An 84,457-nucleotide genomic window follows, 5' to 3' on the forward strand; every position below is an offset into this window, starting at 1 on the left:
GGCCTTCGGGCGCTATGACCACGAGGCCGTGGTCATCGACCCGCGCCAGGGCCACGCCTATCTGACCGAGGACGCCTCCGGCCCCAACGGGCTGCTCTACCGCTGGACCCCGCCCCGCGGCTTCCGTCACGGCCGCGGCAGGCTCCATACGCTCGCGGCCGACGCCGGTGTGCTCCAGGCGGCCAAGTGCATCGACAGCTCCGGCCGGTTCGTCGACGATTTCTCGCGCGCCACGAAGATCGGCACCGTCTACGGGGTCGACTGGGTGGATGTGAGCGACCGCGACGCCCGGACGGTGCCGGTGCGCAAGCAGTTCGCGGACGGTGTGGTGACGCGCGGACGCAAGCTGGAAGGCATGTGGTGGGCCGACGGCGGCGCGTACTTCGTCTGCTCCTACGCCCGTGAGGAGAGCCCGGGCGCGGCCCACGACGGTCAGGTCTGGTTCTACGACCCCAAGCGGCGCACGGTCCGGCTCACCGTCCTCATCGGGGTCAACGCGGACCCGTCGGTGGACGGGGGCTACGACGGCCCCGACAACATCACCGTGTCCCCGTACGGCGGCCTGATCATCGCGGAGGACGGGTCGGGACTGCAGCACCTGTTCGGTGCGACGGATTCGGGCCGCACCTACCCGCTGGCGCGCAACGAGCTGAACAACGGGTCCGAGGAGGAACCGGAGTACTCCGAATTCACCGGTGTCTGCTTCTCGCCGGACGGGCGCACGCTGTACGCCAACATCCAGGACCCGGGCATCATGCTGGCCATCACCGGGCCGTGGCGGCGCGGGCACTGACCCCGCGGTCACTGACGGCGCGGGCAGGGAGGGCTGCGCCCGAGTCCGCGCCGGGGCGGGCGCGGGTGTGCGGGCGCGGGCTCGGCGCCCGCGCCTCACTGGGCCGGGGAAACCTCCGAGCGGGAGGCCTCGGCCCACTCCGCGAGCAGGAACTCATACGCCTCGGAGGGCCACTCGCCGTCCACTCGGGTGTCCACAAGGTGCCGTATCGCCTCGTTCGCCTCTGCGGCGGACGGCCGGGCAGGCCCCGCAGGTGTGAAGGTCTTGTGCATGCCTCCAGGCTACGGGCGGGCACTGACAGCCACTCACGGATTACGCGTGGCATCCATCACCCGCAATCCGTGGCGGCAGTCGTATGTGCCCGCCCACCTGCTCAGAGTGCCTGCGAGGCGGGCTTGACCATGCCGCGCACTGTGCGCGACTTCACAAAGTCGCCCATGGCAGTCATCTCCCACTCGCCGGAGAACTGCTTGATGAGCTTGGCCATCATCACGCCGGTCTGGGGCTCGGCGCCCGTGAGGTCGAAGCGCACCAGCTCCTCGCCGCTCGCCGCGTCGATCAGCCGGCAGTAGGCCTTTGCGACCTCGGTGAACTTCTGGCCGGAGAAGGAATTGACCGTGAAGACCAGGCCGGTGGCGTCGGCGGGGATCCGGCCGAGGTCCACGACGATCACCTCGTCGTCGCCCGCGCCCTCACCGGTGAGGTTGTCACCGGAGTGCTTGACGGCGCCGCCGAGGATGGACAGCTTGCCGAAGTAGCAGCTGTCGATGTGATTGCGCTGGGGGCCGTACGCGATGACGGAGGCGTCGAGGTCGATGTCCTTGCCGCGGAACGCGGGTTCCCAGCCGAGGCCCATCTTGACCTGGGAGAGCAGCGGGCGGCCGCCCTTGACCAGGGAGACGGTCTGGTTCTTCTGGAGGTTGACCCGGCCCTTGTCGAGGTTGATCTTCCCGGCGCCGGGCGCGGCGGCCGGAGGCGCGACGGGCGCGGCCGGGGCGGGGGCGGGAGCCGCGGGGGTGGTGGCGCCGCCGAGCCAGGGGGAGGGCGGGTACGAGACCGGCGCGGCCGGGGGGGGGGGGGGCGCCGGGGCCACCGGGGCCGGCGGCGGGGTCACGGCCTGCGGGGCCGCGGGTTCTTCGTCCACGGAGACCCCGAAGTCGGTGGCGATGCCCGCGAGGCCGTTCGCGTACCCCTGGCCGACCGCGCGCACCTTCCACACGCCGCCGCGCACATAGATCTCGACGACGACGAGCGCGGTCTCGGCGCCCAGCTGCGGCGGGGTGAAGGCGGCGATCACCGCCCCGCCGTCGGCGTTGCGCACGGTGGCGGTGGGCTCGATGCCCTGGAACGTCTGCCCGGCGGCGTCGGGGCTGGCCGTGACCACGATCCGCTCGATGCCCGGGGGCACCGCGCCGGTGTCCACGGTGATCGAGTCCGGCGTCGAACCGCCGCCGGACCGGTAGCCGACACCGGGCCCGGTGGGCTGGTTGAAGAAGATGAAGTCGGCGTCGGAGCGCACCTTGCCGTCCGCCGTGAGGAGCAGGGCCGACACGTCGAGCCGTACCGGCGCAGCCACGTCGACCGTCACGCGGACGGCATTGAGCGGCAGGTTGGATCCAGGGGTCATAGCGGTCATGCCCGGAGAACGACCGGAGGGGCTTTGCCGTTCCCTTACCCTCGCGGGATATTTCGGGATGTTTCAGCGTCGATCGCCTGGATGGCCGCGGGGCTGATTGCGCGGGTGGCTGCGCGCGAGGCGCTCGTTGCCGAATTTGTACGCGCCCGTCCAGCGGGCCATCACGAGCTGCGCGTCGCCGGACTCCACCTCGGCCAGGAACTTCTCGGCCCGGTCCCCGCGCAGGGTGGCCGCGGTGCGGCCCCGGTGGGTGATGACGACGCAGTCGTCCCGGTGACGTTCGTAGGTGAACCCGTGCGGTTTCGGCATGCGGCGCAGCCTGCCGCGCCGGGGCGGGCCGGGCAACGTGATTTCCGGGGCTCCGGGGCCCTGGGTGCCCCGGTGCCCCGGTGTCGGAGCCCTGCGCCCCGGTGTCCGACGCCCGTGCCCCGGCCGGCGGGCGGCCCGCCGGGGCTCCGAGACGGGCTAGCCTCCGGTGACCTGGCGCGGCAGACCCATCGGGTTGGCCTCGCGCAGCTCGGCCGGCAGGAGCGCGTCCGGTACGGACTGGTAGGCGACCGGCCGCAGCCAGCGCTCGATCGCGGTGCCGCCCACCGAGGTGGAGTGCGAGGTGGCCGCCGGGTAGGGACCGCCGTGGTGCTGGGCCGGCGCCACCGCGACTCCGGTCGGCCAGCCGTTGACCACGATCCGGCCCGCCAGCCCCGTGACCTGCCCGATCAGCTCGGCGGCCGGGCCCGGCGCACCCTCGGTCTCGGCGGCCGACAACTGGAGGGTGGCACTCAGGTTCCCGCCGAGGCGCCCGAGGACCGCGCCCGCCTCGCCCTGGTCGGCGTAGCGCACGACGACGGTCACCGGACCGAAGCACTCCTCCAGGAGGAGATCGTGAGCGCCGCCCTGGAGGAGGTGCTCGGCGCCTACGGTCAGGTAACCCGCCCCGACCGTGTGCTCCCCGCCGGATCCGGGGGTGACGGGGGCGTCGACGCCGGGCAGCGCGGCCCGCTCGCGCACCCCGGAGACGAAATTCTCCCGCATCCGGTGGTCGAGCAGCACGCCCGGCTCGGTCTCCCCGAGCGCCTTGGTGAGCTCACCGGTGACCCGGTCGCCGTCCGGGCCCTCGGGGACCAGTACCAGGCCGGGCTTCACGCAGAACTGGCCGACGCCGAGGGTGACCGAGCCGGCGAGGCCGGACCCGATCTCCTCGGCGCGCTCGGCGGCGGCGGCCGGGGTGACCACGACGGGGTTGAGGGAGCCCAGTTCGCCGTGGAAGGGAATGGGCACGGGCCGGGCGGCGGCCGCGTCGAACAGGGCACGTCCGCCCCGGATGGAACCGGTGAACCCGGCCGCCGCCACCAGCGGGTGGCGGATCAGCTCCAGCCCGGCGTCGAACCCGTGGACCACGCTGACCACTTCGGCCGGGAGCCCGGTGGCGATCGCGGCCCGGCGGAGCAGTGAGGCGCACAGCTCGGAGGTGGCGGGGTGGTCGGGGTGCGCCTTGACGACGACCGGGCAGCCGGCGGCCAGCGCGCTCGCGGTGTCGCCGCCGGGGACGGAGAAGGCGAGCGGGAAGTTGGAGGCGGCGTAGACCGCGACCACGCCGAGCGGCACCTTGTAGCGGCGCAGTTCGGGGCGCGGCGGGCTCAGGGCCGGGTCGGCTCTGTCGATCCGGATGTCGAGGTAGGTCCCGGCGTCCACAGCGTCGGCGAAGGCGCGCAGCTGGCCGGTGGTGCGGGCCAGTTCGCCGGTGAGCCGGCCCGGGCCGAGCGCGGTCTCGGCGTCGGCGGCCTCGATGACGTGGGCCGCGGACTCGTCGAGCAGTGCGGCGGCGGCGCGCAGGAAGGCGGCGCGGACGGTGGCGTCGGCGAGCGCGCCGCGGGCGGTGTGGGCGGCCCGTACGGCTTCGTCCACCTCCCCGGGTGTGGCTTCCACCGCAACCTGTTCGCGCTGCTTCCCGGTGCGGGGGTCCACACTCCAGACTGGTGTCGTTGTCATGGCCCACTGCCTCCTGGATCGTTCAGTATTCTGAACGCCGTTCCGGTGGATGAATGATCACATCTGCTGTGGACTCTATTTCCGCGTCCTCGGTGTGACAAGAGGCGATCAGAGGGGGAGCAGGCGTATGACGACGGCCGAGTCGGGGATTCCGGCCCAGGCGGCGCCGGTCAAGTCGGCGGTGCGGACCGTCCTCCTGCTGGAGCACTTCGCGGCGCGCCCGGGGCTGCACAGCCTGGCCGACATCCAGAACGACCTCTCGCTGCCCAAGTCCAGCCTCTACATGCTGCTGCGCACGCTGGTGAATCTGGGGTGGGTGGAGACGGACGCGACGGGCACGCGGTACGGCATCGGCGTACGGGCCCTGCTGGTCGGCAGCTCGTACATCGACGGCGACGAGGTCGTCGCGGCCGCGCGGCCCACCCTGGACCGGCTCTCCGACGACACGACGGAGACCATCCACCTGGCCCGGCTGGACGGGACGAGCGTGGTCTACCTCGCGACCCGGCAGTCCCAGCACTACCTGCGGCCCTTCACCCGGGTCGGGCGACGGCTGCCCGTGCACTCGACGGCGCTGGGCAAGGCGCTGCTGGCGACGCACACGGACCAAGAGGTACGGGGGCTGCTGCCGCGGCGGCTGGAGGCCGTCACCGAACACTCGATCACCGACCGGGAGCAGCTCATCGAGGAGCTGGCGCTGGTACGGGAGCAGGGGTACGCGGTGGACCGGGAGGAGAACACGCTCGGGTTGCGCTGCTTCGGGGTGGCGGTGCCGTACCGGACGCCGGCGCGGGACGCGGTGAGCTGTTCGGTGCCGGTGGCCCGGCTGACGGGGGAGCACGAACAGGTCATCAAGGCGGCGCTGTTCGAGGCGCGGGACCGGCTGTCGGTCGTGACGCGCCGTATGTGAGGGCCTGCAGGTGAGGGCCTGCACGTGATGCTCCGCGGGCGGCGCATCGCGGGCGTCGCTCCGTGGGTGCGGGTGCGGGTGCGGCGCTCCACGGGTGCGGTGCGGTGCGGTGGGTGAGCGTGTGCAGCGGGTCCTCCCCCGCGTGGGGGAGGCGGTTCCCCTTCAAGGGGGAGGCGGCGGGGCCGCGCAGCCGCGACCGTTGAGTCATGAACACGCGAGAGATGCAGCGCAGTGCGGTGACGGACGCGAATCGGCCGTCACCTCCCTCCCGCCCGGGGACCGGGCGGCGGATCCTGCGGGCGTTGGCCCTGGCCGCCACCGTGCCGTATCTGGGACTCAAGACGGCCTGGCTGTGCGGGAGTCACCTCGGGATACCCGAGGGCAGCGTGCTGAGGGAGCCGGGCTCGTACTTCACGGCGGCCAACGCCGTGACCCTGGCGATGGACGCCTGTGTGATCCTGCTCGTGATGGTGCTCACCAGGCCCTGGGGCATACGGGTGCCGGCCTGGGTGCTGACCGTTCCGGTGTTCGTGGCCACGGGACTGCTCGCCCCGATCTTCTTCGCTTTCCCCGGCCAACTGCTCGTGCGGGCGCTCGGTTTCGGGGCGGACCCCGGGGTGGAGGCGGTGCGCGAGCCCTTCCTTGACTCCTGGGTGTTCATGGTCGTCTACACCGGATTCATGCTCCAAGGACTCGCCCTCGCCGCTTTGTTCGTGCCCTATGCGCGAGAGCGCTGGGGTTCGCGGTGGCAGGGCGTGACGGGGAAGCGGCTGCCGCCGTCCACGGGGGTGGTGGCGGCAGCCGCGGCGGCCGTCGGGCTGGCGGTCGCCGCGGTGTACGGGTACTGGACCTTCGGCGGTACCGCCGGGCTGGGCGCCGAGAGGGCGGCCGCTCACTCCGCGGAGACGGCCGTGGTGACCGCGGTCGACGCGATATGCGTGCTGGCCGCCGGAGCGGGGGCCCTGCTCCTGGCCCGGGGCGGGACGCTCCCGGCGCGGTGGCCGCTCGGTCTCGCCTGGATCGGCGGGGCGGCCGCGCTGAGCTGGGGAGCCTGGGTGATGATCGCCGCGCTGGGACCGCAGCTGGACGGAGGCGAAGGGCCTCCCGCCGCAACGCTGTTGATCTACGCTGGTCAGATGATCACGGGATTGCTTACCGGCGCCGTCCTCATACGGTTTCTCACCGTCCGCCGCCCGGCGTGAACCGGCTGCTGGGGGCGCGGGCCAGGTGGCGCTGGGTGCACCTGATCCTCGGCGGGGCCCTGCTGATGCCGTACTTCCTGCTCGCGCAGGTGGTGGTCGGCGTTGCCGCCGGCGGGGTCAACGCACTCGACTCCGCCCCGCTCAGCCTCCTCGCCTACGCCGCCTCCCTGCCCCTCGTCGCCGCCACCGCGCTGGTCGGGCCGGTCCGGCCGATGTCGGTGGTCGCCGTCCGGGCCATGTGCGGGGTGCCGGGGGAACGGTTGGCCGACGGGCCGGCGAGGTCCTGGGCCGCGCGGGGGCGGGCCTCGGCCTGGTGGACCCTGCACCTGGGGACCGGCGCCCTGATCAGCGGGATGACCCTCGCGGTGCCGCCCATGGCGGTCGTGCTGATCTCGCTGCCGGTCGTGGGACGGCTGCGGGACGTCCGGTTGGGGTACGGCTGGTTCGCCACGGACACCGACCCGTACGTCGCACCCCTGCTCGGGATCGGGCTGCTCGCCGGGGTCGTCCTGTGCGCCGCCGGGGCCGGGCGGCTGCTGGCCCGGATGGCGCCCGTACTGCTCGGGCCGACGGCGGCGGACCGGCTGGCCGCCGCCGAGGAGCGGGCCGCCGACCTGGCCGTGCGCAACCGGCTGGCCCGGGAACTGCACGACGCGGTCGGGCACGCGCTGAGCGCCGTCATGCTCCAGGCGGCCGCCGCCCGGCGGATGCTGGAGCGCGATCCCGAGTTCGTGCGGGAGGCGCTCGCCGCGATCGAGGACACCACCCGGCGGACGGTGGGCGAGCTCGATGCCGTACTGGGCCTGCTGCGGGACGGGGACCCGGCCCGGCCGGACGCCGCACCCGCACCCACCCTCGCCACCGACCTGGACGGACTGCTGGCCCGCACCCGGGCCGGCGGCACCACCGTCACCGCGCACCAGGACCCCGGGCCCGTCGGGGAGTGGGCCGCGCTCCCGGCGATCGCCTCCCGCGAGGCGTACCGGATCGTCCAGGAGGGCCTGAGCAACGCCCTGCGCCATGGCGCGGGCCCGGTGGATCTACGGATCCGGGTACGGGCCGGCCCCGCCGCCGGACCAGGCACCGGACCCCGCCCCGCTCCCGGACCCCGCCCCGCATCCGGCACACGCCCCGACGCCGCCGCACCTCGTGAACTGGAGATCACCGTGACCAATCCGCCCGCCGCACCCGATGGCGACCGGGAGCCCCGTACCGGCGGGGGCCGCGGACTGCGCGGCTCCGCGGAACGGGCCGCCCTGCTCGGCGGCAGCGTCGAGGCGGGCCCGCACGGGGACCTGTGGCGGCTGCGGGCCGTGCTCCCGCTCGCCGGGGCCGGGGTGGGGGGCGACCGGTGACCGGGACCGCTCCGGCGGGCCGGCCGCCGCTGCGGATCGTGCTCTGCGACGACGAGCGGATGGTCCGCACCGCCTTGCGGGTCATCCTGGAGGCCGAAGCCGATCTGGAGGTCGTCGGCGAGGCGGCCACCGGGGCCGAGGCGGTATCGCTGGTCCGTTCGCTGGCCCCCGACGTCGTCCTCATGGACGTCCGGATGCCCGAGATCGACGGCATCCGGGCCACGGAGCAGATCCTCGCCACCATGGCCGACCCGCCCCGCATCGTGGTCGTCACCACTTTCGAGAACGACGCCTACGTCTATGACGCGCTCCGCGTCGGAGCCGTGGGCTTCCTGCTCAAGCGGGCCGACCCCGACGAGCTGATCGGCGCGGTCCGGCTCGTCGCCCGCGGCGACTGCCTGCTCTTCCCGGCCGCCGTCCGCGCCCTGGCCGCCGCCCACACGGCGGGCGCTGCGGCTGCGGGAGCGCCCTGGGTGGCCCGGCTCACCGACCGCGAGGCCGACTTCCTGCGCCTGATGGCCACCGGGCTGTCCAACCACGAGATGAGCGAGCGCCTCGGCGTCGGGCCGCAGACCGTCAAGACGCACGTCGCGTCGGTCCTCAGCAAGACCGGATCCCGCGACCGCACCCAGGCGGTCATCGCGGCCTACGAGGGAGGCTTCATCATGAAGAAAACCTGAGAACCCCGCCACAATCGGGGCAGAGCGGAACGGCTGGGGCGGCCGGGACGTCCTTCTGGGGGATGAACAAGACGATCAGGCGTGCGTCGGTCTTCTGTCTGCTTCTGGTGCTGGCCCTGCTGGTCCGCGTCACCTGGGTGCAGGCATACCAAGGCCAGGCCCTCGCAGACGACAAGCACAACCGCCGCAATCTCATCGGGCAGTACGAGAACCCGCTGGGCAACATCATCGTGGGCGGGGAGGCGATCACCGGCTCGGTGAAGACGGGCGGAAAGGACTTCGCGTACAAGCGGACATATGTCGACGGTCCCCTCTACGCCCCGATCACGGGCTACAGCTCCCAGGCCTACGGCACCTCCATGCTGGAGGGCATCTACAAGAACGTCCTCAATGGTTCCGACAGCCGGCTGAAGACCGTGATGGACATGCTCACCAACAAGCGCGCCGCCCCGGGCAACGTCCTGACCACCATCGACAAGGACGTCCAGAAGGCCGCCTACGACGCGCTCCAGGGCAAGCAGGGCTCGGCCGTCGCCATGGACCCGAAGAGCGGCGAGATCCTCGCCGTCGTGAACAACCCCTCCTTCGACCCGGGCAGCATCGCGGGCGCCAACGACCAGAAGGCCTGGGGCGAGCTCTCCGCCGACAAGGGCAAGGCCATGGAGAACGTGGCGCTGCGCAAGCCGCAGGCCCCCGGCTCCACCTTCAAGCTCGTCACCCTCGCGGCGGCGATCGAGAACGGCCTCGTCACCAACCTCGACCAGCAGACCGGCATCGCGGACCCGTACACGATCCCCGGCACCCGCACCCCGCTGCCCAGCGAGGCGGGCTCTGCGGCCTGCAACAACGTGTCGGTGCGCACCGCCCTGCGGCTGTCCTGCAACAACGTGTTCGCCGAGCTCGCCTCCAAGCTGGGCCAGGACAAGATGCGGGCGACGGCCGAGAAGCTCGGTTTCAACGTGCAGATCGACACCCCGGTCCGCACCAACCCGTCGAGCAAGTACCCGTCGAAGAAGATGTCGATCGACCAGGTCGCGCAGACCGGCATCGGCCAGTTCGACGTGCAGGCCACCCCGCTCCAGATGGCGATGGTGACGGCCGCGATCGAGAACGGCGGCAAGCTCGTCGCCCCGCACATGGTCTCCGAGGTCACCGACGCGGGCGGCAACGTGCTGGAGAGCTTCAAGGACCCGAAGTCCCAGCAGGTCATGAACGAGAAGACCGCCTCGATGATCCGCGACGCCATGCGTACGGTCGCCACCGAGGGTGGTGGCAAGCCGGCCCAGGTCTCGGGCGCCGAGGTGGGCGGCAAGACGGGCACCGCCCAGCGCGGTGTCAACAACAGCCTCGCGCCGCTGGCCTGGTTCACCTCGTACGGCAAGCTGAACGGCAAGCGGATCGCGGTCGCCGTGGTGATCGAGAACTCCGACACCGACCGGTCCGAGATCGGCGGCGGCAAGCTGGCCGCCCCCATCGCCCAGCAGATGATGGAGGCGTGGCTGAAGAAGTAGCCACGCGGGCCGCAGGGCCGACGCGCCGGGAACCGCCGAGGCTCCCGGCGCGTTTTCCATCCCATGATCAGAACCGCGAGAACCGCCGACCTCGCCGCGATCGCCGCCCTGCACACCAGGGCCCGGGCCACCTACTACGAGGGCCATATCCCCGAGGAGGCCTACCAGGGCGACGCCGAGATCCGGCGGACCCGCGAGGGCTGGTCCCGGGCCATGGACCGGGACGCCGCCGAGGGCGGAGTGCTCTGCGCCGAGCAGGACGGCGAGCTGACCGGGGTCGCCGCGTACCGCACCCTGGACGGCGAGGCCACCTTGACCCAGCTCCACGTCGATCCCCTGCACTGGCGCCGCGGCACCGGTGCCGCGCTGCACGCCGCCTGCCTGGAGGCCTGGCGCCGGGCCGGAATCAGCCGGGTCCGCCTGGAGGTCTACGAGCACAACCTGCGCGCCCAGGCCTTCTACGCCACCCAGGGCTGGCTGGCGGACCCCTCGGCGCCCCGGTCGGGCAGCCACCGCACCCTCTGGCTCCAGGTGAGCGGGGTGACCGACACGTCCGGGGAATGAGACGGGCGGGTGGATGGTTGAAGCGGTAACCGTTTCATCCCCATCCGAACCCTGGAGAGTAGAAGGATCATGCGCGTCGAGATCTGGAGCGACATCGCCTGCCCCTGGTGCTACATCGGCAAGGCCCGTTTCACCAAGGGGCTGGCCGAGTTCGCGCACCACGACGAGGTGGAGGTCGTCTTCCGGTCCTTCGAGCTCGACCCCGGCGGTGCGAAGGGGGTCACCGCTCCCGTCGTGGAGATGCTCGCGAAGAAGTACGGCCGCACCCTCGACGAGGCGCGCGGCATGGAGGAGCACGTCGCCGCCGGCGCCCGCGCCGAGGGGCTCACGTACCGCACCGAGGGCCGTGACCACGGCAACACCTTCGACATCCACCGCCTGCTGCACCTGGCCGCCGCCCGCGGCCGCCAGGAGGAGCTGCTCGACCTCGCCTACCGGGCCAACTTCGGCGAGGAGCGCTCCGTCTTCGACCCGGAGGTGCTGGTCGCCCTCGCCGTCGAGGCCGGGCTGGAGGAGGCCGAGGCCCGTACCGTCCTCGCCGACGACTCCGCCTACGCCGCCGAGGTCCGCGCCGATGAGCGCGAGGCCGCCGAGCTGGGTGCGAACGCCGTGCCGTTCTTCGTCCTCGACCGCCGCTACGGCATCTCGGGCGGTCAGCCGGCCGAGGTGTTCACCCGGGCCCTCGAGCAGGCGTGGGCCGGGCGCGAGGTCGAGGAACCGGCCGCCGGCGCCGAGGCGTGCGAGCCCGACGGGGCGTGCGCGGTCCCTCAGACATAAGGACTACTTGGGGTGAACTCAGTGAACTCGGCAATGGACTTTGGGTCTTTCCTGGCGCAGGGTTGAAGGTATGGATCTTCAGCTCGCCGAGGCGACCCGTGCCGAGTTCGCCCACACCACCACGTACCTGAACACCGCCAAGTGCGGGGTCGTCCCGCGTTCCGCCGTCGCGGCCGTACGGGAGCTGGCCGAGGCGGCGGGGGCCGGTCTCCCCACCGGCTTCGGCGACTTCGACCGGGTGAACGGAGCCCGGGCGGCCTTCGCCCGCCTGGTCGGGGTGGACGCCGACCGGGTGTCCGTCGGCTCGGCCGTCTCCACCCATGTCGGCCTCGTCGCCGCCTCGCTCCCGCCCGGCGCCGAAGTACTGTGCCCCGAGGGCGATTTCTCCTCCGTGATCAACCCCTTCGTGGCGCGCGGCGACCTCAAGCTGCGCTTCGCCCCGTTGGAGTCCGTCGCCGAGGCCGTCGGCCCCGACACCGCCCTGGTCTCGCTCAGCGTCGTGCAGTCCGCGGACGGCCGCACGGCCGACCTGGCCGCGGTGCGCGCGGCGGCGACCGCCCACGGGGCCCGGATGCTCGTGGACGCCTCCCAGGCGGCCGGCTGGCTCCCCTTTGACGCCTCGCCGTACGAGTACACGGTCGCCGTGGGCTTCAAGTGGCTGCTCGGTGTCCGCGGGGCCTCGTACCTGACCGTGTCGCCGCAGGCCCAGCACACGCTGACCCCACTGCATGCCGGCTGGGTACCGGCGGTGGCCGACGGCGACGCCACCTACGGGCCGATGTCCTCCCTCGCCCCCGGGGCGCGGCGGTTCGACGAGTCCCCGGCCTTCCTGGCCTACCACGCGTCCGAACTCTCCCTCGCCCTGCTGGAGCGCATCGGCATCGAGGCCGTCCACGCCCACAACACCGCCCTGGCCGCCCGCTACCGGGCCGGACTCGCGCGCCTCGGCCACGAGCCCGTCCCCGGCGATGCCGCCATCGTCTCCGTACCGGGCCTGGACGACCGGCAGCCCGCCCTGGAGGCGGTCGGCATCGCCACGTCCGCCCGCGCGGGCCTCCTGCGGGCCTCGTTCCACCTGTACAACACCGAGGCGGACGTGGACCGGCTGCTGGACGCCCTCTCCGCCCCCTGACCTCCGCCCCCTGACCTCCGCCCCCTGACCTCCGCCCCCTGACCTCCGCCCCCTGACCTCCGCCCCCTGACCTCCGCTTCCTGCCGCTCCGCCTCCTGACGCCGCGGGCCCCGCGCGTACAGTGCCGCCATGAGCGATGTGAGCGCCGCGCGCGACGTGCTGCACGTGAAGGGGCGGGTGCTGGTCGGGCCCGACGAGGTACGCGACGAGCTCTGGGTGATCGGTGGCCGGATCTCCTACGAGCGCCCGCGCGGCGCCCGCGAGATCACCACGGTCAGCGGCTGGGCCCTGCCCGGGCTGGTCGACGCGCACTGCCACGTCGGGCTGGACTCCCACGGCCCGGTCGACGCCGAGACCGCCGAGCGGCAGGCGCTCACCGACCGCGACGCCGGAACCCTGCTCATCCGGGACGCCGGATCGCCCTCGGACACCCGCTGGATCGACGACCGCGAGGACCTGCCGAAGATCATCCGGGCCGGTCGGCACATCGCCCGCACCCGCCGCTACATCCGCAACTACGCCCACGAGATCGAGCCCGCCGACCTCGTCGAGTACGTCGGCCGCGAGGCGCTGCGCGGCGACGGCTGGGTCAAGCTCGTCGGCGACTGGATCGACCGCGACGCCGGGGACCTCACGGCCTGCTGGCCGCGCGCCGAGGTGGAGGCGGCCATCGCCGAGGCCCACCGGCTGGGCGCCCGGGTGACGGCGCACTGCTTCGCCGAGGACTCGCTGCGCGACCTGGTCGAGGCGGGCATCGACTGCGTCGAACACGCCACCGGCCTGACCGAGGACACCATCCCGCTGTTCGCGCAGCGCGGGGTGGCGATCGTCCCCACGCTCGTGAACATCGCGACGTTCCCGAAGATGGCGGCGGGCGGCGAGGCGAAGTTCCCGCGCTGGTCGGCGCACATGCGACGGCTCCACGAGCGGCGGTACGACACCGTCCGCGCCGCCTACGACGCGGGCATCCAGGTCTACGTCGGCACCGACGCGGGAGGCTCCCTCCCGCACGGCCTGGTCGCGGCCGAGGTCGCCGAGCTCGTCAAGGCCGGTATCCCGGCGATCGACGCCCTCTCCGCGACCGCCTGGGCGGCCCGCGAGTGGCTCGGCAGGCCCGGGCTGACCGAGGGGGCGCCCGCCGACCTCGTGGTCTACGCCGCCGACCCACGGGCCGACGTACGCGCGCTCGCGCAGCCGCTGCGGGTGGTCGTGAACGGCGGGATCCGGGCCTGAGCCGGGCCTGAGCCAGGCCTGAGCCAGGCCTGAGCCGGGCGTGGGCGCCCTGTTGACGCCGCGTGACATCGGGGCCCGCCGGTCGTTGAAGACGGCCGCGCGGGCCGGATGCCGGTGGCAGGGGAGAACTCGAGTTCTTCATGGGGCGTAATGATTCGAATATGCGCCCGGAAACCACCCTTTGGGGTGAACTCGCCTCAGGTTGACCCTCGTTCACCCGCAGTGCGTAAAGATTCCGGGGTCGAGACCGTCGGCGCGCGATGTCCCCCATTGGCGACGCGACGGTACCCAACTCCCCGGGGGTTCCACCACCTTGAACAGCCATACCTTCCGCATGCCCGCGGCCGTCCTGCTCGCCACGGGAGCGGTCGCCCTGCTCACCGCGCCGCCCGCCTTCGCCACGGGAGGAGGCGGAGCCGGGGGCGAGGGCAAGGCCGGAGCCGTCGTCCTGCGCGCCGGACTGGACGTGGGCCTGCTCAACAAGACCGTGCACGTCCCGCTGAAGACGACCCTCAACGAGGTCAGTGCCCCGGCGACGGCCGAGAAGACGGCGCTGACGGTCACCCTGGACGGGGTCGAGGGGAACAACCCGGTCAGCGTTTTGCGCGCCGACGTGGCCACCTCCAAGGCCACCGCCGACAAGACCCGGGCCGAGGCCGAGGCGAACCTGGCCAAGGCCTCCGTCCATGTGCCGGGCATGCCGCTGCTCTCCCTCATCGAGGTGGAGAAGGTCACCTCCAAGGCCGTCTGCGAGGCGGGCAAGAAGCCGGTGGCCAGCGCGAACGTCCTCGGGAAGGTGACGGCGCTCGGCAAGAAGGTCACCCTGACGGCGGGCGGCCCCACCAAGGTCGACGTCCCCGGGGTGGGCCAGGTCGTGCTCGAGCTGTCCGGTACCGAGACCACCTCCACCACGGCCGCCGCGGCCGCGCTCCGCCTGAAGGTGGCGGTGAACCCGCTGAAGCTGAACGTGGCGCAGGTCGACGGCGAGATCGTGCTCGCCGAGGCGCACTGCGAGTCCCCGAAGGGAACCGAGCCGGCGGCGCCGCCGCCCGCGAACCCGGACATCAAGCCCCAGACCGCGACGGGGACCGGCGGCGCCGCGGCGTCCGGTACCACCGCGAACGCCAACCTCGCCGAGACCGGCGGCGGTTCGCTCACTCCCTACGTCGCGGGCGGGGCGCTGACCCTGCTCGCCATCGGCGGGGGCGCGCTCCTGCTCACCCGCCGGGGCAGGGCCTCGTAGGGCTCGCGGGGCGGGCGTGGGCGGGCGCGGGCGGGCGGCGCGCGGTTCCCGCAGAGCACTCGGAGGGGGGTGCTCAGCGGGTGGCGTGCGCCAGTCCCTGCTCGCCCGCGCCACGTGACATGACGGCCTCGGTGACCTGCTGGTCGATCCGCGCGAACTCGCTTCGCTCGGCGGCCGGGAGCGAGGGGTCCGAGGCCGCGCAGGAGGCGCAGACGACGCGGAACGGCGGTCCCATGTCCGAGTACTGCGTGAGGCATTCGGCCTTCACCACCTCCCACCGGCCCGGATGCCCCGCCGCGGGGGAGAAGGTGAACCGGGGGACCGAGGACTGGTTGCCGCGCAGTTTGTCGGCCGGTACGAAGCTGGCGACCTGGTCACCCATGCCGAAGACCACCCAGATGCCGTTGATCTTCTCGTAGGGCTGCGGCACGTGGTTGTGCGTGCCGATGATCAGATCGATGTCGGGGTGGCCGTCGGCCGAGCGGGAGGCGGTCAGCCGCTGCTCCGCGGCGGGCGCCGCGGAGCGCTCGAGCAGCCGCGGCACGGCATAGGTCCCGCCGCCCACGACCGCCAGCGCGGCCAGCGCCGCGCCCCACCTGGCGGATGCCTTCATTGCCGACCCCCGATGTCGTTCCCGATGCGGGGATCCTCACCCGGCCCCGCCCCCGAAGCCATCGTAGGGGGGCCGTTCAGGTCAGGAGGGGCCCGGCGGCCGGCGGTCACCGCCCCGCCAGCGCCAGGGCGTGGTCCAGGGCCTGGAGCAGCCGGCCCGTCGTCGCCCGGTCGCGCACCGCCAGCCGCAGCCAGGAATGGTCCAGCCCCGGGAAGGTGTCCCCGCGGCGCACCGCGAAGCCGAGGGCGCGCAGCCGGGTGCGGACCTCGGCCCCGCCCGCCACCCGGATCAGAACGAACGGCCCCTGCGCCACCCCGACGGACGTCACCTCATCGAACTCCGCGAGCCCGGCCAGCAGATGCGCCCGGTCCACCGCGATCCGCCGGGCCGCCTCCTGCGCCTCGGCCAGCGCGGCCGGAGCCATACAGGCCTCGGCCGCCACCAGCGCCGGCGTCGACACCGGCCACAGCGGCTGCGCGGCCGCCAGTTTCGCGATCACCTCGGGCTCGGCCAGCACGTAGCCGATCCGCAGCCCGGCCAGCCCCCAGGTCTTGGTCAGGCTCCGCAGCACCACCAACCCCGGCAGGTCCATCCGTCCCGCCAGGGCCCCCCGCTCGCCCGGGACGGCGTCCATGAACGCCTCGTCCACCACCAGGATCCGGCCCGGCCGGGCCAGCGCCGCCAGGGTCTGCGCCGGGTGCAGTACGGACGTCGGGTTGGTCGGGTTGCCGATCACCACCAGGTCCGCGTCCTCGGGCACGGCCGCCGGGTCCAGCCGGAAGCCGTCCGCCGCCCGCAGGATCACCCGCTCCACCCGGTGTCCCGCGTCGCGCAGGGCCGCTTCCGGCTCGGTGAACTGCGGATGCACCACGACCGGCCGTACGGTTCCCAGGGCGCGCGCGATCAGTACGAAGGCCTCCGCGGCCCCGGCCGTCAACAGCACCCGCTCGACCGGCAGCCCGTGCCGAGCGGCCACCGCCGCGCGGGCGGGCCGCCCGTCGGGGTATGCGGCGAGATCCCCGAGGGAGGCGGCGATCCGCTGCTTGAGCCACTCCGGCGGCGTCTGCGCACGTACGTTGACCGCCAGGTCCACCAGCGCGGAGCCCGCGTCGACGACCTCGGCGTCCCCGTGGTGGCGCAGGTCGTGCGCGTGCGCCGTGGCCACCGCGCAGGTCGCCGCCATCGACCGCCGCTTGGGCACGAGCAGTTCCCCGCCGGCCGCGAGCGCCGCGGCCTCGGCCACCGAGGGGGTTCCGGCGGCGGTGCGCACGGCCTCCGAGGGGTGCGGCACGGCGACGGCGGCGAGCCGTTCGGCCGGGTAGCTCACCAGAGGGACGCCGAAACGTTTCGCCGCGCCCCTTATCCCGTCCTCGTCCGCCTTCGACTCCACCGTGGCCAGCGCCTTCACCGCCTCCACGGCCAGCCCGGCCCCCCGCAGCGTCTCCTCGACCAGGGCGCAGACCTCCGCGACGGAAACCCCCGCGCGTCCGCCGACCCCGACCACCACCTGCGTCGTGTACTCGCCCACCGGGGGTCCTCCCTTCGTTGTCATCGTGACCGTCACCGCCACCCGCACATCACCTGCCCCGGTCGGACCGGCGTCAACAGTCCGCCGCCCGCCACCCGCGCGCGGACGTGCACGCGGGCCGAGGAATCTGTATTCAGGGGCACATGGCCGTGATCGTGGCGCTGGGCGCGTTCCTGATGACCCTGGCGGGCGGATGGGCGGCGCAGCGCGTCACCGACCGCCGCCACCTCGTGCTGGGCCTGGCCGGCGGGCTGATGCTCGGCGTCGTGGGCCTCGACCTGCTCCCGGAGGCCCTCCACGCCGCGGGCGACGAGGTGTTCGGCGTACCGCTCGCCCTGCTGCTCTTCGTCGGCGGCTTCCTCGTCGGGCACGTCGTGGAACGGCTGCTCGCCGTCCGCCAGGCCGCACACGGAGCCGAGGACGGCGCCCGCGTCCCCCAGGTCGGACTGACCGCGGCCGCGGCCATGGTCGGCCACAGCCTCGCCGACGGCGTGGCCCTGGGCGCGGCCTTCCAGGTCGGCGGCGGGATGGGCGTGGCCGTGGCGCTGGCCGTCATCACCCACGACTTCGCCGACGGGTTCAACACGTACACGCTCACGAGCCTCTACGGCAACGACCGCCGCAAGGCCCTGCTGATGCTCTACGCGGACGCCGTCGCGCCGGTCGTGGGCGCGGCGTCCACTTTGCTGTTCACCCTTCCGGAGGAACCGCTCGGCGCGTACCTCGGGTTCTTCGCAGGCGTGCTGCTCTACCTCGCGGCCGCCGAAATCCTGCCCGAGGCCCACCACAAGCACCCCGCCCTGTCCACGCTGATGTGCACGGTGGGCGGGGTGGCCGGGATCTGGCTGGTGGTGGGCCTCGCGGACTGAGCGCCGACGGGGGACCGAGGCGACGGAGGTCACCGCCGTGCTGCCGCGGCTTCCGCGAAGCGGCGCGCGACGGACGGCTCCGCCGCCCAGTGCGTGTGCAGGTAGCTGGCGTGCACACCCTGCTGCACGAAGCCCTCGACCCTGCGCTCCGGGTGCGTGAACCCCCAGGCCGGGGACGTTCCGGCGCCCGGCTCGATCACCGTCCGGTGGAACTCGTGCCCGCGCAGCCGGGTGCCGGCCCGCGCGAGCGCGCTGTCGGTCACCGCCACCGCCTCGCGGTAGCCCAGGGTCAGACGGTCCGACATCCGCGCGTCGGCGTCGAGCACCCCGCACATGGGCTTCCCGTCGAGCGAGCGCCCGAGGTACAACAGCCCGGCGCACTCGGCGGCGACCGGGCCGCCGGCCGCGGCGAAGGCGGCGACGGCCGCCCGCAGCGGCTCGTTCGCGGACAGTTCGGGGGCGTACATCTCCGGGAAGCCGCCGCCGATCACCAGGCCGGTGGTGCCGTCGGGGAGCGCCTCGTCCCGCAGCGGGTCGAAGGTGACGACCTCCGCCCCGGCGGCGGTGAGCAGCTCCGTGTGCTCGGCGTAGGAGAAGGTGAACGCCGGCCCGCCCGCGACCGCGATCACCGGTGCGGCGCCGCTGCCGGGGCTCTGCCCCGGATCCCGCTCCTCAAGCACCGGCGACGCGGGATCCGGTGTGGCCCGATGGGGCGACCACGCCTCGCAGTCCAGCGGCGGGGCCGTGCGGGCGAGCGCCATCAGGGCGTCCAGGTCGCAGCCCGCCCGGACCTGCGCGGCCAGCGCCGACACCGAGGCCAGGGCGTCGGTGTGCCGCTCCGCCACCGGGACCAGGCCCAGGTGCCGTGAGGGCGTGGCGACCTGCGGAGCCCGGCGCAGGACGCCGAGGACCGGCATCCCGGCCTCCTCCAGGGCCTCCCGCAGCATCGTCTCGTGCCGGTCGGAGCCGACCTTGTTCAGGATCACGCCCCCCAGCCGCACCTGCGGGTCGAAGGACGCGAAGCCGTGCACGAGCGCCGCCACGGACCTCGACTGCGAGGAGGCGTCGACCACCAGCACCACCGGCGCCCGCAGCAACTTCGCCACCTGCGCCGTCGACGCCAGTTCGCCCCGGCCGGCGGCGCCGTCGTAGAGGCCCATCACCCCTTCGACCACGGCGAGATCGCAGCCGGCCGCCCCGTGCGCGAACAGCGGAGCGATCAGCTCCGGCCCGCACATGAAGGCGTCGAGGTTGCGGCCCGGCCGGCCGGTGGCCAGCGCGTGGTAGCCGGGGTCGATGTAGTCGGGCCCGGCCTTGTGCGGGGACACGGCGAGGCCGCGCTCCGAGAAGGCCGCCATCAGGCCCGTTGCGACGGTGGTCTTGCCGCTGCCCGACGAGGGAGCGGCGATGACCAGACGCGGCACGTCGAACCGGTACGAAGTCACCACTCGATGCCCTTCTGGCCCTTCTGCCCCGTGTCCATCGGGTGCTTGACCTTGGTCATCTCGGTGACGAGGTCCGCGAACTCCACCAGCTTCTCCGGCGCGTTGCGGCCCGTGATCACCACGTGCTGCGTGCCCGGGCGGCTCCGCAGCACCTCGATGACCTCGTCGACGTCGATCCAGCCCCAGTGCATCGGGTAGGCGAACTCGTCGAGCACGTACAGCTTGTGCGTCTCGGCGGCCAGGTCGCGCTTGACCTGCTCCCAGCCCTCCTTGGCCGCCTGCTCGTTGTCGAGCTGCGCGTCGCGCTGGACCCAGGACCAGCCCTCGCCCATCTTGTGCCAGACGACGGAGCCGCCCTCGCCGGAGGCGCCGAGGACCTTGAGCGCGTTCTCCTCGCCGACCTTCCACTTCGCCGACTTGACGAACTGGAACACCCCGATCGGCCAGCCCTGATTCCAGGCGCGCAGCGCCAGCCCGAAGGCCGCCGTGGACTTGCCCTTGCCGGGGCCGGTGTGGACGAACACCAGCGGGCGGTTGCGGCGCTGGCGCGTCGTGAGCCCGTCGTCCGGAACGACGGACGGCTGTCCCTGAGGCATTACGCGGCCCTCCTGTTGCTGTGGGGTGATGCAGTGGATGTCACTGCCGTACGTACGTTCTTCACGAGCCCGGCCAGCGAGTCGGCCCGCAGCCCGTCGAGCGTGACGGCGGGACCGCCGAGGTCCCGGGCCAGTACGCCGGCCAGCCCCAGCCGGACCGGCCCGGACTCGCAGTCCACGACCACGGAGGCGACGCCCCCGGCCTGCAGCAGGCGCGCGCTGTGCCCGGCGAGCTCCCGCGGACTGCTGTCCGTACGACCGCCGGCGTTCCCCGCCGACGTGGCGCGTCCGTCGGTGACGACCACGAGCAGCGGCCGGCGCGAGGGATCCCGCAGCCGCTCGATCCGCAGCACCTCGTGGGCCTTCAGCAGCCCGGCGGCCAGCGGGGTGCGGCCGCCCGTCGGCAGCTGCTCCAGCCGGGCCGCCGCCGCGTCCACCGAGGAGGTCGGGGGCAGGGCCAGCTCGGCCGTGGCCCCGCGGAAGGTGATCAGACCGACCTTGTCCCGGCGCTGGTAGGCGTCCAGGAGCAGCGAGAGCACGGCGCCCTTGACCGCGCCCATCCGCTGCCGGGCCGCCATGGAGCCGGAGGCGTCGACGACGAAGAGGACGAGGTTGCCCTCGCGGCCCTCCCGCGTGGCCTGGCGCAGATCGTCCTTGCGGATCACCAGACCGCGCCCGTCGCGGCCGCGCGCCTTCTGGTGCGGGGCGGCGGCCTGGATGGTGGCGGTCAGGTGCAGCTTCGTCAGGTGCCCGCGCGGGCGCTGGGCACCGGTGGTGCGGCCGTGGGCGGTGCGGGCGCGCGAGCGCCGTCCGGAGGCGCCCTCGCCGAGGCCGGGCACGCTGAGCATCTTGGTCCGGAACGGCTCGGCGGCGCGTACGGCGGCCTGCTCGGGCCCGGCGTTCTCCTGGGCGGAGGGCTGCTGCTCGGGGGACTGCGGCGCCTCGGGTGCCTCCGGCGCGTCCGGTCCGTCCGCGGACTCGGTCTCGGGGAGGTCGGGGCCGCCGCCCTGCGGGGGCGTGCCGCCGGGGCCTCCGTCGGGACCGCCGTCCTCGGGGCCGTTGTCGCCGGGGCCGTTGTCGTCGGGACCCTCCGGCTCCGGCTCGGGGTCGGGCTCCGGCTCCTCGTCGGGGAACCCGTCCAGGATCCGGTCGAGCATGTCCTCGTCGAGCCCGGGCGCGTCGAAGGGGTTGCGCCGCCGCCGGTGGGGGAGCGCCAGCAGGGCGGCCTGCCGGACGTCCTCCTTGCGCACCTCGGTCCGTCCCGCCCAGGCGGCCAGCGCGGTCGCCGTCCGCGCCATCACGATGTCGGCGCGCATCCCGTCGACCTCGAACCCGGCGCAGGTCGCCGCGATCTGCAGGAGCGCGGTGTCGCCGAGCGAGACCTTCGGGAGCAGCGCCCGCGCGGCCACCACGCGGGCACGGACCTCGTGCTCGTCACCGGCCCAGCGGGTCGCGAAGCCCGCGGGGTCGTCCTCGTAGGCCAGCCGTCGGCGGACGACCTCGACGCGCTGGGCGGGCTCGCGGGAGGCGGCCACCTCCACGGTCAGCCCGAACCGGTCGAGGAGCTGCGGGCGCAGCTCGCCCTCCTCCGGGTTCATCGTGCCGACCAGCAGGAAGCGGGCGGCGTGCCGGACGGAGACGCCCTCGCGCTCCACGTACGAGGCCCCCATCGCGGCGGCGTCCAGCAGCAGGTCGATCAGGTGGTCGTGGAGGAGGTTGACCTCGTCGACGTAGAGGATCCCGCGGTGGGCGTCGGCGAGCAGCCCGGGCTCGAAGGCCTTCACGCCCTCGGCGAGGGCCCGTTCGATGTCGAGGGCGCCGACGAGGCGGTCCTCGGAGGCGCCGACGGGCAGCTCCACCATGCGGGCGGGCCGCAGGGCTCCGGGGGCGGGCTCGTGCGGGCCGTCCGGGCAGGCCGGGTCGGGAGCGGCGGGCGCGCAGCTGAACCGGCAGCCCGAAACGATGTCCACCTGCGGCAGCAGCGCGGACAGGGCGCGGACGGCGGTGGATTTGGCGGTCCCCTTCTCGCCGCGCACGAGCACCCCGCCGACTGCTGGGCTCACGGCGTTGAGCAGGAGCGCCAGCCGCAGGTCGGTCTGGCCGACCACCGCGGTGAACGGGTAGGGCGTGCTCATGTGTTGCTCACTCCTTCTGTGGCTACGAATGCGGTCGGCGTACGGGTCGCCGCTGCGCGGAGCTCTCCCCGCCCCGCCCTGTCTCCGTCTCCCGGGGCTCCGCCCCGGATCCCGCGCCTCACCGGCCGGCGGGGCTGGATCTGTCAGCCCGTCCGGCGCCTCCGGTCCGGGTCCGGGCGGAGCCCGGTTCCGGGAAGGGGCGGGGCGGGGGAGAGCCCCGAAGGGCCACCGCCGTCATGGTGCGCCCGGGGGGATGAACGGCAGGTCCGACGGGGCGCCCCCCTCGATCAGCCTCAGCAGCGCATGCGTATCGGCGTGTTCCTCGATCAAGTCGCCCAGCAGGTCCAGCTGTTCCTCCCGCAGGGTGGCGAAGGACGTGTCCGGCGCCGGGACGAAGGCGCGCCCCGCGGCGGCCGCCACCTCCCGCAGGAACGCCCGGCGGAAGCCGTCCGACTCCAGCGAACCGTGCCAGTGGGTGCCCCACACCGAGCCGACCCGGCAGCCGTCCAGGAAGGCCTCGCCGCCCAGCACTTCGGCCACCCCGTGGTGGATCTCGTAGCCGGCGACCTCCTCGCCGAGCGCCGTCCCCGACGGCCGCGCCAGGGTCTTCTCCCGCTCGAAGCGCACCCGTACGGGCAGCAGTCCGAGGCCGTCGACCTCGCCCGCCCGCGATTCGACCTCGTCCGAGATCCGCTCGCCCAGCAGCTGGAAGCCGCCGCAGATGCCCAGCACCGGCCGGCCCTCGGCGGCCCTGCGCAGCAGCGCGTCCGCGAGCCCGCGTTCGCGCAGCCACTGCAGGGCCTTCACCGTGCCCCGGGTGCCGGGTACGACGACCAGGTCCGCGTCGGCCAGTTCCTCGGCCCGGTCCACGAACCGCACCACGACTCCCGGCTCCGCCGCGAGCGCGTCGACGTCCGTGAAGTTCGACATCAGCGGCACCGCGCACACGGCGATCCGCAGCACGTCCGCGCCCACCGGAGGGGCCACCACGGACTCCCGTACCGCACCGCGCAGGGAGACCCGCAGGCCGTCCTCCTCGTCGATGCCCAGCCCGTGCTGGAACGGCAGCACCCCGTACGTGGCCCGGCCGGTCAGGCCGCGCAGCATCTCCATGCCCGGCTCCAGCAGCGAGACGTCGCCGCGGAACTTGTTGACCATGTACCCGGCGATCAGGGCCTGGTCCTCGGGGGAGAGCAGCGCCGTCGTCCCGAAGAAGGACGCGAAGACCCCTCCGCGGTCGATGTCCCCGACCACGACCACCGGGAACCGCGCGGCCCGCGCGATCCCCATGTTCACGATGTCGGTCCGGCGCAGGTTGATCTCGGCCGGACTCCCCGCCCCCTCGCAGATCACGGCGTCATACGTGCCCCGCAGCTGCTCCAGGCAGTCCGTCACGACGCCGAGCAACTGCTCCTGGCGCCCCCCGTGCAGTGCCTTTCCGGGGGACGACCCCTCGGACCCGCCGAAGAACCCACGGGCGCTCATCTCGCCCACCGGCTTGCCCAGGAGCACCACCTGGCTGCTGCGGTCGCTGCCCGGCTTGAGCAGCACCGGGTTCATCAGCGCGGTCGGCTCCACGCGGGCCGCCTGGGCCTGCATCGCCTGGGCGCGCCCGATCTCGGCGCCCTCCAGGGTCACGAAGGAGTTCAGCGACATGTTCTGCGCCTTGAACGGGGCCACCTTCACGCCCTGGCGGGCCAGCCAGCGGCAGATGCCCGCCGTGACCACGCTCTTGCCCGCGTCCGACGTGGTGCCCGCGACCAGCAGACCCCCGCCGCGCTTCGCGCCGCTCATGCGCGCCGCCCTCTCTGTGTCGTACGGGAGACCAGCAGCCGGGCGGCCACGCAGGCGCCCAGCGCGAGCCAGGTCACCTGCCGCGACAGCCGGACCGCCCGCTCGATGTCCTCGACCTGCACCGGGCGGCCCGCGGCGCCGTTCAGCACGGCCCGGTGCTCGATCCGGCCGCCGTAGGCGAGGGTCCCGCCCAGCCTGACGCCCAGCGCCCCGGCGAAGGAGGCCTCGACGGGCCCGGCGTTCGGGCTCGGGTGCGCGGCGGCGTCGGCGCGCCAGGCCCGTATCGCACCCCGCCGGTCGGGGCCGGCCAGTACGGCGGCGACGGCCGTCAGCCGGGCCCCCGGCCAGCCCGCCAGGTCGTCGAGCCGGGCGGAGGCCCAGCCGTAGCGCAGGTAGCGGGGGGACTTGTGGCCGACCATCGCGTCCAGGGTGTTCACGGCGCGGAAGGCCAGCAGCCCGGGCACTCCGGCGACGGCGCCCCACACCAGTGCACCGACGACCGCGTCGGAGGTGTTCTCGGCGACGGACTCCACGACGGCGCGGGCCATTTGTTGCCCGTCCAGGGCCTGCGGGTCGCGCCCGCACAGGTGCGGCAGCCGCTCGCGGGCCACGTCGGTGTCGCCGGCGGCGAGCGCGCCGCCGATGGCGCGGGCCTCCCGGCCCAGAGAGGTGCCGCCCACGACGGCCCAGGTGGCGGCGGCGGTCAGGGCGATACGGGCGGCAGCGGGCCGGGAGCGCACGGCGCGGGCGCCCAGCGCGCCGACGGCGGCCGCGCCCCCGGCGCAGACCAGGGTGTGCAGGAGGCCCCGGGCGCGGTCGTCGCGCCACAGGGAGCGTTCGACGGCGGCGGCGGCCCGTCCGAAGGCGGCCACGGGGTGCCCTCGGCGCGGATCACCGAGGATCCGGTCGCCGATCAGGCCCGCCGTGGCGCCGTACGCGAAGACGCGATCGGCACGCATGGTGGCTGGTATGTCCTCACTCAGGGTCCGCGCCCTGGTTCGACGTGTCCGGCGGCGAGAGTTCCTGGCTCCCGGTCGCACTCGGCCCGAGTGCTCCGGTGACAGTGGCGGGACCGCGCCGGATTCGCACCGGACTTCCTCTCCATGCCGCCGTATTGGCTCGGGCAGTCCACCATGCACCGCGAGGCCCGTCAACTCGCCGTTGACCTGCGGTGCCGTGGGGGCGCAGGACACGGGAGGGGAGGCGGCCGGGGACGTGGACGGGGACGTGGAGAGGAACGTGGACGGGAACGCGAAGGCTCCCTCCGGGACAAACCCGGAGGGAGCCTTTCGGACCCGGTCGGCCGCGGGGCGGCGGATCAGGCGACGATCAGGTAGATCCCGTAGCTCACGGCCACCGCGACGAGCGCGAAGCAGGCGTACGCGCCGCTGCGGGCGAGGGTGGCGCTGCCGCCCTGCTCGGTGGCGCTCTCGTGCTTGGACAGGCCCACCAGGCCCAGGGTGAAGAGGGCCACGAGGGCGACGGTGGCGAAGAGGCTGACCCCGAAGACGGAGCCGAGCGCTTCCCAGTCGATCTTCATACTGCCGTTTCCTCTGCGTGTCTCTGTCTTGGTCAGACCGCGGCGGCCGGAGCCGCCGGGGTCTGCGTCGCGGCCGGGATGGTGGCCTTGAGGTCCTCGTCCGTCACCGCGGCGGTGGTGCCGGCGGCGGCGACGGTCGGCGGCACGGTGACCGCGGCGATCGCCGTGGTGATGACACCCGGCTCCTCGGCGAGGGCCGGCTCCGTCTCGTTGACGTTGTGGTGGTCGACGACCTGGCGGCGCGAGATCAGCCAGATGGCCAGGCAGGAGCCGATCAGGAAGAGCGCGACCGCAGCGATGCCGACGTCACCGATGCGCATGACCAGCTCGGCACCGGCCGAGACCAGCGCGGCGGCCGGCAGGGTCAGGCCCCAGGCGATGAACATGCGGGTAGCGGTGGACCAGCGGACCACACCGCCCTTGCGGCCCAGGCCCGCACCCATGACCGCACCGGAGCACGAGTGGGTGGTGGAGAGCGAGAAGCCCAGGTTCGAGGAGGCGAGGATGACGGACGCGGCCGAGGTCTGGGCGGCGAAGCCCTGCTGCGGCTGCAGGTCGGTCAGGCCACTGCCCATGGTGCGGATGATGCGCCAGCCGCCCAGGTAGGTGCCCATCGCGATCGCCAGACCGGCGGAGACGATGACCCAGACCGGCGGGTTCGCGTCGGGCGCGATGGCGCCGCCGGCGATGAGGGCCAGGGTGATGATGCCCATCGTCTTCTGCGCGTCGTTGGTGCCGTGCGCCAGGGAGACGAGACCGGCCGAGGCGATCTGGCCGGCGCGGTAGCCCTTGGCGGAGGTCTTGTCGCCGACCTTGTTCCCCAGCTTGTACGTGACCTTGGCGGCCAGGTACGCGGCGATGCCGGCCACCAGCGGGGCGACGAGCGCGGGGATGAGGACCTTGGTGACGATGACGCTGCCGTTGACCGCGCCGATGCCGGCGGAGGCGACCGCGGCGCCGATCAGGCCACCCATCAGGGCGTGCGAGGAGCTGGAGGGGAGGCCGACCAGCCAGGTGACGAGATTCCAGAGGATCGCTCCGACCAGGGCGGCGAAGATCACCTCTGGCTGGATGCCCTCCTCGTTGACCAGTCCCTTGGAGATCGTCTTGGCGACCTCCACGGACATGAACGCGCCGACGAGGTTGAGCACGGCGGACATGGCCACCGCCGTCTTGGGCTTGAGGGCACCGGTCGAGATGGTGGTAGCCATCGCGTTGGCTGTGTCGTGGAAACCGTTCGTGAAGTCGAACACGAGAGCGGTAATGATCACGATCCCGAGGAGAAGCGTTATGTGCTCCATTTACCCAGGCTTCTGTTTGACGTCAGTGGCTCGGCGACCGTAGGCAACCTGGATGAACAAAAGGTGAACTGACGCGGGCGGAGCGGTGTACTGGCCCGGGGGGTGATCGGGTTATTCGTCCTGATTCTGACGTAGATAATGCCATTAATGCACGTCAAAGCCGGGTGAATGAACCCCTCCGTGAAGCGTTCGACGTGTACATGACCCTGCCCCTCGTGCCCCGAATGAGACCTAGATCACTCCACCCGCGTAGACCGTGGAGGGATCTCCTCCGGTGGCCCGCCCGCGGCCGCGCCCCGACACTGGAGCCGTGCGAACCGCGACAGCAACGGCTGCGGCCGTCACCACGACCCTTCTGGGTGCCGGCGCGGCCGCCGTCGCCGTCGGCCGGTACGCGGCCGACGCGGCCCTGCGGCCCGAACCCGGACGTCCGCTCCCCGGCGGGCCGAAGCTCAGCGTCCACTCCACCGCCGCCGACCGGATCACCCTGACCCGCTCCCTGGCCTCCCTGCGTCCGGGCACCTACGGCCTGGTCGCACCCGGCGTCCACGCCGTCGTCGGCCCGGTGATCCCCGACGCCGACCCCGGCCCGGACGCCGTCGTACGGCGGCTCGTCTCCGTCACCCACGGCACCCTCGAACCCGGCACCCGCGTCCGCCTCACCCCCCAGGTGTACGTCGGCAACCCGAGCACCGCCCTCGGGCTCGACCACGCCGACGTGGACGTCCCCGGGGAGCTCGGCGCCCTGCCCGCCTGGTTCGTGCCCGCGGTCCGGGACACCTGGGTGATCACCGTGCACGGCCTCGGCAGTACGCGCGAGCACCCGATGGTGGTCCTGCCCTTCCTGCACCGCCACCAGCTGCCCGTGCTCGACCTCGGCTACCGGGGCGACCTCGGCGCCCCCGCCTCCCCGGACGGCCTCGGCCACCTCGGTGAATCGGAATGGCGGGACCTGGACGCGGCCATCCGCTACGCCGTGCGCTACGGAGCCCGCCGCGTGATCCTGTACGGCTGGTCCACCGGAGCCACCATGGCCCTGTACGCGGCCGAGCGCTCGGCGCTGTCCCACCTGATCTCCGGGCTGGTGCTGGACTCGCCCGTGCTCGACTGGCACACCACCCTGCGCGGCCTCGCCGCCGCGCGCGGCACGCCGTCCGTGGTGCTGCCGCTCGCGGTCCGGGCCGCCGAGGGCCGCGCGGGCCTGCGGGCCGACCGCCGGCCGGCGGGTGCGGACCCCGGAGCGCTGCGCGTTCCCGTCCTGATCCTCCACGGCCCGGACGACGCGCTCGCCCCCTGGGAGCCCTCCCGCCGGCTCGCCGCCGCCCGCCCCGACCTCATCAGCCTGCACACCGTGCGGGGGGCCGGGCACGGCGCGATGTGGAACGCCGACCCGGCGGGCTACGAGGAGGCCCTGCGCCGCTTCCTCACCCCTCTTATGTGAAGGCCGTGGGAAGGGTCGGGCGAAGGGCCCGCAGGAAGGGCCCGCAGGAAGGGCCGGGCCAAGGTCCGTCATGTGAAGGCCCTGTGACGGACGGAGCCCTGCGGGCGGCTTGTCCCGGTCTGCACTGCGGGTGGTCGGCAGCAACGACGGGTTCCGTTTGGGCTTTCGGCCAGTGACGGGCGAGACTGCTTCCGTGACGTCCCGAAAGCCTGATGAGCAGTTGGCTCGCGACTCCAGACTCCGACTCGTCTCGCCGCGCTCCGTCGCCGCGGCCCGCAAGGCGGTGACCGACCGACGCACCCGGCCCGCGCCCAGGCCCCCGGCGGGTACGCCCGCCACGGCCGACCTCGCGAACCGGGCCCGGGCCTCGCTCGCCGATGCCGTACGCCTGACCCGCTGGGCCGAACGCAACCTCGGCGCCGGAGACGGCGGCCGGCCCGCCCCCACGGGCGCGCTGTCCGCGGCCGACGTAGAACGCGCCGCAGGGGAACTGGCACTGACGCACGGCCAGATCCGGGTCGGCTGGGACCGCGCCCGGCTCGCCGGACTGGTCGAGGTGCACGGCGGCCATGCCCGCCCCGGCTGGCGGCTGCGTGCCTGGGACCGCGACGACACCGCCGTACTGCGCGGCTGGGTCGCCCTCTTCGACGCCTGGTCACTGGTGCATCCCGCTCCCGCGGACATCGCGCCCTCGGCCGTCGCCGAGGTTGTCGAGGCCATGCCCCAACTCCTTTCCCTGCTCCAGCTGTCCGCCGGCCCGGTGACCGTGCCGGACCTGCTCGACCTGCTGGGGCAGCGCGTCACCGAACTGCGCGACGAGCGGTGCGAGATCCCCTACGAGGTCGAGCCGGCCGCGGCGCCGACGGTCGGGGCCGCGCCGACTGCCGCGCCGGCGCCGTCGGCCGGGCTCACGTCCGCCGCCGGATCCGCGGAGGCCCGCCCCGTCCCGCTCGCCCGGCTGCTGCGCTGGGCGCTCGGCGGACTCGCCGCCGTGGACGCCGTCACCCTCGGCCCCGCCCGGGCCACGCTCACCCCGCTCGGCAGCTGGGCCGTCTGGGTCAAGCTGGAGCAGATCTGCGTCGCGGCGCAGAGCCCCGCCGGGAACATCGAGCAGTCCGCCGCCGCCATGCTGCACGGCTGCGCGCGGCTCACCCCCGGTCCGGCCCGCGCCGAGTACCAGGCCTGGCTCGCCGCCCGGCCCGTCGGCCACGCCGTCGCCGAGCTGCTCCAGGCGGCCCGCGGCGAGGACGCCCTGCTGCGCGGCCTCGCCTTCGAGGCGCTGCGCGTGGTCGGCGCCCCCGCCGAGCCCGAGGTGCGCGCCGCCGTGCGCGAGCCCGCCCTGCGCCCCTACGTCCTGCTCTGGCTCGCCGAGCACGACGGGATCGACCCCGACGAGGCGCAGTACGTCCTGACCGCCGAGGAGTCGACCTGGCTGTGGGTGGACACCGCGGCCGCCATCGCCGACCACGGCGAGGCCGAGCTGCTGGCCCGCCACCTCGACTCGGCCGTGCGGACCACCGTCCCCCGGCTGCTGGACGAGGTCCGCGCGGTCGGTCATCCGCGCACCGTGCAGGTCCTCGTCGCGCTGGCCGCCGCCCACCCCGACCCGACGCTGGCCAAGGCCGTCCGCCGGGCCGCCTTCCAGGTCCACACCGGCGGCGAGTGACGGCGCGGGGCGAGGCCGACGGGCGAGGAGCAGGGGCAGGGGCGCCGTACGGGCCGCCGGGTCATACCTGCGGCGCGTACGTTCCGAAGCTCCAGACGTTGCCCTCGGCGTCACGGGCCATGTAGTCGCGGGAGCCGTAGTCCTGATCGGTGGGGCCCATGAGGATCTCCGCGCCATGCTCGACCGCCCGCCGGTGGTGCGCGTCCACGTCCTCGACCACCACATAGACCCCCGAGGGGCCGGCGCCCTGCATGGCCTTGTCGAAGGCCCCGCCGCTGCCCGAGCTGCCCAGCATCACCATGCCGTTGCCGTACGCCAGCTCGGCGTGCATCACCGAGCCGTCCTCACCCTCGTAGACGGCGACCTGGCTGAACCCGAACGCCTCGGTGAGCAGCCGGATCGCCGCCTTCGCGTCGCGGTAGACCAGCGTGGGACAGATGGACGGAACGCCTGCCATGACGATCACTCCCTCTCGTGACGGTGACCCGCGTCACACAGCATGGCAGGCGCCGCCGACGGTCAGCGGAAGGTGTTGCACTGGGCCATGTCGCCGGTCCGGTAGCCCTGGTAGAACCACTGCTGACGCTGCTCGGCCGAGCCGTGCGTCCAGGACTCCGGGGTCACCCGGCCCTGGAACTTCTCCTGGATCCGGTCGTCGCCGACCGCCGCGGCCGCGTCCAGCCCGTCCCTGATGTCGGCGTCGGTCAACGTCTTGATCAGCGGCCGCCCCGTGGAGGCGTCCGCGACATTCGTGGCGTTGTGCGCCCACACCCCCGCGTAGCAGTCGGCCTGCAGCTCGACCTTGACCGCGTTGCTGTTCGCGCCCTGCCTGCCGTCCTGCGCCCGCTGGAGCGTGCCGGTCAGGTTCTGGATGTGGTGCCCGTACTCGTGGGCGACGACGTACGCCTGCGCGAAGGGGCCGCCGGTCGCACCGAACTTCGTCCGCAGCTCGTCGAAGAAGTCGAGGTCCAGATAGACCTTGCGGTCCGCGGGGCAGTAGAAGGGGCCCACCGCCGCGGTCGCCATCCCGCACGCGGTGTTCACCCGGTCCTCGAAGAACACCGTCTTCGCCGGGCTGTACTGGCCACCGCGCCGGGCGAACTCCTGCTTCCAGAAGGCCTGGGTGCTCCTGACCACCGCCACCAGCCGGCAGTCCTCGCGCGTGTTCGCGTCCTGCCCCGACGTACAGGCCTGCTGCACTTCCTCGACCGACGAGGAGGCCGGCGCCGGCTGCTCCGTGGGGGACAGCCCCAGCTGGTCCGGCCCCACCCCGAACAGCAGCCCCATGACCAGCGCGATGAGACCGACGATGCCGCCGCCGACGGTGGCCTTCCCGCCCGGGATGCGGCTGCCGCCGCGCCTGTCCTCGACCTCGGAGCCGTCGAGTCTGGCGTCGTCGTCGAACTGCATCCCGCACCGCCCTCCACTCGTCGTACAGGTACGGCCGCGTCTGCACCCTTGCGGCGAGTATCAACCCATTCATTCCGGTACGCGCCCCGGCCACCCCCGGGACCACTGGGCCGGACGGGGGATGCGGGGGAGCGGCTCACGGCCGCCGGCCGGCCGGGCCCGCGCCCGGAAACCAGTTGCACAGCCCCGGTAGAATGTCTCGCATGGCACATCTCCTCGCGGATTAGCGGCGTCGAGGCTTCGCGTCCTGCCCCCCCTTCCGCCGTCCCCCCGCTCTGGAGTATTTCCGTGATCACCGCCACCGGCATCGAGCTGCGCGCCGGCGCCCGCATCCTTATCGAGTCCGCCTCCTTCCGCGTCGCCAAGGGCGACCGCATCGGCCTGGTCGGCCGCAACGGGGCGGGCAAGACCACCCTCACCAAGTGCCTCGCGGGCGAGGGCCAGCCCGCCGCCGGTTCGATCGCCCGCTCGGGCGAGGTCGGCTACCTCCCGCAGGACCCGCGTACCGGCGACCTCGACGTACTGGCCCGCGACCGGATCCTCTCCGCCCGCGGCCTCGACGTGCTCATCAAGAAGATGCGCATGAACGAGGAGCGCATCGCCACCGGCTCCGGGGGCACCCGGGACAAGGCGATGAAGCAGTACGAACGCCAGGAGACGGAGTTCCTGACCAAGGGCGGCTACTCCGCCGAGGCGGAGGCCGCGACCATCTCGGCCGCCCTCGGCCTGCCCGACCGCGTGCTCGGCCAGCCCCTGCACACCCTCTCCGGTGGTCAGCGCCGCCGCGTCGAGCTGGCCCGGATCCTCTTCTCGGACGCCGACACCCTGCTCCTCGACGAGCCCACCAACCACCTCGACGCCGACTCGATCGTCTGGCTGCGCGACTACCTGAAGACCTACCGCGGTGGCTTCATCGTCATCTCCCACGACGTCGACCTGGTCGAGACCGTCGTCAACAAGGTCTTCTACCTGGACGCCAACCGCTCCCGGATCGACGTCTACAACATGGGCTGGAAGCTCTACCAGCAGCAGCGCGAGGCCGACGAGAAGCGCCGCAAGCGCGAGCGCCAGAACGCCGAGAAGAAGGCCGCGGCCCTGAACTCGCAGGCCGACAAGATGCGCGCCAAGGCCACCAAGACCGTCGCCGCCCAGAACATGGCCAAGCGCGCCGACCGGCTGCTCGCGGGCCTGGAGGCCGTCCGCATCTCCGACAAGGTCGCCAAGCTCCGCTTCCCGGACCCGGCGCCCTGCGGCAAGACCCCGCTGACCGCCGAGGGCCTGTCGAAGTCGTACGGCTCGCTGGAGATCTTCACCGACGTCGACCTGGCCATCGACAAGGGCTCCCGCGTCGTCATCCTCGGCCTCAACGGCGCCGGCAAGACCACCCTGCTGCGCCTGCTCTCGGGTACGGAGAAGCCGGACACCGGCACGGTCGTCCCCGGCCACGGCCTCAAGCTCGGCTACTACGCCCAGGAGCACGAGACGCTGGATCCCGAGCGCACGGTCCTGGAGAACATGCGCTCCTCCGCGCCCGACCTGGACCTGGTCGCCGTACGCAAGACGCTCGGCTCCTTCCTCTTCTCCGGGGACGACGTGGACAAGCCGGCCGGGGTGCTCTCCGGCGGCGAGAAGACCCGCCTCGCCCTGGCCACGCTGGTCGTCTCCTCGGCGAACGTGCTCCTCCTCGACGAGCCCACGAACAACCTCGACCCGGCCAGCCGCGAGGAGATCCTGGGCGCGCTGCGCACCTACAAGGGCGCGGTCATCCTCGTCACGCACGACGAGGGCGCCGTCGAGGCGCTGGAGCCGGAGCGGATCATCCTGCTCCCGGACGGCGTCGAGGACCTGTGGGGACCGGACTACCGGGACCTGGTGGCCCTCGCCTGAGCGGGTTCCGGTTCCCGTTCCGCTTCTGATCCAGTTCCTTATGGATCATTCGGCTCACGGGTGATCCATCATCTGAGTGAGACGGTCTCGTACCGTTGCGCGTCGTACGACGGCCCTGGCCGCACCCGTGGAGGTGCGCGACCGGGGCCGTTCGTTTTCCGGTTCCGCGCCCCTGACCTGGTGGTTTCCGGCGGGGGCGGCGGAGTGTGACGGAGGTCATGCAGCGGAATGGAAGATTCCGTTCTGCTCGGGCGTCCACCGCTCGGGAAATGCCGTCGTACCGACCTTGCTGAATGGGTGGCCAGGAAGCGTGAGAGGGGTGATCATGAGAAGTCCAGAGCGCACTTCCCATGAGGAGGCACGGGTGGCCGAGACTCTGAAGAAGGGCAGCCGGGTAACCGGCGCCGCGCGCGACAAGCTCGCGGCAGACCTGAAGAAGAAGTACGACTCCGGTGCGAGTATCCGGGCGCTGGCCGAAGAGACCGGCCGGTCCTACGGATTCGTTCACCGGATGCTCAGTGAGTCCGGGGTTTCGCTACGTGGTCGCGGTGGCGCGACACGCGGCAAGAAGGCGGCCACGGCCTGACCCCGGCCCCATCGGTTCCAACGCGGCAACCGTTTCAAGGTTCATCATGATCCGACGATTCCTTCGGTGACCCCCGGTCGGCCTTCCGGTCGGCTGGGTGGTTACTGTGCAGTCACTTACGGCCGAGCTTGCGGCCGACTGCACACCGGAGGCATGACAGATGGCTCTGCTCGACAAGGACGGCGTACGACTTACCGTCGACGACACGGTCGCCACGGTGACACTGACCAATCCGGCCAAGCGAAATGCCCAATCCCCCGCGCTCTGGCGGGCTTTGGCCGAGGCCGGGAGGTTGTTGCCGGGCACCGTCCGGGTCGTCGTGCTGCGCGGTGAGGGCAAGTCCTTCTCCGCAGGGCTCGACCGGCAGGCGTTCACCCCCGAGGGTTTCGAGGGCGAGCCGTCCTTCCTCGATCTGGCGCGCGGTTCGGACGAACTGCTCGACTCCACGATCGCCGAGTACCAGGAGGCATTCACCTGGTGGAGGCGTAACGACATCGTCTCCGTCGCCGCCGTGCAGGGGCACGCGATCGGCGCCGGCTTCCAGCTCGCGCTCGCGTGCGACCTGCGCGTGGTCGCGGACGACGTGCAGTTCGCCATGCGCGAGACCAGCCTGGGCCTGGTCCCCGACCTGGCCGGCACCCAGCCGCTGACCTCCCTGGTCGGCTACGCCCGTGCGCTCGAGATCTGCGCCACGGGCCGCTTCGTGCATGCCGAGGAGGCGGAGCGCGTCGGCCTCGCCAACCTCGTGGTCGCGCCCGACGAGCTCGACGCCGCCGTCCAGGACCTCACCACGGCCCTGATCGCCCCGCCGCGCGACGCCGTGATCGAGACGAAGACACTTCTGCGCTCCGCCACATCCCGGCCCTACGACGATCAGCGCGCCGCCGAGCGCGCGGCGCAGGCCCGCCGCCTGCGGGATCTGGCCGGTCTCTCCGACTGACGGCCGCCGCGGTCCGGTCGGCGTCCCGGCGAAAGTCGGCGGGCCGACCGGCGTAGTCCCGGGGCGCCGACGCGGTCCGGCGCCTAACGTGGTGCGGAGTGAGTCCGCCACCCACGCGAAGGGACATGCGCGATGACCGAATCCGCAGCAGGGGGCTTCGGCAAGGAGCCCGGCGAGAGGGGACGTACGTCCATCGCCGACGGGGTGGTCGAGAAGATCGCCGGGCTGGCCGCCCGCGAGGTGGTCGGCGTACACGCCATGGGCAGCGGCAGCGGCCTCTCCCGTACTTTCGGCGCCGTCCGCGACCGGGTGCCGGGCGGCGGCAAGGCCGGTGTCAGCCGCGGGGTCAAGGCAGAGGTCGGCGAGGTCCAGACGGCCCTCGACCTGGAGATCGTCGTGGACTACGGCGTCTCGATCCGCGACGTGGCACGGGCGGTCCGGGAGAACGTCATCTCGGCGGTCGAGCGGATGACGGGCCTGGAGGTCGTCGAGGTCAACATCGCGGTCAGCGACGTCAAGCTGCCCGATGAGCCCGACGAGGAACCGGAATCCCGTCTCCAGTAGCCGAGAGGAGCCCGCATGAGCATGGCGATCGCCGGACTCTTCGCCGGCATGGCCCTGGCGTTCGCCGGGTACTTCGGCGGCTTCGGAGCCTTCCTGCTGGTGGCGGCCCTTGGCGCCATCGGCTTCGTCGCGGGGCGGTTCCTCGACGGGGACCTGGAACCCGGGGACCTGTTCCGCCGCCGCGACGACCGGCGCGGGTGAGGCGCCGATGAGCAGCAGCAGCCCGCCGCGCTCCACCGCGCCCCGCGTCGCCGCCGCCGACCGCGGGTCGACCCGGATCGCCGACCGGGTCGTCGCCAAGATCGCGGCCCAGGCCGCCCGGGAAGTGCTCGACACGACCTCGGGCGCGCCCGCGCACGCCACCGTCACGGTGCACCACGACATCGCGCGGGTCCGGGTCAGCCTGGAGCTGGACTACCCCTCCGACCTGGCTGCCCAGTGCGCGGCCGTACGCCGCCAGGTCGCCCTGCGCGTCGAGGAGTGCGCGTCGATGTCCGTCCCCGAGGTGGACATCGACATCGAGCACCTGCACTCCACCCACACCCGGACCGCCCCCGGGCGGGACCGGCGGCTGCGGTGACGGCCCCGCGCTCCGTTCGCGTGCGCCGGTTCCGCTCCGTCCGGCGGGTCCCCGCCGCGCTCACCGCCCTGGTTCTGCTCGGTGTGGCGGTCCTGTTCCTGTACGACCTGGCCGCCGTACGGGCCGACCGGCCCGGGATGAGCTGGCGCCGCGACCTCGCCGACCTCCTGGCGACGCACACACCCGCGGACCTGGGGGTGCAGCTGATCGCCGGTGCCGCGGCGCTGGTCGGGGCCGTGCTCCTGCTGCTCGCGCTGGCCCCGGGGCTCCGCGGGATCCTGCCGATGCTGCCCCCGGACCCGGGGGCGGGCGTACGGGCCGGGCTCGGGCGCAAGGACGCCGCTCAGGTCCTGCGGGACCGGGCCATGGAGGTGTCCGGGGTGCGGTCCGTCCGGGTCAGGGTGCGCCGCTCCCACGTCGGGGTACGGGCCACCTCGCACTTCCGCGAGCTGGACGACGTACGGGCCGACCTGGACGCGGCCCTGGCCGTCGGCATCGAGGAACTGGGGCTCGCCCACCCGCCGCAGCCGCGCGTGCGGGTCAGGAGGTGACGGGATGCTCGGGATGGTGAACCGGATCCTGCTGGCGGTGGCCGGAGCGGTCCTGCTGGCCGCGGGGACCGTGGTGCTGACGGGCGCGTGGCCGCTGCACGGCCGCCACGCGCCGCTGCTGAGCGAGCTGACCCGCAGCCGCTACTGGCACGCCGACGGCTGGTGGTGGTGGGCGGTGATCGCGGGGCTCGTCGTGGGCGTGCTGCTGGCGCTGTGGTGGCTGCTGTCCCAACTGCGGCGCTCCCGGCTGGGAGCGGTCTTCGTGGACACCGGTGACGGGGCGTTCGCCCTGCTCCGCGGGCGTGCGCTGGAGGCGGCGGTGGCCGCGGAGGCCGGCGCGCTGGACGGCGTCGCCGGCTGCCGGGTCGCCCTGCGCGGGCGGCGCGGGTCGCCGGCGCTGCGGGTCGCGCTGGAACTGGAACCCCACGCGGTGCCCGCCGACGCCCTGGCCGCCGTGGCCGGACCGGTCCTCACCCACGCCCGGACCTCGGCGGGCCTCGCGGAACTGCCCGCGGAGGCCCGCCTCAAGGTGACCTCCCACCGGGCCCAGCGCGTGACGTAGCCGGCGCGGACCCGGCGCGGCCCGGCGCGGCCCGGCGCGGCCCCGGACGCGAAGCGTCAGAAGCCGTGCCGGGAGCCGCCGTCGACCGGGAGCATGACACCCGTCAGGTACGAGGCCGCCGGGGAGAGCAGGAAGGCCGCGGTGCGGCCGAACTCCTCCGGGGCGCCGTAGCGGCGCAGCGGGATACGCGACTCGTTGCCCGCCCGCGCGGCCTCGGCGTCGCCCGACAGCGCGTCGAGCTCGCGCACCCGGTCGGTGTCGATGCGCGCCGGAAGCAGGCCGACGACCCGGATCCCGCGCGGTCCCAGCTCCAGGGAGAGGGACTTCGCGAAGCCGGCGAGGCCCGGGCGCAGTCCGTTGGAGATGGTCAGGCCGGGGATCGGCTCGTGGACCGAGCCCGACAGGACGAAGCCGATGACCCCGCCCTCGCCCAGCTCGGCGGCGGCGGCCCGGGCGAGGCGGACGGCGCCCAGGAAGACCGACTCGAAGGCCGCCGCCCACTGCGCGTCGGTGTTGTCCGCCGCGAAGCCCGGCGCCGGGCCGCCGACGCTGATGAGGATGCCGTCGAGGCGGCCGAAGCGCTCCCGCGCGGTGGCGACGAGCCGCGCGGCCGCCTCCGGGTCCGAGTTGTCGGCCGCCGCACCGACCGCGTTCGGTCCGAGCTCGGCGGCGGCGTCGGCCGCCCGCTTCTCGTCCCGGCCCGTCAGGAGGACCTTCGCGCCGTCGGCGGTCAGTTCCCGGGCGCAGGCGAGGCCGAGGCCGCGCGTGGCCCCGGTGACGATGTAGACACGGTCTTTCAGTCCAAGATCCATGCCGACACGCTACGCCGTCGCCGGCTCCTGCCGGGAGGCTTCGGCCCCGGCCGCCTCTTCCTCGCGCTCGCGCCTCTCCCGGCGTACGAGGACGACCCAGCCCACCGGAACCGCGCCGGTGAACAGCCACCACTGGACGGCGTACGCCATGTGCGGGCCGATCGAGTCGTGGTCGGGGTCGGCGATGGTCTCCGGGCCGCCGTCGCCCGGCTGCGGAGCCGTCAGCTCCATGTACCCGCCGAGGACCGTCCGGCCCAGGTACTCGGCCTGCCGCGTGCTGTTGATCAGCATCACCTGACGGTCCGGCAGGCCCTTGCGGTCCTTGATGCCGCTGCCGCCGCTCGTCTCGTCCGCCTTCAGCCGGCCGGTGACCGTGACCTCGCCGGTGGGCGGGGCGGGCACCGGCGGGTAGGCGCGCGGGTCGTCGCCGCCCGGCACCCAGCCCCGGTTGACCAGGACCACCCGGCCGTCGGAGAGGACCAGCGGGGTCAGGACGTGGAAGCCGACCTTGTCGTCGTTGTCGGTGCGCATCCGTACGACGACCTCGTGAGCGGTGTCGTAGCTGCCGGTCGCGGTGACGGCACGCCAGAAGTCGGCGCGGGGCACGCGGTGCCCGGGGGAGGTGACCTCGGTCACGGGGACCGGCTTCGCCCGCAGGTTCGCCTCGATCAGCTGGTTCTGCGCGACCCGGTGCTCATGGCGGTGGTACTGCCAGAACCCCAGCTTGATCATCACGGGGATGAGGGCGAGGGCGATCAGGGTGAGGAACACCCACTGCCGGGTCAGCACAAAGCGGTACACGCCCACGACGGTACCCGCAGGGCGAAGGACCCCGGCAGCCGGGTGGCCGTCCGGGGTCGTGGCGTACGGAACGGGGTGACGGACGAGTGTCGGACGAGTGCGGGACGACGGTCGGACGGATGCCGTGGCGCGGGGGAGCGCAGGAGGGTCAGACGCGGTCGACGATGCCCACCTTCCCCTCCGCCCGGGCGCAGTGCGCCCCGCAGAACCACTGCCCCTCGACCTCGACGCCCTGGCCGATGATCGAGACCCGGCAGTGCTCGCAGACGGGCGCCATGCGGTGGATGGCGCAGGAGAAGCAGTCGAAGACGTGCACGGCGCCCTGCGCGTGCACCTCGAAGGACATGCCGTAATCGTTTCCGCAGACCTCACAACGTGCCATGCGCCGAATGCTGCGCACGGGGAAGGGACGGAACAAGATCCAGCGGGGTGAGTCGCCGCGCCTGCACCCGGCCGGCGCAACGGCCGTCCGGATCAGGACTCGGCCGGAGCCACGTCCCGCAGCAGCTGTGTGAAGGCCGCCTCGTCGACGACCGGGGTGCCGAAGCTCTTCGCCTTGACCGTCTTGGAGGTCGCGGAGTCGGGGTCGTTGGTCACCAGGAGACTGGTGAGCCGCGACACACTCGTCGCGATGTGCAGGCCCGCCTCGACCGCACGGTCCTCCAACAGCTCCCGCTCCACCGAGGTGTCACCGGAGAAGGCGATCCGCATGCCCTGCTTCAGCGGCTTGCTGTCCTCGTAGCGCCCAGGATTCGGGTGCGGGCACGGCGGCCGCTTGCGCGAGGGCCGCCAGCTGCCGCCCCGGTAGGAGGACTGGTACCCCACCCTCGGGGTGGCGGCGGAGTCCGACCACTCGGTCAGCGGCCGGCATTCCAGCAGCGGCAGCCGTACGCCGCCCTCCGCGGCCGCGTGCAGCGAGGGGCGGAACGCCTCCGCGAGCACCCGGGCGTCGTCGAGTGCGTGGTGGGCACGCTGCTGGACCACGCCGAAGTGCGCGGCGAGCGACTCCAGCTTGTGGTTGGGCAGCGGCAGGCCCAGTTCCTTCGACAGGGCGATGGTGCAAAGCCGCTGGCGGACCGGCGCGGTCGCCGCGGCCCGCGCGTACTCCCTGGCGATCATCTGCCAGTCGAAGATGGCGTTGTGCGCGACCAGCACCCGGTCCGCGAGCCGGTCGGCGAACTCCTCGGCGATGTCCTCGAAGAGCGGGGCGTCGGCGAGCATCGCGCTCGTCAGCCCGTGGATCCACACCGGTCCCGGGTCGCGCCGCGGGTTGACCAGCGTGTACCAGTGGTCCTCCACATTGCCCTGGGCGTCGAGCCGGTAGACGGCTGCGGAGACTATCCGGTCGTCGCGAGCGAGTCCGGTGGTCTCCACGTCGACGACCGCGTACCCCTGTGGGTACGCGGTCGGCCACATCGTCTCTGCGGTCGTACGGTCGGCGAGCATGGTCACAGAGGATATCGGCCCCGACTGACAGCTGTGGCCGTGCCGGTCTACGGACCCGGCTCGAGCAGGGCGTGCACCAGGGCCCGCACGGACAGCAGGAACAGCCGGTCCGGGTCCGCCGGGCGGGCCAGGGCGCGGGCGAGGGCCGGGTCGTGGGGGGCCGTGGCCGGGTCCCGGAGCTCGCTCTCGGCCGGGGACTGCGCGGGAGCGCGTTCGCGGTTGCGTTCGACCAGCAGGTACCCGACGACCTGGAACTGGACGGCGCGCACCGCGTCCGCCGCCCGGGAGCCGCGCAGCCCGGCGGCGTGCACCTCGTGGACGAGCGCCTGCTGGGCGGGCAGGAACATCCGCTCGGTGAGCCCGCGTTCGTGGACCATCGCGATCAGGTGCGGACGCGCGCGCAGTTCGCGGCGCAGGATCCGGGCCACCGTCAGGATCCGCTCGGCGGGGGTGTGGCCGGCCGGCCGGATCGCGCCCATCTCGTCGACGGTGCGCTGCACGAGCGCGTCGAGGAGGGACTCCCGGTTGCCGACGTGCCAGTAGATGGACGTCACCGCGGTCCCCAGCTCGGCGGCGAGCTTGCGCATGGTGAGGGCGGCCGGGCCGTGCTGCTTGACCAGCGAGGCGGCGGCCTCCAGTACCTCGTCGCGGGTGAGCGTGGTTCTGGCCACGGCCGTCCACCACCAATCTGTCGGCTCGTCAATTCTGTTGCGTGCAGGGGTCTTTACCCTTCATCGGTGGCGGTGTAACTGTGTTACAGACCCGACCCCGAGTTGAGGGATGGTGCGAGAGATGGCACGCGTACGGTACGGAGCGCGGACCGAGGCCGAGATCGCGGCGTCGCGCGAGAAGAGCTCGAAGCTCCCCGACATCTGGTCCACCGGTGTCGTGGCCGTCTGGGAGAGCGACCCCGACGTGGTGGCGGCCGTCCTGCCGCCGCCGCTGAAACCGGCCGACCGGCCCCTCGTACGGGCCAACATCAGCAAGGTCGACCTGCCCGGCTACCCGCTCGGCGCCGGCTCGGTGGCCGTCGCCGCCCGGCACGACGGGGTCGAGGGCTGGTACCCCCTGGTCATGCCGATGACCCACGAGCGCGCCCTGACCGGCGGCCGCGAGGTCTTCGGCGAGCCGAAGAAGCTGGGCGAGGTCACCGTGGAGCGCGACGGCCTCGTCGTCCACGCCTCCCTCGCCCGGCACGGCATCGCGTTCGTCGAGGTGCGTGGCGCGGTGGACCGCGTACTGCCGCTGCCCGAGCCCGCCCGGAAAACCGACTTCTACTTCAAGTTCCTCCCCGCGGTGGACGGTTCGGGATTCGACATCGACCCGGTGCTCGTGCACTGCACCCGCAACGAGAAGGTCCGCAAGCTGGAGCACGTCACCGGGGACGTCGTGCTGCGGGAGTCGATGTTCGACCCGGTCGCCGACCTTCCCGTCCGCCGGATCGTGGAGATCACCATCGGGGAGAAGACCACCGACCAGAAGGGCCGGGTCGTGGAGCGGGTCAGCGCCCGGGCTCTGCTCCCGTACATCCACCAGCGCTACGACGACCCCCTGCAGATCCTCGACGGACCGCCCGAGGGGAGTGTCTGACATGCGACTCGAACCGGGACAGGTGGCCGTCGTCACCGGAGCGGCCGGCGGCATCGGCCTCGCGATGGCCCACCGCTTCGCCGCCGAAGGACTGAAGGTGGTCCTCGCCGACGTGGAGGAGTCCGCCCTGCGCAAGGCCTCCGACGAACTCGTCGCGGACGGCGCCCAGGTCCTCGCCAGGGTGGTCGACGTCAGCGACCGCGACTCCGTGACCGCGCTGGCGGACGCCGCCTACGAGACCTTCGGCGCCGTGCACGTGCTCTGCAACAACGCGGGCGTCGGCTCCGGAGCCGAGGGCCGGATGTGGGAGCACGAGCCCAACGACTGGAAGTGGGCCTTCTCCGTCAATGTGTGGGGGGTCTTCCACGGCATCCAGGCCTTCGTCCCCCGCATGATCGCCTCCGGCGTGCCCGGCCACATCGTCAACACCTCCTCGGGCGACGGCGGCATCGCCCCCCTGCCCACCGCCTCCGTGTACGCCGTCACCAAGGCGGCCGTGGTCACCATGACCGAGTCGCTCTACGCCCACCTCAAGGCGGAGGGAGCCGCCGTCGGGGCCTCCGTCCTCTTCCCCGGACCGCACATGCTGCGCACCGGACTGTGGGAGTCGCACCGAAACCGGCCCGAGCGGTATGCGAAGCAGCGGCCGCGCAAGGCCCCGTACCGCAGCCTCGACCAGTACGAGGCCGCGATGAAGCAGGCCGGCCACGAGGTGCGCTTCACCCCGGTCGAGGAGGTCGCCGAGCACGTCGTCGACGGCATCCGCGCCGACCGCTTCTGGATGCTCCCGGCCGGCGAGCACAGCGACCGGCAGATCCGCGCCCGGTCGCAGTCGATGCTCGACCGGTCCAACCCCGCCTACCTGGAAAGCTTCATCCTCGACTGAGGGGCGTCTGTGGTGAGTACGAACGAAGACCCGTACCTGATCATCTCCTCCGACTGCCACGCGGGCCTGCCCACCGAGCAGTACCGGCCCTACCTGGACTCCCGCTTCCACCCCGCATTCGACGAGTTCCTCGGCGAGCGCGACGCCCGCCGCGCGGAGGCCACCCGCCTGGGCGTCCGCAACGAGGCCTTCGCCGAGAAGTGGTTCCACGACCACGAGGAAGGCCTCAAGGGCGGCTGGGACACCGGCCAGAGGCTGAAGGAACTCGACGGCGACGGCGTGGCCGCCGAGGTCGTCTTCCCCGACGCGGACGCCGTCGACAGCCAGACCGCCGCCCCCTTCGGCGTCGGCCTCGGCCTCTCCGGCGACCAGGACCCCGAGCTCGGCATGGCGGGCGCCCAGGCGCACAACCGCTGGCTCGCCGAGTTCGTCGGGCAGCACCCGGAACGCCACTGCGGAGTCGCCCTGCTCCCCATCACCGGCGAGCCGAAGAAGGTCGTCGCCGAGATCCACCGGGCCAAGGAGTCCGGGCTGGGGGCGCTGATGATCCCCGCGATGTGGGTGGACAAGGCGCCCTACCACGACCGCCGCTACGACCCCGTCTGGGCGGCGGCGGCCGAGACGCAGATGCCGATCGTCACCCACTCCGGGTCCTCGCCGCGCCACGAGTACGGCGACCACCTGGGCATCTTCGTCTCCGAGGTCACCTGGTGGCCGGCCCGGCCGCTGTGGTTCCTGCTCTGGTCCGGGGTCTTCGAGCGCCACCCCGGCCTGAAGTTCGGCGTCGCCGAGTCGGGCTGCTGGTGGCTGCCCAACCAGCTGTGGTTCATGGACCGGCTCTACCTGGGCGCGCACGGCGGCAAGAAGCTCTCGCCGTTCGAGGAGCTGAAGCGGCCGCCGAGCGAGTACCTGGACCGCCAGGTCTTCATCTGCGCGACGAACACCAAGCGCCGGGAGCTGGCGCAGCGCTACGAGATCGGCGTCGACAACATCCTGTGGGGCTCGGACTTCCCGCACCCCGAAGGCACCTGGCCGAACACCCGGACCTGGCTGAAGAACACCTTCCACGACATCCCGGTCGCGGAGACCCGCAGGATGCTCGGACTCGCGGCGGCCGAGGTCTTCGGCTTCGACACCGCGAAGCTGGCCCCGATCGCCCGCCGCATCGGCCCCACCCCGGCGGAGTTGGGCCAGTCCCCGGACCAGACGGCGGTGGAGGCCTCCTGGGCCCGCTCCCGCGAGGTGGGCCGCCACTGGCTCACCGACAACGACTTCCCGGTCCTGGGGGTGAACCCGTGACGTCCGAGGACCGCTACACGGTGATCTCGGCCGACTGTCACGCGGGCGCCGACCTGCTGGACTACAGGCCGTACCTGGAGAAGCGCCACCACGAGGACTTCGACGCCTGGGCCGCCACGTACGTGAACCCGTACGAGGACCTCCTCGCGGACACCGCCGACCGTAACTGGAACTCGGCGCGGCGCCTCGCGGAGCTGGAGGCCGACGGCATCGTCGCCGAGGTCGTCTTCCCCAACACCATCCCGCCGTTCTTCCCCAAGGCCTCCCTGATGGCCCAGCCGCCGACGGCCGCCGAGTGCGAGATGCGGTGGGCGGGGCTCCAGGCGCACAACCGCTGGCTGGCGGACTTCTGCGCGGACGCGCCGGGGCGCCGGGCGGGGGTGGCGCAGATCCTGCTGAACGACGTGGACGCGGCGGTCGGGGAGATCCGCCGGGCGAAGGCGGCCGGCCTGACGGGCGGCATCCTGCTGCCGGGCGTCCCGCCCGGCTCCACGGTCCCGGAGCTCTACTCCGCCGCCTACGACCCCATCTGGGCGGTGTGCGACGAGCTCGACGTCCCGGTCAACCACCACGGCGGGTCGGCCTCACCGCCGCTGGGCGACGAACCGGCGGCGAGGGCCGTCTTCATGGTGGAGACCACCTGGTTCTCGCACCGCGCCCTGTGGCACCTCGTCTTCGGCGGGGCCTTCCGCCGCCACCCGGGCCTCAAGCTGGTCCTGACGGAGCAGGGCTCGGGGTGGATCCCCGGCGTGCTGGAGATGCTGGACTACTACCACGGCCGCCTGGTCGCGGCGTCGGCCACGGCCGAGTCCAAATTCGGGGCGGGGCTCGCGGAGTCGATGGGCAGGGGCCCGAGCGAGGTGTGGCGGGACAACTGCTTCGTGGGAGCGAGCTTCATGCGCCCCCACGAGGTCCCGCTGCGGGAACGGATCGGCCTCGACAAGATCATGTGGGGCAGCGACTACCCCCACGACGAGGGCACCACCCCCTTCTCCCGCGAAGGCCTCCGCATCGCCTACGCGGGCCTCCCGCGCGAGGAGGTCGCCGCGATGGTCGGCGGCAACGCGGCGCGCGTGTACGGCTTCGACCTCGCCGTGCTGGACGCGGTCGCGGCGAAGCACGGCCCGCTGGTCTCGGAGATCGCCGAGCCGTTGACGGCCGTGCCCCCGCAGGCCACCAGCCCGGCCTTCGCCCGCGGCGGCTCGGTCCGCGTCTGGTGACACCGGATCCCGCCGCGGCGGCTCAGGCCTTGAGCAGGAGCCGCTCCGGCGGGAACGGGTCGGCGCCGAGCACTTCCGTGCCGCGGTACACGTGGACGGTCAGTTCCGGCAGCCCGGCCAGAGGGGTGAGGTCAACCGTGTGGCAGGCGCTGAAGGTGAGGCTGGTCAGCCCGGTCAGCTCCCGCCACGCTCCCGTGCCGGCGGTGAGCCGGCAGTCGGCCAGCCACAGCGTGGCCAGCCGGGGGAACCGCAACAGCTCCGCCGGGTCCAGGTCATGATGGTGGATCATCTGCAACCGGGTGAGGTCCGGAGGTCGCCGTACGGTCCGCAGTTCATGGCTCTGACGGCTTCCCGTGACGCTGAGTATGTCGAGGTCGGGCCAGCGCTCCAGGCCGTCCAGGGACATGTCCTCCGTCCCCTCGTAGAGCCACAGGCCGGTCAGGGCGGGCAGTCCCGGAAACTCTCCCACGGAGGGGAGGCCGCCCGTTCCACCCAGCCCCAAGGCGGTCAGGCCGGGCAGCCGGTCCAGGATCCCCAGCGTGACCCGCGGCGTGCCGATGGTGAACAGGCTCTTCAGCGCCAGGTCCGAGAGAGGGCCGAGGTCGCTCATGCCGCGGCAGTCGTTCAGGCTGAGGTGGGTCAGCCCGCGCAGTGCGGCGAGCGGCTCGATGTCGGTCAGGTCGGGCGAGTCCAGCACGTACAGGTCCCGCAGGCCCCGCCGTGACGCGACCTCGGCAGGGATCGTGCGGATGCCGAAAAGCCGCAGGCGTTCGTACTGGTCGAGGTCCTCCAGGCAGGCGAGCTGCTCGGGAGTCCGTACCGTCAGCACTCCGGCGCCCAAAGTGGCGTCCGCGAGGACCGCGTCGCTGTACGTGCGGGCATCGAACCGGCCCCAGGCGTCGTCGAGTTCCTGCACCGCCGCCGGGCGGGTCTCCCCGCGGAACCGGCGGATCACCGACAGGGCGCGCTCCCCGCCGAGCAGGGCCGCCGTACGGATGGTCCCCGCCACCTCCGAATCGCTGGGCGTCTCCGCCGGGGACGGCAGCAGATCCAGGACCAATGCGCCCGCCCTGGCCAGTTCCTCGGCCTGCTCCGGGCCGCGGGGCGGCAGCAGGTCCATGGCGCGTCCCATCACCGCCGTGGCGACCCCCCGGTCCAGCTCGGGGGCGTGTTCCAGGCAGGCCGCCGCCAGGAGGACGAGCCGGTTGCGGGCGCCCTTGACCCGGTCCGCCCGGCGGAGCAGGCCGCGCAGCAGGCGGGCGCGTTCGTCCGGGCGTGGCCCACCGCCATGCGAACCACGTCGTCCCAGGAGTCGTCCTGCGCGTTCTTCACCAGCACGCCGAAGTCCCGCGACTCCACCGCCGCCTTGGCGCCCAGGTAGTCCTGGAAGGTGCGGTGGACGAAGACCACCGACCCCGGGGTCGGCTCCAGGAGCAGGCCGCTGCGGATCAGCAGGTGGGTGAAGACCTGCTCGGCCCCGCCCTGCACCCGCACCTGCGGCATCGCGTCGAGCCACTCGCCCACCATCTCGACGGCCTCGGCCCGGGAGGTCTCCAGCTGGCCGTTGCGGATCAGCCAGTACGCGAGCCGCTGGAGCAGACCGATCTGCTCCTCGCGGGTCAGGTGGACCCCCTCGACCCCGCAGATGTCCCGCTCGGTGTCCCGCCGCACCAGCAGCATGTCCAGCGCCGCGTCGTACAGCTCCTTGCGGGCCCGGGGCAGCTGCATCCGGCGGTCCTGGTTCAGGGCGCACAGCAGCGCGCACATCAGCGGGTTCGTCGCCAGCCGGGCCAGGTCCCGCCGGGAGGTGACCGCCTCCAGCAGCGAGGCCTCGTACGCGTCCACCTCCTGCCCCTCCGCGCGCGCCGCGGCGTGCCAGTGCGCCACGAAGGCCCGGATGTCCTGCTGCTCCATCGGCAGCATCGAGTGCGGGGCGAATCCCTGCCCCGTCAGCCAGTCCTCCGGGACCGCCGACGGGCGCGTGGTCACCACGTACCGCGCCTTCGGAAAGGCGGAGACCAGCGAGCGAAGCCAGGTCTGCGTGCGGGTGCGCAGCCGCTGGGGGACCTCGTCGACCCCGTCCACCAGGACCAGCGCCCGGCCGCTCAGCATGAGGTCCTCGACCCACCCGGCCGGCGCCGAGAGCGGTACGCCCGAGGCGCGGAGGAACTCCTCCGGCAGCGGCAGGCGCTCCCCCTTGGCGCGGACATCATCTCGCGAACCGCTGGTAACCCCGATGGATACCGATCGGTAACAACCCCTAGCGGCACCCCCGACAGCGCCTCTATGGTGCGGGACATGCCGAACCTGCCCGATGTCGTGCTGTGGTCCATACCTGCCTTTGTGCTGCTCACCGTCATTGAGGTGGTGAGCTACCGGCTCCATCCCGACGAGGATGCCGCCGGCTACGACACCAAGGACGCCGCCACGAGCATCACCATGGGGCTGGGCAGTATCGGCTTCGACCTGCTCTGGAAGATCCCGGTCGTCGCGGCCTTCACCGCCGTCTACGAACTGACCCCGCTGCGCGTGCCGTTCCTGTGGTGGACCGCCCTGCTGATGCTGCTCGTCCAGGACTTCCTGTACTACTGGCAGCACCGCCTCCACCACGTCATCCGCATCCTGTGGGCCTGCCACGTGGTCCACCACAGCAGCAAGCGGTTCAACCTCACCACCGCCCTGCGCCAGCCCTGGACCAGCGCCACCACCTGGTGGTTCTACCTGCCCATGGTGGCCCTCGGCGTGCATCCGGCGGCGATCCCGTTCTGCTACGGACTCAACCTGCTCTACCAGTTCTGGGTCCACACCGAGCGCATCGGGAAGCTGCCGCGGCCCTACGAGTACGTCTTCAACACGCCCTCCCACCACCGCGTCCACCACGCCTCGCAGGGCGGCTACCTGGACCGCAACTACGGCGGCATCCTGATCATCTGGGACCGGATGTTCGGTTCCTGGGTGGGGGAGACCGACCGGCCCGTCTACGGCCTCACCAAGAACATCGGCACCCACAACCCGCTGCGCGTGGCCACCCACGAGTACGCCGCCATCGCCCGCGACGTACGCGCCGCCGGGAGCTGGAGCGAGCGCGCCGGCCGGGTCTTCCGCGGCCCCGGCTGGCAGCCGGCCTCGGCCCGGCAGACCGCAGTCCCGGCACCGTCCTCCGCCCCCGAGGCCCCCGCCCCCGCGCCCGCCGCCGAGACCCGGCCCTCCGTGCAGGAGACCAGCGCGTGAGCACCGCCGAGTCCCCGGGCCGCCCCGCTCCCTCCTGGGCCGCCGACCGCGAGCCCGCCACGAGGGAGCGCCTGGGCCGTATCGCCCTCGTGGCCTTCGCCGTGGCCGCCGCCGTCGACCTCGTCTCGCTGCTGGCCGGCTGGCACCTCGGCCACGTCATCGCCAAGCCGCTGCTCATGCCGCTGCTGGTGACCCACATGGCCACCCGCGGCGCGCCCCGCCTGCTGCTCGCCGCCCTGCTGTTCGGCTGGGGCGGGGACCTGGCCCTGCTCTTCGACGCCGAGATCGCCTTCCTCGTCGGTATGGGCTCCTTCGCCGTCGGGCACGTCTGCTACCTCGTACTGTTCGGCAAGCGGCCCGCGAACCCGCTGCTCGGGGGCGGGTACGCGCTCGCGCTCCTCGGCACCGTCGCACTGCTGTGGTCCGATCTCCCGGCCGATCTGCGGATCCCGGTGGCCGGCTACAGCCTGCTGCTCACCGCCATGGCCTTCCGTTCCAGCGCCCTCGGCGTGCGGGCCGGTATCGGCGGTGCGCTGTTCCTGCTCTCGGACACCCTCATCGCCTCCGGCGTCGCGGAGTGGCCCCAGCTGCCCCGCCCGGACTTCTGGATCATGGCCACCTACCTGGCCGCCCAGTACCTGCTGGCCACCGGCGCGACCACCCGCGAAGCAGGCGTACCGTAGGACGGTCGTCAGTCGTACAAGACTGAATTACCCCGAGCCGGAGGACTGCACCACCATGCGCGCCACCGTCATCCACGCCCCGCACGACATCCGCGTGGAGGAGGTGCCCGACGCTGCGATCCAGCGCCCCGAGGACGCCGTCGTCCGCGTCCTGCGTGCCTGTATCTGCGGCAGCGACCTGTGGGCCTACCGCGGCGAGGCCGCGCGCCAGCCCGGCCAGCGCATCGGCCACGAGTTCCTGGGCATCGTCGAGGAGACCGGCTCGGCCGTGTCCGGCCTGCGCGCCGGCGACCTCGTCGTCGCGCCCTTCATGTGGTCGGACGGCACCTGCGAATACTGCGTCGAGGGCCTGTTCACCTCCTGCGAGCACGGCGGCTTCTGGGGCTCGGTCGGTCACGACGGAGGCCAGGGCGAGGCCGTCCGCGTCCCGCACGCCGACGGCACCCTGGTGAAGCTGCCCGCCGAGGCCGTCTCCGACGACCACCTGCTGACCGGGCTCCTCGCCCTGTCCGACGTCATGGGCACCGGTCACCACGCCGCGCTGGGCGCGGGCGTGCGCGAGGGCTCCACGGTCGCCGTCGTCGGTGACGGCGCGGTCGGCCTGTGCGGCGTCCTCGCCGCCAAGCGGCTGGGCGCCGAGCGCATCATCGCGCTGGGCCGTCACACCGTACGTACCGACATAGCCAAGCTCTTCGGGGCCACCGATGTCGTCGCCGAGCGGGGCGAGGCGGCCGAGGCGGCCGTGCGCGAGCTCCTCGGCGGCCGGGGCGCGCACGCGGTCATCGAGGCGGTCGGCACCGAGCAGTCCATGCGCACCGCCGTGAACATCACCCGCGACGGCGGGGCCATCGGCTACGTCGGCGTCCCGCACGGCAGCGGCACGGGCCTCGACCTCGGCGTCATGTTCGACCGCAACATCACGCTGCGCGGTGGTGTGGCCCCGGTCCGCGCCTACATACCGGAGCTGCTGGAGGACGTCCTCAGCGGCGCGATCGACCCGGCTCCGGTTTTTGACCGGGCCGTGTCCCTGGACGAGGTCCCGGACGGCTACCGGGCGATGGACGACCGCAGCGCGCTCAAGGTCATGATCAAGCCCTGACCGGCTGACCGGCTGACCGGCTGACCGGCTGACGGGTTGAACGGGAGGGCGGGCCGGGCGGGGTGATTCCCCGCCCGGCCCGCCCTTTTCACCGCCGCCGTACGAAGGGCACGACGGGCGTGAAGGGCGCTACTTCACGGCCTTGAGCGCGTCGATCACGCCGTAGCCGTAGTAGCCCGTCTGGCCCCACTTGCTCTTGCAGGTGGTGGCGTCGACCAGGGTGCCCGCGGCGTCGTAGATCTGCGTCGGGCAGGACGCCTTCGTCGACTGGGCCTTGAGCATCGCCTGGAGCTGCGAGGGCGTGGCCGACGGGTGGGCGCTCTTGAGGAGCGCGGCGACGCCCGAGACGTGCGGCGCGGCCATCGAGGTGCCCTGCTTGTAGCCGTAGAGCCCGCCCGGGACGGTCGACAGCACGCGGCCGTTGGCGTCCGGGGTGTTCGGGACCTGCCACTTGTCGCCGCCGGGGGCGGCCACGTCCACGACCCCGAGGCCGTAGCTGGAGTAGTACGAGCGCAGGCCCTGGTCGCCGGTCGCCGAGACGGTGACCACACCCGGCAGCTGCGTCGGCAGGTCCAGGCAGACCTTGGGATCGATGGTGCGCGGCACCGGGGTGGTGTCGTTCGGGCTGGTCTCGTCGACGAGGGAGTCGGCCGCCAGGTCCTGGTCGGAGTTGCCGGCCGAGGCGACGTGCAGCGTGCCCTTGCGCTCGGAGTACTTGGTGGCCCGCCCGATGGCCTCCACCAGCGCCTTCTGGTCGTCGTCGGACTTGCAGTTGAAGAGCCAGGGGTCGACGTAGTAGCTGTTGTTGGTCACCTCGATCCCCTTCTCGGCGGCGAACATGAAGCCGCAGACGACCGCCTCGGTGTAGAAGAGGCTGGTCCCGGGCTCGCTCACCTTGATCGCGGCGATCTTCACGCCCGGCGCGACACCGCTGACGCCGATGCCGTTGCGCGCGGCTCCGATGGTGCCGGCCACGTGCGTGCCGTGGTCGCTGCCGTCGGCGTACGGGCGCCAGGCGCCCTCGGTGGTGTCGGCGACGCCGCCCACGCAGTTGGCCGACTGGCTCTTGGAGAAGTTCGGGGCGAGATCGGGGTGGGTGTCGTCCACGCCCGTGTCGATGATGCCCACCGTGACGTTCCGGCTGCCATCGTTGATCTTGTGAGCCTTGTCGGCCTTGATCGTCCGCAGGTCCCACTGGTTGGGCTCCAGCGGCTCCTGACCCTCCTGGGCCGCTGCCGCCGCCTTGGCGGCGTCCGCCGCGCTCAGCTGCTGGGTCGTGCCCTCCTCGGTGGTCTGCACGGCCGACATCGGGGCCGTCCGGGTGGCGCCGACCGACACGAACAGGCCGCGCTGGGCCCGCAGCTGCTTGGCGAAGTCCGGGTTCTGCGAGTGTGCGACGACGACCCCGATCTGCTCATAGGCCGTCACCACCGTTCCACCGGCCCGCTCGATCGCCTTCTTCGCCGCCTTCACGGTGGCGTACGCGTTCAGGTTGGCCACGTACGACAGCTTGGGGCCGGACGTGTCGGCCTTCGAGGCCGCCGCCGCGTCGGCCGTGGTGCCCAGCGGGGCGGCGGAGGCCGAGACCGCGGGCAGGAGGGCGAGCGAAGCGGTGAGAGCCAGGCCGACCGGTACGGCGAGAGCACGACTGCGCTTCTTGGGCGCACGTGACCCCAGCTGATCCATGGGTTCTCCAGATCATCTTCGAAAGCCGCCCGCACGCGGTCGCGTCGGACGGGTGCATGACAAGCGAACCTAGCGTCGCCGTTCGCCTCTACGCCATCAGTTCGAGAAATCAGTTTCCGAAGAATCAATGGGTGCTGAACCGTCCCGACGTGCCGTACGTGCCGTTGACAGGGGGCTCGGCACCGCCGTCCCCCCACACGGAGGTTGTTTTGTCCGTCGTCCCCACCGCACCCGCGTCACAAGGAGAGCCCCCCGTGACCACCGAAGCAGCGCCGCCGCCGGGCAGCGCGGGAACGCCCCTGGCGGGCCCCACGGCAGATGACTACTCGACCGTCCACCAGAGCGCGGAATTCGGCGAACTGCGCAGCTCCTACCGCTCCTTCGCCTTCCCGCTCACCGTGGCCTTCATCGCCTGGTACCTGCTCTACGTCCTTCTGTCCAACTACGCCGGCGGCTTCATGGGGACCAAGGTCTTCGGCAACATCAACGTCGCCCTCGTGCTCGGCCTCGCCCAGTTCGCGACGACCTTCCTGATCGCCTGGCTCTACGCCCGGTACGCGTCCGCGAAGCTCGACCCCAAGGCCGAGGCCATCAAGGCGCGGATGGTGGCCGCCGAATGAGCGGCACGCAGCACCTGACGACGCTCGCCGCGGGTGCCTCCGAGCACCGCCCGCTGATCATCACACTGTTCGGGCTGTTCGTCGTCGCCACCCTGATCATCACCGTCTGGGCCGGCCGCCAGACCAAGGACGCCTCCGACTTCTACGCGGGCGGCCGCCAGTTCACCGGCTTCCAGAACGGCCTCGCCATCTCCGGCGACTACATGTCCGCCGCGTCCTTCCTCGGCATCGCCGGAGCCATCGCCCTCTTCGGCTACGACGGCTTCCTCTACTCCATCGGCTTCCTCGTCGCCTGGCTGGTCGCCCTGCTGCTCGTGGCCGAGCCGCTGCGCAACTCCGGCCGCTACACGATGGGCGACGTCCTCGCGTACCGGATGCGCCAGCGGCCCGTCCGTACCGCCGCCGGCACTTCCACCATCGTGGTCTCGATCTTCTACCTGCTCGCCCAGATGGCCGGCGCCGGCGTGCTCGTCTCGCTGCTCCTGGGCATCACCAGTGACGGCGGCAAGGTGGCCGTCGTCGCGCTGGTCGGCGTACTGATGATCGTCTACGTGACGATCGGCGGTATGAAGGGCACCACCTGGGTCCAGATGATCAAGGCGGTACTGCTGATCGCGGGCGCCCTGCTGATCACCCTCCTGGTGCTGGTGAAGTTCAACTTCAACATCTCCGACCTGCTGGGCAAGGCAGCCGAGAACAGCGGACAAGGGGCGAAGTTCCTCGAGCCCGGCCTCAAGTACGGCAAGGACTCGACCTCCAAGCTGGACTTCATCTCGCTCGGCCTCGCCCTCGTCCTCGGCACCGCCGGCCTGCCGCACATCCTGATCCGCTTCTACACGGTGCCCACCGCGCAGGCCGCACGTAAGTCCGTCCTCTGGGCCATCGGCATCATCGGCGGCTTCTACCTGATGACGATCGCCCTCGGCTTCGGCGCCGCGGCGCTGCTCGACCGCGCCGAGATCATCAAGTCCAACAAGGCCGGCAACACCGCCGCACCGCTGCTCGCCCAGGCCGTCGGCGGCGGCCCCGACTCCACCGGCGGCGCCATCCTGCTCGCCGTGATCTCCGCGGTCGCCTTCGCCACCATCCTGGCCGTCGTCGCGGGCCTCACCCTCGCCTCCTCCTCGTCCTTCGCGCACGACCTGTACGTGAACGTGATCCGCAAGGGCAGGGCCACCGAGAAGGAGGAGATGCGCGCGGCCCGCTGGTCCACCGTCGTCATCGGAGCCGTCGCCATCGGCCTGGGCGCCCTCGCCCGCGACCTGAACGTGGCCGGCCTGGTCGCGCTCGCCTTCGCGGTCGCCGCCTCCGCGAACCTGCCGACGATCCTCTACAGCCTCTTCTGGAAGCGCTTCACCACCCAGGGCGCCCTCTGGTCCATCTACGGCGGGCTGGTCTCCGCGGTCGGCCTGGTCCTGTTCTCGCCGGTCGTCTCCGGCAAGCCCACCTCGATGTTCAAGGACGCCGACTTCTTCTGGTTCCCGCTGGAGAACCCGGGCATCATCTCGATCCCCCTCGGCTTCCTGCTGGGCTGGCTGGGAACCGTCCTCTCCAAGGAGGAGGCCGATCCCCAGAAGTTCGCCGAGCTGGAGGTCCGCTCCCTCACCGGAACAGGGGCGCACTGACATCGTCCGAACACCCAGCGTGGCCGCGTCGTAGATCCCTACGACGCGGCCACGTCACGTCTCGTTCATTCGGGCACCTCTGGATGACGCAGACGTCCCGTAGTCTCGAAAGAGAACGCGTGAAGTAGATCCAATGTTGCGCGTACCTCTACTTCCGGACGGGGGAGGGGCCCACAGTGCTTCTCGACACCTACGGCCGCGTGGCCACTGACCTGCGCGTCTCGCTGACCGACCGGTGCAACCTCCGGTGCACCTACTGCATGCCCGAAGAGGGCCTGCAGTGGCTCGGCAAGTCGGACCTGCTCAGTGACGACGAGATCGTCCGGCTGATCCGCATCGCGGTCACGCAGCTGGGCGTCACCGAGGTCCGCTTCACCGGCGGTGAGCCGCTGCTGCGGCCCGGCCTGGTCGGGATAGTCGAGCGGTGCGCGGCCCTGGAGCCCCGCCCCAGGATGTCGCTGACCACCAACGGCATCGGTTTGAAGCGCACCGCGCAGGCCCTGAAGGCCGCCGGCCTGGACCGGGTCAACGTGTCCCTGGACACCCTGCGGCCCGAGGTGTTCAAGACCCTCACCCGCCGCGACCGGCACAAGGACGTCATCGAGGGCATGACCGCCGCCCGCGAGGCCGGCCTGACCCCCGTCAAGGTCAATGCCGTGCTCATGCCCGGCCTCAACGACGACGAGGCCCCCGACCTGCTCGCCTGGGCCGTGGAGAACGAGTACGAACTGCGCTTCATCGAGCAGATGCCGCTCGACGCCCAGCACGGCTGGAAGCGCGACGGCATGATCACCGCCGGGGACATCCTGGAATCCCTGCGCACCCGCTTCACGCTCACCGAGGAGGGCGCCGACGAGCGCGGCTCCGCCCCGGCCGAGCGCTGGGTGGTCGACGGCGGCCCCGCCACCGTCGGCGTCATCGCCTCGGTCACCCGCCCGTTCTGCGGCGCCTGCGACCGTACGAGGCTCACGGCCGACGGCCAGGTGCGTACGTGCCTGTTCGCGACCGAGGAGTCGGACCTGCGCGCCGCCCTGCGCTCGGGCGCCCCGGACGAGGAGATCGCCCGGCTCTGGAAGGTCGCGATGTGGGGCAAGAAGGCCGGGTCCGGCCTCGACGACCCCTCGTTCCTGCAGCCCGACCGCCCGATGTCCGCGATCGGCGGCTGACCCACCCGGGGCAGGGTCGGCGGAGTCGGCGGGGCTTCGGCGGCCGCGTTCAGCGGAGGCGTTCCGAGCCCTCCGGCTGCACCCACTCGTCGATCTTCACGACATCCTTGAGGAATCCGCGGACCCCCAGGAACTGGGACAGGTGTTCGCGGTGCTCCTCGCACGCCAGCCAGGTCTTGCGCCGCTCCGGCGTGTGCAGCGTCGGGTTGTTCCACGCCAGGACCCACACGGCCGCGTCGCGGCAGCCCTTGGCGGAGCAGGTGGGAGTCTCGTCGGAGCCGGGGGCGCTGGAGGAATTCACAGCCCCACATTAGAACGGAATGGCGACGCCGAGCAGCCACGGGGGGAGCTGCCCGGCGTCGGTCCGTCGCTCCGACGGGGGATGCGGAGCGCGTGAGCAGTATGTCACGCAGGACCCGGTGCGGTGCACCGGAACTTCATGATTGATCTGAGCTCTTCTTGAGGTTTCCCGCGTCCAGCGCAGGCCTTACGGGGGCCGGTACGAAGTGCGAGGGCAGCGAGGGAGTCGACTCGCGGCCGGCGTTGGCGATGACCACGGCGATGTACGGGAGCAGGGCGCCGGCGACCAGCGTCACGATCGCCACGGGGCGCTGCACGTTCCACAACAGCACGGTCGCGATGACCGACAGGGTCCTGACGGCCATCGAGATCACGTACCGCCGCTGACGGCCGCGCACGTCCTCGTCGAGGCCCATCCGCGCACCGGTGATCCGGAAGACCTCGGCCCCGTTCCGCTTCTGCCGCTTCGTCCGCTCCACGCTCCACCACCCGATCGCCCGCCGGGCACTCCCGGCCCGGACCCTCCCACGGTACGCCCGCCCCGGCGCCGGGAGGAGAGGGGGGACCCCCGTACGGAGCTGTCCGAAATGCGCCGTACGCCGGATGGGCCGAGACTGGGCCCACGTGCGCACAACGCGCCAGGAGGAGGCTCGACATGGGTTGGTTGTGGGCGATCATCGTCGGGTTCGTGCTGGGGCTGATAGCCAAGGCCATCCTGCCGGGCAAGCAGCACCAGCCTCTGTGGCTGACCACCCTCTTCGGCATCGCCGGTGCCGTGCTCGGCAACGCGGTGGCCACCTGGATCGGGGTCGGCGAGACCAAGGGCATCGACTGGACCAGGCACCTGCTGCAGCTCGTCGGTGCGGTCGTCGTCGTCGCGCTCGGCGAGATGATGTACGGAGCGATCAAGGGCAAGCGGCAGACGACGTGACCCGCCACGGGTCATGACGGAGGGGCCGGCCGGACCACGAGTCCGAACCGGCCCCTCCGCCGTGCTCCGTTGTGCCCCGCGGCGTCCTACGACGCGTCAGGCACCGGTGACCTCCACCGCGGCGAGGTTCTTCTTGCCCCGGCGCAGCACCAGCCAGCGCCCGTGCAGCAGCTCCTCCGTGGCGGGGACCGCGTCCTCGGCGGTGACCTTCGCGTTGTTCACGTAGGCGCCACCCTCCTTCACGGTCCGACGGCCGGCCGACTTGCTCGCGACCAGACCGGTCTCCGCGAGCAGGTCCACCACCAGGCCGAGCTCCGACACCTTGGCGTGCGGCAGCTCGGACAGGGCCGCGGCCAGCGTGGCCTCGTCCAGCTCCGCCAGGTCGCCCTGGCCGAACAGCGCCTTCGACGCGGCGATCACGGCGGCGCACTGGTCGGCGCCGTGCACGAGCGTGGTCAGCTCCTCCGCCAGCGCCCGCTGGGCGGCGCGCGCCTGCGGCCGCTCGGCGGTCTGCGCCTCCAGCTCCTCAAGCTCCTCGCGGGACTTGAAGGACAGGATCCGCATGTAGGTGGAGATGTCCCGGTCATCCACATTCAGCCAGAACTGGTAGAACGCGTACGGCGTGGTCATCTCCGGGTCGAGCCACACGGCCCCGCTCTCGGACTTGCCGAACTTGGTGCCGTCCGCCTTGACCATCAGCGGGGTCGCCAGCGCGTGCACGACCGCGCCCGGCTCGACCCGGTGGATCAGGTCGAGCCCGGCCGTCAGGTTGCCCCACTGGTCGGAGCCGCCCTGCTGGAGCACGCAGCCGTAGCGCCGGTACAGCTCCAGGAAGTCCATGCCCTGGAGCAGCTGGTAGCTGAACTCGGTGTAGCTGATGCCCTGGTCGGAGTCGAGCCGCTTGGCGACCGAGTCCTTCGTCAGCATCTTGTTGACCCGGAAGTGCTTGCCGATGTCCCGCAGGAACTCGATGGCGGACATGCCCGCCGTCCAGTCCAGGTTGTTCACCATGAGCGCCGCGTTCTCGCCCTCGAAGGACAGGAACGGTTCGATCTGGGTGCGCAGCCGGGCCACCCAGTTCGCGATGGTCTCCGGGTCGTTCAGAGTCCGCTCGGCCGTCGGTCGCGGATCGCCGATCTGCCCGGTGGCCCCGCCGACCAGCGCCAGCGGCCGGTGCCCGGCCTGCTGGAGCCGGCGCACGGTGAGCACCTGGACCAGGTGCCCCACGTGCAGCGAGGCCGCGGTCGGATCGAAGCCGCAATAGAAGGTGACCGGACCGTCCGCGAAGGCCTTGCGCAGCGCTTCTTCGTCGGTGGACTGGGCGAAGAGCCCGCGCCACTTCAGTTCGTCGACGATGTCAGTCACGGTCGTGACTCTCCTTGAGAGATGGAGTGAGTAGGGGTGCGGACGAGGGGTCTACCCGCACATTCTAGGTGGTCAGACGCCCTTGCTCACCGAACTCATGTTGAAATCCGGGATGCGCAGGGCCGGCATCGCGGCGCGCGTGAACCAGTCGCTCCACTCGCGCGGCAGGGTCTTCTCGGTCCGGCCGGCCTCCGAGGCCCGCGACAGCAGGTCCACCGGGGACTCGTTGAACCGGAAGTTGTTGACCTCGCCGACCACTTGCCCGTTCTCCACCAGGTAGACCCCGTCCCGGGTCAGGCCCGTGAGCAGCAGCGTCGCCGGGTCCACCTCGCGGATGTACCAGAGGCAGGTCAGCAGCAGGCCCCGCTCGGTGCCCGCGACCATCTCCTCCAGCGACTTCTCGCCGCCCGCGTCCAGGATCAGGTTCCCGAAGCCGGGCGAGAGCTGCATCCCGGTCAGGCCCGCGGAGTGCCGGGTCGTGGTCAGCCGGTTCAGGTGACCGTCCGCGATCCACTCGGTCGTCGGCACGGGCAGGCCGTTGTCGAACACCGAGGCGTCGTCGCCGGAACTGTGCGCGATCACGAACGGCGCGGACTCCAGGCCCGGCGCGTTCGGGTCGCTGCGCAGGGAGAGCGGCAGGTCGGACAGCTTCTCGCCGAGCCGGGTGCCACTGCCGGGCTTGGAGAAGACCGTACGGCCCTCCACCGCGTCCCGGGCCGCGGCCGACCACATCTGGTAGATCAGCAGGTCCGCCACGGCGGTCGGGGGCAGCAGGGTCTCGTACCGGCCCGCCGGCAGGTCGATCTTCCGCTCCGCCCAGCCGAGCCGTACGGCGAGCTCCGCGTCCAGCACGGTCGGGTCCACGTCCTTGAAGTCCCGGGTCGAGCGGCCCGCCCAGGCGGAGCGCTGCCGGTCCGGGGACTTCGCGTTGAGCTCCAGCGTGCCGTTCGGCTGGTCGTGCCGCAGCCGCAGCCCCGTCGAGGTGCCGACGTACGTGGAGACCAGCTCGTGGTTGGCGAAGCCGTACAGCTCCCGGCCGCCCTGGCGGGCCCGGGCGAAGGCCTCGCCGAGGGCCGGGGCGAAGTCCGCGAACACCGCCGAGCTGGTCTCGGCCGGGGCGTCGGTGAAGTCCGGCGAGGCCGGCGTCCCGGTGACCAGCGGCTGGGCGTCCTCGGCCGGGCCCGCCCCGCGGGCGGCCGCCTCGGCGGCCCGGACCAGCGGCTCCAGGTCGTCCGAGGTCACGGCGGAGCGCGAGACGACCCCCGAGGCCGTGCCCTCCTTGCCGTTCACCGTGGCGATGACCGTGAGGGTGCGGCCGCGGGTCACGCCGTTCGTCGTCAGGGCGTTGCCCGCCCAGCGCAGATTGGCGGTCGACCCCTCGTCGGCGATGACGACGCATCCGTCGGCGGTGGACAGCTCCAGGGCCCGCTCGACGATCTCGTGGGGCTTGGTGATGCGAATAGACGAGCTCATCGCCCGGCCTCCTGCGTGGTGTTCAGGATGTTCACGTCGCGGAACAGCGCGGACGGGCAGCCGTGCGAGACCGCCGCCACCTGGCCCGGCTGGGCCTTGCCGCAGTTGAAGGCGCCGCCCAGGACGTAGGTCTGCGGGCCGCCGACCTTCTCCATCGAGCCCCAGAAATCGGTGGTGGTGGCCTGGTACGCGACATCGCGCAGCTGCCCGGCCAGCCTGCCGTTCTCGATGCGGAAGAACCGCTGCCCGGTGAACTGGAAGTTGTAGCGCTGCATGTCGATCGACCAGGAGCGGTCGCCGACCACGTAGATCCCGCGCTCCACCCCGCCGATCAGGTCCTCGGTCGAGAGCCCGCCCGGATCCGGCTGGAGGGACACGTTCGCCATCCGCTGGACGGGCACGTGCCCGGGGGAGTCGGCGAAGGCGCAGCCGTTGGAGCGTCCGAGGCCGGTCAGCTTCGCGATCCGCCGGTCCAGCTGGTAGCCGACCAGGGTGCCGTCCTTGACCAGGTCCCAGCTCTGCGCCTGGACGCCCTCGTCGTCGAAGCCGACGGTGGCCAGCCCGTGCTCGGCGGTGCGGTCGCCCGTCACGTTCATGATCGGGGAGCCGTACTTCAGCTTGCCCAGCTGGTCGAAGGTGGCGAAGGAGGTCCCCGCGTACGCCGCCTCGTAGCCCAGCGCCCGGTCCAGCTCGGTGGCGTGGCCGATGGACTCGTGGATGGTGAGCCACAGGTTGGACGGGTCCACCACCAGGTCGTAGCGCCCGGCCTCGACGCTCGGGGCCCGCATCTTCTCGGCGAGCAGCCCGGGGATCTGCTCCAGCTCGGAGTTCCAGTCCCAGCCCGTGCCGGTCAGGTACTCCCAGCCGCGCCCCGCCGGCGGGGCGATGGTGCGCATCGAGTCGAACTCGCCGGTCGTGCCGTTCACGGCGACGGCGGTGATCTGCGGGTGGATCCGGACCCGCTGCTGCGTGGTCGAGGTGCCCGCGGTGTCGGCGTAGAACTTGTTCTCGTGCACGGCGAGCAGCGAGGCGTCCACGTGCGCCACCCCGTCGGCCGCCAGCAGGCGCGCGCTCCAGTCGGCGAGCAGCGCCGCCTTCTCCGCGTCCGGCACCTCGAAGGGGTTCACGTCGTAGGCGGAGATCCAGGTCCGGTCGGCGTGCACCGGCTCGTCGGCGAGCTCCACCCGCTCCTGCGAGCCCGCGGCCTTGATCACCTGGGCGGACAGCTTCGCCATGGCCACGGCCTGCGAGGCCACCTTGGCGGCGGCGTCCATGGTCAGGTCCACACCGGAGGCGAACCCCCAACTGCCCCCGTGCACCACCCGGACCGCGTACCCGAGATCGGTGGTGTCGGACCCGCCGGACGGCTTGGCGTCCCGCAGGCGCCAGGAGGCGCTGCGGATCCGCTCCAGCCGGAAGTCGGCATGCTCGGCGCCCAGCGCGCGGGCCCGGGCGAGCGCCGCGTCGGCGAGCGCCCGCAAGGGCAGCGCGGTGAAGGCCGCGTCGATGGAATGGGGCACGGAAGTCCTCCCGTGGTCGGAGCCGGTCGCCCCGATCATGTCGCGATCGGGGCCCTTGTGCCTACATCTTTCTGTAGGGATTCGACAGAGCCCGCCGCAAGGCCCTGTCGGGGGTCGATTCTCCGTACGACCGATGCGACCTATAGGTTTTTGGTATTCAAGACCGCTAGCGAAAGGGTGATCCGTTGAGCCGCTCGGTTCTCGTCACCGGAGGAAACCGGGGCATCGGCCTCGCCATCGCCCAAGCCTTCGCGGAGGCCGGCGACAAGGTCGCGATCACGTACCGGTCGGGTGAGCCGCCTGAGGCGCTCACCTCGCTCGGTGTCCTGGCGGTGCGGTGCGACATCACCGATTCCGAGCAGGTGGAGCAGGCCTACAAGGAGATCGAGGACAAGCACGGCGCGGTCGAGGTCCTGGTGGCCAACGCGGGCATCACCAAGGACACGCTGCTGATGCGCATGTCCGAGGAGGACTTCACGTCCGTCCTCGACACCAACCTCACCGGCACGTTCCGGGTGGTCAAGCGCGCGAACCGTGGCATGCTCCGTGCCAAGAAGGGCCGCGTCGTCCTGATCTCCTCCGTCGTCGGGCTCCTTGGCTCGGCGGGCCAGGCCAACTACGCCGCCTCCAAGGCCGCGCTGGTCGGCTTCGCCCGCTCCCTCGCCCGCGAACTGGGTTCCCGCAACATCACCTTCAACGTCGTCGCCCCCGGTTTCGTGGACACCGACATGACGAAGGTGCTCACTGACGAGCAGCGCGCGGGCATCGTGGGCCAGGTGCCGCTCGGCCGCTACGCGCAGCCCGAGGAGATCGCGGCAGCCGTCCGCTTCCTGGCGTCCGACGACGCCGCGTACATCACCGGAGCCGTCATTCCCGTTGACGGCGGATTGGGCATGGGTCACTGATCACCATGAGCGGAATTCTCGAGGGCAAGCGCATCCTCATCACGGGTGTGCTGATGGAGTCCTCCATCGCCTTCCACACGGCCCGGCTGGCCCAGGAGCAGGGCGCCGAGGTCATCCTCACCGCGTGGCCGCGTCCGTCGCTGACCGAGCGCATCGCCAAGAAGCTGCCGAAGCCGGTCAAGGTGATCGAGCTCGACGTCACCAACGACGAGCACCTGGCCCGCCTGGAGGGCCTCGTCCGTGAGGAGCTCGGCGGCCTCGACGGCGTCGTCCACTCCATCGGCTTCGCGCCGCAGGACGCTCTCGGCGGCAACTTCCTGAACACGCCGTTCGAGTCGGTGGCCACCGCCATGCACGTCTCGGCGTTCTCGCTGAAGTCGCTGGCCATGGCCTGCAAGCCGCTGTTCCCGGCGGAGGGCGCGGCCATCGTCGGCCTCACCTTCGACGCGCAGTTCGCCTGGCCGCAGTACGACTGGATGGGCCCGGCCAAGGCGGCCCTGGAGGCCACCAGCCGCTACCTCGCCCGCGACCTGGGCAAGGAGAACATCCGCTGCAACCTGGTCTCGGCCGGTCCGATCGGCTCGATGGCCGCGAAGTCCATCCCGGGCTTCGGCGAGCTGGCTGAGGTCTGGAACACCCGCTCCATGCTGCAGTGGGACATGAGCGACCCGGAGCCGACGGGCAAGGGCGTCGTGGCCCTGCTGTCCGACTGGTTCCCGAAGACCACCGGCGAGATCGTCCACGTGGACGGCGGCCTGCACGCGATGGGTGCCTGATCCCCGATCGGTCTCCCGCGTCCGTACGGCGGCGGCCGCGCTTCCCTTCCGGGGAGGCGCGGCCGCCGCCGTTTCGCGTTCCGCGACGGCGGAGTCGCTCGCATGTTCACCGGCCGACCGGATCTTCCCGAGTCGAAAACCGGGACAGATACCTGCAAACTGACCTGGCCGGGATCTTCTCGGCTCCTGCGGGGAGGAGAACAGGAGTGCGCGCGAGGTCGAGACGAGTGGTATCCGTGCTGGTCACGTCTGTGATCCTGACCGGCCTCCTGGTTCCCGGAGCGGCCGCGCAGCCCGCGGAGAGCGAGCCCGCACCCGGTGCCGAGTCGATGGCCCCGGCCGTCGTGGAGCTCTCCGAGATCCCCGCCGAACCTCCCGCGCAGCCCGTACGGCCCGCCGGGGGTGAACTCTTCGGAGCCGACTGCGACACCGAGATCCAGGGCTCGCAGGTGACGGCCCACTGCCACAACGCCTACCCGGCGACCGACCTCGTGCGGCTGCACGTCGAGTGCGACCGCTGGTGGGACGTGGACGGCGACGGCGTCGCCGTGGCCGTCGGCCCGGCCGGCCGGGCCGAACTCGTCGGCCGCTGCTGGAAAGAGGTCCGCTCGGCCTGGGTCAGCCACCGGCGCCCGTGACCGGCTCCTTCCGCGCTTCCTTGCCGAGGCAGGCGAAGGGGTAACCCGCCGCCTCCGAGGCCGCCGCGTCCCCGTCGCCCCGCCGGATCGCCTCGATCAGCCGGGCGTGGTCCAGGTGGGCCGACGGGTTCAGCTCGGTGCCCACATCCGTGCGCAGCCAGTCGGCCACCAGGTCGCCGAGGTCCGCGTACAGCTCGATCAGCACGTCGTTGTGCGAGGCCGTCACCACCGCCATGTGCAGACTCACGTCGGCCGCCACGAAGACCTCCGCGTCCCCGCCCGCCCAGGCCTCCTCGCGGCGTGCCAGCAGGGCGTCCAGCTGGACGAGGTCCCGCCCGGTGCGCCGCTCCGCCGCCAGCCGGGCCGCCGAGGACTCCAGCGTCGAACGAAGCTCGGCGATGTGCCGCGGCTCCGCCCCGGCGAAGCGGCGGTGCATGACGCCGGCCAGCTCGCTGGTGGCGATGACGTAGGTGCCCGAGCCCTGCCGGATGTCGAGGAGACCGTTGTGCGCGAGCGCCCGTACGGCCTCGCGCACCGTGTTGCGGGCGACGCCCAGCAACTCGACGAGCTCCGGCTCGGTCGGGATGCGGGCGCCGACCGGCCACTCGCCGGAAGTGATCTGGTTCCGCAGCTGGGCGATCACCTGATCGACGAGTGCGGAGCGCCGGGGCGAGGTCAGCGGCATGGGTTCCTCTCGAGTGTGACTGGACAACCAATCATCCCATGATTCTATGATGGTTCAATGTCCGACGAAGAAATCCAGACCATGAACCGCCCGCCGGTCGTGCGCACCACCCCTGACCCCCAGCTGCCCGCCCCCGCCCAGGTCCCCCCGACCTGGCTCGGTCCGGTGCTCATCGTCGGAATCGTGCTGGCCGCCCTCAACCTGCGGCCCGCCATCACCAGCCTCGGCGCGCTCTTCGAGGAGACCCGCACCGGCCTCGGCATGAGCGGCACCGTCGCCGGTCTCGTCACCTCGGTCCCCGCCCTCTGCTTCGCCGTCTTCGGCGTCACCGCCCCCCGGCTCTCCCGCCGCTTCGGCCCGGCCGCCGTCGTCTGCGCCGGCATGGTCGCCGTCGCCACCGGCCTGCTGATCCGCCCCTTCGCGTCCGGCGCCGCCGGGTTCCTGGCGGCCAGCGCCCTGTCGCTGGCCGGCATCGCCCTCACCAACGTGCTGCTCCCGGTGATCGTCAAGCGCTACTTCCCGGACCGGGTCGCCACCATGATCGGCCTGTACTCCATGTCGCTGGCGGCCGGCACCTCCCTCGCCGCCGCCGCGACCGTCCCGCTGACCGGCGCCCTCGGCGGCAGCTGGCGCGCCGGCCTGCTGGTCTGGGCCGTGCTCGCCCTTGTCGCCGTACTGCCGTGGCTGCCCATCGCCCGCGCCTCCCGGCGCGCCGAAGCGGCCGCGGCCGCGGCCGCTTCCGCTGCCGCCCGGCCCGGCGCGCGGGCCGCGCACCCGGACACCGGACCGCGCGTCGTCCGCAGCCGCACCGCCTGGGCCCTGGCCTGCTACTTCGGCCTCCAGGCCACCGGTGCGTACATCACCATGGGCTGGCTCCCGCAGATCTTCCGCGACGCAGGGGTCTCGGCCTCCACCGCCGGCGTGCTCCTCGCCGTCACCATGGTCATGGGAGTCCCGCTCGCCTTCGTCATCCCGGGCCTGGCCGCCCGGATGAAGAACCAGGGCGCCATCGCCGTCACCCTCGGCGTCTTCGGCCTGATCGGCTACCTCGGGCTCTACTTCGCCCCCGCCGCCGGAGCCTGGGCCTGGGCGCTGCTGCTCGGCATATCGAACTGCGCGTTCCCCCTCGTCATCACCCTCATCGGGCTGCGCGCCAAGTCCCCGGCCGGCGTGGTCAAGCTGTCCGCCTTCGCCCAGAGCACCGGCTACCTCATCTCCATCCCCGGCCCGCTCGTGATCGGCGCCCTCTACCAGCACAGCGGCGGATGGGACCTGCCGCTCGCCCTGATGGCCGCCCTCCTCGTGCCGCAGATCGTGCTGGGCATCCTCGCCGGACGGGACCGCACGATCGAGGACGAATGCGGCATGCGAGACTGACCGGCATGTCGCCCGTACTTGAACCGAACCCGCAGGACGGCCGCAAGAAGCTCGCCCTCGTGCTCGGTGCGTTCCTCGCCGTGACCGTGATCATCTCCGTCATCGCCACGATCGCCTCTCCCTGAGCCCTCCCCCGCGGGGGAGGGTGGGGCTAACCCCACCACCCCTAGGGGGCCAGGCTCAGGGTGAAGTGGGGTGTGCCCCGGATGGGAAGCGCCGGCCCGGATCCATAGATTCGTAGGCAGCGAGTCAGTCCGGTCCACACCCTCGGAGGCGGCCATGTCGGCCCCCACGCACATCAGGCCCCTCCCGCCGGGCCGCTCCCGCCCCCGGGCCCGCGCCACCACCGGCGCCGGCACCCGGCTGCACTGGTGGGCACTGGCCCTGCCCGCCCTCGCCTTCGGGCTCCTCCTGCTGCTCCTCGCCGGATCCGGCGAGGCCCACGCGGCCACCGGCGAGGTCTCCGGCCTGGTCCAGGTCGCCGAACAGCTCCTGCGCGCCGTCGGCTGACCTCCGCGCGCCCCACAGCTCTCCCGCCGGGGTGAGCTCCCCCAACACCCTGCGCCCCACGGCCCCATTCGTGCGAAGCTGGGAGCCATGAGCGCCGACACACCCCGCAGGATCGCCCTCCTCCGGCACGCCAAGGCCGACTGGCCCGAGGTGTCCGACCACGATCGCCCGCTCGCGGAACGAGGCCGCAAGGACGCGCCGGCCGTCGGTCTGAAGCTCGCCGAAACCGGCATCGTCTTCGACCTGGCCCTGTGCTCCACTGCCGCCCGCACCCGCGAGACCTGGAAGCTCGCCGTCCAGGAGATGCCGCACCGGCCGAAGACCCACTACGAGGAGAGGCTCTACGACGCCTCGCTGGGCGAGCTCATCGCCCTGCTCAACGAGACCTCCGACGAGGTCTCCGACCTCCTCGTCATCGGGCACAACCCCGGCATGCACGCCCTCGCCGACGCCCTGTCGGGGCGCGCGGAGGGCGAGACCCTGGCACGGATGACCCGTACGGGTTTCCCGACCGCGGCCCTCGCCGTGGTCTCCTTCACCGGATCGTGGAAGTCCGTGGAGCACGGAGTGGGCACCCTGCTCGACTACTGGACCCCCAAGGGCCTCTGAGGGGCCCACCACCTTCCAGGACCCCACCACTCTCCAGGCCCTGTCACCCTTCAGGACCCCGCCAGCGCGAACGGGCCCCGGCAGCCGATGCGGCTGCCGGGGCCCGACGCGCTCGCGGGGATCAGGCCAGGTCGGCGGCCTCGATCTCCTCGCGGGTGATGCCGAGCAGGTACAGCACCGCGTCGAGGAAGGGCACGTTCACCGCGGTGTGCGCGGCCTCGCGGACCACCGGCTTGGCGTTGAACGCCACGCCCAGCCCGGCCGCGTTCAGCATGTCCAGGTCGTTGGCGCCGTCACCGATGGCCACCGTCTGGGACAGCGGTACGTCGGCCTCCGCGGCGAAGCGGCGCAGCAGCCGGGCCTTGCCCGCCCGGTCCACGATCTCGCCGGTGACCCTGCCCGTCAGCTTCCCGTCGACGATCTCCAGGGTGTTGGCGGAGGCGAAGTCCAGCCCCAGCCGCTCCCGCAGATCGTCCGTCACCTGGGTGAAGCCGCCGGAGACCACACCCACCTGGTAGCCGAGCCGCTTGAGCGTGCGGATCAGGGTCCGGGCGCCCGGGGTCAGCTGCACCTCGGCGCGCACCTTGTCCACGACGGACGCGTCCAGGCCCGCCAGCAGCGCGACCCGGGCGTGCAGCGACTGCTCGAAGTCCAGCTCGCCGCGCATGGCCCGCTCGGTGACCTCGGCGACCTCCACCTCGCACCCGGCGTGCGCGGCGAAGAGCTCGATCACCTCGTCCTGGATGAGGGTGGAGTCCACGTCCATGACGACCAGACGCTGGGCCCGCCGGTGCAAACCGGCCGAGACCACGGCCACATCCACGCCGATGTGCGCGGAAGCGGTGGCCAGTGCGGTGCGCAGCGGCTCGGTCTCCACGCCGGAGACGGCGAACTCCACTGCCGTCACCGGGTACTTGGCGAGACGGAAGATGCGGTCGATGTTGCCGCCGGTCTCGGTGATCCGGGCGGCGATGGCGGCGGTCGACTCGGCGGTGAGCGGGTGCCCGAGGACGGTGACGTGCGAGCGGCCACTGCCGCGCGGCCGGTTGTCACCGGTGCCGGAGAGGATCTCGGCCTGCATCCTGAGGGACTCGGCCCAGCTGTGGACGGTGGCCCGCAGGTCGCCCTCGGCGCCGCCGGCGGGCTTGGTGACGAGGGCGCACAGGACGATGCGGCCACGGGTGACGACCTGTTCGATGTCGACGACATCGACGGAGTAGGCGGCGAGGGTGTCGAACAGCCCGGCGGTGATCCCGGGACGGTCCTTGCCGAAGATCTTGACGAGGAGGGTGGGGACGTCGGAGGTCTGCGATGCGCTCATGGTGCCCTCACCGTATCTTCCCGGCCCACATGACAGGACCCCCGTCCCATTTCCTGAACGCGCCGGTAGCCCGGGCGGGCGGTACGGGCGGGTGGGCCGGGGCGTCACCTCGACCCGGGCGGCTTCGGAGGCCGCGGCGGCCCGGGAGGCCTCGGGGGCGGGGGCGGGGCGCCCGGCGGGGGAGGCGGGGTGAAGGGCGGCCGGGGCGCGGGCCGCGCGGGCCTCGGCGGGCGCGGTGGGACACCGGTGACCGTCACGTCCCAGGAGACGTCCGGATCCAGGTACGGGTGCGCCCACCCGGGCGGCCCCGCCGGGTCGCGCTCGCCCCACCCGGCCGGGCTCCGCGGGTACGGGGCCGTGGGCGCGTCCGGGGCCGGGACCCGTGCCCGCCCCGGCCGCTGCGGCCCGCCCGCCCCGGCATCCGGATCCGGCAGGGCTGCCCGGCGCCGACGGGTCAGCAGAGCGCCCGCCGCGCCGGCCGCCGCACCCCAGAGCGCGCCCAGCACCAGCGCGTACAGGACGTCCCCGCGCAGCTCCACCCCCGCGTCCACCGCGTCGACGCCCAGCACCGCGAGCGAGGCTCCCCCAGCTCCGCTGGGGGGACCCCCGGCCGAGAACCCCGTCAGCCCCACCAGCACCGCCAGCGTCACCCCGGTCACGGCCGACAGCCGCGCCGCGCATCCCGGGATCCCGCGCCCCGGAGTCCGTACGCCCGCCAGTACGCCCGCGTAGAGCAGCAGCAGGGTCACCCCCGCGACCAGCAGCCAGACCCGCTCGTCGTACTCGGCGAGGCGGGCCACCGTCACCGGCTCCCGCCCCGGGGCCGCCAGCAGCTCGTCCAGCGGATCGGGCAGCAGCCGGGCCGGCGCCCCCGTGACCCCGCCGCGCAGCGGTACGAACAGCCCCAGCAGCACCCCGAGCGCGCTCCCGTTCGGAGCCCCCAGCAGCGCTCCGCCCAGCACCCGCCGGGGATGGTCGTCGCCCAGCGCCGCCCACACCGCCGCGGCCCAGCCGGCCGCCACCGCCACCAGCAGCATCGCCACCACCGCCGAGGCGGCCGGGCGCAACCGGGCAAGGGTCGCCGGCCCGCGCCGCGAGACCAGCAGCGCGACCGCCAGTACGGCGAACACCCATACGCCAGCGCCCAGCAGGGTCGGCCCGAGCTCCACCGAGAACCCCACCCGGGTCCGGGTCTCGACCAGGTCCCCGATGCGGTCCGGGAGCAGCCCGCCGATGTCCCCGATCCCCGGGATCTCCACCTTCGCCGGGGTCTTCGGCAGCGCCGCCGTCCCGTCGAGGGTCACCACGTCGTGTCCGGCCCACGCCAGGGCGCCGGCCGTCGCGACGAACAGCGCCGCGAGGACCGCCACCCGGGCGGCCGTCTCCCCGTGGCCCGCCCCGGCCCGGAGCGAACGCAGGAACAGGAACGCCAGGACCAGCGCCCCCGCCAGCGAGACCCCCAAGGGCATGACGTCCAGAGAGGTTTCGGCGCCCGCCCCGCCCACTCCGAAGACCGAGACGTCACCCGAGGGGGTCACGGTTGCGCCGACCGCGAGGACCACCGCGGCGGCCGTCATCGCCCCGAGCGAACCTCCCGCGCCGTCGGCGCCCAGCAGGTGCAGCCCGAGCCCGGCCACCCCCGCCATCACGATCAGGGACCAGCCCACGGCGGCGACGGCGGACACCAGCACGTCTCCCCAGCGAATGCGGCGCATACGGTGAACCCCCGATGCCTACCGAGCGGTACGCGACGGGACCACCGGGCGAGAAGTCCCGTATCTCACTCTCCGGGTGACTTTCGACCCCGTCAACGGGCTGGCGTAGACGCCCCGGCAAGGCCCGGATTCCACATACGGCTGTGGGCCTGAAATAGTTCCCCCGGATGTTCGCCATCCCTAGACTCCCTGACGTCATGGGGGATTCTCGGGGGACTTAAGTGGGGCTGGAGTGCCGGAACTCGTACTGGAATTGAATGGAAGGACCTGGACGCTCGATCCGTCCAGGTCGTACTCGCTGGGGCGCGACCCCCAGGGAGACGTGGTGATCGACGATGCCCGGGTGTCGTGGCGGCATGCCACCATCACCTGGAACGGCCGGGGTTGGGGCATCGAGGACCACGGCAGCACCAACGGCACCTATGTGCACGGGGCCAGGGTCCAGCAGACCGAGCTCGTGCCCGGCACGCCGGTCCACCTGGGCAACGCGACGGACGGCCCGCGGCTGAACCTGAGCGCCGCCGCCGCGCCGCAGCCCGCCGTGGCCCAGCAGGCCCAGCAGGCCCAGCAGGCCCCGGCCCAGGCGTACGCCCAGCCGCAGGCCCCTGCGTACCAGGCCCCGCAACAGCAACAGCAACAGCAACAGCACCAAGCCTGGGAACAGCCGCAGCAGCCGCAGGCCCACCTCCCGCACCAGCAGGGCGGCGGCGCCGCTCCCCGCCCGGCGCAGGGCGGCGCCCCGGCCTACGGGGACCGCAGCCCGACGACGTTCCACCAGCTCTCGCTGGGCCACGTCATGCGCATCGGCCGTGCGCTGGAGAACGAACTGGTGGTCTCCGACCTCCAGGTCTCCCGCCATCACGCCGAGTTCCGCTCGATGCCCGGCGGCCGCTTCGAGATCCACGACCTCGGCAGCCACAACGGCACCTACGTCAACGGTCAGCCGCTGGCGAAGTCCGGCACCGCGCTGCTCGGCCCGAACGACATCGTCGGCGTCGGGCACTCGACGTTCCGGATCGTCGGCGACCGCCTCGAGGAGTTCGTCGACACCGGCGAGGTCTCCTTCTCGGCCCGCCACCTCACGGTCACCGTCGACGGTGGCAAGCAGATCCTCAAGGACGTCACCTTCGGCGTCCCGGAGAAGTCGCTGATCGGCGTCATCGGGCCCTCCGGCTCCGGCAAGTCCACCCTGCTCAAGGCGCTGACCGGCTACCGGCCCGCCGACCAGGGCGACGTCCTTTACGACAACCGCAACCTGTACAAGCAGTTCGCGGAGCTCCGCCAGCGCATCGGTCTGGTCCCGCAGGACGACATCCTGCACAAGGAGCTGACCGTCCGCACCGCCCTGAAGTACGCGGCCAAGCTCCGCTTCCCCGGCGACACCGCCGAGTCGGAGCGCGCCGCCCGTATCGACGAAGTGCTGCGCGAGCTCAAGCTCGACATCCACAAGGACAAGAAGATCACCGCGCTCTCGGGTGGTCAGCGCAAGCGCGTGTCCGTGGCGCTGGAGCTGCTCACCAAGCCCTCGCTGATCTTCCTGGACGAGCCGACCTCGGGCCTCGACCCGGGCATGGACCGCGACGTCATGCAGCTGCTGCGCGGCCTCGCCGACGACGGCCGCACGGTCCTCGTCGTCACCCACTCGGTTGCCGAGCTGGCTATCTGCGACAAGTTGCTGGTCATGGCCCCGGGCGGTTCGGTCGCGTACTTCGGCCCGCCGGACGAGGCGCTGAACTTCTTCGGCTACACCACGTGGGCGGACGTGTTCTCTTCCTTCGAGAACTACCGCGACTACGACTGGGCCGGCCGCTGGAAGGGCTCGCAGCACTACCAGCTGTACGCCGCCGACATCGACGCGGTCGCCCCGCAGTCCGTCGCGATGCCCCCGGTCCAGCAGATGCGCCCGCCGAAGCCGCAGGGCTGGGGCTCCCAGCTCTTCACGCTGATCCGCCGCTACGTGTCGGTGATCGCCTCGGACCGGGGCTTCCTCGGCCTGATGCTGATCCTGCCCGCGGTCCTCGGTGTGGTCTCGACGGTCATCCCGGCGACCTTCGGCCTCGCGCCCCCGACACCGCCGTCCCAGTTCAACGGCGACGCCGGCACGATCATGCTGATCCTCGCGGTCGGCATGTGCTTCTCGGGCGCCGCCAACTCGGTCCGTGAGCTGATCAAGGAACGCGTCATCTACGAACGTGAGCGCGCGACCGGCCTGTCCCGGTCGGCATACCTCATGTCGAAGGTGATCGTCCTCGGCGTGATCACGGCCATCCAGGGCGTGGTCATCTGCGGGATCGGCTTCTTCCCGCGCGATTTGCCCACCGAGGGCCTGCTGATGCCGCCGGCCGTCGAGCTCTGCGTGTCGGTCATCGCGCTCGGCTTCACCTCGATGATGTTCGGCCTGGTGATCTCCTCGCTGGTGAAGACCTCCGAGAAGACCATGCCGCTGCTGGTCATGTTCGCGATCATCCAGGTCGTCTTCACCGGCATCCTCTTCCAGGTCTACGACTCGCCGGGCCTGGAGCAGTTCGCCTGGCTGATGCCGTCCCGCTGGGCCGTCGCCGCCGCCGGCACCACGCTGAACCTCGGCAAGCTCATGCCGCCGTGGGACCGCGACAACCCGACCAACACCGACCCGCTCTGGGACGCCACGGTCGGCCAGTGGAGCCTGAACATCACCGTCCTGCTGCTGCTCGGCATCGCCTGCGGCTTCGCGGTCCAGCGCCTGCTGCGCCGCCACGAGCCCGAGGTCATGCGCGCGGGCAAGTAGGAGCGGGCGGGACGAGCGCCCGCACGCACGGCGAACACGAAGAACGCCTCAGGGCGGCATCCGGAAGTCCGGGTGCCGCCCTGAGGCGCATGGGGGGCTTGGGGGCTACGCCCAGGGCCTAGTAGGCGCTGTTGACGTTGTCCATGGAGCCGTAGCGGTCGGCCGCGTAGTTGCAGGCGGCGACGATGTTGGCGACCGGGTCGTACTGGTCGAACTTCGTGCCCTTGACGTGGTACGTCTTGAAGGTCGGAAGGATGACCTGGAGCAGACCCTTGCTGGGGATACCGTTCTGGGCGTTGATGTCCCAGTTGTTGATCGCCATCGGGTTACCGCTGGACTCGCGCATGACGTTCTTGTGGATTCCGGCGTACGTGCCCGGAATGCCCTCCTTCTTCATGATGAAGAGGGCTTCCTTGATCCAACCGTCGAGGTTGTTCGCGAAGACCGGGGTGCGGGCGGCGGACCGGCTGGCGGCCGCCTTGTCCGCGCGGGCCTTCTTCGCCGCGGCCTCGGCCTTGACCTTGGCGTCCGCGTCGGCCTTGGTCTTCGCCGCGTCGGCCTTGGCCTTCACCGCGGCGGCGGCGGCCTTCGCGTTGGCGGTGGCGATGACGTGCTGTGCGGAGAGGTGGCCCTGCAGCGTCTTCGTCTGCGCGCCGTTGACGGCCTGGGACCAGGCGACGGGGGCGGCGGTGACGACCTCGGCCTCGGTGCCGGCGTTGGCCGGGGCGAGGGAGAAGGCGACGGCGGCGGCGCTCAGCGTGGCGACACCGGCGATGGACAGCTTGTGTGCCTTCGTCAGGCGACTGTGACCAGGGGTGCGGGAAGCAGACATGGCGGGGCAACCTCTTCGAATAGCGGGAGTCGCAGGAAGGCGCTTTGTGGATCCGGGGGATCCGCGGTGCTGTGCGACGGGAGCAATTCTTAGCGGCGGCAAAAACCTGTGGCAAAGGTGTGACGTACGATCCCGCTTAGTGGATCACGCGGCTGCGCGGAGGCCCGATTTCGGGCCCCGGCGCTAGGTGGGACAGTGCTGACAGGGTCTTTATTCGTCCACTAGGGAGCTTCGTAAGTGATGTGGGTCCTATGTGCGGGGTCACATCGGGCATGCAGCGGTTTCACTGTGCGTTGCTTCAGCAATGCGAATGGTTACGGCTCTCATCCTTGAGTAGCAGATGGACGTCCCCGAACTCGTGCCAGAGGCAGAGACGGGCCAGTGCCTCGGCATACCCGAGCCGTACGGCGTCCCGCCCCGCGACCGCCTCCAGCATCAGCAGATGGGACGCCTCGGGCTCGTGCAGCCCGGTCAGCAGCCCGTCCACCACCCGCACCCCGCGCTCCGGGGTCACCACCAGGTCGGTCCACCCGGCGGCCGGACGCACCCGCCCCCCTTCGTCCGCGGCCGACTCCAGGGCCCGTACCGCCGTGGTCCCCACCGCGATCACCCTCCCTCCGCCGGCCCGCGCGGCGTTCACCAGCCCCGCCGTCGCGGGGGGCACCTCGTACCGTTCCGGGTAGGGCGGCTCGTGCGCCTCCTGCGAGGCCACCCCGGTGTGCAGGACCAGCGGGGCGAACTGCACCCCCCGGCTCACCAGCCGCGCCACCAGCTCCGCGGTGAAGGGCCGGCCCCCGCTGCTCGGCCGGAATCCGGGCCAGCAAATGCATAGGTATGTCCGTTATATATAGACCGTCTTCCCGGAGGGCCCGCCGCCCGCTCACCGCCCGGCTCCCACGGCCCCCGAGGCCGCCGCCGCGCCCGCCCCCGAGGCCGCCGCCCCCGCCGCCAGCTCCTGCGCCGTGTACCGCCCGCTCGGCAGCCCCCGCTCCACCAGCCGCAGCAGCGTCGGCGCCACCTCCTGAGGCGCCGGCAGCCCCGCCAGGTCCTCCCCGGGCTCGGCCGCCGCCATCATCCGCGTCCGCATCGAACCCGGGTCCACCCACCACACCCTCAGCTGCGGCTCCTCCACCGCCAGCACGGCCGACATCAGATCCCCCGCCGCCTTGGTCGCCCCGTACGCCCCCCCACGTCGCGTACGCCACCACCGCCGCGTCCGAGCTGATGTTCAGCACCGCCCCGGTCTCCGCCGCCCGCAACAACTCCAGACCCTCCTGGACCAGCCCCAGCGGCCCCACCACATTGACCTCGAAGGCCGCGCGCAGCCCGACCAGCGGATGATCCGCCAGCGCCACCAACGGCTCGGCCCCGAGCACCCCCGCGTTGTTCACCAGCAGATCCAGCCCGCCCAGCTCCCGCGCCGCCGCCACCAGCGCGGCCCGGTGCCCGGCCGAGGACACGTCCCCGGCCACCGCCACCACCCTCGCCCCGGCCGCCCGCTCCAGCCCGGCCGCGGCCTCCTCCAGCGCCGCCGCACCCCGCGCGCTCAGCACCAGGTCCCAGCCGCGCACGGCCAGCTCCCCGGCCAGGGCCCGGCCGAGCCCCCTGGACGCCCCCGTCACGATCGCCACCGACAGGACAGCACCTTCGCCTTCCGTCCCGATCAGCAGATGCCCCCAACCTAGGAATGCCCCGGCCCCCGCCGCGTCGGCCGAGAGCCCCACCCCCGTACGTCCCTTGGACCTACGTCCACAGCCCGATCCCGCAGGTCACGGGCCCGGGTACGGTGAGGCCATGACCGGTAGCCCCCCGCCCGGCGGGCCCCCCAGCGGCCTGGCCGCCGTGAGCACGGCACTGCTCGCCATGAGCCGCCGCCTGGAGGTCCGCGACGTCCTGCGCACGATCGTCGTGTCCGCCCGCCGGCTCCTGGACGCCGAGTACGCGGCCCTGGGCGTCCCGGACGACCACGGCGGCTTCGCCCAGTTCGTCGTGGACGGCGTCAGCCCCGAGCAGTGGCGCAGCATCGGCCCGCTGCCGCGCCAGCACGGCATCCTCGCGGCGATGCTCCACGAGGGAGGCCCCGAGCGACTGGCCGACGTACGCGAGGACCCGCGCTTCGAGGGCTGGCCGTCCGCCCACCCCGACATGTCCGACTTCCTCGGCATGCCGGTGCGCGACGGCGAGGAGACCCTCGCCGCGCTCTTCCTCGCGAACAAGCGGCCCGGCGCGCCCGGCGGCGGGCACGGTTTCACCGACCAGGACCAGGAGCTCCTCTCCCTCCTCGCCCAGCACGCCGCGATCGCCCTCACCAACGCCAGGCTCTACGAGCGCAGCCGCGAGCTCACCATCGCCGAGGAGCGCTCCCGGCTCGCCCACGAGCTGCACGACGCCGTCAGCCAGAAGCTCTTCTCGCTGCGCCTCACCGCCCAGGCCGCCGCCGCCCTCGTCGACCGCGACCCGGCCCGCGCCAAGGGCGAGCTCCAGCAGGTGGCGGCCCTGGCCGCGGAGGCCGCCGACGAACTGCGCGCCGCCGTGACCGAGCTGCGCCCGGCCGCGCTGGACGAGGACGGACTCGTCGCCACCCTGCGTACGCACGTCCACGTACTCGACCGCGCCCACGCCGCGCACGTCACCTTCACCTGCGACGGCGTACGGGCGCTGCCCGCGACCCAGGAGGAAGCGCTGCTCCGGGTCGCCCAGGAGGCCCTGCACAACGCCCTGCGCCACTCGGACGGCGACCGCGTCGAGGTGACCCTGAGCCGTGCGCCCTCCGGAGGCGCGGTCCTCGGGGTCCTCGACAACGGCAAGGGCTTCGACCCCCGGACCGTCCGCCGCGCGGGCCGGCACCTGGGCCTGGTCTCCATGCGGGACCGCGCGAGCGGCGTCGGCGGCCGGCTCACCGTGCACTCGGAGCCCGGTCGGGGCACCACGATCGAGATGGAGGTCCCCGGTGGCTGACAGCACCGGCCGCGGCGGCGGCATTCGAGTCCTGCTGGTCGACGACCACCAGGTGGTCCGGCGGGGCCTGCGCACCTTCCTGGAGGTTCAGGAGGACATCGAGGTGGTCGGCGAGGCCTCCGACGGCGAGGAGGGCATCGCCCGCGCCGAGGAGCTGCGGCCCGACGTGATCCTCATGGACATCAAGATGCCGGGCACCGACGGCATCGGGGCGCTGCGCAGGCTGCGCGAGCTGGCGAACCCGGCCCGGGTGCTGATCGTCACCAGCTTCACGGAGCAGCGGAGCGTGGTCCCCGCCCTGCGGGCCGGGGCGGCGGGCTACGTCTACAAGGACATCGACCCCGACGCACTGGCCGGCGCCATCCGCTCCGTCCACGCGGGCCACGTGCTGCTCCAGCCGGAGGTGGCGGTGGCCCTGCTCTCCCAGGACGACCAGGGATCTTACGCGGGCCGACCGGGCTCGCTGACCGACCGTGAGCGCGAGGTCCTGGGCCTGATCGCCGACGGACGCTCCAACCGCGAGATCGCCCGGGCCCTGGTGCTGTCCGAGAAGACCGTCAAGACGCACGTCTCGAACATCCTGATGAAGTTGGACCTTTCCGACCGGACCCAGGCCGCATTGTGGGCGGTCAGGCACGGAATCGCCGACTGATCAGAGGCATATCGGATCGTCTCGGTTCCGGAATGAGATTCATACGGTCGGGTGTATGTAGCCCACATGGCGTATCCGGATCGGGGGGCGGGCCGTTCTCCAGTGCGTGCCGCGGCGGCTGGTCGCGGCAGACGTACTGGAGGACGAGAACGTGAAGAACTTCAAGAAGGCCGCAGCCGTCACCATGATCGCGGGCGGCCTCCTCGCCGCCGGCGCGGGTGTCTCCTCGGCGCACGGCGGTGCGTCGGCGGAGGGCGAGGCCCTGAACTCGCCGGGCGTGGTCTCCGGGAACCAGGTCCAGGTCCCCGTGCACATCCCCGTGAACGTGGTCGGCAACACCGTCAATGTGATCGGCCTGCTCAACGGCGCCTTCGGCAACACCGGCGTGAACGCCTGACCCCCGCCCCACCCTTTCGGCCCCGCTTCCCCACCTCTCCCTGGGAAGCGGGGCCGTTTGCCGATGTCAGCCCGATGTAAGCCCGACGTAAGTCCCGCCGACGTTTCGGGAGCGGGGTCGGTCCGGGGCGGAGCCCCGAAAAGCCCGGGGCAGCCGACGCGGCCCGGGCTCACCCCAGCTCGCGCGCCTCAACGGCCGAGTTGTACGCCGCCACGAGCGCCCGCCGGGCCACCCGCTCGACCGGCCGCAACGCCTCCGCCCGCGCCGCCATCTCCGAAGCGGCCACCGCACCCCCGTGCCCGTTCTCGTACGCCAGCGACACCATCAGGTCCACCCGCTGCGCCAGGGCCAGCACCCGCACCGCACGCGCCGGATACCCCGGAGCCAGCGCTTCCCGCCCGGCCTCCGCCCGCGCCCGGTACGCCGACAGGGCCGCGTCCGCCACCGGCCCGGAGCCCGCCACGTCCAGCCGGGTCAGCACCTCGGTCGCCTCGCCCAGCGCCTCCGCCAGCTCCCGCTCCGCCTCGCCCAGCGAGGGCACGTCCGCCGGCGGGGCCTCCCGTACCGGCAGTACGTGCCAGGTCACCGAGACGTGGACGTCCCCGGCCGGGCCGGCCTCGGACACCTCCGGCACCAGGCCCAGCGCCGCGCCCACCGCGACAACCGCCTCCTCCGCCTCCAGCGCCCGCGCATTGAACTCCGGCGGCCCGCTCAGGCCCAGCGGATGCCCCGGCGCGGGCAACGCGACCCGCAGTCCCGTCACCCCCAGGGCCCTCAGCCGCCCGAGCGCCAGGGTGAGCCCGACGGGGCCCGCCTCACCCGGCAGCCCCTCCACCCGGTGCACGGCGTCCTCGCCCACGATCGACAACACGGCCTCGTCGGGCGAGACCAGACCGGCCAGCAGTGCGTTCCCCCAGGCGGCCAAGCGCCCTGAACGTGGTTCGAAAAGCATCCCCCTACTTTACGGATCGGCCCCGGCACCGGGCCCCGGCCCCGGACCCCACCCGCAGTGGCGTAGGTTTTCCCCTGGGGCTGCGTCCACCGGGCGCACAGAGAACCGTGACTGCAAGGGGTGACAACACGCTCATGAGCGATGTTCTGGAGCTGGTGGACGTATCCGTGGTCCGCGAGGGCCGGGCTCTGGTGGACCAGGTCTCCTGGTCGGTGAAGGAGGGGGAGCGCTGGGTGATCCTCGGCCCCAACGGCGCCGGCAAGACCACACTGCTGAACCTCGCCTCCAGCTACCTCTTCCCCACCAAGGGCAGCGCCACCATCCTCGGCAGCACCCTCGGCAAGGTGGACGTGTTCGAGCTGCGCCCCCGCATCGGTGTCGCGGGCATCGCGATGGCCGACAAGCTGCCCAAGCGGCAGACCGTCCTGCAGACCGTCCTCACCGCCGCCTACGGCATGACGGCGACCTGGCAGGAGGAGTACGAGGACGTCGACGAGCAGCGCGCCCGCGCCTTCCTCGACCGCCTCGGCATGACCGACTACCTCGACCGCAAGTTCGGCACCCTCTCCGAGGGCGAGCGCAAGCGCACCCTGATCGCCCGCGCGCTGATGACCGACCCCGAGCTGCTGCTCCTCGACGAGCCCGCCGCCGGTCTGGACCTCGGCGGCCGCGAGGACCTCGTACGCCGCCTCGGCCGGCTGGCCCGCGACCCGCTCGCCCCGTCGATGGTCATGGTCACGCACCACGTCGAGGAGATCGCCCCCGGATTCACCCATGTCCTGATGATCCGTCAGGGCAAGGTCGTCACGGCGGGTCCGATCGACCTCGAACTGACCTCCCGCAACCTCTCCCTCTGCTTCGGCCTCCCGCTGGTGGTCGAGCGCAACGGGAGCGACCGCTGGACCGCCCAGGGCCTTCCCCTCGGCTAGGCCTTCGGCCGGGCCCGTCGCTCACGGGCCCCGCACCCTGTCCCGACCGCGTCCACCGGACCTACCATGACCATGTGGACATCGACGCGTGGCTTTGGTGGCTCATCGGCGCGGTCGGACTGGGCATCCCCCTCGTCCTGACCGCCATGCCGGAGTTCGGCATGTTCGCCGTCGGCGCGGTCGCGGCCGCCGTCACGGCGGCCCTCGGCGGGGGAGTGGTGGCCCAAGTCCTGGTCTTCGTCATCGTGTCGGTCGCGCTCCTCGCCGTCGTACGGCCGATCGCCAACCGCCACCGCGACCAGCGCCCCCAACACCGCAGCGGAATCGACGCCTTGAGGGGCAGAACCGCGGTCGTCCTGGAACGGGTCGACGGCAGCGGCGGCCGCATCAAGCTCGCCGGCGAGGTCTGGTCCGCGCGCACCCTCGACACGGACACCAGCTTCGAGCCCGGCCAGTCCGTCGACGTCGTGGAGATCGACGGGGCGACCGCCGTCGTGATGTGACAAGCAGCCTGCTCGCGGCCCCCGGGTCTGCGAGACTCCGATCAACGGGGCAGCACAGACAGCCGGAAGGGCACGGGGAACCGCATGCAACCGATCATCATCGTCCTGATCATTCTGGTGGTTCTGGTCTTCATCGCACTGGTCAAGACGATCCAGGTGATCCCGCAGGCCAGCGCCGCCATCGTCGAGCGGTTCGGCCGCTACACCCGCACCCTCAACGCGGGCCTCAACATCGTCGTCCCGTTCATCGACTCGATCCGCAACCGGATCGACCTCCGCGAACAGGTCGTCCCGTTCCCGCCGCAGCCCGTCATCACCCAGGACAACCTGGTCGTCAACATCGACACCGTCATCTACTACCAGGTGACCGACGCGCGGGCAGCGACCTACGAAGTGGCCAGCTACATCCAGGCCATCGAACAGCTCACCGTCACCACGTTGCGCAACATCATCGGTGGCATGGACCTGGAGCGGACCCTCACCTCCCGTGAGGAGATCAATGCGGCCCTGCGCGGCGTCCTCGACGAGGCCACCGGCAAGTGGGGCATCCGCGTCAACCGCGTCGAGCTCAAGGCCATCGAGCCGCCGACCTCCATCCAGGACTCGATGGAGAAGCAGATGCGCGCCGACCGCGACAAGCGCGCCGCGATCCTCCAGGCCGAAGGTGTCCGGCAGTCCGAGATCCTGCGCGCCGAGGGTGAGAAGCAGTCCTCCATCCTCCGCGCCGAGGGTGACGCCAAGGCCGCCGCCCTGCGCGCCGAGGGTGAGGCACAGGCCATCCGCACGGTGTTCGAGTCCATCCACGCCGGTGACGCCGACCAGAAGCTCCTCGCCTACCAGTACCTCCAGATGCTCCCGAAGCTCGCCGAAGGCGACGCCAACAAGCTCTGGATCGTGCCGAGCGAGATCGGCGACGCACTCAAGGGCCTCTCCGGCGCCATGGGCAACTTCGGCCCCATGGGTGGCGGTTCGGGCTTCAATCCGGGCAATTCCGGCAAGGAAGGCGGCGGCATCCCGGCCGCACGCGACAAGGACGGCGCGGAACGCCGCGAACAACCCCCCATCGACTGAGCGGCCACCCCTTCCTGCATGATCAGTGAGGCCCCTCGACCTTCATGGCGGGGAGGCGACTCACTCATGCAAAGGGGATGGCACCGTCCATGTCCATCTGGGAATCACTCGCGATCCTCGCCGCCGGCATCGGCGCGGGCACGATCAACACCATCGTCGGCTCCGGCACCCTGATCACCTTCCCGGTGCTGCTCGCCACCGGCCTGCCCCCGGTCACCGCCAACGTGTCCAACACCCTCGGCCTGGTGCCCGGTTCGATCAGCGGCGCCATCGGCTACCGCAAGGAACTCCAGGGGCAGCGCGCCCGCATCCTGCGGCTCGGCTCCGTGTCCCTCGTCGGCGGACTCGCGGGCGCGGTCCTGCTCCTCACCCTGCCGTCCGACTCCTTCGACACGATCGTGCCCGTCCTGATCGGACTGGCCCTCGTCCTCGTCGTCCTCCAGCCCCGGCTCGCCGCCGCGCTGCGCCGACGCCAGGAAGCCGCCGGAGGCGACACCGGCCACCCCGACGGCGGACCGACCCTGCTCGGCGGCATGCTGCTCGCCAGCGCGTACGGGGGCTACTTCGGCGCCGCGCAGGGCGTGCTCTACCTCGGCCTGATGGGCCTGCTGCTCCGCGACGATCTGCAACGCATCAACGCCGTCAAGAACGTCCTGGCCGCTCTGGTGAACGGCGTCGCGGCCGTCGTCTTCCTGTTCGTCGCCGAGTTCGACTGGACGGCCGTCGTCCTCATCGCCGTCGGCTCCACCATCGGCGGCCAGATCGGCGCCAAGGTCGGCCGCCGCCTCTCACCGACCGTGCTGCGCGCGATCATCGTGACGGTCGGCCTCCTCGCCATCGTCCAGCTCCTCGTCGGCTGAGCGACGTAGGTCGACTACGCCGCCCAACGCATCCGAGGCCACCGAACACAGGGGATCCGCCCAGCCGGAACTAGGCGGAACGCTCCAGCCACTCCGGGAGAGCCTCCCGCCCCGCCACCCCCAACGCCAGCAGCATCGCGTCCGCGGGCGACGGCACGAACGGCCGGCGCAGCAGCGGCATCCCCGCCTCCTCCGGAGTCCGGGCGGCCTTGCGGTGGTTGTCCTCGGCGCAGGAGGCCACCGTGTTCAGCCAGGTGTCCCCACCCCCCTGGGCCCGCGGCAGTACGTGGTCCACGGTCGTCGCGCGCTTCCCGCAGTACGCGCAACGGTGCTGGTCCCGGACCAACACCCCCCTCCGCGACCAGGGAGCATGTCTTCGGAAGGGCACCCTGACGTACCTGCAGAGCCTGATCACCCGGGGCATCGGAAGATCCATGGTGGCCGCGCGCACACGCAGCTCGGGGTGCGACTGTTCGACCACGGCCTTGTCCTGGAGCACCAGGACCACAGCCCGATTCAGGGTCACCGTCGACAGCGGCTCGAAGCTCGCATTCAGCACCAGCGTGTCCCGCATCTCGCCCACCTCCCGTGTGCAGGCCCGCGACCACAGCGGCGGCAGGGCCCGCAACCACTCTGGCCGCGCGCGCCACGCGGGACAACGCAATAAAAATGCCCGGTCCTGGCCTTCTTTAGACCAGGACCGGGCAAACGCTCGGAGAACGATCAGCCGACGGGCGCCTCGTACTCACCGATCAGCTGGGCCCGCCCCAACGTGTGGAAACGCAGATTGAAGCCGACCAGGGCGGGCGAGACATCCGCCCCCGGACCGAGCTTCGCCCGATCCACCGCGTACACGGTGAACACGTACCGGTGCCGCTCCCCGGCGGGAGGCGCCGCCCCGCCGAAGTCGCTGGACCCGTAGTCGTTGCGCACGTGCACGGCCCCGGCCGGCAGACCCTCGAACTTCCCGCTGCCCGCCCCGGACGGCAGCTCGGTGACCGAGGCCGGAAGATCGAAGAGAACCCAGTGCCAGAACCCGCTGCCCGTCGGCGCGTCCGGGTCGAAGCACGTCACGGCGAAGCTCTTCGTCCCCTCCGGGAACCCCTCCCACCGCAACCGCGGCGAGCCGTTCCCACCCGAGTACACCTGCGCCTCGCCCAGATCGGCACCGGGTTCGAGGTCCTCACTCGTCACGGTGAAGGCGTGCACCTCGGGGTGGAAGTCGTGCGGAAGAGGCGCCCTGCTCTGCTCGGTCACCGCTGACCCTCCTGTATCGCTCGCGGATACGTCCGAGCCTGGAACCGGCTAGAACCAGTTGCGCTGCGAACCCACCGACGCGATCCACTGGTTCAGGTAGGCCGCCCAGTCCGTGTCCTGGTACGAGTGCAGACCCACCTGGAAGCAGCGGTAGGTGTCACTGCCCTCGGTGAACAGACCGGGCTTCTTGTCCATCTCCAGAACGACGTCCATCTCCCGGCCGTCGGAGATGAAGGTGAGCTCGACCTGGTGCAGCCCGCGGTACTGCGACGGCGGCAGGAACTCGATCTCCTGGTAGAAGGGGAGCGACTGGCGCGTCCCACGGATGTGCCCGCGCTCCATGTCCGCGCTGCGGAAGCTGAAGCCGAGCTGCCGGAAGGCGTCGAGGATCGCCTGCTGCGCCGGCACCGGGTGCACGTTGATCGCGTCGAGGTCGCCCGCGTCCACCGCACGCGCGATCTCCAGCTCGGTGCTGACCCCGATGTTCATCCCGTGCAGGTGCTGGCCCCCGAAGTGGGTGATCGGCGTCTCCCACGGGATCTCCAGCCCGAAGGGCACCACGTGCAGCGCACCGGGCTGCACCTTGAAGGCACCGCCCAGACTCTGCTTGGTGAAGACGATGTTCTGCTTGTACTCCTGGTCGCTGCCCTCGACCTCGACCTTTGCCTGCAGCCCGACGGACAGCCCCTCGATCTGCTGCTCCACGGATCCGCCCTGGATCCGTACCTCGCCCTGGACGATCCCGCCCGGTACGACGTTCGGCTCGGTGATGACGGTGTCCACCGAAGCACCACCGGCACCGAGGCTCGCGAACAGCTTCTTGAAGCCCATGCTCTAACTCCCCTTGAAGGATCTGGCGACTACGCCGCTACTACCCCATATCAACGCGGAACCTCAGGCCCCGGTTGCAGGAGTACACGTTCCACTACGCTCGACCGGATGAGCGCGCGCCCTGACCGTACGCCCCTGCCCAGGTCCTTCTTCGACCGCCCGGTCCTCACCGTGGCCCCGGACCTCCTCGGCCGCACCCTCGTCCGCCGCACGGCGGACGGCCCCCTCGAGCTGCGCATCACGGAGGTGGAGGCCTACGAGGGCGCGTCCGACCCGGGCTCGCACGCCTACCGCGGCCGCACCGCCCGCAACGCGTCGATGTTCGGCCCGCCCGGACACGCCTACGTCTACTTCATCTATGGCATGTGGTTCAGCTTGAACCTGGTGTGCGGCCCACCGGGCCATGCGAGCGGGGTGCTGCTGCGAGCGGGCGAGGTAACGGTGGGCGCCGAGCTGGCCGCTAAACGTCGGGTTTCAGCCAGAAAACCGAGAGAACTGGCCAAGGGGCCGGCCCGCCTGGCCACAGCCCTGGACGTGGACCGCTCCCTCGACGGCACCGACCTCTGCGCGGGCCCCGATTCCCCCTTGTCCCTCCTCGCCGGCACCCCGACCTCGGAGGCCCGGGTCAGCAGCGGCCCGCGTACGGGAGTCGGCGGAGCCGGCGCGGCCCACCCGTACCGCTTCTGGCTCACCGACGACCCGACGGTGAGCCCGTACCACGCCCACGCACCACGCCGCCGCTCAACTTGACTCGACCTTGCCGGACGCCTAACGTAGCCCGAGCCGCTTGAACGGGGCACTGCTGTCGGCAGACACCCAGAGCGGCCAACCCACACCTACGACTTACCCCTGGCGGGGTTCTATTCGGCATGCCCGAATTCCTGGCCAGTGGCTCGATTATGAGCCGCAAGGGAAAAGCGCTAAAGTGGTGGAACGCCGAAAGGCAAAGACCCCCAACGGTCACTGAATTCAAATCAAGCCGGAAACGGCGCGGAAATGATCTGGTAGAGTTGGAAACGCAAGAACAGAACGAAAGCCCGGAGGAAAGCCCGAGAGGGTGAGTACAAAGGAAGCGTCCGTTCCTTGAGAACTCAACAGCGTGCCAAAAATCAACGCCAAAAGTTGA

General features: G+C 72.2%; 84 protein-coding genes, 3 pseudogenes and 1 riboswitch (1 of these 88 cut by a window edge). Of the genes and pseudogenes, 49 read left to right on the top strand and 38 right to left on the bottom strand.

The genetic code is table 11. From position 1 onward, the window contains the following. Nucleotides 1–793: the 3' portion of an alkaline phosphatase PhoX gene (locus tag ACIQZO_RS02760; protein WP_403618928.1), read on the top strand. 647 nt of this gene lie to the left of the window's left edge; only the last 793 of its 1,440 coding nucleotides appear in the window; its start codon lies beyond the left edge, outside the window; its stop codon occupies nt 791–793. A gap of 95 nt (nt 794–888) precedes the next feature. Here ACIQZO_RS02760 and ACIQZO_RS02765 read toward each other — a convergent pair whose 3' ends face one another. The 4 genes from ACIQZO_RS02765 to ACIQZO_RS02780 all read right to left on the bottom strand — a co-directional run bounded on the left by ACIQZO_RS02765 (nt 889) and on the right by ACIQZO_RS02780 (nt 4,418). Beyond that, nucleotides 889–1,065 carry a hypothetical protein gene (locus ACIQZO_RS02765; RefSeq protein WP_403618931.1) on the bottom strand — a complete coding sequence of 59 codons (177 nt, stop codon included), beginning with the start codon at nt 1,063–1,065 and terminating at the stop codon, nt 889–891. 101 nt (nt 1,066–1,166) lie between these two features. Beyond that, nucleotides 1,167–2,429 (bottom strand): TerD family protein, encoded by a 1,263-nt coding sequence (locus ACIQZO_RS02770; protein ID WP_403618934.1) that lies wholly within the window; start codon nt 2,427–2,429, stop codon nt 1,167–1,169. Nucleotides 2,430–2,492: 63 nt separating this feature from the next. After that, the gene (locus tag ACIQZO_RS02775) at nt 2,493–2,738 is read right to left on the bottom strand and encodes a hypothetical protein (RefSeq protein WP_403618937.1); all 246 of its coding nucleotides are present in this window, start codon (nt 2,736–2,738) and stop codon (nt 2,493–2,495) included. 156 nt (nt 2,739–2,894) lie between these two features. After that, nucleotides 2,895–4,418, bottom strand: a complete 1,524-nt coding sequence (locus ACIQZO_RS02780) for an aldehyde dehydrogenase (NADP(+)) (protein WP_403618940.1) — start codon at nt 4,416–4,418, stop codon at nt 2,895–2,897. 127 nt (nt 4,419–4,545) lie between these two features. Between ACIQZO_RS02780 and ACIQZO_RS02785 the strand changes: the two genes are divergently transcribed. The 10 genes from ACIQZO_RS02785 (at nt 4,546) to ACIQZO_RS02830 (ending at nt 15,025) form a co-directional block, all read left to right on the top strand. Beyond that, nucleotides 4,546–5,328, top strand: coding sequence for an IclR family transcriptional regulator (locus tag ACIQZO_RS02785; RefSeq protein WP_403618943.1), 783 nt, complete (start codon nt 4,546–4,548; stop codon nt 5,326–5,328). A gap of 206 nt (nt 5,329–5,534) precedes the next feature. Next, complete coding sequence (locus tag ACIQZO_RS02790; protein ID WP_403618945.1) at nt 5,535–6,530, top strand: hypothetical protein; 996 nt, start codon at nt 5,535–5,537, stop codon at nt 6,528–6,530. 65 nt (nt 6,531–6,595) lie between these two features. Continuing rightward, the gene (locus ACIQZO_RS02795) at nt 6,596–7,885 is read left to right on the top strand and encodes a sensor histidine kinase (RefSeq protein ID WP_403619257.1); all 1,290 of its coding nucleotides are present in this window, start codon (nt 6,596–6,598) and stop codon (nt 7,883–7,885) included. Nucleotides 7,886–7,944: 59 nt separating this feature from the next. Further along, entirely contained in the window at nt 7,945–8,565 is a 621-nt protein-coding gene (locus ACIQZO_RS02800; RefSeq protein WP_403619260.1) for a response regulator, read from the top strand. A gap of 62 nt (nt 8,566–8,627) precedes the next feature. Further along, nucleotides 8,628–10,076 (top strand): peptidoglycan D,D-transpeptidase FtsI family protein, encoded by a 1,449-nt coding sequence (locus tag ACIQZO_RS02805; RefSeq protein ID WP_403618948.1) that lies wholly within the window; start codon nt 8,628–8,630, stop codon nt 10,074–10,076. A 63-nt stretch (nt 10,077–10,139) separates the two neighbouring features. After that, on the top strand, nt 10,140–10,640 hold the full coding sequence (locus tag ACIQZO_RS02810; RefSeq protein WP_403618951.1) for a GNAT family N-acetyltransferase: 501 nt from the start codon (nt 10,140–10,142) through the stop codon (nt 10,638–10,640). A 69-nt stretch (nt 10,641–10,709) separates the two neighbouring features. Next, a complete protein-coding gene (locus tag ACIQZO_RS02815; protein WP_403618954.1) occupies nt 10,710–11,417 on the top strand; it encodes a DsbA family oxidoreductase in 708 nt (235 codons plus the stop codon). A gap of 70 nt (nt 11,418–11,487) precedes the next feature. Beyond that, nucleotides 11,488–12,549: an aminotransferase class V-fold PLP-dependent enzyme gene (locus ACIQZO_RS02820; RefSeq protein WP_403618957.1), complete on the top strand. Its 1,062-nt coding sequence runs from the start codon at nt 11,488–11,490 to the stop codon at nt 12,547–12,549. A 129-nt stretch (nt 12,550–12,678) separates the two neighbouring features. Then, on the top strand, nt 12,679–13,782 hold the full coding sequence (locus ACIQZO_RS02825) for an amidohydrolase family protein (RefSeq protein WP_403618959.1): 1,104 nt from the start codon (nt 12,679–12,681) through the stop codon (nt 13,780–13,782). A gap of 313 nt (nt 13,783–14,095) precedes the next feature. Beyond that, nucleotides 14,096–15,025 (top strand): SCO1860 family LAETG-anchored protein, encoded by a 930-nt coding sequence (locus tag ACIQZO_RS02830; RefSeq protein WP_403618962.1) that lies wholly within the window; start codon nt 14,096–14,098, stop codon nt 15,023–15,025. Between the two features lie 73 nt (nt 15,026–15,098). Here ACIQZO_RS02830 and ACIQZO_RS02835 read toward each other — a convergent pair whose 3' ends face one another. Together ACIQZO_RS02835 and cobC are read right to left on the bottom strand one after the other, a co-directional pair. After that, entirely contained in the window at nt 15,099–15,638 is a 540-nt protein-coding gene (locus tag ACIQZO_RS02835) for a CapA family protein (RefSeq protein WP_403618965.1), read from the bottom strand. 106 nt (nt 15,639–15,744) lie between these two features. Then, nucleotides 15,745–17,190, bottom strand: a complete 1,446-nt coding sequence (gene cobC, locus ACIQZO_RS02840; RefSeq protein ID WP_403618968.1) for an Rv2231c family pyridoxal phosphate-dependent protein CobC — start codon at nt 17,188–17,190, stop codon at nt 15,745–15,747. Between the two features lie 119 nt (nt 17,191–17,309). On the opposite strand from cobC, the gene ACIQZO_RS02845 reads away from it, so the two are divergent. Further along, nucleotides 17,310–18,035 carry a ZIP family metal transporter gene (locus tag ACIQZO_RS02845; RefSeq protein ID WP_403618971.1) on the top strand — a complete coding sequence of 242 codons (726 nt, stop codon included), beginning with the start codon at nt 17,310–17,312 and terminating at the stop codon, nt 18,033–18,035. A 29-nt stretch (nt 18,036–18,064) separates the two neighbouring features. Here ACIQZO_RS02845 and ACIQZO_RS02850 read toward each other — a convergent pair whose 3' ends face one another. From ACIQZO_RS02850 to ACIQZO_RS02880, 7 genes and pseudogenes are all read right to left on the bottom strand, one after another. Next, a complete protein-coding gene (locus ACIQZO_RS02850) occupies nt 18,065–19,483 on the bottom strand; it encodes a cobyrinate a,c-diamide synthase (protein ID WP_403618974.1) in 1,419 nt (472 codons plus the stop codon). After that, nucleotides 19,477–20,076 carry a cob(I)yrinic acid a,c-diamide adenosyltransferase gene (gene cobO / locus ACIQZO_RS02855; RefSeq protein ID WP_375933616.1) on the bottom strand — a complete coding sequence of 200 codons (600 nt, stop codon included), beginning with the start codon at nt 20,074–20,076 and terminating at the stop codon, nt 19,477–19,479. Before cobO ends, ACIQZO_RS02850 begins: the two co-directional genes overlap by 7 nt. After that, a complete protein-coding gene (locus ACIQZO_RS02860; protein ID WP_403619263.1) occupies nt 20,076–22,211 on the bottom strand; it encodes a putative cobaltochelatase in 2,136 nt (711 codons plus the stop codon). Before ACIQZO_RS02860 ends, cobO begins: the two co-directional genes overlap by 1 nt. Nucleotides 22,212–22,301: 90 nt before the next feature. Continuing rightward, a pseudogene (locus ACIQZO_RS02865) lies at nt 22,302–24,005 on the bottom strand (cobyric acid synthase); the annotation flags it as partial. After that, nucleotides 24,002–24,964 carry a cobalamin biosynthesis protein gene (locus tag ACIQZO_RS02870; protein ID WP_403618978.1) on the bottom strand — a complete coding sequence of 321 codons (963 nt, stop codon included), beginning with the start codon at nt 24,962–24,964 and terminating at the stop codon, nt 24,002–24,004. The gene ACIQZO_RS02870 and the pseudogene ACIQZO_RS02865, both read right to left, overlap by 4 nt. Before the next feature lie 58 nt (nt 24,965–25,022). Beyond that, a riboswitch (cobalamin riboswitch) is annotated at nt 25,023–25,106 on the bottom strand. A gap of 217 nt (nt 25,107–25,323) precedes the next feature. Next, complete coding sequence (locus ACIQZO_RS02875) at nt 25,324–25,545, bottom strand: hypothetical protein (RefSeq protein WP_403618981.1); 222 nt, start codon at nt 25,543–25,545, stop codon at nt 25,324–25,326. A 32-nt stretch (nt 25,546–25,577) separates the two neighbouring features. Further along, the gene (locus ACIQZO_RS02880; RefSeq protein WP_403618984.1) at nt 25,578–26,846 is read right to left on the bottom strand and encodes an anion permease; all 1,269 of its coding nucleotides are present in this window, start codon (nt 26,844–26,846) and stop codon (nt 25,578–25,580) included. 310 nt (nt 26,847–27,156) lie between these two features. Between ACIQZO_RS02880 and ACIQZO_RS02885 the strand changes: the two genes are divergently transcribed. Together ACIQZO_RS02885 and ACIQZO_RS02890 are read left to right on the top strand one after the other, a co-directional pair. After that, complete coding sequence (locus ACIQZO_RS02885) at nt 27,157–28,287, top strand: alpha/beta hydrolase family protein (protein ID WP_403618987.1); 1,131 nt, start codon at nt 27,157–27,159, stop codon at nt 28,285–28,287. A gap of 193 nt (nt 28,288–28,480) precedes the next feature. After that, nucleotides 28,481–29,953, top strand: a complete 1,473-nt coding sequence (locus ACIQZO_RS02890; RefSeq protein WP_403618990.1) for a hypothetical protein — start codon at nt 28,481–28,483, stop codon at nt 29,951–29,953. A 61-nt stretch (nt 29,954–30,014) separates the two neighbouring features. On the opposite strand, the gene ACIQZO_RS02895 is transcribed toward ACIQZO_RS02890, so the two are convergent. Further along, nucleotides 30,015–30,410 (bottom strand): VOC family protein, encoded by a 396-nt coding sequence (locus ACIQZO_RS02895; protein ID WP_403618993.1) that lies wholly within the window; start codon nt 30,408–30,410, stop codon nt 30,015–30,017. A 62-nt stretch (nt 30,411–30,472) separates the two neighbouring features. Beyond that, a complete protein-coding gene (locus ACIQZO_RS02900; protein ID WP_403618996.1) occupies nt 30,473–31,363 on the bottom strand; it encodes a neutral zinc metallopeptidase in 891 nt (296 codons plus the stop codon). A gap of 288 nt (nt 31,364–31,651) precedes the next feature. Here ACIQZO_RS02900 and ACIQZO_RS02905 point away from each other — a divergent pair, with 288 nt between their 5' ends. From ACIQZO_RS02905 to amaP, 8 genes are all read left to right on the top strand, one after another. Further along, nucleotides 31,652–33,250: an ABC-F family ATP-binding cassette domain-containing protein gene (locus tag ACIQZO_RS02905; protein ID WP_403618998.1), complete on the top strand. Its 1,599-nt coding sequence runs from the start codon at nt 31,652–31,654 to the stop codon at nt 33,248–33,250. A 364-nt stretch (nt 33,251–33,614) separates the two neighbouring features. Beyond that, entirely contained in the window at nt 33,615–33,836 is a 222-nt protein-coding gene (locus ACIQZO_RS02910) for a helix-turn-helix domain-containing protein (RefSeq protein WP_030010789.1), read from the top strand. Nucleotides 33,837–33,996: 160 nt separating this feature from the next. After that, the gene (locus ACIQZO_RS02915) at nt 33,997–34,776 is read left to right on the top strand and encodes an enoyl-CoA hydratase/isomerase family protein (protein ID WP_403619001.1); all 780 of its coding nucleotides are present in this window, start codon (nt 33,997–33,999) and stop codon (nt 34,774–34,776) included. 132 nt (nt 34,777–34,908) lie between these two features. Further along, a complete protein-coding gene (locus ACIQZO_RS02920) occupies nt 34,909–35,340 on the top strand; it encodes an Asp23/Gls24 family envelope stress response protein (protein ID WP_403619004.1) in 432 nt (143 codons plus the stop codon). Nucleotides 35,341–35,355: 15 nt separating this feature from the next. Further along, on the top strand, nt 35,356–35,541 hold the full coding sequence (locus tag ACIQZO_RS02925) for a hypothetical protein (RefSeq protein WP_030010792.1): 186 nt from the start codon (nt 35,356–35,358) through the stop codon (nt 35,539–35,541). Nucleotides 35,542–35,548: 7 nt separating this feature from the next. After that, nucleotides 35,549–35,920 (top strand): hypothetical protein, encoded by a 372-nt coding sequence (locus ACIQZO_RS02930; protein ID WP_403619007.1) that lies wholly within the window; start codon nt 35,549–35,551, stop codon nt 35,918–35,920. Further along, the gene (locus ACIQZO_RS02935; RefSeq protein WP_403619010.1) at nt 35,917–36,471 is read left to right on the top strand and encodes a DUF6286 domain-containing protein; all 555 of its coding nucleotides are present in this window, start codon (nt 35,917–35,919) and stop codon (nt 36,469–36,471) included. The genes ACIQZO_RS02930 and ACIQZO_RS02935 overlap by 4 nt, the downstream gene beginning before the upstream one ends. A gap of 4 nt (nt 36,472–36,475) precedes the next feature. Further along, nucleotides 36,476–37,033: an alkaline shock response membrane anchor protein AmaP gene (gene amaP, locus ACIQZO_RS02940; protein ID WP_403619013.1), complete on the top strand. Its 558-nt coding sequence runs from the start codon at nt 36,476–36,478 to the stop codon at nt 37,031–37,033. A gap of 56 nt (nt 37,034–37,089) precedes the next feature. Here amaP and ACIQZO_RS02945 read toward each other — a convergent pair whose 3' ends face one another. The 5 genes from ACIQZO_RS02945 to ACIQZO_RS02965 all read right to left on the bottom strand — a co-directional run bounded on the left by ACIQZO_RS02945 (nt 37,090) and on the right by ACIQZO_RS02965 (nt 40,763). Continuing rightward, on the bottom strand, nt 37,090–37,845 hold the full coding sequence (locus ACIQZO_RS02945; RefSeq protein WP_403619016.1) for an SDR family oxidoreductase: 756 nt from the start codon (nt 37,843–37,845) through the stop codon (nt 37,090–37,092). A gap of 9 nt (nt 37,846–37,854) precedes the next feature. Beyond that, a complete protein-coding gene (locus ACIQZO_RS02950; RefSeq protein ID WP_403619019.1) occupies nt 37,855–38,646 on the bottom strand; it encodes an SURF1 family protein in 792 nt (263 codons plus the stop codon). 148 nt (nt 38,647–38,794) lie between these two features. Continuing rightward, complete coding sequence (locus tag ACIQZO_RS02955) at nt 38,795–39,028, bottom strand: hypothetical protein (protein ID WP_078938101.1); 234 nt, start codon at nt 39,026–39,028, stop codon at nt 38,795–38,797. A 92-nt stretch (nt 39,029–39,120) separates the two neighbouring features. Further along, nucleotides 39,121–40,098 carry a DEDDh family exonuclease gene (locus tag ACIQZO_RS02960; RefSeq protein ID WP_403619023.1) on the bottom strand — a complete coding sequence of 326 codons (978 nt, stop codon included), beginning with the start codon at nt 40,096–40,098 and terminating at the stop codon, nt 39,121–39,123. A gap of 41 nt (nt 40,099–40,139) precedes the next feature. Continuing rightward, nucleotides 40,140–40,763 (bottom strand): TetR/AcrR family transcriptional regulator, encoded by a 624-nt coding sequence (locus tag ACIQZO_RS02965; protein WP_403619025.1) that lies wholly within the window; start codon nt 40,761–40,763, stop codon nt 40,140–40,142. 121 nt (nt 40,764–40,884) lie between these two features. Between ACIQZO_RS02965 and ACIQZO_RS02970 the strand changes: the two genes are divergently transcribed. Genes ACIQZO_RS02970 through ACIQZO_RS02985 form a run of 4 tightly spaced genes read left to right on the top strand, consistent with a single transcriptional unit; the run spans nt 40,885 to nt 45,087 of the window. Further along, complete coding sequence (locus tag ACIQZO_RS02970; RefSeq protein ID WP_403619028.1) at nt 40,885–41,682, top strand: acetoacetate decarboxylase family protein; 798 nt, start codon at nt 40,885–40,887, stop codon at nt 41,680–41,682. A 1-nt stretch (nt 41,683) separates the two neighbouring features. Beyond that, nucleotides 41,684–42,568: an SDR family NAD(P)-dependent oxidoreductase gene (locus ACIQZO_RS02975; RefSeq protein ID WP_403619031.1), complete on the top strand. Its 885-nt coding sequence runs from the start codon at nt 41,684–41,686 to the stop codon at nt 42,566–42,568. Between the two features lie 12 nt (nt 42,569–42,580). Further along, nucleotides 42,581–43,867 carry an amidohydrolase family protein gene (locus ACIQZO_RS02980; protein WP_403619033.1) on the top strand — a complete coding sequence of 429 codons (1,287 nt, stop codon included), beginning with the start codon at nt 42,581–42,583 and terminating at the stop codon, nt 43,865–43,867. After that, nucleotides 43,864–45,087, top strand: a complete 1,224-nt coding sequence (locus tag ACIQZO_RS02985) for an amidohydrolase family protein (protein WP_403619036.1) — start codon at nt 43,864–43,866, stop codon at nt 45,085–45,087. Before ACIQZO_RS02980 ends, ACIQZO_RS02985 begins: the two co-directional genes overlap by 4 nt. A 22-nt stretch (nt 45,088–45,109) precedes the next feature. Here ACIQZO_RS02985 and ACIQZO_RS02990 read toward each other — a convergent pair whose 3' ends face one another. After that, on the bottom strand, nt 45,110–46,207 hold the full coding sequence (locus tag ACIQZO_RS02990; RefSeq protein WP_403619039.1) for a hypothetical protein: 1,098 nt from the start codon (nt 46,205–46,207) through the stop codon (nt 45,110–45,112). Nucleotides 46,208–46,218: 11 nt separating this feature from the next. Next, nucleotides 46,219–47,472 (bottom strand): NACHT domain-containing protein, encoded by a 1,254-nt coding sequence (locus ACIQZO_RS02995; protein ID WP_403619042.1) that lies wholly within the window; start codon nt 47,470–47,472, stop codon nt 46,219–46,221. On the opposite strand from ACIQZO_RS02995, the gene ACIQZO_RS03000 reads away from it, so the two are divergent. From ACIQZO_RS03000 to ACIQZO_RS03010, 3 genes are read left to right on the top strand one after another with little or no spacing between them, the layout of a single operon-like run. Next, nucleotides 47,386–48,318, top strand: a complete 933-nt coding sequence (locus tag ACIQZO_RS03000) for a sterol desaturase family protein (RefSeq protein WP_403619045.1) — start codon at nt 47,386–47,388, stop codon at nt 48,316–48,318. The genes ACIQZO_RS02995 and ACIQZO_RS03000 overlap by 87 nt on opposite strands. Next, complete coding sequence (locus ACIQZO_RS03005) at nt 48,315–49,001, top strand: lysoplasmalogenase (protein WP_403619047.1); 687 nt, start codon at nt 48,315–48,317, stop codon at nt 48,999–49,001. The genes ACIQZO_RS03000 and ACIQZO_RS03005 overlap by 4 nt, the downstream gene beginning before the upstream one ends. Before the next feature lie 55 nt (nt 49,002–49,056). Beyond that, nucleotides 49,057–50,100 carry a zinc-dependent alcohol dehydrogenase family protein gene (locus tag ACIQZO_RS03010; RefSeq protein ID WP_403619050.1) on the top strand — a complete coding sequence of 348 codons (1,044 nt, stop codon included), beginning with the start codon at nt 49,057–49,059 and terminating at the stop codon, nt 50,098–50,100. A gap of 129 nt (nt 50,101–50,229) precedes the next feature. On the opposite strand, the gene ACIQZO_RS03015 is transcribed toward ACIQZO_RS03010, so the two are convergent. Beyond that, complete coding sequence (locus ACIQZO_RS03015; RefSeq protein WP_403619053.1) at nt 50,230–51,786, bottom strand: S8 family serine peptidase; 1,557 nt, start codon at nt 51,784–51,786, stop codon at nt 50,230–50,232. 254 nt (nt 51,787–52,040) lie between these two features. Between ACIQZO_RS03015 and ACIQZO_RS03020 the strand changes: the two genes are divergently transcribed. From ACIQZO_RS03020 to moaA, 3 genes are all read left to right on the top strand, one after another. Next, nucleotides 52,041–52,406, top strand: coding sequence for a DUF485 domain-containing protein (locus tag ACIQZO_RS03020; protein ID WP_403619056.1), 366 nt, complete (start codon nt 52,041–52,043; stop codon nt 52,404–52,406). Continuing rightward, the gene (locus tag ACIQZO_RS03025) at nt 52,403–54,031 is read left to right on the top strand and encodes a cation acetate symporter (RefSeq protein WP_403619058.1); all 1,629 of its coding nucleotides are present in this window, start codon (nt 52,403–52,405) and stop codon (nt 54,029–54,031) included. The genes ACIQZO_RS03020 and ACIQZO_RS03025 overlap by 4 nt, the downstream gene beginning before the upstream one ends. Before the next feature lie 176 nt (nt 54,032–54,207). Beyond that, nucleotides 54,208–55,197, top strand: a complete 990-nt coding sequence (moaA, locus tag ACIQZO_RS03030) for a GTP 3',8-cyclase MoaA (protein WP_403619061.1) — start codon at nt 54,208–54,210, stop codon at nt 55,195–55,197. 49 nt (nt 55,198–55,246) lie between these two features. On the opposite strand, the gene ACIQZO_RS03035 is transcribed toward moaA, so the two are convergent. Both ACIQZO_RS03035 and ACIQZO_RS03040 read right to left on the bottom strand, forming a co-directional pair. Beyond that, nucleotides 55,247–55,498 carry a hypothetical protein gene (locus tag ACIQZO_RS03035; protein WP_403619064.1) on the bottom strand — a complete coding sequence of 84 codons (252 nt, stop codon included), beginning with the start codon at nt 55,496–55,498 and terminating at the stop codon, nt 55,247–55,249. 136 nt (nt 55,499–55,634) lie between these two features. Beyond that, nucleotides 55,635–55,913: a DUF3099 domain-containing protein gene (locus tag ACIQZO_RS03040; protein ID WP_403619266.1), complete on the bottom strand. Its 279-nt coding sequence runs from the start codon at nt 55,911–55,913 to the stop codon at nt 55,635–55,637. 239 nt (nt 55,914–56,152) lie between these two features. On the opposite strand from ACIQZO_RS03040, the gene ACIQZO_RS03045 reads away from it, so the two are divergent. After that, nucleotides 56,153–56,428, top strand: coding sequence for a GlsB/YeaQ/YmgE family stress response membrane protein (locus ACIQZO_RS03045; RefSeq protein ID WP_403619067.1), 276 nt, complete (start codon nt 56,153–56,155; stop codon nt 56,426–56,428). 96 nt (nt 56,429–56,524) lie between these two features. Here ACIQZO_RS03045 and tyrS read toward each other — a convergent pair whose 3' ends face one another. The 3 genes from tyrS to ACIQZO_RS03060 all read right to left on the bottom strand — a co-directional run bounded on the left by tyrS (nt 56,525) and on the right by ACIQZO_RS03060 (nt 60,786). Then, a complete protein-coding gene (tyrS, locus tag ACIQZO_RS03050; protein WP_403619070.1) occupies nt 56,525–57,793 on the bottom strand; it encodes a tyrosine--tRNA ligase in 1,269 nt (422 codons plus the stop codon). A 72-nt stretch (nt 57,794–57,865) separates the two neighbouring features. Next, nucleotides 57,866–59,266 (bottom strand): metallopeptidase TldD-related protein, encoded by a 1,401-nt coding sequence (locus ACIQZO_RS03055; RefSeq protein ID WP_403619073.1) that lies wholly within the window; start codon nt 59,264–59,266, stop codon nt 57,866–57,868. Beyond that, entirely contained in the window at nt 59,263–60,786 is a 1,524-nt protein-coding gene (locus ACIQZO_RS03060; protein WP_403619076.1) for a TldD/PmbA family protein, read from the bottom strand. The genes ACIQZO_RS03055 and ACIQZO_RS03060 overlap by 4 nt, the downstream gene beginning before the upstream one ends. Before the next feature lie 185 nt (nt 60,787–60,971). Between ACIQZO_RS03060 and fabG the strand changes: the two genes are divergently transcribed. From fabG to ACIQZO_RS03075, 3 genes are all read left to right on the top strand, one after another. Next, nucleotides 60,972–61,691 carry a 3-oxoacyl-[acyl-carrier-protein] reductase gene (gene fabG / locus ACIQZO_RS03065; RefSeq protein WP_403619078.1) on the top strand — a complete coding sequence of 240 codons (720 nt, stop codon included), beginning with the start codon at nt 60,972–60,974 and terminating at the stop codon, nt 61,689–61,691. A gap of 5 nt (nt 61,692–61,696) precedes the next feature. Then, entirely contained in the window at nt 61,697–62,467 is a 771-nt protein-coding gene (fabI, locus tag ACIQZO_RS03070) for an enoyl-ACP reductase FabI (protein WP_403619080.1), read from the top strand. A 236-nt stretch (nt 62,468–62,703) separates the two neighbouring features. Beyond that, nucleotides 62,704–63,105: a hypothetical protein gene (locus ACIQZO_RS03075; RefSeq protein WP_403619082.1), complete on the top strand. Its 402-nt coding sequence runs from the start codon at nt 62,704–62,706 to the stop codon at nt 63,103–63,105. Here ACIQZO_RS03075 and ACIQZO_RS03080 read toward each other — a convergent pair. Next, nucleotides 63,086–63,790 (bottom strand): FadR/GntR family transcriptional regulator, encoded by a 705-nt coding sequence (locus tag ACIQZO_RS03080; protein ID WP_403619084.1) that lies wholly within the window; start codon nt 63,788–63,790, stop codon nt 63,086–63,088. The genes ACIQZO_RS03075 and ACIQZO_RS03080 overlap by 20 nt on opposite strands. A 57-nt stretch (nt 63,791–63,847) precedes the next feature. Here ACIQZO_RS03080 and ACIQZO_RS03085 point away from each other — a divergent pair, with 57 nt between their 5' ends. From ACIQZO_RS03085 to ACIQZO_RS03100, 4 genes are all read left to right on the top strand, one after another. Beyond that, the gene (locus ACIQZO_RS03085; RefSeq protein WP_403619086.1) at nt 63,848–65,167 is read left to right on the top strand and encodes a CynX/NimT family MFS transporter; all 1,320 of its coding nucleotides are present in this window, start codon (nt 63,848–63,850) and stop codon (nt 65,165–65,167) included. Between the two features lie 5 nt (nt 65,168–65,172). Then, on the top strand, nt 65,173–65,292 hold the full coding sequence (locus tag ACIQZO_RS03090) for an SGM_5486 family transporter-associated protein (protein WP_403619089.1): 120 nt from the start codon (nt 65,173–65,175) through the stop codon (nt 65,290–65,292). 154 nt (nt 65,293–65,446) lie between these two features. After that, entirely contained in the window at nt 65,447–65,677 is a 231-nt protein-coding gene (locus tag ACIQZO_RS03095; RefSeq protein ID WP_403619092.1) for a hypothetical protein, read from the top strand. Between the two features lie 87 nt (nt 65,678–65,764). Continuing rightward, entirely contained in the window at nt 65,765–66,286 is a 522-nt protein-coding gene (locus ACIQZO_RS03100; RefSeq protein WP_030386470.1) for a histidine phosphatase family protein, read from the top strand. A gap of 121 nt (nt 66,287–66,407) precedes the next feature. Here ACIQZO_RS03100 and serB read toward each other — a convergent pair whose 3' ends face one another. Together serB and ACIQZO_RS03110 are read right to left on the bottom strand one after the other, a co-directional pair. Next, nucleotides 66,408–67,607, bottom strand: a complete 1,200-nt coding sequence (serB, locus tag ACIQZO_RS03105; RefSeq protein ID WP_403619096.1) for a phosphoserine phosphatase SerB — start codon at nt 67,605–67,607, stop codon at nt 66,408–66,410. A 104-nt stretch (nt 67,608–67,711) separates the two neighbouring features. Then, nucleotides 67,712–69,322: a streptophobe family protein gene (locus tag ACIQZO_RS03110; RefSeq protein ID WP_403619099.1), complete on the bottom strand. Its 1,611-nt coding sequence runs from the start codon at nt 69,320–69,322 to the stop codon at nt 67,712–67,714. A 232-nt stretch (nt 69,323–69,554) separates the two neighbouring features. On the opposite strand from ACIQZO_RS03110, the gene ACIQZO_RS03115 reads away from it, so the two are divergent. After that, nucleotides 69,555–72,089, top strand: coding sequence for an FHA domain-containing protein (locus ACIQZO_RS03115; RefSeq protein WP_403619102.1), 2,535 nt, complete (start codon nt 69,555–69,557; stop codon nt 72,087–72,089). A gap of 118 nt (nt 72,090–72,207) precedes the next feature. On the opposite strand, the gene ACIQZO_RS03120 is transcribed toward ACIQZO_RS03115, so the two are convergent. The 3 genes and pseudogenes from ACIQZO_RS03120 to ACIQZO_RS03130 form a co-directional block, all read right to left on the bottom strand. Beyond that, nucleotides 72,208–72,921, bottom strand: coding sequence for a transglycosylase SLT domain-containing protein (locus ACIQZO_RS03120; RefSeq protein ID WP_403619104.1), 714 nt, complete (start codon nt 72,919–72,921; stop codon nt 72,208–72,210). A gap of 298 nt (nt 72,922–73,219) precedes the next feature. Then, nucleotides 73,220–73,720 (bottom strand): annotated as a pseudogene (locus tag ACIQZO_RS03125) (S-adenosylmethionine:tRNA ribosyltransferase-isomerase); the annotation flags it as partial. Between the two features lie 81 nt (nt 73,721–73,801). Next, nucleotides 73,802–74,558, bottom strand: a pseudogene (locus tag ACIQZO_RS03130) (SDR family NAD(P)-dependent oxidoreductase). A gap of 157 nt (nt 74,559–74,715) precedes the next feature. On the opposite strand from ACIQZO_RS03130, the gene ACIQZO_RS03135 reads away from it, so the two are divergent. The 3 genes from ACIQZO_RS03135 to ACIQZO_RS03145 all read left to right on the top strand — a co-directional run bounded on the left by ACIQZO_RS03135 (nt 74,716) and on the right by ACIQZO_RS03145 (nt 76,928). Continuing rightward, on the top strand, nt 74,716–75,879 hold the full coding sequence (locus tag ACIQZO_RS03135) for a GAF domain-containing sensor histidine kinase (protein WP_403619106.1): 1,164 nt from the start codon (nt 74,716–74,718) through the stop codon (nt 75,877–75,879). Beyond that, nucleotides 75,872–76,531: a response regulator gene (locus ACIQZO_RS03140; protein WP_403619109.1), complete on the top strand. Its 660-nt coding sequence runs from the start codon at nt 75,872–75,874 to the stop codon at nt 76,529–76,531. The genes ACIQZO_RS03135 and ACIQZO_RS03140 overlap by 8 nt, the downstream gene beginning before the upstream one ends. A gap of 151 nt (nt 76,532–76,682) precedes the next feature. Beyond that, entirely contained in the window at nt 76,683–76,928 is a 246-nt protein-coding gene (locus tag ACIQZO_RS03145) for a chaplin (RefSeq protein ID WP_323181233.1), read from the top strand. 169 nt (nt 76,929–77,097) lie between these two features. Here ACIQZO_RS03145 and ACIQZO_RS03150 read toward each other — a convergent pair whose 3' ends face one another. Next, nucleotides 77,098–77,880, bottom strand: a complete 783-nt coding sequence (locus ACIQZO_RS03150; RefSeq protein WP_403619112.1) for a hypothetical protein — start codon at nt 77,878–77,880, stop codon at nt 77,098–77,100. A 134-nt stretch (nt 77,881–78,014) separates the two neighbouring features. Between ACIQZO_RS03150 and ACIQZO_RS03155 the strand changes: the two genes are divergently transcribed. The 4 genes from ACIQZO_RS03155 to ACIQZO_RS03170 all read left to right on the top strand — a co-directional run bounded on the left by ACIQZO_RS03155 (nt 78,015) and on the right by ACIQZO_RS03170 (nt 81,243). Then, complete coding sequence (locus ACIQZO_RS03155; RefSeq protein WP_393851221.1) at nt 78,015–78,809, top strand: ABC transporter ATP-binding protein; 795 nt, start codon at nt 78,015–78,017, stop codon at nt 78,807–78,809. Nucleotides 78,810–78,883: 74 nt separating this feature from the next. Beyond that, nucleotides 78,884–79,312 (top strand): NfeD family protein, encoded by a 429-nt coding sequence (locus ACIQZO_RS03160; RefSeq protein ID WP_403619116.1) that lies wholly within the window; start codon nt 78,884–78,886, stop codon nt 79,310–79,312. An 84-nt stretch (nt 79,313–79,396) separates the two neighbouring features. After that, nucleotides 79,397–80,383, top strand: coding sequence for an SPFH domain-containing protein (locus ACIQZO_RS03165; protein ID WP_403619119.1), 987 nt, complete (start codon nt 79,397–79,399; stop codon nt 80,381–80,383). Between the two features lie 89 nt (nt 80,384–80,472). Beyond that, nucleotides 80,473–81,243, top strand: coding sequence for a sulfite exporter TauE/SafE family protein (locus ACIQZO_RS03170; protein ID WP_403619122.1), 771 nt, complete (start codon nt 80,473–80,475; stop codon nt 81,241–81,243). Nucleotides 81,244–81,313: 70 nt separating this feature from the next. Here ACIQZO_RS03170 and ACIQZO_RS03175 read toward each other — a convergent pair whose 3' ends face one another. The 3 genes from ACIQZO_RS03175 to ACIQZO_RS03185 all read right to left on the bottom strand — a co-directional run bounded on the left by ACIQZO_RS03175 (nt 81,314) and on the right by ACIQZO_RS03185 (nt 83,331). Further along, entirely contained in the window at nt 81,314–81,817 is a 504-nt protein-coding gene (locus ACIQZO_RS03175) for an HNH endonuclease (RefSeq protein ID WP_301372004.1), read from the bottom strand. Nucleotides 81,818–81,966: 149 nt separating this feature from the next. Further along, nucleotides 81,967–82,500, bottom strand: coding sequence for a YbhB/YbcL family Raf kinase inhibitor-like protein (locus ACIQZO_RS03180; protein ID WP_403619125.1), 534 nt, complete (start codon nt 82,498–82,500; stop codon nt 81,967–81,969). Nucleotides 82,501–82,548: 48 nt separating this feature from the next. After that, complete coding sequence (locus ACIQZO_RS03185) at nt 82,549–83,331, bottom strand: sporulation protein (RefSeq protein WP_403619128.1); 783 nt, start codon at nt 83,329–83,331, stop codon at nt 82,549–82,551. Between the two features lie 108 nt (nt 83,332–83,439). Here ACIQZO_RS03185 and ACIQZO_RS03190 point away from each other — a divergent pair, with 108 nt between their 5' ends. Continuing rightward, on the top strand, nt 83,440–84,081 hold the full coding sequence (locus ACIQZO_RS03190; RefSeq protein WP_403619131.1) for a DNA-3-methyladenine glycosylase: 642 nt from the start codon (nt 83,440–83,442) through the stop codon (nt 84,079–84,081). Nucleotides 84,082–84,457 lie beyond the last annotated feature (376 nt).

It is taken from the genome of Streptomyces sp. NPDC097617 (assembly GCF_044761485.1).
Lineage (GTDB): Bacteria > Actinomycetota > Actinomycetes > Streptomycetales > Streptomycetaceae > Streptomyces.

Excerpts from the sequence above, each read along its gene's own strand:
- ACIQZO_RS02765 (WP_403618931.1), bottom strand. The coding sequence starts at position 1,065 with ATGCACAAGACCTTCACACCTGCGGGGCCTGCCCGGCCGTCCGCCGCA.
- ACIQZO_RS02770 (WP_403618934.1), bottom strand. The coding sequence starts at position 2,429 with ATGACCGCTATGACCCCTGGATCCAACCTGCCGCTCAATGCCGTCCGC.
- ACIQZO_RS02775 (WP_403618937.1), bottom strand. The coding sequence starts at position 2,738 with ATGCCGAAACCGCACGGGTTCACCTACGAACGTCACCGGGACGACTGC.
- ACIQZO_RS02780 (WP_403618940.1), bottom strand. The coding sequence starts at position 4,418 with ATGACAACGACACCAGTCTGGAGTGTGGACCCCCGCACCGGGAAGCAG.
- ACIQZO_RS02785 (WP_403618943.1), top strand. The coding sequence starts at position 4,546 with ATGACGACGGCCGAGTCGGGGATTCCGGCCCAGGCGGCGCCGGTCAAG.
- ACIQZO_RS02790 (WP_403618945.1), top strand. The coding sequence starts at position 5,535 with ATGAACACGCGAGAGATGCAGCGCAGTGCGGTGACGGACGCGAATCGG.
- ACIQZO_RS02795 (WP_403619257.1), top strand. The coding sequence starts at position 6,596 with ATGCCGTACTTCCTGCTCGCGCAGGTGGTGGTCGGCGTTGCCGCCGGC.
- ACIQZO_RS02800 (WP_403619260.1), top strand. The coding sequence starts at position 7,945 with ATGGTCCGCACCGCCTTGCGGGTCATCCTGGAGGCCGAAGCCGATCTG.
- ACIQZO_RS02805 (WP_403618948.1), top strand. The coding sequence starts at position 8,628 with ATGAACAAGACGATCAGGCGTGCGTCGGTCTTCTGTCTGCTTCTGGTG.
- ACIQZO_RS02810 (WP_403618951.1), top strand. The coding sequence starts at position 10,140 with ATGATCAGAACCGCGAGAACCGCCGACCTCGCCGCGATCGCCGCCCTG.
- ACIQZO_RS02815 (WP_403618954.1), top strand. The coding sequence starts at position 10,710 with ATGCGCGTCGAGATCTGGAGCGACATCGCCTGCCCCTGGTGCTACATC.
- ACIQZO_RS02820 (WP_403618957.1), top strand. The coding sequence starts at position 11,488 with ATGGATCTTCAGCTCGCCGAGGCGACCCGTGCCGAGTTCGCCCACACC.
- ACIQZO_RS02825 (WP_403618959.1), top strand. The coding sequence starts at position 12,679 with ATGAGCGATGTGAGCGCCGCGCGCGACGTGCTGCACGTGAAGGGGCGG.
- ACIQZO_RS02835 (WP_403618965.1), bottom strand. The coding sequence starts at position 15,638 with ATGAAGGCATCCGCCAGGTGGGGCGCGGCGCTGGCCGCGCTGGCGGTC.
- cobC (WP_403618968.1), bottom strand. The coding sequence starts at position 17,190 with ATGACAACGAAGGGAGGACCCCCGGTGGGCGAGTACACGACGCAGGTG.
- ACIQZO_RS02845 (WP_403618971.1), top strand. The coding sequence starts at position 17,310 with ATGGCCGTGATCGTGGCGCTGGGCGCGTTCCTGATGACCCTGGCGGGC.
- cobO (WP_375933616.1), bottom strand. The coding sequence starts at position 20,076 with ATGCCTCAGGGACAGCCGTCCGTCGTTCCGGACGACGGGCTCACGACG.
- ACIQZO_RS02860 (WP_403619263.1), bottom strand. The coding sequence starts at position 22,211 with ATGAGCACGCCCTACCCGTTCACCGCGGTGGTCGGCCAGACCGACCTG.
- ACIQZO_RS02870 (WP_403618978.1), bottom strand. The coding sequence starts at position 24,964 with ATGCGTGCCGATCGCGTCTTCGCGTACGGCGCCACGGCGGGCCTGATC.
- ACIQZO_RS02875 (WP_403618981.1), bottom strand. The coding sequence starts at position 25,545 with ATGAAGATCGACTGGGAAGCGCTCGGCTCCGTCTTCGGGGTCAGCCTC.
- ACIQZO_RS02880 (WP_403618984.1), bottom strand. The coding sequence starts at position 26,846 with ATGGAGCACATAACGCTTCTCCTCGGGATCGTGATCATTACCGCTCTC.
- ACIQZO_RS02895 (WP_403618993.1), bottom strand. The coding sequence starts at position 30,410 with ATGGCAGGCGTTCCGTCCATCTGTCCCACGCTGGTCTACCGCGACGCG.
- ACIQZO_RS02900 (WP_403618996.1), bottom strand. The coding sequence starts at position 31,363 with ATGCAGTTCGACGACGACGCCAGACTCGACGGCTCCGAGGTCGAGGAC.
- ACIQZO_RS02915 (WP_403619001.1), top strand. The coding sequence starts at position 33,997 with ATGGCTCTGCTCGACAAGGACGGCGTACGACTTACCGTCGACGACACG.
- ACIQZO_RS02920 (WP_403619004.1), top strand. The coding sequence starts at position 34,909 with ATGACCGAATCCGCAGCAGGGGGCTTCGGCAAGGAGCCCGGCGAGAGG.
- ACIQZO_RS02925 (WP_030010792.1), top strand. The coding sequence starts at position 35,356 with ATGAGCATGGCGATCGCCGGACTCTTCGCCGGCATGGCCCTGGCGTTC.
- ACIQZO_RS02930 (WP_403619007.1), top strand. The coding sequence starts at position 35,549 with ATGAGCAGCAGCAGCCCGCCGCGCTCCACCGCGCCCCGCGTCGCCGCC.
- amaP (WP_403619013.1), top strand. The coding sequence starts at position 36,476 with ATGCTCGGGATGGTGAACCGGATCCTGCTGGCGGTGGCCGGAGCGGTC.
- ACIQZO_RS02945 (WP_403619016.1), bottom strand. The coding sequence starts at position 37,845 with ATGGATCTTGGACTGAAAGACCGTGTCTACATCGTCACCGGGGCCACG.
- ACIQZO_RS02955 (WP_078938101.1), bottom strand. The coding sequence starts at position 39,028 with ATGGCACGTTGTGAGGTCTGCGGAAACGATTACGGCATGTCCTTCGAG.
- ACIQZO_RS02970 (WP_403619028.1), top strand. The coding sequence starts at position 40,885 with ATGGCACGCGTACGGTACGGAGCGCGGACCGAGGCCGAGATCGCGGCG.
- ACIQZO_RS02975 (WP_403619031.1), top strand. The coding sequence starts at position 41,684 with ATGCGACTCGAACCGGGACAGGTGGCCGTCGTCACCGGAGCGGCCGGC.
- ACIQZO_RS02990 (WP_403619039.1), bottom strand. The coding sequence starts at position 46,207 with ATGGACCTGCTGCCGCCCCGCGGCCCGGAGCAGGCCGAGGAACTGGCC.
- ACIQZO_RS03000 (WP_403619045.1), top strand. The coding sequence starts at position 47,386 with ATGCCGAACCTGCCCGATGTCGTGCTGTGGTCCATACCTGCCTTTGTG.
- ACIQZO_RS02995 (WP_403619042.1), bottom strand. The coding sequence starts at position 47,472 with ATGGAGCCGGTAGCTCACCACCTCAATGACGGTGAGCAGCACAAAGGC.
- ACIQZO_RS03010 (WP_403619050.1), top strand. The coding sequence starts at position 49,057 with ATGCGCGCCACCGTCATCCACGCCCCGCACGACATCCGCGTGGAGGAG.
- ACIQZO_RS03015 (WP_403619053.1), bottom strand. The coding sequence starts at position 51,786 with ATGGATCAGCTGGGGTCACGTGCGCCCAAGAAGCGCAGTCGTGCTCTC.
- ACIQZO_RS03025 (WP_403619058.1), top strand. The coding sequence starts at position 52,403 with ATGAGCGGCACGCAGCACCTGACGACGCTCGCCGCGGGTGCCTCCGAG.
- ACIQZO_RS03040 (WP_403619266.1), bottom strand. The coding sequence starts at position 55,913 with ATGGGCCTCGACGAGGACGTGCGCGGCCGTCAGCGGCGGTACGTGATC.
- ACIQZO_RS03045 (WP_403619067.1), top strand. The coding sequence starts at position 56,153 with ATGGGTTGGTTGTGGGCGATCATCGTCGGGTTCGTGCTGGGGCTGATA.
- ACIQZO_RS03055 (WP_403619073.1), bottom strand. The coding sequence starts at position 59,266 with ATGAGCTCGTCTATTCGCATCACCAAGCCCCACGAGATCGTCGAGCGG.
- fabI (WP_403619080.1), top strand. The coding sequence starts at position 61,697 with ATGAGCGGAATTCTCGAGGGCAAGCGCATCCTCATCACGGGTGTGCTG.
- ACIQZO_RS03080 (WP_403619084.1), bottom strand. The coding sequence starts at position 63,790 with ATGCCGCTGACCTCGCCCCGGCGCTCCGCACTCGTCGATCAGGTGATC.
- ACIQZO_RS03085 (WP_403619086.1), top strand. The coding sequence starts at position 63,848 with ATGTCCGACGAAGAAATCCAGACCATGAACCGCCCGCCGGTCGTGCGC.
- ACIQZO_RS03090 (WP_403619089.1), top strand. The coding sequence starts at position 65,173 with ATGTCGCCCGTACTTGAACCGAACCCGCAGGACGGCCGCAAGAAGCTC.
- ACIQZO_RS03095 (WP_403619092.1), top strand. The coding sequence starts at position 65,447 with ATGTCGGCCCCCACGCACATCAGGCCCCTCCCGCCGGGCCGCTCCCGC.
- ACIQZO_RS03100 (WP_030386470.1), top strand. The coding sequence starts at position 65,765 with ATGAGCGCCGACACACCCCGCAGGATCGCCCTCCTCCGGCACGCCAAG.
- serB (WP_403619096.1), bottom strand. The coding sequence starts at position 67,607 with ATGAGCGCATCGCAGACCTCCGACGTCCCCACCCTCCTCGTCAAGATC.
- ACIQZO_RS03110 (WP_403619099.1), bottom strand. The coding sequence starts at position 69,322 with ATGCGCCGCATTCGCTGGGGAGACGTGCTGGTGTCCGCCGTCGCCGCC.
- ACIQZO_RS03120 (WP_403619104.1), bottom strand. The coding sequence starts at position 72,921 with ATGTCTGCTTCCCGCACCCCTGGTCACAGTCGCCTGACGAAGGCACAC.
- ACIQZO_RS03135 (WP_403619106.1), top strand. The coding sequence starts at position 74,716 with ATGACCGGTAGCCCCCCGCCCGGCGGGCCCCCCAGCGGCCTGGCCGCC.
- ACIQZO_RS03150 (WP_403619112.1), bottom strand. The coding sequence starts at position 77,880 with ATGCTTTTCGAACCACGTTCAGGGCGCTTGGCCGCCTGGGGGAACGCA.
- ACIQZO_RS03155 (WP_393851221.1), top strand. The coding sequence starts at position 78,015 with ATGAGCGATGTTCTGGAGCTGGTGGACGTATCCGTGGTCCGCGAGGGC.
- ACIQZO_RS03165 (WP_403619119.1), top strand. The coding sequence starts at position 79,397 with ATGCAACCGATCATCATCGTCCTGATCATTCTGGTGGTTCTGGTCTTC.
- ACIQZO_RS03170 (WP_403619122.1), top strand. The coding sequence starts at position 80,473 with ATGTCCATCTGGGAATCACTCGCGATCCTCGCCGCCGGCATCGGCGCG.
- ACIQZO_RS03175 (WP_301372004.1), bottom strand. The coding sequence starts at position 81,817 with ATGCGGGACACGCTGGTGCTGAATGCGAGCTTCGAGCCGCTGTCGACG.
- ACIQZO_RS03185 (WP_403619128.1), bottom strand. The coding sequence starts at position 83,331 with ATGGGCTTCAAGAAGCTGTTCGCGAGCCTCGGTGCCGGTGGTGCTTCG.
- ACIQZO_RS03190 (WP_403619131.1), top strand. The coding sequence starts at position 83,440 with ATGAGCGCGCGCCCTGACCGTACGCCCCTGCCCAGGTCCTTCTTCGAC.